At 70.2% G+C, this 114,756-nt stretch carries 91 protein-coding genes and 14 pseudogenes (1 of these 105 only partly in view); 54 read left to right on the top strand and 51 right to left on the bottom strand.

The window, feature by feature from the left end; all coding sequences use genetic code 11:
* The first annotated feature begins 222 nt into the window (after positions 1-222).
* Positions 223-1,866: an AMP-binding protein gene (locus ACIQ6Y_RS19255; RefSeq protein WP_404040145.1), complete on the top strand. Its 1,644-nt coding sequence runs from the start codon at positions 223-225 to the stop codon at positions 1,864-1,866.
* Positions 1,867-1,894: 28 nt separating this feature from the next.
* Positions 1,895-2,164 carry an acyl carrier protein gene (locus ACIQ6Y_RS19260; protein ID WP_404040147.1) on the top strand — a complete coding sequence of 90 codons (270 nt, stop codon included), beginning with the start codon at positions 1,895-1,897 and terminating at the stop codon, positions 2,162-2,164.
* An 83-nt stretch (positions 2,165-2,247) separates the two neighbouring features.
* Here the strand turns inward: ACIQ6Y_RS19260 and ACIQ6Y_RS19265 are convergent, their stop codons facing one another.
* On the bottom strand, positions 2,248-9,936 hold the full coding sequence (locus tag ACIQ6Y_RS19265) for an SDR family NAD(P)-dependent oxidoreductase (protein WP_404040150.1): 7,689 nt from the start codon (positions 9,934-9,936) through the stop codon (positions 2,248-2,250).
* Between the two features lie 437 nt (positions 9,937-10,373).
* Between ACIQ6Y_RS19265 and ACIQ6Y_RS19270 the strand changes: the two genes are divergently transcribed.
* Positions 10,374-11,198 carry an alpha/beta fold hydrolase gene (locus ACIQ6Y_RS19270; RefSeq protein WP_404041513.1) on the top strand — a complete coding sequence of 275 codons (825 nt, stop codon included), beginning with the start codon at positions 10,374-10,376 and terminating at the stop codon, positions 11,196-11,198.
* Positions 11,199-11,276: 78 nt separating this feature from the next.
* On the opposite strand, the pseudogene ACIQ6Y_RS19275 reads toward ACIQ6Y_RS19270, so the two are convergent.
* The 3 genes and pseudogenes from ACIQ6Y_RS19275 to ACIQ6Y_RS19285 form a co-directional block, all read right to left on the bottom strand.
* Positions 11,277-11,459: pseudogene (locus ACIQ6Y_RS19275) on the bottom strand (IS5/IS1182 family transposase); the annotation flags it as partial.
* A 456-nt stretch (positions 11,460-11,915) separates the two neighbouring features.
* Positions 11,916-12,155 (bottom strand): annotated as a pseudogene (locus ACIQ6Y_RS19280) (peptidoglycan-binding protein); the annotation flags it as partial.
* A gap of 115 nt (positions 12,156-12,270) precedes the next feature.
* Positions 12,271-13,140 carry a peptidoglycan-binding protein gene (locus ACIQ6Y_RS19285; RefSeq protein ID WP_404040152.1) on the bottom strand — a complete coding sequence of 290 codons (870 nt, stop codon included), beginning with the start codon at positions 13,138-13,140 and terminating at the stop codon, positions 12,271-12,273.
* 600 nt (positions 13,141-13,740) lie between these two features.
* On the opposite strand from ACIQ6Y_RS19285, the gene ACIQ6Y_RS19290 reads away from it, so the two are divergent.
* From ACIQ6Y_RS19290 to ACIQ6Y_RS19305, 4 genes are all read left to right on the top strand, one after another.
* A complete protein-coding gene (locus tag ACIQ6Y_RS19290; protein ID WP_404040155.1) occupies positions 13,741-13,962 on the top strand; it encodes a hypothetical protein in 222 nt (73 codons plus the stop codon).
* A 595-nt stretch (positions 13,963-14,557) separates the two neighbouring features.
* On the top strand, positions 14,558-15,049 hold the full coding sequence (locus ACIQ6Y_RS19295; RefSeq protein WP_404040158.1) for a hypothetical protein: 492 nt from the start codon (positions 14,558-14,560) through the stop codon (positions 15,047-15,049).
* A 661-nt stretch (positions 15,050-15,710) separates the two neighbouring features.
* Positions 15,711-16,010, top strand: a complete 300-nt coding sequence (locus ACIQ6Y_RS19300) for a hypothetical protein (protein ID WP_404040161.1) — start codon at positions 15,711-15,713, stop codon at positions 16,008-16,010.
* A gap of 289 nt (positions 16,011-16,299) precedes the next feature.
* The gene (locus tag ACIQ6Y_RS19305; RefSeq protein WP_404040164.1) at positions 16,300-16,908 is read left to right on the top strand and encodes a hypothetical protein; all 609 of its coding nucleotides are present in this window, start codon (positions 16,300-16,302) and stop codon (positions 16,906-16,908) included.
* A 633-nt stretch (positions 16,909-17,541) separates the two neighbouring features.
* On the opposite strand, the gene ACIQ6Y_RS19310 is transcribed toward ACIQ6Y_RS19305, so the two are convergent.
* On the bottom strand, positions 17,542-18,018 hold the full coding sequence (locus tag ACIQ6Y_RS19310) for an STAS domain-containing protein (RefSeq protein ID WP_404040166.1): 477 nt from the start codon (positions 18,016-18,018) through the stop codon (positions 17,542-17,544).
* A 181-nt stretch (positions 18,019-18,199) separates the two neighbouring features.
* On the opposite strand from ACIQ6Y_RS19310, the gene ACIQ6Y_RS19315 reads away from it, so the two are divergent.
* Positions 18,200-18,391 carry a hypothetical protein gene (locus ACIQ6Y_RS19315; protein ID WP_404040169.1) on the top strand — a complete coding sequence of 64 codons (192 nt, stop codon included), beginning with the start codon at positions 18,200-18,202 and terminating at the stop codon, positions 18,389-18,391.
* A gap of 125 nt (positions 18,392-18,516) precedes the next feature.
* A pseudogene (locus ACIQ6Y_RS19320) lies at positions 18,517-18,636 on the top strand (IS5/IS1182 family transposase); the annotation flags it as partial.
* A 43-nt stretch (positions 18,637-18,679) separates the two neighbouring features.
* Here ACIQ6Y_RS19320 and ACIQ6Y_RS19325 read toward each other — a convergent pair.
* Complete coding sequence (locus ACIQ6Y_RS19325) at positions 18,680-19,918, bottom strand: PP2C family protein-serine/threonine phosphatase (protein ID WP_404040171.1); 1,239 nt, start codon at positions 19,916-19,918, stop codon at positions 18,680-18,682.
* Positions 19,919-20,128: 210 nt separating this feature from the next.
* On the opposite strand from ACIQ6Y_RS19325, the gene ACIQ6Y_RS19330 reads away from it, so the two are divergent.
* Positions 20,129-20,527 carry a hypothetical protein gene (locus tag ACIQ6Y_RS19330; RefSeq protein ID WP_404040173.1) on the top strand — a complete coding sequence of 133 codons (399 nt, stop codon included), beginning with the start codon at positions 20,129-20,131 and terminating at the stop codon, positions 20,525-20,527.
* A 147-nt stretch (positions 20,528-20,674) separates the two neighbouring features.
* Positions 20,675-21,200 (top strand): annotated as a pseudogene (locus ACIQ6Y_RS19335) (peptidylprolyl isomerase).
* A gap of 233 nt (positions 21,201-21,433) precedes the next feature.
* On the opposite strand, the gene ACIQ6Y_RS19340 reads toward ACIQ6Y_RS19335, so the two are convergent.
* Positions 21,434-21,619, bottom strand: a complete 186-nt coding sequence (locus ACIQ6Y_RS19340) for a hypothetical protein (RefSeq protein ID WP_404040175.1) — start codon at positions 21,617-21,619, stop codon at positions 21,434-21,436.
* A gap of 651 nt (positions 21,620-22,270) precedes the next feature.
* Between ACIQ6Y_RS19340 and ACIQ6Y_RS19345 the strand changes: the two genes are divergently transcribed.
* Positions 22,271-22,972: a twin-arginine translocation signal domain-containing protein gene (locus ACIQ6Y_RS19345; RefSeq protein ID WP_404040178.1), complete on the top strand. Its 702-nt coding sequence runs from the start codon at positions 22,271-22,273 to the stop codon at positions 22,970-22,972.
* 430 nt (positions 22,973-23,402) lie between these two features.
* Here the strand turns inward: ACIQ6Y_RS19345 and ACIQ6Y_RS19350 are convergent, their stop codons facing one another.
* Positions 23,403-23,621, bottom strand: coding sequence for a DUF6300 family protein (locus ACIQ6Y_RS19350; protein ID WP_404040181.1), 219 nt, complete (start codon positions 23,619-23,621; stop codon positions 23,403-23,405).
* A 364-nt stretch (positions 23,622-23,985) separates the two neighbouring features.
* Here ACIQ6Y_RS19350 and ACIQ6Y_RS19355 point away from each other — a divergent pair, with 364 nt between their 5' ends.
* Together ACIQ6Y_RS19355 and ACIQ6Y_RS19360 are read left to right on the top strand one after the other, a co-directional pair.
* Positions 23,986-24,324: a DUF6422 family protein gene (locus ACIQ6Y_RS19355; protein WP_404040184.1), complete on the top strand. Its 339-nt coding sequence runs from the start codon at positions 23,986-23,988 to the stop codon at positions 24,322-24,324.
* Between the two features lie 23 nt (positions 24,325-24,347).
* Positions 24,348-24,677: a DUF6422 family protein gene (locus tag ACIQ6Y_RS19360; protein ID WP_404040187.1), complete on the top strand. Its 330-nt coding sequence runs from the start codon at positions 24,348-24,350 to the stop codon at positions 24,675-24,677.
* Positions 24,678-24,701: 24 nt separating this feature from the next.
* Here ACIQ6Y_RS19360 and ACIQ6Y_RS19365 read toward each other — a convergent pair.
* Both ACIQ6Y_RS19365 and ACIQ6Y_RS19370 read right to left on the bottom strand, forming a co-directional pair.
* Positions 24,702-25,047, bottom strand: a pseudogene (locus ACIQ6Y_RS19365) (spermine synthase); the annotation flags it as partial.
* A gap of 277 nt (positions 25,048-25,324) precedes the next feature.
* Positions 25,325-25,621, bottom strand: coding sequence for a hypothetical protein (locus ACIQ6Y_RS19370; RefSeq protein ID WP_404040190.1), 297 nt, complete (start codon positions 25,619-25,621; stop codon positions 25,325-25,327).
* A gap of 25 nt (positions 25,622-25,646) precedes the next feature.
* Here ACIQ6Y_RS19370 and ACIQ6Y_RS19375 point away from each other — a divergent pair, with 25 nt between their 5' ends.
* Complete coding sequence (locus ACIQ6Y_RS19375; protein ID WP_404040193.1) at positions 25,647-26,480, top strand: alpha/beta fold hydrolase; 834 nt, start codon at positions 25,647-25,649, stop codon at positions 26,478-26,480.
* Positions 26,481-26,981: 501 nt separating this feature from the next.
* Positions 26,982-27,212: pseudogene (locus tag ACIQ6Y_RS19380) on the top strand (DUF6777 domain-containing protein); the annotation flags it as partial.
* Between the two features lie 294 nt (positions 27,213-27,506).
* Here the strand turns inward: ACIQ6Y_RS19380 and ACIQ6Y_RS19385 are convergent.
* Positions 27,507-28,262, bottom strand: a complete 756-nt coding sequence (locus ACIQ6Y_RS19385) for an ASCH domain-containing protein (protein WP_404040195.1) — start codon at positions 28,260-28,262, stop codon at positions 27,507-27,509.
* Between the two features lie 541 nt (positions 28,263-28,803).
* Between ACIQ6Y_RS19385 and ACIQ6Y_RS19390 the strand changes: the two genes are divergently transcribed.
* Positions 28,804-29,061, top strand: coding sequence for a hypothetical protein (locus ACIQ6Y_RS19390; protein WP_404040198.1), 258 nt, complete (start codon positions 28,804-28,806; stop codon positions 29,059-29,061).
* A 169-nt stretch (positions 29,062-29,230) separates the two neighbouring features.
* On the opposite strand, the pseudogene ACIQ6Y_RS19395 reads toward ACIQ6Y_RS19390, so the two are convergent.
* A pseudogene (locus tag ACIQ6Y_RS19395) lies at positions 29,231-29,450 on the bottom strand (transposase); the annotation flags it as partial.
* 435 nt (positions 29,451-29,885) lie between these two features.
* On the opposite strand from ACIQ6Y_RS19395, the gene ACIQ6Y_RS19400 reads away from it, so the two are divergent.
* Together ACIQ6Y_RS19400 and ACIQ6Y_RS19405 are read left to right on the top strand one after the other, a co-directional pair.
* Positions 29,886-30,425 carry an ArsR/SmtB family transcription factor gene (locus ACIQ6Y_RS19400; RefSeq protein WP_404040201.1) on the top strand — a complete coding sequence of 180 codons (540 nt, stop codon included), beginning with the start codon at positions 29,886-29,888 and terminating at the stop codon, positions 30,423-30,425.
* Positions 30,422-31,717, top strand: coding sequence for an MFS transporter (locus tag ACIQ6Y_RS19405; RefSeq protein ID WP_404040204.1), 1,296 nt, complete (start codon positions 30,422-30,424; stop codon positions 31,715-31,717). Before ACIQ6Y_RS19400 ends, ACIQ6Y_RS19405 begins: the two co-directional genes overlap by 4 nt.
* Before the next feature lie 174 nt (positions 31,718-31,891).
* On the opposite strand, the gene ACIQ6Y_RS19410 is transcribed toward ACIQ6Y_RS19405, so the two are convergent.
* The 3 genes from ACIQ6Y_RS19410 to ACIQ6Y_RS19420 all read right to left on the bottom strand — a co-directional run bounded on the left by ACIQ6Y_RS19410 (position 31,892) and on the right by ACIQ6Y_RS19420 (position 33,530).
* Positions 31,892-32,113 carry a hypothetical protein gene (locus ACIQ6Y_RS19410; protein ID WP_404040207.1) on the bottom strand — a complete coding sequence of 74 codons (222 nt, stop codon included), beginning with the start codon at positions 32,111-32,113 and terminating at the stop codon, positions 31,892-31,894.
* Between the two features lie 315 nt (positions 32,114-32,428).
* The gene (locus ACIQ6Y_RS19415; RefSeq protein WP_404041515.1) at positions 32,429-32,704 is read right to left on the bottom strand and encodes an NUDIX domain-containing protein; all 276 of its coding nucleotides are present in this window, start codon (positions 32,702-32,704) and stop codon (positions 32,429-32,431) included.
* Positions 32,705-32,933: 229 nt separating this feature from the next.
* Positions 32,934-33,530 carry a TetR/AcrR family transcriptional regulator gene (locus ACIQ6Y_RS19420; protein WP_404040210.1) on the bottom strand — a complete coding sequence of 199 codons (597 nt, stop codon included), beginning with the start codon at positions 33,528-33,530 and terminating at the stop codon, positions 32,934-32,936.
* A 168-nt stretch (positions 33,531-33,698) separates the two neighbouring features.
* On the opposite strand from ACIQ6Y_RS19420, the gene ACIQ6Y_RS19425 reads away from it, so the two are divergent.
* The 3 genes and pseudogenes from ACIQ6Y_RS19425 to ACIQ6Y_RS19435 all read left to right on the top strand — a co-directional run.
* The gene (locus tag ACIQ6Y_RS19425) at positions 33,699-34,664 is read left to right on the top strand and encodes an alpha/beta hydrolase family protein (protein ID WP_404040213.1); all 966 of its coding nucleotides are present in this window, start codon (positions 33,699-33,701) and stop codon (positions 34,662-34,664) included.
* Positions 34,665-34,902: 238 nt separating this feature from the next.
* The gene (locus ACIQ6Y_RS19430) at positions 34,903-35,184 is read left to right on the top strand and encodes a hypothetical protein (RefSeq protein WP_404040215.1); all 282 of its coding nucleotides are present in this window, start codon (positions 34,903-34,905) and stop codon (positions 35,182-35,184) included.
* Positions 35,132-35,531, top strand: a pseudogene (locus tag ACIQ6Y_RS19435) (DUF2236 domain-containing protein); the annotation flags it as partial. The gene ACIQ6Y_RS19430 and the pseudogene ACIQ6Y_RS19435, both read left to right, overlap by 53 nt.
* 178 nt (positions 35,532-35,709) lie before the next feature.
* Here the strand turns inward: ACIQ6Y_RS19435 and ACIQ6Y_RS19440 are convergent.
* Complete coding sequence (locus ACIQ6Y_RS19440; protein WP_404040217.1) at positions 35,710-36,306, bottom strand: helix-turn-helix domain-containing protein; 597 nt, start codon at positions 36,304-36,306, stop codon at positions 35,710-35,712.
* 140 nt (positions 36,307-36,446) lie between these two features.
* Between ACIQ6Y_RS19440 and ACIQ6Y_RS19445 the strand changes: the two genes are divergently transcribed.
* Both ACIQ6Y_RS19445 and ACIQ6Y_RS19450 read left to right on the top strand, forming a co-directional pair.
* Positions 36,447-37,490 (top strand): alpha/beta fold hydrolase, encoded by a 1,044-nt coding sequence (locus ACIQ6Y_RS19445; RefSeq protein WP_404040220.1) that lies wholly within the window; start codon positions 36,447-36,449, stop codon positions 37,488-37,490.
* 295 nt (positions 37,491-37,785) lie between these two features.
* Positions 37,786-38,607 (top strand): DUF1963 domain-containing protein, encoded by an 822-nt coding sequence (locus tag ACIQ6Y_RS19450; protein ID WP_404040222.1) that lies wholly within the window; start codon positions 37,786-37,788, stop codon positions 38,605-38,607.
* 308 nt (positions 38,608-38,915) lie between these two features.
* Here ACIQ6Y_RS19450 and ACIQ6Y_RS19455 read toward each other — a convergent pair whose 3' ends face one another.
* Positions 38,916-39,794, bottom strand: a complete 879-nt coding sequence (locus ACIQ6Y_RS19455) for an alpha/beta fold hydrolase (protein ID WP_404040225.1) — start codon at positions 39,792-39,794, stop codon at positions 38,916-38,918.
* Positions 39,795-39,931: 137 nt separating this feature from the next.
* Here ACIQ6Y_RS19455 and ACIQ6Y_RS19460 point away from each other — a divergent pair, with 137 nt between their 5' ends.
* The 4 genes from ACIQ6Y_RS19460 (at position 39,932) to ACIQ6Y_RS19475 (ending at position 45,166) form a co-directional block, all read left to right on the top strand.
* The gene (locus ACIQ6Y_RS19460) at positions 39,932-41,869 is read left to right on the top strand and encodes a BTAD domain-containing putative transcriptional regulator (protein ID WP_404040228.1); all 1,938 of its coding nucleotides are present in this window, start codon (positions 39,932-39,934) and stop codon (positions 41,867-41,869) included.
* A gap of 309 nt (positions 41,870-42,178) precedes the next feature.
* Positions 42,179-42,625: a hypothetical protein gene (locus ACIQ6Y_RS19465; protein WP_404040231.1), complete on the top strand. Its 447-nt coding sequence runs from the start codon at positions 42,179-42,181 to the stop codon at positions 42,623-42,625.
* A gap of 272 nt (positions 42,626-42,897) precedes the next feature.
* Entirely contained in the window at positions 42,898-43,476 is a 579-nt protein-coding gene (locus tag ACIQ6Y_RS19470; protein WP_404040234.1) for a hypothetical protein, read from the top strand.
* A 1,429-nt stretch (positions 43,477-44,905) separates the two neighbouring features.
* The gene (locus ACIQ6Y_RS19475; RefSeq protein WP_404040237.1) at positions 44,906-45,166 is read left to right on the top strand and encodes a hypothetical protein; all 261 of its coding nucleotides are present in this window, start codon (positions 44,906-44,908) and stop codon (positions 45,164-45,166) included.
* A 162-nt stretch (positions 45,167-45,328) separates the two neighbouring features.
* Here the strand turns inward: ACIQ6Y_RS19475 and ACIQ6Y_RS19480 are convergent, their stop codons facing one another.
* The gene (locus ACIQ6Y_RS19480) at positions 45,329-46,159 is read right to left on the bottom strand and encodes a glycoside hydrolase domain-containing protein (protein ID WP_404040240.1); all 831 of its coding nucleotides are present in this window, start codon (positions 46,157-46,159) and stop codon (positions 45,329-45,331) included.
* A 567-nt stretch (positions 46,160-46,726) separates the two neighbouring features.
* Between ACIQ6Y_RS19480 and ACIQ6Y_RS19485 the strand changes: the two genes are divergently transcribed.
* Positions 46,727-47,059 (top strand): hypothetical protein, encoded by a 333-nt coding sequence (locus tag ACIQ6Y_RS19485; protein WP_404040243.1) that lies wholly within the window; start codon positions 46,727-46,729, stop codon positions 47,057-47,059.
* A gap of 2 nt (positions 47,060-47,061) precedes the next feature.
* Here ACIQ6Y_RS19485 and ACIQ6Y_RS19490 read toward each other — a convergent pair.
* Positions 47,062-47,817, bottom strand: a pseudogene (locus tag ACIQ6Y_RS19490) (IS701 family transposase); the annotation flags it as partial.
* A gap of 166 nt (positions 47,818-47,983) precedes the next feature.
* On the opposite strand from ACIQ6Y_RS19490, the gene ACIQ6Y_RS19495 reads away from it, so the two are divergent.
* The gene (locus ACIQ6Y_RS19495) at positions 47,984-48,388 is read left to right on the top strand and encodes a type II toxin-antitoxin system PemK/MazF family toxin (RefSeq protein ID WP_404041517.1); all 405 of its coding nucleotides are present in this window, start codon (positions 47,984-47,986) and stop codon (positions 48,386-48,388) included.
* A gap of 824 nt (positions 48,389-49,212) precedes the next feature.
* On the opposite strand, the gene ACIQ6Y_RS19500 is transcribed toward ACIQ6Y_RS19495, so the two are convergent.
* Together ACIQ6Y_RS19500 and ACIQ6Y_RS19505 are read right to left on the bottom strand one after the other, a co-directional pair.
* A complete protein-coding gene (locus tag ACIQ6Y_RS19500; RefSeq protein ID WP_404040246.1) occupies positions 49,213-49,587 on the bottom strand; it encodes a VOC family protein in 375 nt (124 codons plus the stop codon).
* Between the two features lie 497 nt (positions 49,588-50,084).
* Positions 50,085-50,588: a GNAT family N-acetyltransferase gene (locus ACIQ6Y_RS19505; protein ID WP_404040248.1), complete on the bottom strand. Its 504-nt coding sequence runs from the start codon at positions 50,586-50,588 to the stop codon at positions 50,085-50,087.
* 956 nt (positions 50,589-51,544) lie between these two features.
* On the opposite strand from ACIQ6Y_RS19505, the gene ACIQ6Y_RS19510 reads away from it, so the two are divergent.
* Complete coding sequence (locus ACIQ6Y_RS19510; RefSeq protein WP_404040250.1) at positions 51,545-57,787, top strand: DNRLRE domain-containing protein; 6,243 nt, start codon at positions 51,545-51,547, stop codon at positions 57,785-57,787.
* Between the two features lie 170 nt (positions 57,788-57,957).
* Positions 57,958-58,398, top strand: a complete 441-nt coding sequence (locus ACIQ6Y_RS19515) for a hypothetical protein (RefSeq protein ID WP_404040252.1) — start codon at positions 57,958-57,960, stop codon at positions 58,396-58,398.
* Between the two features lie 134 nt (positions 58,399-58,532).
* Here ACIQ6Y_RS19515 and ACIQ6Y_RS19520 read toward each other — a convergent pair whose 3' ends face one another.
* The 3 genes from ACIQ6Y_RS19520 to ACIQ6Y_RS19530 all read right to left on the bottom strand — a co-directional run bounded on the left by ACIQ6Y_RS19520 (position 58,533) and on the right by ACIQ6Y_RS19530 (position 61,102).
* Positions 58,533-58,928 carry a hypothetical protein gene (locus tag ACIQ6Y_RS19520; protein ID WP_404040254.1) on the bottom strand — a complete coding sequence of 132 codons (396 nt, stop codon included), beginning with the start codon at positions 58,926-58,928 and terminating at the stop codon, positions 58,533-58,535.
* Positions 58,929-59,063: 135 nt separating this feature from the next.
* Positions 59,064-59,402, bottom strand: a complete 339-nt coding sequence (locus tag ACIQ6Y_RS19525) for a thioredoxin family protein (protein WP_404040257.1) — start codon at positions 59,400-59,402, stop codon at positions 59,064-59,066.
* Positions 59,403-59,962: 560 nt separating this feature from the next.
* Positions 59,963-61,102, bottom strand: a complete 1,140-nt coding sequence (locus ACIQ6Y_RS19530) for a helix-turn-helix domain-containing protein (RefSeq protein WP_404040260.1) — start codon at positions 61,100-61,102, stop codon at positions 59,963-59,965.
* A gap of 86 nt (positions 61,103-61,188) precedes the next feature.
* Here ACIQ6Y_RS19530 and ACIQ6Y_RS19535 point away from each other — a divergent pair, with 86 nt between their 5' ends.
* Both ACIQ6Y_RS19535 and ACIQ6Y_RS19540 read left to right on the top strand, forming a co-directional pair.
* A complete protein-coding gene (locus ACIQ6Y_RS19535; protein ID WP_404040263.1) occupies positions 61,189-62,244 on the top strand; it encodes a ferredoxin reductase in 1,056 nt (351 codons plus the stop codon).
* 7 nt (positions 62,245-62,251) lie between these two features.
* On the top strand, positions 62,252-63,367 hold the full coding sequence (locus tag ACIQ6Y_RS19540) for a fatty acid desaturase family protein (RefSeq protein ID WP_404040266.1): 1,116 nt from the start codon (positions 62,252-62,254) through the stop codon (positions 63,365-63,367).
* Between the two features lie 465 nt (positions 63,368-63,832).
* On the opposite strand, the gene ACIQ6Y_RS19545 is transcribed toward ACIQ6Y_RS19540, so the two are convergent.
* Positions 63,833-64,717, bottom strand: coding sequence for an NAD(P)-dependent oxidoreductase (locus ACIQ6Y_RS19545; protein ID WP_404040268.1), 885 nt, complete (start codon positions 64,715-64,717; stop codon positions 63,833-63,835).
* Positions 64,718-64,766: 49 nt separating this feature from the next.
* Between ACIQ6Y_RS19545 and ACIQ6Y_RS19550 the strand changes: the two genes are divergently transcribed.
* Positions 64,767-65,174, top strand: a complete 408-nt coding sequence (locus ACIQ6Y_RS19550; RefSeq protein ID WP_404040271.1) for a MerR family transcriptional regulator — start codon at positions 64,767-64,769, stop codon at positions 65,172-65,174.
* A gap of 343 nt (positions 65,175-65,517) precedes the next feature.
* Here ACIQ6Y_RS19550 and ACIQ6Y_RS19555 read toward each other — a convergent pair whose 3' ends face one another.
* On the bottom strand, positions 65,518-65,709 hold the full coding sequence (locus ACIQ6Y_RS19555) for a hypothetical protein (protein ID WP_404040274.1): 192 nt from the start codon (positions 65,707-65,709) through the stop codon (positions 65,518-65,520).
* 276 nt (positions 65,710-65,985) lie between these two features.
* On the opposite strand from ACIQ6Y_RS19555, the gene ACIQ6Y_RS19560 reads away from it, so the two are divergent.
* From ACIQ6Y_RS19560 to ACIQ6Y_RS19570, 3 genes and pseudogenes are all read left to right on the top strand, one after another.
* Positions 65,986-70,170 carry a CHAT domain-containing protein gene (locus ACIQ6Y_RS19560; protein ID WP_404040277.1) on the top strand — a complete coding sequence of 1,395 codons (4,185 nt, stop codon included), beginning with the start codon at positions 65,986-65,988 and terminating at the stop codon, positions 70,168-70,170.
* Between the two features lie 61 nt (positions 70,171-70,231).
* Positions 70,232-70,402 (top strand): annotated as a pseudogene (locus ACIQ6Y_RS19565) (hypothetical protein); the annotation flags it as partial.
* Positions 70,403-70,817: 415 nt separating this feature from the next.
* Entirely contained in the window at positions 70,818-71,924 is a 1,107-nt protein-coding gene (locus tag ACIQ6Y_RS19570; protein WP_404040279.1) for a ricin-type beta-trefoil lectin domain protein, read from the top strand.
* 197 nt (positions 71,925-72,121) lie between these two features.
* On the opposite strand, the gene ACIQ6Y_RS19575 is transcribed toward ACIQ6Y_RS19570, so the two are convergent.
* Both ACIQ6Y_RS19575 and ACIQ6Y_RS19580 read right to left on the bottom strand, forming a co-directional pair.
* Complete coding sequence (locus ACIQ6Y_RS19575) at positions 72,122-73,531, bottom strand: non-reducing end alpha-L-arabinofuranosidase family hydrolase (protein ID WP_404040282.1); 1,410 nt, start codon at positions 73,529-73,531, stop codon at positions 72,122-72,124.
* Positions 73,532-73,650: 119 nt separating this feature from the next.
* Entirely contained in the window at positions 73,651-75,081 is a 1,431-nt protein-coding gene (locus tag ACIQ6Y_RS19580; protein ID WP_404040285.1) for a glycoside hydrolase family 43 protein, read from the bottom strand.
* A 465-nt stretch (positions 75,082-75,546) separates the two neighbouring features.
* Between ACIQ6Y_RS19580 and ACIQ6Y_RS19585 the strand changes: the two genes are divergently transcribed.
* Together ACIQ6Y_RS19585 and ACIQ6Y_RS19590 are read left to right on the top strand one after the other, a co-directional pair.
* A complete protein-coding gene (locus ACIQ6Y_RS19585; protein ID WP_404041519.1) occupies positions 75,547-76,971 on the top strand; it encodes a family 43 glycosylhydrolase in 1,425 nt (474 codons plus the stop codon).
* A 64-nt stretch (positions 76,972-77,035) separates the two neighbouring features.
* A complete protein-coding gene (locus tag ACIQ6Y_RS19590; RefSeq protein WP_404040288.1) occupies positions 77,036-79,348 on the top strand; it encodes a beta-L-arabinofuranosidase domain-containing protein in 2,313 nt (770 codons plus the stop codon).
* Between the two features lie 218 nt (positions 79,349-79,566).
* Here the strand turns inward: ACIQ6Y_RS19590 and ACIQ6Y_RS19595 are convergent, their stop codons facing one another.
* From ACIQ6Y_RS19595 to ACIQ6Y_RS19605, 3 genes and pseudogenes are all read right to left on the bottom strand, one after another.
* Entirely contained in the window at positions 79,567-80,295 is a 729-nt protein-coding gene (locus ACIQ6Y_RS19595) for a FadR/GntR family transcriptional regulator (protein ID WP_404040292.1), read from the bottom strand.
* Positions 80,286-80,491: pseudogene (locus ACIQ6Y_RS19600) on the bottom strand (aldo/keto reductase); the annotation flags it as partial. The pseudogene ACIQ6Y_RS19600 and the gene ACIQ6Y_RS19595, both read right to left, overlap by 10 nt.
* 63 nt (positions 80,492-80,554) lie before the next feature.
* A pseudogene (locus ACIQ6Y_RS19605) lies at positions 80,555-80,863 on the bottom strand (hypothetical protein); the annotation flags it as partial.
* 111 nt (positions 80,864-80,974) lie between these two features.
* On the opposite strand from ACIQ6Y_RS19605, the gene ACIQ6Y_RS19610 reads away from it, so the two are divergent.
* The 5 genes and pseudogenes from ACIQ6Y_RS19610 to ACIQ6Y_RS19630 all read left to right on the top strand — a co-directional run bounded on the left by ACIQ6Y_RS19610 (position 80,975) and on the right by ACIQ6Y_RS19630 (position 88,411).
* A complete protein-coding gene (locus ACIQ6Y_RS19610; RefSeq protein WP_404040295.1) occupies positions 80,975-81,883 on the top strand; it encodes an expansin EXLX1 family cellulose-binding protein in 909 nt (302 codons plus the stop codon).
* 258 nt (positions 81,884-82,141) lie between these two features.
* Complete coding sequence (locus ACIQ6Y_RS19615; protein WP_404040298.1) at positions 82,142-84,277, top strand: alpha-galactosidase; 2,136 nt, start codon at positions 82,142-82,144, stop codon at positions 84,275-84,277.
* A 41-nt stretch (positions 84,278-84,318) separates the two neighbouring features.
* Positions 84,319-85,830 (top strand): glycoside hydrolase family 43 protein, encoded by a 1,512-nt coding sequence (locus ACIQ6Y_RS19620; RefSeq protein ID WP_404040301.1) that lies wholly within the window; start codon positions 84,319-84,321, stop codon positions 85,828-85,830.
* A 20-nt stretch (positions 85,831-85,850) separates the two neighbouring features.
* A pseudogene (locus ACIQ6Y_RS19625) lies at positions 85,851-86,052 on the top strand (cellulase); the annotation flags it as partial.
* 178 nt (positions 86,053-86,230) lie between these two features.
* Positions 86,231-88,411: a WD40/YVTN/BNR-like repeat-containing protein gene (locus ACIQ6Y_RS19630; RefSeq protein ID WP_404040304.1), complete on the top strand. Its 2,181-nt coding sequence runs from the start codon at positions 86,231-86,233 to the stop codon at positions 88,409-88,411.
* A gap of 28 nt (positions 88,412-88,439) precedes the next feature.
* Here ACIQ6Y_RS19630 and ACIQ6Y_RS19635 read toward each other — a convergent pair whose 3' ends face one another.
* Positions 88,440-89,657, bottom strand: a complete 1,218-nt coding sequence (locus ACIQ6Y_RS19635; RefSeq protein ID WP_404040307.1) for an SGNH/GDSL hydrolase family protein — start codon at positions 89,655-89,657, stop codon at positions 88,440-88,442.
* A gap of 273 nt (positions 89,658-89,930) precedes the next feature.
* Positions 89,931-90,944 carry a LacI family DNA-binding transcriptional regulator gene (locus tag ACIQ6Y_RS19640; RefSeq protein ID WP_404040310.1) on the bottom strand — a complete coding sequence of 338 codons (1,014 nt, stop codon included), beginning with the start codon at positions 90,942-90,944 and terminating at the stop codon, positions 89,931-89,933.
* A gap of 225 nt (positions 90,945-91,169) precedes the next feature.
* Here ACIQ6Y_RS19640 and ACIQ6Y_RS19645 point away from each other — a divergent pair, with 225 nt between their 5' ends.
* Complete coding sequence (locus ACIQ6Y_RS19645) at positions 91,170-92,135, top strand: glycoside hydrolase family 6 protein (RefSeq protein WP_404040313.1); 966 nt, start codon at positions 91,170-91,172, stop codon at positions 92,133-92,135.
* Between the two features lie 112 nt (positions 92,136-92,247).
* Positions 92,248-93,546: a glycoside hydrolase family 6 protein gene (locus ACIQ6Y_RS19650; RefSeq protein ID WP_404040316.1), complete on the top strand. Its 1,299-nt coding sequence runs from the start codon at positions 92,248-92,250 to the stop codon at positions 93,544-93,546.
* A gap of 7 nt (positions 93,547-93,553) precedes the next feature.
* Here ACIQ6Y_RS19650 and ACIQ6Y_RS19655 read toward each other — a convergent pair whose 3' ends face one another.
* Together ACIQ6Y_RS19655 and ACIQ6Y_RS19660 are read right to left on the bottom strand one after the other, a co-directional pair.
* Positions 93,554-93,829: a hypothetical protein gene (locus ACIQ6Y_RS19655; RefSeq protein WP_404040319.1), complete on the bottom strand. Its 276-nt coding sequence runs from the start codon at positions 93,827-93,829 to the stop codon at positions 93,554-93,556.
* Positions 93,826-94,644 (bottom strand): phytanoyl-CoA dioxygenase family protein, encoded by an 819-nt coding sequence (locus tag ACIQ6Y_RS19660; RefSeq protein ID WP_404040322.1) that lies wholly within the window; start codon positions 94,642-94,644, stop codon positions 93,826-93,828. The genes ACIQ6Y_RS19655 and ACIQ6Y_RS19660 overlap by 4 nt, the downstream gene beginning before the upstream one ends.
* Positions 94,645-94,718: 74 nt before the next feature.
* On the opposite strand from ACIQ6Y_RS19660, the gene ACIQ6Y_RS19665 reads away from it, so the two are divergent.
* The gene (locus ACIQ6Y_RS19665) at positions 94,719-95,510 is read left to right on the top strand and encodes a helix-turn-helix domain-containing protein (protein WP_404040324.1); all 792 of its coding nucleotides are present in this window, start codon (positions 94,719-94,721) and stop codon (positions 95,508-95,510) included.
* 30 nt (positions 95,511-95,540) lie between these two features.
* Here the strand turns inward: ACIQ6Y_RS19665 and ACIQ6Y_RS19670 are convergent, their stop codons facing one another.
* The 8 genes from ACIQ6Y_RS19670 to ACIQ6Y_RS19705 form a co-directional block, all read right to left on the bottom strand.
* Positions 95,541-96,020, bottom strand: a complete 480-nt coding sequence (locus ACIQ6Y_RS19670) for a universal stress protein (protein ID WP_404040327.1) — start codon at positions 96,018-96,020, stop codon at positions 95,541-95,543.
* A gap of 4 nt (positions 96,021-96,024) precedes the next feature.
* Positions 96,025-97,284: an SLC13 family permease gene (locus ACIQ6Y_RS19675; RefSeq protein WP_404041521.1), complete on the bottom strand. Its 1,260-nt coding sequence runs from the start codon at positions 97,282-97,284 to the stop codon at positions 96,025-96,027.
* A gap of 155 nt (positions 97,285-97,439) precedes the next feature.
* Positions 97,440-98,519, bottom strand: coding sequence for an endo-1,4-beta-xylanase (locus ACIQ6Y_RS19680; RefSeq protein ID WP_404040330.1), 1,080 nt, complete (start codon positions 98,517-98,519; stop codon positions 97,440-97,442).
* A gap of 53 nt (positions 98,520-98,572) precedes the next feature.
* Positions 98,573-100,795 (bottom strand): glycoside hydrolase family 3 N-terminal domain-containing protein, encoded by a 2,223-nt coding sequence (locus tag ACIQ6Y_RS19685; protein WP_404040333.1) that lies wholly within the window; start codon positions 100,793-100,795, stop codon positions 98,573-98,575.
* A 49-nt stretch (positions 100,796-100,844) separates the two neighbouring features.
* Positions 100,845-101,681, bottom strand: coding sequence for a carbohydrate ABC transporter permease (locus ACIQ6Y_RS19690; RefSeq protein ID WP_404040335.1), 837 nt, complete (start codon positions 101,679-101,681; stop codon positions 100,845-100,847).
* Positions 101,678-102,667: a carbohydrate ABC transporter permease gene (locus ACIQ6Y_RS19695; RefSeq protein ID WP_404040338.1), complete on the bottom strand. Its 990-nt coding sequence runs from the start codon at positions 102,665-102,667 to the stop codon at positions 101,678-101,680. Before ACIQ6Y_RS19695 ends, ACIQ6Y_RS19690 begins: the two co-directional genes overlap by 4 nt.
* Positions 102,668-102,672: 5 nt before the next feature.
* Positions 102,673-104,010, bottom strand: a complete 1,338-nt coding sequence (locus ACIQ6Y_RS19700) for an extracellular solute-binding protein (protein ID WP_404040340.1) — start codon at positions 104,008-104,010, stop codon at positions 102,673-102,675.
* 125 nt (positions 104,011-104,135) lie between these two features.
* Positions 104,136-105,197: a LacI family DNA-binding transcriptional regulator gene (locus ACIQ6Y_RS19705; protein ID WP_404040343.1), complete on the bottom strand. Its 1,062-nt coding sequence runs from the start codon at positions 105,195-105,197 to the stop codon at positions 104,136-104,138.
* Positions 105,198-105,481: 284 nt separating this feature from the next.
* On the opposite strand from ACIQ6Y_RS19705, the pseudogene ACIQ6Y_RS19710 reads away from it, so the two are divergent.
* Positions 105,482-105,598, top strand: a pseudogene (locus ACIQ6Y_RS19710) (GNAT family N-acetyltransferase); the annotation flags it as partial.
* Positions 105,599-105,640: 42 nt separating this feature from the next.
* Here ACIQ6Y_RS19710 and ACIQ6Y_RS19715 read toward each other — a convergent pair.
* The 3 genes from ACIQ6Y_RS19715 to ACIQ6Y_RS19725 form a co-directional block, all read right to left on the bottom strand.
* Positions 105,641-106,180 carry a GNAT family N-acetyltransferase gene (locus ACIQ6Y_RS19715; protein WP_404040346.1) on the bottom strand — a complete coding sequence of 180 codons (540 nt, stop codon included), beginning with the start codon at positions 106,178-106,180 and terminating at the stop codon, positions 105,641-105,643.
* A 61-nt stretch (positions 106,181-106,241) separates the two neighbouring features.
* On the bottom strand, positions 106,242-106,790 hold the full coding sequence (locus ACIQ6Y_RS19720; protein ID WP_404040349.1) for an SMI1/KNR4 family protein: 549 nt from the start codon (positions 106,788-106,790) through the stop codon (positions 106,242-106,244).
* Between the two features lie 56 nt (positions 106,791-106,846).
* Positions 106,847-107,029 (bottom strand): hypothetical protein, encoded by a 183-nt coding sequence (locus tag ACIQ6Y_RS19725; RefSeq protein WP_404040352.1) that lies wholly within the window; start codon positions 107,027-107,029, stop codon positions 106,847-106,849.
* Positions 107,030-107,152: 123 nt separating this feature from the next.
* On the opposite strand from ACIQ6Y_RS19725, the gene ACIQ6Y_RS19730 reads away from it, so the two are divergent.
* From ACIQ6Y_RS19730 to paaI, 5 genes are all read left to right on the top strand, one after another.
* Entirely contained in the window at positions 107,153-107,302 is a 150-nt protein-coding gene (locus ACIQ6Y_RS19730) for a hypothetical protein (RefSeq protein ID WP_404040355.1), read from the top strand.
* Positions 107,262-107,576, top strand: coding sequence for a hypothetical protein (locus ACIQ6Y_RS19735; RefSeq protein WP_404040357.1), 315 nt, complete (start codon positions 107,262-107,264; stop codon positions 107,574-107,576). The genes ACIQ6Y_RS19730 and ACIQ6Y_RS19735 overlap by 41 nt, the downstream gene beginning before the upstream one ends.
* Positions 107,573-107,788, top strand: coding sequence for a cholesterol oxidase substrate-binding domain-containing protein (locus tag ACIQ6Y_RS19740; protein WP_404040360.1), 216 nt, complete (start codon positions 107,573-107,575; stop codon positions 107,786-107,788). Before ACIQ6Y_RS19735 ends, ACIQ6Y_RS19740 begins: the two co-directional genes overlap by 4 nt.
* A gap of 22 nt (positions 107,789-107,810) precedes the next feature.
* Positions 107,811-108,416: a dihydrofolate reductase family protein gene (locus ACIQ6Y_RS19745; RefSeq protein ID WP_404040363.1), complete on the top strand. Its 606-nt coding sequence runs from the start codon at positions 107,811-107,813 to the stop codon at positions 108,414-108,416.
* A gap of 565 nt (positions 108,417-108,981) precedes the next feature.
* The gene (gene paaI / locus ACIQ6Y_RS19750; RefSeq protein WP_404040366.1) at positions 108,982-109,425 is read left to right on the top strand and encodes a hydroxyphenylacetyl-CoA thioesterase PaaI; all 444 of its coding nucleotides are present in this window, start codon (positions 108,982-108,984) and stop codon (positions 109,423-109,425) included.
* A 91-nt stretch (positions 109,426-109,516) separates the two neighbouring features.
* Here the strand turns inward: paaI and ACIQ6Y_RS19755 are convergent, their stop codons facing one another.
* The 5 genes in view from ACIQ6Y_RS19755 to ACIQ6Y_RS19775 are tightly spaced (at most 5 nt apart) and all read right to left on the bottom strand, a layout consistent with a single transcriptional unit that may run on beyond the window.
* Positions 109,517-110,773 carry a phenylacetate--CoA ligase family protein gene (locus ACIQ6Y_RS19755; RefSeq protein WP_404040369.1) on the bottom strand — a complete coding sequence of 419 codons (1,257 nt, stop codon included), beginning with the start codon at positions 110,771-110,773 and terminating at the stop codon, positions 109,517-109,519.
* A gap of 4 nt (positions 110,774-110,777) precedes the next feature.
* Positions 110,778-111,680: an SDR family NAD(P)-dependent oxidoreductase gene (locus ACIQ6Y_RS19760; protein ID WP_404040372.1), complete on the bottom strand. Its 903-nt coding sequence runs from the start codon at positions 111,678-111,680 to the stop codon at positions 110,778-110,780.
* Positions 111,677-112,987, bottom strand: coding sequence for an MFS transporter (locus ACIQ6Y_RS19765; RefSeq protein ID WP_404040374.1), 1,311 nt, complete (start codon positions 112,985-112,987; stop codon positions 111,677-111,679). Before ACIQ6Y_RS19765 ends, ACIQ6Y_RS19760 begins: the two co-directional genes overlap by 4 nt.
* Positions 112,984-114,201, bottom strand: coding sequence for a phenylacetate--CoA ligase family protein (locus ACIQ6Y_RS19770; RefSeq protein WP_404040377.1), 1,218 nt, complete (start codon positions 114,199-114,201; stop codon positions 112,984-112,986). Before ACIQ6Y_RS19770 ends, ACIQ6Y_RS19765 begins: the two co-directional genes overlap by 4 nt.
* A gap of 5 nt (positions 114,202-114,206) precedes the next feature.
* On the bottom strand, positions 114,207-114,756 hold the 3' portion of the coding sequence (locus ACIQ6Y_RS19775) for a RimK family alpha-L-glutamate ligase (RefSeq protein WP_404040380.1). It continues 494 nt past the right edge of the window; only the last 550 of its 1,044 coding nucleotides appear in the window; its start codon lies off the right edge, out of view — the gene reads right to left on this strand; it ends in the stop codon at positions 114,207-114,209.

Genomic DNA, 114,756 nt, shown 5'->3' on the forward strand with positions numbered 1-114,756 from the left:
TGCCGCGTTGTCGTCACTCGCCGACGCTCCGCGTCGACTCCCTCCTCCGCCTTGCAGCTGCACGCACCAGACCCCGCTCGACCCCGCCAGGAGGCAGAAGCGCCTCGCAGCCGGCCTGATCCAAACGACAGGCCCTAGACCCACCGCATACACAGCCGGCGCCCCGGCGCAGTCGCCGGGGTGCCGGCCAGAACGAAAGCGTCTGACATGCATGATCGTTGGATGATGTCCCGGCTGCAGCGCTACGAGGGCGACCGGCGACTGGCCCACCGCTATCTGAACCATGACGGCCACACGAACTCGCTGTCCCGCGACGGGCTCCTGCGCAGGGTGCGCTCCGTCAGCGCGGCACTGCGCGCCTGGGGCCTGCGTGCGGGTGACCGTCTCGCGCTCGTCGCGGACGAACCGGAGCCGTTCGCCGCCACCTTTCTGGCGGCTGTATGGGCCGGGATGGTCCCCGTGCCGGTGGCGCCACCCCCGGCGCTCGGGCGCCGGGACGACTGGCACGCGCAGCTGACCGGCGCGCTGGCCGCCTTGGACGTGCGCGCGGTCGGGGCACCCGAGAGGACGGCGGTCGCGCTGCCCCAGCCCGGTCTCGCCATCATCACCTACGAGGCGCTCACCGCCGCGACAGGAGCCGACGGCAGCCAACCAGCACCGTTCCGGCCCGAGCGCCTGCTCTATCTGCAGTTCAGCAGTGGCACCACGGGACGACCTCGTGCGGTGGCGGCGACCTGTCAGGCGGTGACCGCCAACAGTCTGGCCATCATGCGCCACGGCCTGGACGCCGACAGCGAGCACGACCACGGGGTGAGCTGGCTGCCGCTCCATCACGACATGGGTCTGGTGGGATTCCTTCTGGCGCCGTTGGCCGTCGGAGTATCGGTCACCCTGCTGCCGCCGCGGCTGTTCCTCCGTGATCCCGGTGTGTGGATGCGGACGATGTCGCACACACGCGGCACCATCACCAGCGCCCCGAACTTCGCATACGGCCTGGCCGCCCGACGAGTACGCCCGGAGGACGCCGCCGCCCTCGACCTGTCTGCGGCGCATTCGCTGCTGTGCGGCGGGGAGAACGTCAGCCTGGCCACGCTGCAGCGTTTTGCCGAGGCCTATGGGCCGGCCGGTCTTGCTCCGTCGTCGCTGCGCCCGTGCTACGGGCTGGCCGAGTCGACCCTCGCGGTCGCCCTCACCCCGCGGGGCCAAGGTCCGCGCAGCGAACGGATCTCGGTTGCCGACCTGCACGAGCGCGGGCGGGCAGTCAGCACGGCGTCCGACGCCCCCCAGGTGGAAGTCACGGACTGCGGCACCCCCTTCCCGGGGCATCGCGTCGTGGTGCGGCGCCCGGACGGTTCACCGTGCGCGGACCGGGAGATCGGCGAGATCTGCGTGCGCGGACCGTCCGTCGCCTCCGGCTATCTCGACGACCCGGCCGCCACGGCCAAGGTGTTCGGCACGGACGGCTGGCTGCGCACGGGAGACCGCGGTTACCTGGCCGCCGGCCGGGTGCATGTGACCGGACGGATCAAGGATCTTCTCGTGGTCAACGGACGCAACGTCGACCCCGAGCACGTGGAGCGCCTCGTGGAGGTTCTTCCCGGGGCACGGCCCGGTGGCGTGGTCGCCTTCACCCGTCCCGCGGCGGAGTCCGAGGAAGTGGTCGTGGTCGCCGAGTGCGGTGCTGCCGCGAGCGCGCCGCTGCAGCAAGCCGTGCGAGCTGCTGTCGCACGGCACTTGGACGTCGCCGTGGCCGAGGTGGTGACGGTCCGGCCGGGCAGCATCGCGCGCACCACGTCCGGTAAGCCGAGGCGAAGTGCTGTGCGCGCCGGTTACCTTGCCGCCGCCTACATGACCGCCGCTGTCTGACAGTTCGAGACGAGGGATGACAACGCTCATGAACAGGGCCGAAGTTGTGTACGCAGTGTCAAACGCCTACCGCACCGTGTGCCGGGGCGAGCCGGTACGGGGGGTGCAGGAGCATATGGAGGTCTGGTCGCTGGGGCTGGACTCGTTGCAGATCCTGGAGATGGTCACGTGCCTTGAGCAGGCCCTCGGCGTGCGGATCGCGACGGACCAGCTGGGTGACGTCGTCACCATCGGCGACTTGTGCACCGTACTCGAAGGCGCCGGGCGAAAGGGGACAGGCGCGGAGGTCTGCGTCTGAGAGAGCGGCGAAGAGCCGCGCGCAGTACGAGGGTGGGGCCCGGTCACCGACCGGGCCCCACCCTGTTCGGATCGCTCAGTCCGTTACCGGCCGTCCGTCGCGCCGGTACGGTCGAAGCAGGCCAGGACGAGCCGGGCGACGGCCGTGAGGTCCTCCGCCTGGAGGACGTCGGCCAACTGCAGATCGCAGCCGAGATGGGAGCGGACCCGCACCGCGAACTCCGCGGCCATCAAGGAGTCCACCCCCATCTGGTCCGGGCGGCGCCGCCGGTCGATGCGCTCGGGTGCGATGTGCAGCACCTCGGCCAGCAACGCGCACAGCGTCCCCTCGACCAGTTCCAGGGCCTCGGTCTCCGAGGCCGCCACGACGGCATCGCGCAGGGCCAGGGCATGTTCGGTGGTCTCGCCCTGGGGGATCATGGCCGCGGTCCGCGGGGCGGTGAGGCTGGGCAGCCAGTGCTTGACCCGGGACCAGTCCGTGTCGCAGACGGCCGCTGCCGTGACGTCCTCCGCGAGGAACCGGTCGAGGGCGGCCAGCGCGGCAGCGGAGGACAGCCTGCCGCCGAGGCCACCGACCGCCACTTCCTCGACCCGTCCGCTGCGCTGAACGGCCCCGGTGTCCGTGATCACCCCCCAGGCGACGGCCAGCGCATGCTGCCCACGGCGGCGGCGGGCGCGCACCAGCCCTTCCATGGCGAGGTTCGCCGCCGCGTACACGGCCTGCCTGATGTTGCCGATGGTGACCGCCATGGAGCTGTACACGATGAAGAAGTCCAGGTCACGGCCCTGGGTCAGCTGGTCGAGATGCCGACTGGCGGTGAGCTTGGGGGCGAGCATGGCGCGCATCTGCTCGTCGCTCGCCTCGGCCAGCAGGGTGTCCTCGTTGACCATCGCGGCGTTGACCACACCGGCCAGCCGACGCCCTGCCGCGTCGATCTGCTCCAGAACCCCGCGGACGGCCTGTTCCTCGGAGCAGTCGGCGGCGCACACGAGGGTGGTGACGCCCAGGGAGCGCAGGTCCTCCATGAGAGCCGGGGCTTCCGGTGCCGCGCCGCCCCGACGGCTGACCAGGGTGAGATGACGCGCTCCGCTCTCGGCGAGATGGCGAGCGGTCGCGGCCCCGAGACCGCTCAGCCCGCCGATGACGAGGTAGGTGGCTTCCGGCTCCACCCGCAGACCACGGCCCCCCGCGGCGGGCACGAACGGTGTCGCGGTGGTGAAGTCGATGACGACCTTGCCGAAGTGCCGGGAGTGCTGAAGGTCCGCGAAGGCCTCCTCCAGGCGGCCCGCCGGATAGACGCGGTGGGGCAGGGGCCGGTAGGCGCCGCTGTGCACGGCTTCTCCGATGTCCACGTTGAGCCGGCCGGCCAGGGCCTGGTGGTGACCGAGGAGCAGGGAGACGTCCACGGCGTGGAAGGCGATGTTGTTCTGCAGGGCGCCCAGCGGCAGAGAGTTGTCGGCCAGGAAGTCCTGCTTGCCCAGCTCGATGAAGCGTCCCCCTGGTTTGAGCAGGCCCACGCTGCGCACCAGGGCCTCGCCCGCGAGCTGGTTCAGGACGACGTCGACTCCTTCGCCGTCGGTGAGGTCCTTCACCTGATCGGCGAAGTACAGGCTGCGGGAGTCCAGGACGTGTTCGATGCCGAGCAACCGCAGCAGGGCGCGTTTGGCCGGTGTTCCCGCGGTGGCGACGACGTGCGCGCCGGCCTGCCGCGCGATCTGCAGGGCCGCCATGCCCACCCCGCCGGCGGCCCCGTGCACCAGAACGGTCTCGCCCGGTGCCAGGCGCGCGAGGTGGTGCAGCCCGTAGTGCGCGGTGAGGTAGGTGATCGGCAGGGTCGCCGCTTCGGTCAGCGGCATGTCGGCGGGTACGGTGAGCAGATGGTCGGCCTCGGCCCGCACGTGCGAGCCCAGACAGCCGGCGGCCGGCCCCATGACCCGGTCGCCGGGGGCGAAGCGGGTGACTCCGGGGCCGACGGCCATGACGGTTCCGGCGCACTCGAAGCCGAGCCGGATGCCGTGGCCCTCGGGGTCCGGCAGCGGGGGCATCTTGCCGGTGGCGATGAGCACATCGCGGTAGTTCAGGCCCGCGGCCGCGACCTGGAGCACCACCTGGCCGGGCCCCGGTACGAGAGGCTCGGCGCTCCTCCAGCCGAGCCGGTAGCGCAGACCGGTCTCCTCCAGCGCGAGGGTGAAGTTCTCCGCGCGGGCGGCACGAGCGCGCCCCGCCAGCGGCCGGACGACCGCGGCGAACCGGCCCTGTTCGGTCAGCAGCACCTCGTCCTCGGGGGCGTTCGCCCGCAGCTCGTCCACGAGCCGGGCCACCAGCCGGCCCGTTGCCGCGGGCTGTTGCGGGGGTGTCAGGGCGATGCGGCGGACGGCGAGGTCGGGACGCTCGTTGGCCAGGCAGCGGGCCGCGGCCCACAGGGCGGCGGCGGCGTCTCGTGCCGGCAGGGCACTGAGCCCGTCCCGTACCGGCCGGGCACCTGACCCGTCCTGGGCCGCCTCGGCCACGAGCCATACGGTCACCGGGTCGGCGTTGTCGCGGTCGTCCTGCCGGGGACACGCGTTGTCCAAGGCTCGCAGCAGGGTCAGATAGCCCAGGGCGGCGTCGGTCTCCGCGACGGCCGACACGGCCGGGCAGGGCCCGGTGGCGAGCACCGCGATGTCGGTCGGCAGCGGCCGGCCGGCCAGCCGCCGGGCCAGGGGCTCGGGAGTCAGGCCGCTGTCGTGGCACTCGACGACGTCGGAGGATCCCGCCCGCAGGGCGGCCGCCAGGTGCTCGACGCCGGGTGTGCCGTCAAGCTCGCCGAGGAGCAGCCAGTGCCGGGGGCGCGCCGCGGAGTCGGGCGGCGGGGTGGAGTCGGACGGTGGGGTGGAGTCGGCCGGCGTGCTGGAGACGGAGATGGACGCGGTGGTGGAGGCGGACGGGCTGGTGGAGGCCGAGATGGACGCAGTGGTGGAGGCGGACGGCGTGGTCGGGCCGCAGGCGCGGGTCGTCAGCAGGACGGACTGGTCCCCGCGGGCGGGTTCCTCGTCGTCACCGCACTGCACCGTGCCGGTGAAGCCGCACTCCGCGAGCAGTTGCCGCCAGCTGTCCCGGTCCAGCAGGGGGCCGTCGGGACGCAGTTCGGTGTCGGTGGCGGTCCAGAACGAGTCGAGCAGTCCGAAGACGGGCGCCATGGCCTCGATGCTGTGACTCTCGACGGCGAGGAGCTGACCGCCGTCGGCGAGCAGGCCGCCGGCATGGCGGATGCCGGCGGCCAGGTCCCGTGCGGTGTGCAGCACGTTGCCTGCGACCACGACGTCGAAGGAGCCGGCCGTGAAGCCCTGCCGCACGGGGTCGGTGTCGAGGTCCAGGACCCGGTAGTCGAGGAAGTCGTATCCCTCGAACCGTGCCTTCGCCCGGGGAAAGTGAGCGGAGGAGACGTCGGTGAACACGTACTGGGTGTGGTGGGCCCGCAGATGCGGCAGCAGGGCCACGGTGAGACTTCCGGTCCCGCCGCCCAGCTCAAGGATGCGCAGGGGCCGTTGCGCAGGCCAGTCAGCCACCGCGGCGGCCAGCAGGTCGGCGGCCAGCGCGTTGTGGTAGCCGCCCAGCTCCGCGTCATAGATGCGGGCCGCGAGCGCGTCCGGCTCCGCGAAGAGCAGCTCCAGAGCGTCGATCTCGCCGCGCAGCACCCCTTCCAGGTGCCGCCCGCACACGCCGTAGGTGGTCAGCGTCGTCGCCGCTGCGGGATGGCGTTCCAGCGCCCGGCGGAAGTGCTCCTCGGGGCGGGGCCGACGGGCGAGCAGCCAACGGTCCTCGCCGGCCGCGGCTGTCATCCCGTAGCGCGTGGTGATGGCCAGCAGCACGCCGAGCAACCGCTTGTACCGGGGTTCGGCCCCGGCGGCCACGAGATCGGCGAGGGTGAACTCGCCGCGTCCGGGCAGCAGTGCGGCGAGCGCTGCCGCCGTGTGGTGGGCGACCACGGCCCCCAGATCGTGCCGGTAGCGGGCGTAGTCGTGCTGCTCGCGCCACCGCCGGGTGAGCGCGGCGCGTGCCGCGGCGCTGGCGTCGAGCGCAGCGGCGGGGGCCGTGAGCGGCGGCGTGGTCGGCGCGGTGGTGCCCGGAAGTGGTGCGGCCCGTACCGTCTCCTCCAGGTGCTGCATCCGCGGGTGGGCCGAGTCGAGGCGCTGGGCGTGGAGGCCTCGTACTTCCATGACGACGTCGCCGCCGGTGTCCGCGACGGTGACGTCGAGGGTGATCCTGTCGAAGGAGGCTGCGCGGGCGCGCAGGTGCACGAGTCCGGCGGCGGGCAGGGCCGTCCACCAGTGCACCGCGTCGACGCGGACGGGGACGTACGGCGCGGGTGTGTCGGTGAAGGAGGGGCCGAGGGCCAGGGCCGCCTGGAAGCAGGCGTCCAGGGCCGCTGGATGGGCGCAGTGTCCGTCCGCACCGTCCAGGGGAAGACTGACGCTGTCGAGCGGCAGGGTGAAGGAGGCCACGGCCTCCCCGTCCGCGGTGCGCAGGGCTGTCACACCGCGGAAGGCGGGCCCGTAGTCGAGCCGTGCCCGCGCGCAGGCCGCGTAGAAGTCGGCGATGTCGACGTGTTTGCCGACGCGATGGGTGAGTGCTTCCGTGTCGAGCTGCTCGGGCGGCCGACGCAGCAGGCGGCGTACCCGTGCGGTGGCGTGCTGTGTCCACGCCCCGCTGCCGCCGCGGCTGCTGACGGTGAAGCCGCCGTCGGCCGTGAGACGTGTGGACAGGGCGATGTCCATGGCGGGGTCGTCGACGGGCAGCCGCAGTGCCGCGGACAGGGCCAGGCCAGTCACTTCGACGGGGCCGTCGAAGGCGGCCCGTCCGGCGCCCAGTGCCATGTCGATGTAGCCGGCTCCCGGCCACAGCACGGCGCCGTCGACCTTGTGGTCACGCACCCAAGACGGGTTGCCCTGTTCGATACGGCGGTGCCAGACGGCTTCCGGGCCCGCCTGTCGCCGGCCGAGCAGCGGGTGCCGTTCCGGTTCGGCTTCGTCCGCGCCTGCCCCTTCCAGCCACCAGTCGGGGCTGCCGCTCCAGTGCCTCTCCCGCTGCCAGGGGTAGGCCGGCAGGTCGGCGACGTCACCGGGGTGGGGGAAGAAGGTCGTCCACTCCACCTCGACTCCCAGCGCCAGCAGCCGGCTGTGCGTGGCGTCCAGCGCGGCCGGGCCGGCCTGCTCGCGGGAGAGGGTGGTCAGACAGGTGACGGGCCGGATCTCCGCATCGGCGGTGGTGCGTCGTAGATACGTCCGCAGCGCCGGGTGGGGGCCGATCTCCACCAGCACGTCGCAGTCGAGGTCGGGGCCGGTCAGTTCGCGCACCGCCTGGCTGAACAGCACCGGGCGGCGCGTGTTGTGCCACCAGTACTCCGCGTCCAGTTCGGTGCCCTCCACCACCGCCCCGGTGACAGTGGACACCAGGGGAAGCGTGGTCGCGGAAGGGGCCAGTGAGGAGAGGGCTTCCTTGAGGCGGGGCTGCACCTCGTCCATCGCCGGGCTGTGGAAGGCGTGGTCCAGACCGAGGTCGCGGAAGAAGACGCCGTCCTCGGCCAGGACCCGCCCGAGTTCTTCCAGCGCCTGCGCGTTCCCCGACACCGTCACGTCGTCGTCGGAGTTGACGGCCGCCACCACCAGCCGGTCGTCGAGTCCCAGGGCCACGAGCTTGTCGGCCGCCATCGTCGGGCCGAGGTGCACCGCGGCCATGCGTCCAGTCCCGGCGGTCCTCCCCTGGGCGCGGCTGCGCTCGGCGACCACGAGGCACGCCTGGTCCCGTGACAGCGCTCCGGCGGCATAGGCGGCGGCGACCTCGCCGGCGCTGTGTCCGCACACGGCCGCCGGGACGAATCCCCGGCTGCGCAGCGCCGCCACCAGGCCCGCCTGCACGGCGAAGAGCATCGGCTGCGCCACCTCGGTGCGCCGCCAGTCCTGGCGCGCCGGGCCGGCGGCCATCTCCTCCCGTACGGACCAGCCCAGCAGGGGCAGCAGCGCCTCGTCGACAGCGGCGACCTCCTGGGCGAAGGCCCGGTCACCGCGCAGCAGTTCGGCGCCCATGCCCGGCCACTGCGAGCCGTTCCCGTCGAACACGAACGCGATACGGCCACCGGTGGCCGCGGGGAGCGGCTCCAGGCCCTCGGCCGCTGTCAGCGCGCGCAGTTCCGCTGCCGCGCCCTCGGCGTCGGGGGCGAGGACCGCCGCACGGTAGGTGTGCCAGGCGCGGCGCCGGCACGCGGTGTAGGCGGCGTCGTAGAAGGCCTTCTCCGGCTGCGGCTGCTGCGCGAGGGCGGCGAAGTGCGACGCCCACGCGTCGGCTGCCTGCCGTACGGCCTGCGGGGTGCGGGCGGAGATGACGATCGGCAGTCTGGCCTGCGGGCGTGAGGTGGGTGTGGTGCGCAGGGCTACAGAGGGCCGTTCCGGGGTCCGCCGCTGCGACGGGACGGGCGGCGGGGCGAGGACGACGTGCGCGTTGGCGCCGCCGAAGCCAAAGGAGTTGACCCCCACGACCCGCTGTCCGCCGACGGGCAGCGGCCGTTCGTCGACGGCGGGGTCCAGGCCGAGGTGGGTGAAGTTGATGGCCGGGTTGAGGGGGGTCGCGTACAGGGAGCGGGGGATCCGCTCGTTACGCAGCACCAGCAGGCCCTTGAAGAGACCGGCCATTCCGGAGGCGGCTTCGGAGTGCCCGAGATTGGACTTGACCGAGCCGACGGGCAGCGGCCCGCTCGCGCGGCCGCGGCCCAGTGCCTGGCCCACGGCCCGGCACTCCACCGGGTCGCCGATGCCGGTGCCCGTCCCGTGCAGTTCGACGTAGGCGACGTCCTCGGCGGACAGCCCGGCCGCGGCGTACGTCCGCGAGATCAGCTCGGCCTGGGCGCGGGCGCTGGGAAACGTCAGGCCCAGGGTGCGGCCGTCCGCGTTGACGGCGCTGGCGGGGATGACGGCGTGCACGCGGTCGCCGTCCGCCAGGGCCGCCGCAAGGGGCTTGAGGACCACGACTCCGGCGCCCTCCGCGCGGACGAACCCGTCGGCGTTCGCCGACAGCGGCCGGCAGCGGCCGGTCGGCGAGAGCATCGACGCCTGGCTGAACCCGATGAAACCGCTGGGAGCGACCATGACGTGCACTCCGCCGGCCAGCGCCACCGCACTGCGGCCCGAACGCAGCGTCTCACACGCCTGGTGCACCGCTGTCAGCGCGGACGAGCACGCCGTGTCCACGGCCTGGGAGGGGCCGCGTAGACCGAAGGCGTACGACAGGCGGTTGGCCGCGTTGCAGGCGGCGAGGCCGGTCATGGTGTGTGCGTCCACCGCGCGGGGCCGCTGTTCCTGCAGGGCCGCGTAGTCGTGGGCGGACAGGCCCGTCATCACCGCGGTGTCGCTGCCCGCCAGAGCCATCGGATCGATCCCGGCGTCGTCCAGCGCCTCCACCGCGCACTCCATCAACAGCCGGTGCTGCGGGTCAAGTTGGGCGGCCTCACGGGGTGAGATCCCGAAGAAGTCCGCGTCGAAGGACGCCACGTCGTCCAGGAAGGCCCCGGCGGCGGTGTACGACTTGCCGGGTCTGGCCGGGGCATCGCAGACGAACTGCTCTACGGGAAATCGGTCCGGCGGCACCCGTCCGATCACATCGCGTCCTTCCGCGAGCAGCGCCCACAGCCCTGTCAGGTCGGTGATGCCTCCGGGCAACCGCACGCCCACACCCACCACCGCCACGGCACAGCCGGGTCCGCTGTCTGCGACCCGGCACGCGTCCGACACGTCGATCACTCAACTCTCCCCAAGGGTGAACGGCCTCTCCCCGCCCGGTAATCAGGCGTTGCTCAGGCCCGAACGACTGCCGCTTTCCCATCCCGCGAAATGCACGCGCCTCGGTCACCTACGACTCGTTCGTTCACAGGCGGCGGCAACGGGAATTCAATCCATGCCGACCCCGGGGGGCAACGACCCGTCCACTCACCGAGCGTGTCGGTTTCGGCTTCTCCGGAAACCGGATGAGAAGACTTCGAGGACAACCCGCGGTGCGGCCCACCAGGGCTGTGTCACGGTGGCCCGGGTCCTCCACGAGAGATAACGTCACACCGTCTCAAGATCCCGTTCTGTCGGCATGTCACGGAACGGGCGCCGGCCCGCGCTTTCAGGAGGTAAGGAACACCATGGCGGCGGACATCCGGGTCCACACCTTGCGGGGGTACCGAATTCGAAGCATGCAGTGGCATTGCCCCGCACCCAGCGTCGCTCCCATTCTCCTGGTACCTGGCGGGGCTCAGACAATGTCCGCCCTCAAGGCGCAGGCGGAGGCACTCTCCCAGCATGCGATCACAGTGAGCGTCGACCTGCCGATGGATCCCGGACGCAACTCCCTGCCTGCCGATGCCAGCCTTGAGCACGCTGCGAACGAGCTGCACGATGTGATCGAGGAACTCGACCTCGGCCCGGTCAACCTGCTCGGACTTTCGGCCGGCGCTCACATCGCCTACGCCATCGCGCTGCACCATCCCGCCACCGTCGCGCAGGTCGCCCTGGGGGGCCTGTGTGCCGAACTGCCTGACGACATCGATGATTTGTTCGCCCTCGGCGAGGCCATGGTGGGCGAGGGGCGGGTCGACATGCTGGCGGATCTCGTCTCCCGGCGCGTGATGTGCGAGGACGGCAGCCTTTCGGTACGCAAGCGGGAAGTTCTGCACGCCGGAATCAAGCGGCGCATCATGGGCCGTAGCACCGAGCAGCTCAAGCGGGACGCCGCTCTTCTCCGGGCCTATACCGAGAGAGTGGATTTCCTCCCCAAGGACGGCTTGACGCAGCCCACGCTGTTCTTCACCGGCGAGTACGACGCCCTCACTCCATTGGAAGCCGTCCGTCCGCTCGCGGACCGCTGTACCGATGCCCGTCTGTTCTCCATCAGGGACAGCGATCATCTGGCCATCCTGGAGCGGACGAACGAGGTCGCCGACATGGTGGCGCGCTTCTTCTCCGGCCGGCCTCTCGAAAGCCTGCCGTACGGTCAACTGCTTTCCGCCCAGCCTGCCTGACGCCTCGTAGTCACTCACGGAGCGAACCCCGTACGGGAGGAAGGCGCTTTTCCATCGCTTCGGCATCCGACACCGACGGCCGACGTCGGCGAAGAGCATGTCGGGCCGCCTGCGTGGCCGGCCCACGACTCCGTCCACTGCCGGGAACTTGTCCAGCAGCGGCAGCAACTGGGTGATGTCGTTGCGGCAGCCACCGGTCAGCGACACCGCGAGCGGAAGACCCTGGCCGTCGGTGAGGACGGGGTGCTTGCTGCCCAGCCGTGCAGGCACGACGGCATCCATCAGCTGGAAGGCGAGGGTGCGCAGGTCGTCGTGCGCGGACAGCACCGACAGGCGCTGGGTCTTCTCCCATGACGTGCCGCCCGGCAACGTCAGCGCGAGGGTCAGTGGGTGGGCCACCTGGCAGCGGCGGCACAGCCGCTCCGAGCCGGGCGACCAGGCTGCGCAGGGCGGCGCGGACGGCGGCGCCGCCCAGCGCGTACCGGCCGAAGGAGCAGCGCACGGTGGGGGCAGGGCTTCACTTTCACAGCGACCCGCCTTCAGCGTGGCGCGCACCACTCACCCGCGAAGGTCCGCGGGGCGCGGGCGAGCGTGCGATGCCCGAGGACCGGGGCGCCGGGGCGCCAAGGCCGGGAAGCATGCGGTGCTGACGCCGTGATGCGGCACGGGAGTCGCGACTCGGCCACCACCGGAAACGGACGAAGGAGCCGGGACGCGGACGCGGAGCCGGTCCCAGGAGGTCTTGCCCGGCGTGCCGTTGGCGTCGGCCCCCGTGAATCCGATCTTGCGCTGCCAGGCGGCGTACGACTCTCGATCCGCTTCCGTCCACTCGGGTCCGCGACCCGACCGGTACTTTCCGCAGCCCTCCGCCACCAGGCGTTTGCCCATCGCGGCGATCAGCCGGCTGCGCTGTCCCGAGTGGAAGAAGGCCGATCCTGGAAATGGTGCCAGGGCAGGCATGTCCTTTTCCCTTCCGTAAGGGGCCGGACCACTCACAGTGGTGCCGGCGAACGAGTCCGCCAGCGGTCGGGGCAGCAGAACCCCGCAACTCCGGCCACGTCATTCGGAATCCTCAGACGCCGGGAACCTCAAGCCTGTCCCAGCTGAACCGGCCCGGGACACCGTCGGCGGCGTCTCCCGCAAGACCCAGCTTCCGCTGCCAGGCGGCGTACGACCTCACATCGCCCGCTCCCCACACGTCGACGACGGTGCCGGACGTGTAGCGGTCGCAGTCCTCGGCGACGAGCCGGCCGTGCATCGCCGCGATGACCGGCGACTTACGTCCCATCTGGAAGAACGACGCACCGGGGAACGGCTCGAACCGGGGCTCGGCAGGGGACGGCCCGGCCGGCCGGGACCCGAACTCCGGCCAGGAACCGGGGTCGACGTGGTCGTTCTCCGGGACATGCGCATGGGCGTACCACCCTCCTTGCGTCCTCCACTTCTCGGCCGGACATGTATGACGGGACAGGGAGGTCGGGCGGCCCATGGGCCACACGTCGGGTACGCCCCACGAGCTGATCCATGCATGAAGCTCGTCCCAGCCCCTGCAGGGAGTGTCGACCAGCCTCGCGAACACCTTGCCGTTCACCCGGCAGTGCGGGAAGAACAAGGCCTCGACCTGGATGACCACCTTGCCGGCCCGATTGGTTCGCGTACCACCGGTCTTGTCGAACACGGCTTTGCTGCGGGATGTGGCGGGGAAGAACTGGGCGAACTCTCCGGTGAAAGGATCCCAGAGGACGTGCGGAGCCTTGCCGCTGCCACTGCCGGTGAAGAAGCCCTGGAGACTGGCGAACGGAAGCAGATCCAGAGGAGCCTCGGCGGTGGCCTCCAGGTCCCCCGTGATGTGCGCTATCGCCTTTGCCGGGAACGCTGAGTCGCACGAGCCGTGGTCACCGATGTCCACCTTGAGCGCTTGGGGCATCCAGAGATCAGGCATGATCAAACCCTTCCTGCCTGCCGATCGGCGACGATCCGGCACATCGGCTCGAAGGCGGGGCCACCGGCACAGCCGTGACCTGCTCGGCGGGAGCATGAGCACGCTGGAGTGTGCACACCGCCCTGGCGTGCCCTCTTGAGTCAGGTGCCCACCGGTCCGCGACCGGCTTCCGGTCAAGCCGCGTTCGTGATCAGCTCGCTGACCACGAGTTGCGCTGTTCTCATGACCCGGTCCGGCACCGGGAGCCTGTGTTCGGCCGGGCCTGGGCGATGTCGGCCGGCCTGTCCTCGTACGTCGCTGAGGCCGGTCCGGCAGCTGCATCCCATGCCGCTGCCGGCCCCGGGCTGCGGGAGCCTCGCCCATGTCCACCGCCCTCTGGCTGAGCGCCTTGCTCAACGCGGGTACTCCCGCCCGGGACAGACGCGGCAGGCGGGGCAATCCGGCGCACGCTGCGCGTCAGGCGGCCGACTCCTCTCCGGGGGACTCCTCCACCAGCTCGTTCACCCACCGCTGGGCCTCTGTGAGGTTGGCGGCGGTGCCCGCGGGTTCGTACGCAAATCCGTTCCACCCTTGGTTCGTCGGGCCAGAGGTGACGGCGCCGTGCTCAAACCCGCCCAGCTCCAGCTCGCCGCCCAGCTCGGCCTCACCGTCCCGCCCACGCTGGTCACCAACGACGTCGAGGCCGCCCGCACGTTCGCCGCCGACCACGGCCCCGTGATCTACAAGACGTTCCGCGGCCTGCCCCGGGATGAGGACGGCACATCGCCGCGATCCGGGCCCAGCGCGTCGGCCCCGACACCTTCGACGACTCCCTCGCGGTGACCGCCCACGAGCGTCGCGAGGTCGAAGTACCCGCCGCTGTGCGGGGAGATGACCACGTCGTAGGGCCAGTGGTGGAGGCAGACGGCGTGTACGACGGCGTGGTCGTCACCGAGCAGGATGCGGGTGGCTCGGCGTACTTCTCGGCCCAGCCGCAGCCCGGGGCCGGGCAGGGGACGCGGACGTGCGGGGTGCCTTGGGCCGGGTCGAGCCACCAGCGGGCGGCGTCGATCCGGCGGTGTGCCCGTAACCAGGTGCGGCAGAAGTGCTCGGCGGCTTGCTTCTGCGAGTACATCTCGATGACGTAGGGGATTTCCAGGCGTTCGGAGAAGGCTTCGAACAACGGCCGGTAGAGGGTGTCGACCTGGTGGGCGAGAGCTTGCTCGCCGAGCGCCTGCGCGTAGGCGCGCTGGCAGCGGCCCGCCGTCTCCTGGCAACTGCACATCGACCTTCAGGGCTTGCGCCGTCCACGCCGGAACCCACCTCACCCTCGGCTTGTCCTTCGCCTTGAGCGGGCCGGAGGAAGGCCCCGAGGAGAGCCACCGTGTGGAAGCATCTGCCCTGAGCGGCAACCAGAGTTGACGAGAGAGGGCACACCGTGACCAACCCACCCCGCAACCCCTACGACCGCCGCCCCATCCCGACACCGGCCTCCGCGCGGCGACCGGGCGTCGCGACAGCCGCGGGGGTCTTCGCGATGCTGCTCGGTGGGCCCCTGGCCGGCTACGCGGCGTACACCGGGATCAAGACCTTCGAGTCCGGCTTTGGCCCGATCATTGGACTGGTGCTGATGCTCTTCGGCCTGTCCATAGCCCGGAACGCATTTCTGCTCCTGAAAGCCGACGACGCCGCGGCTGAACGACTGACCACGCAACTCGGCATCATCGCAGTTCTGTCCTTGGTCGCGATAGGCGCCATGGTCGCTCAAGCCGACTTCGAAACCGATGCAGCGAAGACCCAGCTCATCGGGTTCGTCACCGCGTTGGTCCTCTCGGTAGCCGCGATCGTGCTGAACTCGCGGCCGGCCACCATGGCCTACACCAACACGCGCCCTCCCTCCACGCCTCGCCAGCCCCCCAGAATCGGCTGACCGTCAGAGCCGGACCATGATGTCCGTGGCGTGCCGCAGCGCCGTACCGCCCCGTCACCTGAGAACCATCGCCTGGGTGCCGGCTGCCGCCCCCGCAGCGGCCACGAGCATCATCGCGGGCCTGCCGGGGAGCCCAGTGCCGCTCCGCCTGCTAGGAGGCGCTGTTGTCGCAACCTTCCACGCTGCGCCGATCGAGCGGAAGTGGCCGGCCCAGCCGCCCTGGTTGGCGACGCTGCCTGCCTGCGGCTTCGACGGCGAGGCGTCGCAGCCGCTGTGCAGGCCAGTAGTGCTCATGAGCCAGGACGGCGGGCCGTCCCACGATTTGCCTCTGCACCACGTGCCCGCGGCCTGCAGCTGGCCTGCCGAAATCCGGCCAACCGGGTGGTGCCGGATGTTCGGTGGACCGTCAAGGCGGGGGGTGTTCGAGCGTCGAATCGTGTACGACAGGCCGAGATACGTCCTTTAGGCCCATGCGCGAGGTTCCTGGGATCACCCACACAGGTGAACCGTTCCTTGACGCGTTCTCCGCGGCGCCCTTCACAGGGGTTCCTAAGATCTTTTCGGCAGCGGTAAAGCGCTTTCTGTCCGCGATCGCCGCTGTTGCCGGACCGGCCGACGTTGCCCGGTCACCTGACCGCATGACGAAGGGGTCCCCCTACACATGACAACGCGACGCACCGCCTCCTGGCTCGCCCTGGCTCTCTGCGCAGCCGGACTGGCTGTGGTTCCGCCTGCCCAGGCCGCGGAGGCGGCCGGCGAGCAGGTTCTCGTCTTCGGCACTCCGGGCAGCACCGACGCCGTCGTCACGGTCGAGCCCACCGTCAAGCAGATCGTCATCGAGGCATGGGGCGGCGCCGCCGCCGGTGAGCCCGGGCCCGTGGCGCCGGAGGCGCGGGCGGTGGAGGCGGGGCCGGTGGAGGCGGGGCCGGCTACAACTCCGACAGCATCGGCGGCGGAGTGAAGGGAGGCCGCGGAGGCCTCGGCGGCTACGGCGGCTCGGGAGGCGCGGGTGCCGGCGGTGGCGCCGACGGGTACACGCGCTGCGTGGTGCCCTGGGAAACTCGACAGCTCGATCAAGATCCGCGTGCATGTGGGTGGCGGCGGGCGGTCCGCGAGTCCCGGACGAGGCGGTTCCGGCGGATCCGGCGGCGCCCGGGGCGTCAACGGCTTCGTCGGTATCGGTCTGATCGACGGATACGCCGGAACGGACGGCACCAGTGGCGGCGCCCCGTCGCTCAGCCAGGCTCGTCGTGGCATCTCACAGGTCTACCTCCGCACGGGAATCGGCACCGACAAACCCGAGCGGCGCACTGCCGCGGACCATCTCGCTCGCGCTGGCCCAGGGCGGCCCGGAGGGCACTCCTGCGGTCCCCGGCGCACACGGTACGGCCGGCCAGGGCGGCAAGGTCGGCTCCAGCTGGAACGGCACCGACGGTGCGGACGGCGCGTGGGGCGCAGACGGGGCAGACGGATCCGGCGGCAGGGCCAAGCCGTCGTACACGTACGCCCTGAAGACGGCCTGCCCCGACTCCGGCGAGGGCGACGCGGTCAACTCTCCCGGGCAGCAGGGCTTCGCGGGCGGCGACGGCCACATGAGCAACGACGGGGGGATCCCCCGCCCCGTGGGCGGCCAGCCGGTGCAGACCGCCGCCCAGCACACGGTCACACCGCCCGTCGCGGGCGTCGGCCAGGGCGGTATCGGCGGCGCCGGCGATGACGGCGGCCACCACGGCGGCGGTGCCGGTTCCGCTGCGGAGAGGAGCACGTCCCAGCCCGGCGTGGACGGCTCGGGCGGCACCACGGGCACGTCCGGCACCAGCGGCGGAAACGGCTACGTCCGCCTGACCCTGGTGAGCTGATGCCGCGCCACCCCACCCACGCGTACCGGCCCCCGAACATGCCGTTCGGGGGCCAGTACGTACGACCTTCCACATGAGGCTCGCGTCGTCGTGCGGTTCCAACGGGGAAAGCATGCTGAACTCAGCCGTCCGCGTCCCCGCGATGGCACTGGTGTCGTTGACCGTCACGCATGCACCCCCGCTTCACCGCCGGCGCTGGGCATTTCATATATCGTGTCTGGCCGCCCCTCACCGCCGCACGCCCGGAAGCGGCCGGCCGTTTCCCCGACACGCGAAGGGTGCCGGGCAAACTGTGCCCGGCACCCCGTGACCAGCGGCTGTCGCGCGGAGGGAATCAGCTCACCGCAGGCCGGTCGGCAGACCGCCCGAAGCCACCGGGCGCGGGCGCATGCCAGGCCGCCGGGGCCCGCGAGGCGGGCCGGTGAATCACCCGCAGGGGGCCTCCCGCCGGCAGCAGCGATCCGCTGCCCGCCCGGCCCGGGACTGGAGTTCGGCGATCGTGCAGCGCTCTGCCCGGGGACCCCTGCCCCGTCCGGTGCCGGTGCCGGCGGCGCCCGGCTGTTCGTGTGCCGGGCTCCCAGCGAAGAAGCAGGGCGGCGATGAGTATCGGTGTGACGGTCAGGATCGTGAACGTCATGACCGGACCGCCGGCCTCGGCCGATCGTGCGCGATGAGCGGCGGCTCGGGCTCGGGCGCGAGCGCCACCGGGGGCCGCGGCTCGGCCTGCTGTTGCGGGCGCCGACTGCGGGGCGGGTGTTGCCCGGCAGCTGCTGCGACGTCGAGCAGGCGCTGCACGGGTCGGGAGGTGTTCGTCATCCGCAGGCGGCGCCGAGGGCCGGTCCAGCTGTCCACCAGGGCCAGGAGGCCGGAGTCGGCGAAGGTGACGCGGGAGGTGTCCAGGAGCAGACCGGTGTATCCGTGGGCGGCGGCGAGTATCTCGCGTACGGGGGCGGCGCTGTAGTGGTCGACCTCTCCCGCCAGGTGGACGACCAGCGTGTCCCCGACCGAGGTGCAGGAATGGAGGACTATGGCGTAGGGCGCGGTGTCCGCGCCCGTGTCATGCCGGCTGGTGGGGTGGGTCAGTATCGGGCTGGTGGTCGATGTACTCACGCCCCAGTAACTGGAGCTCACCCACGGCGGGCAACGAGTGATCTCGGTGATTCACCCGCATCTGTCGGGATGATCCCCACTCCGGGGGAAACTGGCCACCCATACGAGCCAATCCCACGTCACAGCCCGCGGAGTCCCACCACGGGGTGCGGATCAACGGCACCTCGTGCCATGTCCGGCGGTGAGCACGGACATTCCGGGTCAGTCAGCCCTCCCGCCCGGCAACAACCTCCAAGCCGACGGCGAGGAACTGCTCCGAGCCCCGTACGCCGACCGACCCGCCCGGCTTGAGCGGCTGTCCACGGAACATGACCTCGCAGCCCCGTGGACGCTGTGCCCGCAGACGACCGGCATAGCCACGGCCCAGAAGTGACTGCCCCCCTGGACCGACGTGCCCGGCGTCGACGGGCTCGTCATCCGCGGCAGCGCCCAGCGGTACCTGATCGGGGCCAGGGCGCTGTGTACAAGGTCAGGTGCCCAGGACACCACCGACGCAGTCATCGGCGCGATCACCGGAAGCCTGGCGCAGCCCCGGACGCTCGTGGGCGGAAAAAGGAACACAACGCATCGCACCGTACGGTCCGCGCCCGCGTCGAGCACGTCTTCGCCCGCATGAAGGAACACACCAGCCATCTCGGACCGTCCAGGAGACGCGCCCTGGTCACGGCTGCTGCTTCGTGCGACCGGCGGAAGCCTGCCCCGTGTCCGCGCCGGAGCTGACGTGCCGCAGGGTTTCCTGGGGGCCGTGCCAGTCCAGGCACATCACGGTGGCATCATCTGCGAGCCGACCCCCCGCGGCGTCACGGACTGCGGACGTCAGCGTCAGCGCCGCCTCCCGCGGGTGCAGATCCCGGGTGTGCTTCAGCATGGCGAGCAGGTCGACCGCCTCCCCGTGACGTTCGAGCATGCCGTCGGTCACCATGAGCAGACGGTCACCGGGGCGCAGATCGAGGTCCTGAACACGGTAGGGGTGGGGCACGGACACGAGGAGCCCGAAGGGATGGTCCACTTCGCAGGTGATCACTTCTGCAGTCCCTTCGCGCATGCGCAGTGGCCAGGGGTGACCGGCGTTGACGAGCTGGGCGCGACCGGTGTGGAGGTTGATGCGCAGCAGTTGCCCGGTGGCGTGACCGTGTCCGTGATCGACCAGGGCCTGGTCGGCCCGGTGGGCCTGCTCGGCCAGGCCGGCCCCTGCACGACGGGCGCCGCGCAGGGCGCCTACCAGCACCGTGGCGGCGAGGGCGGAATGGATGTCGTGGCCCATGGGGTCGGTCACCGACACGTGCAGGGTGTCGCGGTCCAGCGCGTAGTCGAATGTGTCACCGCTGAGGTCTTCGGAGGGTTCCAGGCTCCCGCACAAAGTGAACTGCGCGGCTTCGCACGACAGTGACGGGGGAAGCAACTGGTACTGGATTTCAGCTGCCAGCGTGGGGGGCCTGGAGCGTTTGCCCCAGGTGTAGAGGTCGGTGAAGCGTCCGTTGGCGATCACGACGTAGGCCAGGACGTGGGCGGTTTCACCGACCTCGTCAAGGACGTTGTCGCCTGGGTCGGCGGGCAGGAACAGCTCCAGCAGTCCGATGGCGTCCCCCCGGTTGGTCACGGGCACGATCACCCGCTGTCCCTGGCCGGTCCCCTCCTGATACAGCCGCTGGGTACGGATCACCTGCTCGTAGACGGTGCCGACCAGGGGGATCCGCTCCGCTTCCAGGCCGCCCTGCACACCGACGGCAGTGACCAGCCGCGCCACCGCCTTCCCCGTCAGGTCCACGATGAGGAATGACACCTTCGTGGCCCCGAAACGCCGCCACAGGTCCTCAGCGACCACCGCGACGGCCTCCACCGGCGCCGCCCTCTCCGCTGCTGTCAACAGCCGGGGAAGTCCGCTCTGCCCACCGCTCACGCCCACGGCCCCTTCCGCCGACCCCTTCTCCAGCTTGGGAACCGTCCCAGCAGGCGTCAATCTCTGCGCGATCACGGCGATGGGCCGGCTGCACGTACATGTAGCTGAGTCGGCCCCGCATCCGCCCTGGAACCGCCGCCGTCCGGTCGCACGAGGCCTTGACGTGCCCACCCCCATCGCCAGGCTCGGCCCCAGTCCGCCTCCCGGCCTATGTCTCATGAGACACGGCAAAGTCTGGAGAACGACGGCTACCGCGCGCTCGTCTTCACCCCCTGGCCGGCACCCGGCCCCGTCCTGCTCCAGCCCCGCCGCGGCAGCCTCATGCAGGCCCGCTTCCCCGACCTGATGCAGGCCGCCGAGCAGCAGCTGCCCGACGGCCTGTTCCTCGACGGCGAGCTAATCGTGTGGGCCGGCGACGACCACGACGGGCGCAGCGCGGTGACGAAGTACAGGGCGCACCTGCTCGACGTCGTCGGTGTACTGGCGCAGCTGGGGGCCGGCAGTGTCACCGGGGATCGGTTCGCCGACGCCGGGGTCGCCGGAGACGACGACCAAGGCGCGGTCCGGGGCGTGGATGTCCGCCTTGCTGGGGAAGGTTGCCGGCCGTGAGGCCTGTCTCAGCGAAGGCCGACCGCGAGCGACGCGTTGCGCCCCACCCCTATCCATGAGGGTGAGATGCCGTGTCAATGCACCGGGGTGCGTTCACCTGGCCATAAGGCTGACCAGGGCAGTAGCCCACACACCGGACGGGTCGACATGGCGGAGGAGCTGTGCGCGACGTTGAAGACCAACAAGGGCGGAATCGTGTCCGGCTGCTGCCGGACCTCGCCCCCGAGACCGTCAAGAACTTCACGGAACTCGCCACGGCCGAACGGCAGTGGACCGACCCGAACACCGGCCAGCCGAGCAACGCACCGCTGTACGACGGCACGATCTTCCACCGGTCATCGGGGGCTTCATGATCCAGGGCGGGGACCCGCTGGGCATCGGCACGGGAGGGCCCGGCTACAAGTTCGCCGACGAGATCCACCCGGACCTGGCCTTCACCGGGCCTTATCTGGTGGCCATGGCCAACGCCGGGCCCGGCACCAACGGCTCCCAGTTCTTCATCACCCTCGGAGTGACGACCTGGCTCACCGGCAAGCACACCAACTTCGGCGAGGTCACGGACGCCGCCAGCCAGAAGGTCGTCGACGCCATCGGCACCACCCAGACCGACCGCCGCACCGACCGGCCCCTGCAGGACGTCGTGATCGAGAAGGTCGTCATCGAAACCCGCTGACACCCAGCCAGCGACACACCCCCGCTCCTTGAGGCCGGCGGTCATCCGTGGCGCCGCTACACCCAGGCAGGGGTGGCGGCCTGCATGGCTCCTGCCGAGCTGCCACCGACCACGCCCGGAACCCCAGCACCAAGCAGGGCGGGGGCCAGTAGCACCAGGCCCGCCCCCGCCCTGCACCCGGTCGGGGCACCTACTTCCCGAAGTCAGCCCCTCCTCGGGTTCGCGGCTCCGGCTCAGCTGCCGTAGTTGATGTGCTTCTCGTTGATGAAACTGCCGTTGGCCAGCTCGGAGAAGTACCGGTAGCTGGAGGCGATCGGGATGCCCGTGTGGAAGCAGCTCTCGCCGAAGTCATTGTTCGAGCAGCTGAACCAGCCCTCGATGACCTTGCCCGTCAGCTGAAGGCACTGCCCACGCCTCACACTGTTGCCGTAGTTGTACAGCCGGTAGCCGGTCGGGTGGCTCCCGTAGGCGTAGAGAGCCGAATCCCGGCTGGCGCTGTTCTCGCAGGCCGCGGCCGTCTCCTGCGCGGGGGGCAGCAGCCGCGCTGCCCGCCGTCAGCGGCGCGCCGGCACCCAGCACCGCGGCGGCGATCGTGGCCACACCGAGGGACCTCAGACGGTTGGTGAACACGCGTACTCCTTCGAGTCGGTCGGTTCCGTGGTGCCCGGGCAACAGGGGGACCAGCCCGGTCGCACCCGCCCCTGTGTTCCCCGGCCACCGACGGCCGCTATCGCACTCCCACTCGAATGCAGAACCCGTGATCACTCGGGCAGAGGGGCACACAACAGCGGTCACGGCGCACTCCCCTTCCACACATCCGCTCATGCACCCCCGCGACCGCGCGCGGCCCCGACAACACGTGAGCCGGACTCGCACCGTCCCAGGGCTCTCTGAGTCGCGAAGCCGCCCAGCGAAGTGCCGACGTGCTCGGACCGGGGCTTCACCGGCGGCTGCGAGTGAACACTCTCCGATGAAGGGCGTAACACTCCGTGACTCTATGATCACTCCGTACTCGGCGTCAGCCGCCTGCGGGCGGCCGACGCCCGTAGATCGGAGAACGGAGAACCGACATGACTGCACGAGGCTTCACCGGCGAGGGGCGGGATCGCCGCGGCTTCCTGAAGGGTGCGGCAGCCACGCTCCTCGCGGCCGGCAGCGCTGTACTGCTCTCCGGTACGGCGCGGGCAGCGCAGCCCCGGACAGGCAGGACCGCGCCGCCCTCCCTTCCCCTGCCGCCGCTCGGCACGGACATCGCGTGCAGCATGTACGCCGCCAACGTGCCCCTGAAGCTGAACGTCCTGGGAGCCCTCACCCTCGACTTCAAGGGCGGCATCAACATGACGGTCAGAAGCTCGGGGCCGGACGGCGTCGTTTTCGAGGTCGAGGGGTTCAGGGTGGAAGCGGACACAAGCCCGTCAACCCCGGACAGCGGCACGCTCATCGCCATGACAATGGCGAACGCCACCCAGACGCCGCTCAGCGTCCTGCAGCCGAGCCCAGGCGGCGAGGAACTGGAAATGCTCATCCACCTGCCCCTCACCCTTGAGGTGATCGACAAGGCCAACGCGGAGACACTCAGCATGCTGTCCACGGACCCCACGAAGCACGCGACCCTGCGGGCCACCGACGTCAAGCAATTCCCCCCGGTCAACCAGCTGTACACACTGCAGGAGCCCGTCACGTTCTACGAACAGGGCGGGAGTGAAGCGCAGGAGTCCCCAGTGCTCGGCACACTGTATGCCTTCGACGTCATCACCAACGGGGCAGCCTGACTGCCCGAAACACAGGACAAAGCACCCGGCAGCCCGCACCCGGCCCCCGTAAGGGGACAACCGGCCCATCCCAGTGTGGCGACAACGCTGCTCCTTGGGCGTTTGGCGCATGCTGGTGCCCAACGCGTTCACCACGGAGGTCCTCCCCAAGACCCACCGCGACTCGAAGCAGGGGGCCGACCAGATCGCACCGCACCTGGCGAACCATCTCCCGTCGGTCACTTCGCCGAACGTCGGATACAGCTTCGCAGGCCCCGCCACCGTCCATCTCCACCCCGCGCCGACCGGAACGACCACCTGCGCTGGACCTCCAGCGGCGGACGGCGCCGCTTCTCGTATGCCGCGAGCCGCCGTCGACAACCAGGCGCGCGATCGCAGCCGGGCGATAGGACATGCGGCGCCGGTTCAGGCCGTGCGGACAGGCCCGGCGTCAGCCGGGTCTGCGTGTCACGAGGCGCAGGTGGACCGGTGGGCTGGGCAGGGCTTCGGGCTGCAAGGCGCGCACCCAGCCGTGGGCGTGCACGGTCTCGGTCTCCCACTCCTCGAAGGGCTGGGGCAACGCCGTCGGGTCACGGTCGGGGTCGCGATACCACTGGATGAACGCGCGGGCGGCGGGACGGCGGGCGTCGCACGCAGGGCAGAGTTGCACCCCAGACTCCGCTCTTCAGCGGGCCGTGCCAGTGCAGCAGCAGTGCCGCAGCGGGAACACGGCCGGGCCGGCTGTTCGTCTTCGTCCCGCACGGGACGGAGCCGGGCGAGTTGTCCATCGGGAACGCTGTCGAGGCTGCCATCGAGGTTGCCGTTTCGGAGTGCTGGATGAGCCGTTCGTAGTCGCGCGCGTGTCGGCGGGCGTGCATGACTCCCCGCGCGTGCAGGGATGGACCCGCGGTGCCGATCGCGCTGGTGAGGGCCCCCACCCCTGGCCCCCATGCGGCGGACGCCCGTGCGCGCCTCGGAGGGCCGACCCGCGGGCCTTGGTACGACGGCGGTCTCGACTACGCGAAGGAGTCGCCGTGTCCCAGTCGTACCGGAACGGCAGGACGGAAGCCCAGCAGCGGACACTGGCCGAGGCGAGCGCGCTGCTCGTCGAAGCCCGCCGCAGGTCGGCGGAGCTGGTACGCGCCTCGGGCGCGGAGCTGTCCCCCGAGGAACGCGACTGGGCCGGCCGCCCCTGCATGGCCGAACTGGACCCGCCGCCGACCCCGCACTCCTGCGGCTGCGGCGACTACGGCGGCTCGGGCGGCGAGGAACCCTGCCTGAACACCTGGACCGACTTCACCGGCCCCGACTTCGGCACCGGCTCGCCCATCAGGACCTGCGAGCACACCGAATCGGAACACGCCGTGATCTGAGCCGAGCACACAGGAGGATGACTATGTCCGATTCCACGCGGAACGACAGGACCAACGAGCAGTCCCGGATGCTGGCCGAGGCCGCCGCGCTGCTCGTCGAGGCACAGGACAAGGCCGTGGCGATGATCCACGAGGCGGGGGTGGAGCTGAGCCCCCAGGAGCGGCACTCGCTCGAATTCCGCTGCTTCGGGGAGCTCCCTCCCCCGCCGACCCCGCACTGGTGCCGCTGCCGCCGCTACAGGGGCTCGGGCGGCGACGATCCCTGCCGGACGGAGTTCCCCGACCACGGCGGTGTGGGCGGAGACCAGTTCGCGCGATGCGGGCATCTCAAGGAGGCGCACGGCGTCTTCTGAGCCGCCTGACTGCCCTGGCCCACCGGAAGGCGGACGCCCGGGCTTCGGGGAGGGCTTGACGCTCGCGTCGGTGACCGGGGGGCGCGCCGCCGGTGAAGTCGGTGAGGGAGCGCCCCTGTTCGACGCGACCGGGGTGCGGCTCGCCGGCGACCCGACTGGTCAGTTCGGCGAACGGGAGCGGGAGGTCGGAGGCGAGCAGGACCGCGTTGCCGAAGCGGCGGCCGCGCAGGACGGTCGGGTCGGCGGTCAGCGCCAGTTCGGGGAAGACCGCGGGGGCGGTGGCGATCTGGCCACGCAGTTGGGCGAGCGGCGGGCCGTCGGCGAGGTTTGCCGCGCAGAAGCCGCCGGGCTTCAGCACCCGGCGGGCCTCAAGGACACGAGGGATTGCTCAACCTGAGGTGATGCGAGGGCGGCACGTGCACGGCCAGCAGACGGCGCAGTCCGCGCAGCTCGTGCAGAACCGGCGCAGGACAGCCGGGCAGTCGCAGATCGGGTTGTAGTGGGGGACGTCGTCCCCGGGGTAGTACGTCTCGCCGAACGGCGGCTCGGTCCACGCGTAGACGGTGCCGTCGGCGAGCAGCTCCTCGAAGTGCCGGCCGACGGCGCTGTATGCCAGCCGGCGACGGCCTCCGGCTCCTGGTCGTAGTTCACGCTGGGCCCTTTGCGGGGTCGGCCGGCCCCGCGGCGCGGGTGAGGAGCGTGGCGAGGTCGGCGGTGGTCTCAGGTTCGGTGGCGGCGAGCCGGGCCGCGAACGTCAGCTCGCCGGGCGCGGCGGCCGGGGCCAGGCGGGCGAGCGCGGACAGCAGCGCGGCGTGCGCGAGGACGGGCTGCGGCACGAGGCCCGCGGCGGCCTCGCGCCTGGCCGGGTCCCGGCGTACCAGGGAGCGGCACGGCGAGCCGTGCCGCACGAAACCTACCGACGATTGCAGAATCGTTGCAGGCATGACGGCACGAGCGCAGGAGCCGGCAATGAGCGACCAACGCACGCACTCCGCGATCACCGGCGATGGCGTCACCATCGTCGGGACCGTGCACGGTCAGGGCCGGCCTCTGGCGTTCCTGCACGGGATGATCGGTGACGGCGACCTCGATTGGAACCCGCTGCTGCAACACCTGAGCGGCCGGTTCACCTGCCACCTACTGAGCCTGCGGGGTCGCGGTCTCAGCGGCGATCACGATGACCTCACTCCCGGTCGGCTCGTCGAGGACGTCCTTACCTATGCCGACAGCATCGGAGAACCGATCGGGCTGGCGGGGTGGTCCTACGGAGCCCACCTGGCGCTTGCCGTGGCGGCGCAGTCTGACGCGGTGGATGCGGTGGCCTGCCTTGAGCCTGGGGTATTGAGCCTGATGGACGAGCGGGAGCAGGCGGTGCTCGGCGCTGCCGTCGCCCGGACGGGCGAGCTGGCCGCTGAGGGACGGCTGGCCGACGCTGCTCGCGCCTTCGCCGGTTGGCCCTTCACCGGTGAAGAGATCACCCTGGCCGAGCGGGCCGGCTACTTCGAAGCCGCAGGGCGTTACGTCCCGAACCTGCTCAACCTCCTCCAGCAGTCGACGCAGTACGAGGATCCCACCGCTGATGATCCGGCCGTGCTCGGCGCGATCTCCGCCCCGGTGGTGGTGCTGCACGGCTCGCACACCAGCCCTTTCCTCATCGCCAGTGCGCAGTACGTGGCGGACCACGTTCCCAACGCGCGTGTGCACCAGATCCCCGGCGCGGGACATGCCGCCCTCCTGACTCACCCCGAGGCGCTCGCCGCGCCACTCATCCAGTTCTTCGCGCAACCCCAGCAGTCGGCCTGACCCTGTTCGCTGCAACCGCCGGTGCCTCCGGCCCGCAGCCCTCACATGTGAGGCGACGAGCGCCTCTGGTCGAATTCAGGGCTCTGTCCGCAGTTCCGTAAAGGCCATCAGTTTGGCCATAGCCGGACTGGCCGTGCGGATCCAGCGGTGGGGCGGCCCCGCGGCCAGGGTGCCGGTGCCAGCCGGAGAGGCTGCGCGTGGGCGTGGCGTCCGGTGCGCAGGGGATGCGGTTGCCCTGGCCCCGGCAGTCATGCCGACGCTGGCCGTACGGGCGTTGTCAGTGCAGTGCGCCACGATCGCCTCAAACCTCGGCGCGGGTAACGGCGAGGGCGTCGTCCCAGTGTCCCGGGTCGCTGGTTCCCAGGAGGACTTTCGAGACACCGGGGCAGGACGCCACGGCCGCGATGCAGGCGGCGGCGATCTGCGCGGCGGGGCGGATGAGTTCGCCGATCTCGGGAGTGGCCAGGTGCGGCAGCTCACCACCGTGCAGGGGTCGGAAGCGTGGACGTCCCAGCCGAGTTCGTTCGCGGCGGCGATCGGGCCGGTGGAGTTCAGGGCCCTCCCGTACTCCTGCGCAACGACACCCTGGTCAAGAACTACGACTACGACACCCGGAAGAAGAAACCCACGGCCTTCTACGCCCTGCTCGAAGCCGGGGTGGCCGTCCTCATCGACGCATACGGCCTGCCGGTGGTCCAGTGTCGCTGCGGCAACCCGCTGCGGGGCTTCGACAAGTCGCGGGACGACGTGGAGGTTGATTTCGGCACTGCCAGGGAGAGGGACAGGGACGGCAAGGGCCGTCAGCGGCGTGATCATGCCGCTGTACCTGGTCGCCCACGTCATCGGCAATCTGAGGAGCTTGTCGCTTCAGGCGGGCTTCCTGGGGTGACGGGGCGAACGGATGCCGGTGCCGATGCCGGCAATATTCGTGGTCCAGCCGAGGGAAGCCGAAGGGCAGCGGGATGGCTTTGGTCTTTCAGTGCTCGTCGTCACTTGCGGCCCTGTCGTCGCTGGCGCATCCGCGGGTTAAGCGACGCCCTTCTTGTCGTTGATCCGGAAGGTGATGACGTCGACTTCGTCGGTTCCCGCCAGGTCTGGGTAGTGGCCCTTGAGGGCTTCCCGGAGTTCGGCTGCGGTCGCCAGTCCCTCAGCTTGGGCGTCCTGGTCGGTGAGTTCGCTGACCAGGCACTGCCTGATACCGGTCACCTCTGCCGACAGAACGACCTCGGGGTCGCTCTCAAACACCAGCCGCGCCGGGCCGAGCTGCGCCGGGTCCCGGAAGCGGGTGGTCTTGGACTTGGCGCCGGAACGGACGACTTCGAGGTAGCGGGGGTTGAACCGGATGATCGGGGGACCGGCCGTCTCGGGGTCTTGGTAGAGCGATGGGTCGAGAACGTTCATGCCCGACTCCGGGGTCCATTGCTGAGCCAGCAGCATCAGGTCGGCAGCGAGCACGGACCTGAGCCCCGCGGGGGTGGGCACGATGACGCGCATGGTGGGGTAGTAGTCCAGGAAGACCTGCCGATCGCGCCCGCATGGGCCGATGACCCCGCGCCCGTGGTTTCCCACGGCGACGATGCAGCGCATCTGGCGGGCGCCCTGGGCTCGCGCGGCGCCCAGAGCCACGAGTTCGGCGCAGGGTCCGCCGGTGAAGTGGTAGAGGTTCACGCCGGCGAACATCCGGTAATCGGCTGCCATGACCGCGGCGCCCATCGTGTGGATCCCATCTTCGTCGGGCCCGGCGTCTGTATGCGCGTCTATGGTCCGGCGTGCCAGTTCCACGAGCTCACGCTCATCATCGTCGAGAGCTCGTGCAGATGACGGGACGTACACCTTTGCGACCTTCCCTTCCTTCAGTAGCCGCCCAAGAGCATTCCACGCCACGCAGGCGGGCTCCACAGGGTTTCGGCTTACTACGCCCCTTCGCCGCAGCCGCCTGACGATCCCATCGAAGCCGTTCGGTTCGGCGTCCAGCGGCGCTCAGCTAGTCGAGGGCAACCTTTTTGCCTCATGCGGTCACTGGACCATGAACCATTGACTCGATCTTCCGGACGGACGGCTATGACGACAGCGAGGCAGGCCGCGAGGCAGCGCAGGCATAGACGCAGGCTCATGCTGCGCGGCACGTTGGCAGTGACCGCCGCGGGCGTGCTCGCCTACCTTGTCGTGGGGTTGCTCCCCGACCGGAAGGAGGAGACAGGACCTGCCACCGCGGCGCGCGTCGAGACCACCAGGTGACGGGCGCTGCCACCCCGCAGCCGGAGGCGGACACCCCGACCCGGCGAGGGGCGCCCGGCGCCACCGCTGTACGGATCACCAACGAATGTCCCTGCCCTGCGCACCCGGGCAACTCGACCTCAGCCAGGAGGCGTTCGTCAAGCTCACCGATCTCGAGGTCGGCAGGATACCGATCACCTGGCGGCTGTTGAGCCCCGCCACCTCCGAGACGATCTCCATCAGATACAAGACCGGGTCCAGCGCCTACTGGTGCGGCAACCAGGTGATCGGCCACCGGAACCCGATCACTCACCTGGAGGTCAAGACCGGCGTGGCCTGGCGGCAGTTGCCCCGCGCCGAGTAAAACTACTTCCTTTCCGCGGACGGCGGCGGGTGCGGCAACTCGCTCCGGATCACGGACATCTACGGAGAACGACTGACCATCACCCGGATCAAGTTGCGACCGGACGTCGTTCAATCGGCCAGGGTTCAGTTCGCCCGCCACTGACCCCGCCAGGCGACGGTCTCGGCGGCAGCAGCTCATGCAGCTGGTCCCAGACGCCGGCCTCGTTCCAGGCCGCCAGGCGCCGCCAGGCGCCTCCAGCCGGTCATGCCCGAGCCGAAGCCCAGCTGCTGGGGCACCTACTCCCCCTGGGTGCCGACGTGCAGGACGAACGGGATGCCGCCCAGGGCCTGCCGGTCGGGCACTCGCGGTCGCCCTTCCACCTGCTTCGGCGGTGGCTCGGGCAGCAAGCCGGCAAGGGCAGATCTGCCTTGTTCACGAGAACCGGCTCTGACACAACTTCCGTGAAGTCATATCGGCTCTCGGTGTCCCAAGGCCGGCAGTCCTGGTCGACCGGCAGGTCAGCGGATCGTCCAGAGGACGGCGCGAGCCCGGGCGGCGTGTTTTCACGGAAGGTGTGCAAGGACCCGAGAACCGACAGTAGATGTTCACCACCTCGGGAGGCGCGACGGGCAGCGGTCGTTCGATTTTCTGCCGAGATGTCCAGGTACGGAGTGCCGCTGAGATTGATCTTGGTCTGATCTACCACAGCTGCCTGGATCGGCAGCGTGTGTGGGGGCGGGGGCGGGGGTTCGACAGAAGAACTCGCGCGCCGGGCAGCAGATTCTGGAGGTCCGCGCGAAATCCCCTTGCTGAATGGTCAAGAATCGTTGACCATTGCTCGCATGCCTACCGATGATCTTCCCGAGACGTTTCACGTCACCACGGACGAGCAGCTCCGCGCAGTCTCCAATCTCACGCGCCACCGGATCATGGCCGTGCTCCGCTTCGAGCCGGCGACGATCACGCAGATCGCCGAGCGGGTGGGCCTTGCGAAGGGAAGTTCCAGCTATCACGTGCGGCTGCTGGAGCGGGCCGGCCTGGTGAAGGTGGTACGGACGCGGAAGGTGCGGGGTGTCACCGAGCGGTACTACGCGATGGCCGCACGGTCGATCGTGCTGCCGGATCCGGGCGAGGGAGGGCCGGATGTGCTGATGCGGCATGCGGTGGCGGACCTGGAGGCGTCGCCGGTGGACGGCGAGCGGCACGTACGGATGGCTCATCTGCGGCTCACCGAGGAGCAGTTCGCGGAGCTGGGGGCGCGGCTGGAGGCACTCGCGGACGAGTACCGGGAGCTGTCCGATCCGTCGCTGCCGGACGCGTCACTCGTCTTCGCACTGTTTCACCCGGCACCGCGCGAGCAGGCAGAAGGGGATGCCAAGTGACCTCAGACGTCCGGAAGTTGCCGACCGGGTTCGGACGGCTGTGGACCGCGCAGACGGTGTCCTCGCTCGGTGACGGGGTGTCGCATGCCGCGCTGCCGCTGATCGCGTTGACGTTGACGAGGGATCCGATGGGCCTCGCCGTCGTCACGGCCGCCGGGACGCTGCCGTGGCTGCTCTTCGGGGTGCTCGGCGGTGCGCTCGTGGACCGCTGGGACCGCCGGCGCACGATGTGGCTCATGGACGCGGCGCGTGCCGTGCTGCTCGCGATACCGGCGGCGGCGGCCGCGCTCGACGGCCTGAGCATTCCGCTGCTCGCGGCCGTCGCCTTCCTGCTCGGCCTCGGCGGACTCTTCTTCGACACGGCCGCCACGGCCTATCTGCCGGATCTGCTCGGCCGCGACCCCGCACTCCTGGAGCGAGCCAACTCCCGCTTGCGCGGAGCCCAGACCGCCATGTCCGGCTTCGCGGGGCCGCCTGCGGGCAGCGCGCTGCTCGCGCTCGGGCGGGCGGTTCCGCTGCTCGCCGACGCGGTGTCGTATCTGCTCTCCGCGCTGCTCGTACGGTCGCTTCCCGCCATGCCCCTGCCCGTACCAGAGATCCGCGAGTCGCTGCTTCGGCAGGCGCGGGCCGGGGCCTCGTACGTCTTCCGGGACCGGTTGCTGCTCGGGCTCGCGCTCCGCCCGGCGGTCGGGAACGTCGCCTTCCTCGCCGTGGAGACCGTCCTCGCCCTCTTCGCGCACGACCGCCTCGGCATCGACACCTACGGCTTCGGCCTGCTCCTCACGGCGGAGGCCACCGGCGGCCTGCTCGGTGCAGGCATCGCCTCCTACCTTGGCCGACGACTCGGCACCGGCACCGCACTGACCTGCACAGCCGCCGTCGAAGGGCTCGCCATCCTGGGCCTTGCCGCTGCCCCGAACCCGTACGTGGCCGGGCTGGCGCTCGCCGTCTGCGGGGCCGGCATGGGCGCCACGATGGTGCTCGGGCCCTCCCTCCGGCAGGCGATCGTCCCAGCCCACCTCATGGGCCGCGTCGCCTCCACCTCCCGCATGCTGGCCATGTGCGCCGCCCCCATCGGGGCCTTCCTCGGCGGCTGGCTGGCCACCACCTACGACATCCGCACCCCGCTCTACGCCGCCGCCGTCCTCCTCCTGGCGATGACGGCCGTCACGGCATCCATGACCAACAACCGCCGGGTCGAAGCGGCGCTGCGTGCCGCCACCCCGGCCGGCGGTCCGGACCACCCGGCATCCAAGGATCCCGCCCAGAAGAGTGCATCTGACGCGTTGTGACGCTCTCAGTGATCAGGTCCAACTGCTCGCTCCACAGCCGCAACACCCCATCGAGCATCCGCGAGGCCTTCGCCAAGCAAGGCCGGGCAGGTCGCGAGACAGTCCCGGTCCGTCGCCCGCCGCGGCACTGACTAGCTTCACCTGCATCAACACCGGCCGGCGTCGCCGGACGGTTCAACGGCACCTTGTCCGGCTTCGGCCCAGACGGAACGCCGAGATATCGTCCGCCCGCTCCACCGCTCCCATCGTCCACGTCGGCAGCCGGCGCAGCCGCTCCAACTCCGAGAACCGCCGCCCCTGCGGCACCCCGAGCAACGCCACCAGATCCGCTGACAGCGACACGTCCGCCCGCCGCACGGCACCCGCCACCGACGCGGACAGCCGGTTCTGCGCCACCTGGCACACCGATACGACCTGCTTTTGCCAGCGCGCTCACGCCCGGCAGCAGCACCCGGTGTCGACGCAGCCAAGTTGGCGACCGCTTACCTCAGGGCGGTTCCCGTCACAGTCGACGTCGATGGGGGCGTGGATCTTACGTTCAACCTGAAAACATCTGACGGGCATCGTCCCTCCCAAGCCGCTTCAGCCGGAAGGTTCTCCCGAAACGTCCCGGGTACCGACTTCACCTCGAAGTCGGCGAACTCGAGCGGTGCCGCAGCGCACGAATCCGTACGTCAGCTACCGCACCGCTCCCAGCGTCGCGCGCGCCGGTTACTTCCAGTTGTGCGCCGTGAACGGGCCGGCGTTCTCGAGGTAGCCGAGCAGGCCTGCGTTCGGGTACTCGATGATGTCGTCGGGGAGTTCGTGCACGGTGAACCAGGTGAGTGCCAGGCACTTGTCCGGTTCCCTGTTGATGGGGTGCCCTTGCCAGTGGAGGGCTTCGAAGAAGAAGCCGATCCGCTCCACGTTGTCGTCTTGGCGGTGGTGGACGATGTGAACGAGCCGCAGATCGTTCGGGTCGACGGTGATCCCGGTTTCCTCGAACAGCTCGCGGGCTGGGCGGGACCTGACGCTAGTGGTACAGCGGGGACGGCGGCCGCAACCTCACAGCGGCGGTAGCCCGGGGCGTCATCACAGAAGGTGAGCCAGAATCTGAGAAACGACAGCACCAGCTCAGGGGTGCTGCTGCCGGCCGGCGTCTCCGGCGGTTGAGAGGTAGCCGCTCAGTTCGCGTGGAAGTCGCGGAGGGGACAGGTCGCGATGTCGCTCGCCGGCATCAGGACGCATGAGGTCGCTGGAGTCCCTGGAGGAGGAGAGCGATCAGGCGTCGGGGGTCGTAGCGGGGGTCGTTGTCGCGACCGATACAGAGGTTGCCGATGCCGCGCATCAGCTCGTACGGCTGTGTGCCGGGCCTGATGTCGCCGGCCTCGACCGCAGCATCAAGCAGTTGGGCACAGACGGGCAGCAGGCGGTCGAGGAAGTAGGCGTGCAGCGCGGCGAAGCGGTCGTTGTCGGACTGCAGGGCGTCGGCGAGCCCGTGCTTGGTGACCAGGAAGTCGACGAAGAGGTCGATCCACTGGCGCAGTGCTTCGAGTGGAGAGTCGGCACAGGCCAGCAGGTTCGGGCCAGCCTCGGCGCATGCCTCGATCTGGTGGTGGTAGACGGCTGTGACGAGATCCGCCCGGGTCGGGAAGTGGCGGTAGATCGTGGCCATCCCGACGCCCGCCCGTGCCGCGATCTGGCGGATCGGCGCGTCGACGCCGGAGGTGACGAACACCTCGGCGGCGGCAGTGAGCACGGTCTGCCGGTTGCGCTGGGCGTCGGCCCGCTTACCTCGGGACGGCGAATCCCCTGCCGGGCTCTCGGTGGCCATCACGCATTCCTTCCACACCGATTGACAAAACGGAGCATCGCTCCGGATAGTAAATGGAGCGGCGTTCCGCTTCAGGCTAGCCGAAACGGAACGCACCTGACCGCCATGTCGCCCGCCGGTCGCAGGAGACCGGCGGGCGACATGCGCCACCGAAAGGGAACCCACATCGTGAGTACATCCACCGCCACCGGCACCGACGCCTTGGGCGCGCCCGTCCCGGTCCTGTCCTTCAGCCCCGTAGTCCTCTCCGTGGCCGGACGTCCCGTGGACCTCCAGGTGCGCGTCTCTGCACCCCTGACCGGAACCGGCCTCCCCGTCATCCTCCTCTCCCACGGTCACGGCCCCTCGAACAACCTCTCCTCGCTCAACGGCTACGCGCCGCTCGCCAACTTCTGGGCCGCTCACGGATTCGCCGTCGTTCAGCCCACCCACCTCACCTCCCGGACACTGAGCCACCTGGTCGCCGACGCACCCGGCGCACCCGACTTCTGGCGCTCCCGCGCCGAGGACATGACCCACATCCTCGATCGGCTCGACGTCATAGAGCGCACCGTGCCGCAGCTCGCGGGGCGGATCGACCCCACCAAGGTCGCCGTCGTCGGACACTCGCTCGGCGGCTTCACCGCCGCCCTCCTGCTGGGAGCCGGGCTCAACGACCCCGACACCGGCAGCGTGGTGCACCTCGTCGATCCCCGGATCAAGACAGGCGTACTGCTCGCCGCGCCCGGCAGAGGTGGCGAAGTCCTCAACGGGCCCATGGCCGAGCAGTGGCCGATCATCGGGGCCGTCGACTTCTCCACCATGACCGCGCCCGCACTGGTCGTCGCCGGCGACAAGGACGATTCCCGCCACTTCACAGACATGGGGCCGGACTGGCACGCCGACCCCTACACCCTCGCCCCTGGCCCCAAGACCCTGCTCACCCTGTTCGACGCGGAGCACGGACTTGGCGGGATCGCCGGATACGACGCCGCCGAGACCACGGACGAGAACCCCGGGCGAGTCGCCGCCCTGGCCCGGCTCACCGCGGCCTACCTCAGCACCCAGCTCCACCCCGGCACCCCTACGTGGCCGAACGAATGCGAGGCACTGACGACCGGCCCCGCCCCAATGGGACGAGTCGAATCCAAGTAAGCCTCCCACCCCGTAGTCAGCCTGCCGGGCGAGGCGGAAAGGCGCACGGGGACAGTCAGCGGTCTCGTACTCGACGACGGTGTCTGGACAGCCGTCCGCCACGGTCTGACGTGCCTCGGCACCCAGGACCCTCCGCCGCAATCGGCTGCCTCCGCGCTGCCCAAAGTCCTGCACCGTTCGAATCGCAGCAGACCGCGCACACTGCTCAAACTGGTGAACAACTGCTGCCGGTACTCTCGTGAACAGAGCCACCTGGCCGCCGCGTGCTCGCCGGGCCTGTCTGCGGAAGTTGTTGCTGCTGTGGCTGATGGACACCGTCAACATCCTCACCACGTACTTGTCCGCCCCGGCCGCGCCGCCGCTGCCCGAGCAGGGCCTGGCGCTCGTCGACCGGGCGGTCGACGTGTTCCGCATGGCCGAGCGGACAAGCGCGGAACTCGCCGCGGGCACGGACACGCGCACCGTGTGGCCCCTCCGACGAGGGCGCACACCTGACCCGCCAACTGATCGACCTCTCTGAAGAGGTGGTCCCCGGCACGTTCTTCGACCCGATCGTCTCCGCACTCCTCCGCTACCTGATCGGCCACACCTGCGCCGACTGGCTCGAGGTCCCCCGCACCGCCTGGGACAGCGTGGTCAAGGCCGCCCCGCCCTGCTCGGCGTACTGGAGACCATCGAGGACCGTTCCCCGCTCGGCTCCTGGGCCCTGGACCGGCTCGGGCACCTCACCGCCATCTTCGAGCTGTCCTCCCTCACCCGCGGCCGCGTGATGCCCTACGCCATTCCGGAGGAGCTGAAAAAGGACTACGGCGTCACCGGGACTGTGCCCGCACCCACAGGTGGACACCGCCGGCCCAGACGCTCACATCCTCACCTCGACGGCACGCGAGCCGGTCGGCGAGGCCGCGGGCGCTGAAGATCGGCGAGACCGCGGGCGCTGAAGAAGCGCTGTCCGGTCGATCCGGTCAGGGCCCCGGTCGGAGCAATGTGGTTCCACCACCGAGGCACGCGGCCCGTCGAAGCCGCTCACTCAACAGCCCTTCTGTCACAGCGGCTTCGGCGTGCGCTGCCGTTGGCGCTCGCCCTGGGGTCCGAACATGATCAGGTACTCGACCGGTCCGCTGGGGCTGGAGTTCGCCACTCCGTGCGGGGTGCGGGTGTCGAACTCGGCGACGTCCCCGGGGAGGAGGATGAGGTCCTGGTCTCCGAGCGCCAGCCACAGGCGGCCGTGCAGGACGCACAGCCACTCGTAGCCGTCGTGGGAGACCTGGCGGGGCCGCGCGGGCGAGTTCTCGAGGGCGGGCAGGACGTGCTTGTGGGCGTGCAGGCCGCCGACGTACGGGGTCAGCGGGAGCACCGCCTTGCCGTCGCGCAAGCGCAGCGGGGCCGTGGCGCGGGACTCGACGGCGGGGGCAGGTGCTGTGCCGGCCAGTTCGTCCAGGGAGACGCCGTACTCCTTCGACAGCTGCAGCAGCACCTCCAGGGTGGGCCTGCGCCGGCCGGTCTCCATCCGGGACAGCGTGCTGGTCGAGATGCCGGTCGCACGGCTGACACCGGCGAGCGTCGCGCCGTGGCGCTCGCGCGCGGCCCGCAACCTGGGCCCCATCGCGGCCAGGGTGCCGTCCACGTCGTCGACTGCCACCTTGCACGCTCCCTTCTTGCCATGCCGCTCCACCGCTTCGTCCTGCAAGGTTGCCAGGCCGGCAACACGGATCGCGTCCAGCGGGTGCGTCGCCGCATGATCGACGGGTATCCGCGTCGCCGCGCACCGAGGAGAAGCCCATGCAGCCCGAGCCGACCGCCGAGCTCCGCCACCGCACCGTCGAGGCCCCGGCCGGACGCCTGCACCTAGTCGAGCAGGGCAGTGGCCCGTTGGTCCTGCTCGTGCACGGCTTCCCCGAGTCCTGGTACTCCTGGCGCCGTCAGCTCCCGGCCCTCGCCGCGGCCGGCTACCGGGCGGTCGCGATCGACGTGCGTGGTTACGGGCGCTCCTCCAAGCCGGAGGCGACCGACGCTTACCGGATGCTCGACCTGGTGGAGGACAACGTCGCCGCCGTACGCGCCCTCGGCGAGGACAGCGCGGTGGTCGTCGGCCACGACTGGGGATCCAACATCGCCGCCGCCTCCGCTCTGCTCCACCCCGAGGTCTTCCGCGCCGTCGGCCTGCTGAGCGTCCCCTACGCGCCCCCCGGCGGCCCGCGCCCCACCGACGTCTTCCGCCGGATCGGCGGCCCGGAGCAGGAGTTCTACGTGTCCTACTTCCAGGAGCCCGGCCGCGCCGAGGCGGAGATCGAGCCTGACGTGCGGGGCTGGCTCGCGGGGTTCTACGCGGCCCTGTCCGCCGACACCATGCCCGCCCATGGCGAGCCCGACCCGCACTTCGTCTCCCGCGGCGGAGGCCGGCTGCGCGACCGCTTCCCCACGGGGGTGCTCCCGGCCTGGCTGAGCGAGGACGACCTCGACGTCTACGCCGGGGAGTTCGAGCGCACAGGGATCACCGGCGCACTCAACCGCTACCGCAACATGGACCGCGACTGGGAAGACCTCGCCCCGCACCGCGGAGCCCCGATCAAGCAGCCGTCCCTGTTCGTCGGCGGCGCCCTGGACGCCTCCACCACCTGGATGTCCGACGCCATCGACGCCTACCCCACCACCCTCCCAGGCCTGTCGGCCTGCCACCTCCTGGACGGCTGCGGCCACTGGATCCAGCAGGAGCGCCCCGACGAGGTCAACCGCCTGCTGACCGACTGGCTCGCCACCCTCCAGGTCGGCACCGGGCAGTCCAGGCGCAGCAGTCCGCGCACTGGCGCGGTGCCCGAGGCGTGAGCGGCGCTGGTGTTGTGATGGGCGGAGCGCGGGTCGGCTGGTCGGAGATGGAGCACCGTATGGACTCCTCAACCTCCTCCGGGAGTTCGGCTCGCGGCAGGACCAGGCGGGACGGTCGGCGGACGGGAGGTCGGCAGGCGGGCGGTCAGGGGGCGGGCGGTCAGCGGGCGGGCGGCAGGCACGGGCAGCGAATCGCCCGACGGTCTCCAGCCGAGTCCGCTCGCGCCAATTCCCTTGTGTTGCGCAGGGTTTCGTCCTGCCACGACCTGCTCACGAGCGACGTTAAGGTGACCCGGTGACCGACGCGAGCATGGACAGAGTGCACCGTTTCCGGGCCGAGGCGGCATCCCGGGGTCTGCCGTCGGAGGAGGTGGAGCAGTGGATACGTGTCGCCCGTCCGGCGGTGTACCTGGCGGAGGGCGGTGACGGTCCCGTCGTGGCGCGGGTCGGCGGCGATCCTGTGCTGCCGCTCGGCGCGCCGACGCCGTCCGATCCCTTCGTGGCCTCCGTCGACCTGGCGGCTCTCCCGCCGGGCGTCACCGGCCTCCCGCTCCCCGCCGACGGCCATCTGCTCCTCTTCTCCGGCACCGATGTGCACGGCATCGGAGGACAGATGTCCGACGCGGTGCTGTACGTCCCCGCCGGGACCCCCGCGAGCCCGCGCCCCCTCGCACACAGCCGGCGCGAGCCGTACCGGCCGCGTGAGCTCCGCACGGTCTGGCACCAGCCGAGCGCGCAGATGCCGGAGAGCTTCGCCCTCGACAGATGGGGCGACTTCCCCGAGGACGAGCAGTTCGAACTCGCCGACGAACTCGCCGACGCCTGGGCGCACGGGGGCGGCTACCGCCCTCCCTGGACCTTGCAGATCGGCGGCCACCCGGTCTCGCCCCAGAACGACCCCGTCCACTACGCCCGTGCTCCCCAGGAGGCCGGCGCCTCCGAGCAGGGCGGTGCGGCCCACGCGGAGGGCGCCGACGACTGGGTTCTCCTGGCCACCTGGAGGTGCGGCGACGACGTCACGGAGCTGGACTCCGGTGTGGCTCACTGGGTGGTCCGCCGCGAGGACGTGGCCGCCCGGCGCTTCGACCGGGTCCACCGCTACGTCGAGATGGCGTGACCGCGCGGGGCGGGGGCGGCGGGCTCCACGGCGCTCACCGAACCGCCGTCCCGCCACGCCCACCCGGTCCTTGGTGTCACCGTGACGATCGGTCCGCCCGGAACCCATCGTCTCCCCCAGCCTCCGGCCCATCCTGGCGGTGGAGCGCCGAGGGATACGGTCGTACACCCGCGGGCGCTGCTGCGCGTCCCTGGGGGGCCTGGGCCTCGGCCGCGGCTGTAGGCAGGCGGGCAGGCGGACAGGTCCACGGTCGCCGGAATCGCGACGCCCATCCGGCGCCGGAACCGCGAAGCTCGCCCCCAGCGGGCTCAGCGGAGCAGCAGGTCGCGAATCGCCTCCGTGATCTCGTCGGGCGCCTCCTCGGCCATGAAGTGCCCCGCGCCGGTCAGCCGGTGGTCCAGGTCCGGCGCCCACGCGCGCCAGACCGCGGCGGCGTCGTAGCCCAGTCGCGCGCCCCAGTCCTGCTGGACGACCGTCACGGGCATGGCCAGCTGGGAACCGGCGTCCTGGTCCGCCTGGTCATGTGTGATGTCGATGCCCGCTGAGGCCCGGTAGTCCGCGACGATCGACGGCACGGCTGCGGCGCTCGCCCGCAGGTACGCGGACCGGACCGGTTCCGGTATGGCGGCCGGGTCCCTGGCCCAGGTGTCCAGGAAGGAGCCGAAGAAGGCGTCGGCGCTGTTGGCGATCATCGTCTCGGGCAGCCCCGGCGGCTGTGCCATGAGAAACAGGTGGTAGCCGACCGCCGCCGGGACACCGTGCAGGACGTTCCACATGTCCAAGGTCGGTACGACGTCGAGGACGCCCAGGTGCGTCAGCGTCTCGGGATGGTCCAGTCCGGCCCGGAAGGCGACCAGGGCGCCTCGGTCGTGGCCGACCAGGGCGAAGCGCTCATGGCCGAGGGCCGCCGCCAGGGCGACGACGTCAGCGGCCATGGTGCGCTTGGAGTACACCTCAGGGCCGGTGGCCGCCGGCTTGTCGCTGGCACCGTAGCCGCGCAGGTCGGGACAGATCACCGTGTGCTCGCCGGCGAGCCGCTCGGCGACGTGCCGCCACATCAGGTGGGTCTGGGGGAAGCCGTGCAGCAGCACGACCGGGCTGCCGCTGCCGCCGACGGCGGCAGCCAGCTCCACTCCGTCGGCGCCGGGCAGACGGACGTGGCCGAAGCCGGGGATGGTGGGAGTCATGAAAGGCCCCTTCCTGGGGTCGGGAGACCGGCGAAAGCCTTGCTCCGAGGACTGACAGGTTCAGCGTGGGCGACGGCGATCAGCAGCCGATCAGTACGCTCCGACGCCGCGGACCCGCGGCACGGAAGATGGAGGGCATGCGAATCGACGTACTCGGTGCCGTGCGGGCCTTCGACGACGACGGCACTCCGGTCGACCTGGGCGGGCCCCGCCACCGTGAGGTGCTCGCCCGGCTTGTCGCCGCCGGGGGACGGTTGGTCGCCACCGACACCCTCGTGGACGACCTGTGGGCCGAGCCGCCGGTGCGCGCCGTGGGGGCGTTGCGTACGTTCGTAGCCGCGCTGCGCCGCGCCATCGAACCCGGCCGGACGCCGCGCACCCCGCCGCGCGTCCTCGTCACTGAGGGCCCCGGCTACGCGCTGCGCCTGCCGCGCGACAGCGTGGACGTCCACCGGTTCGAGGACGCCCTGGCCCGCGCCCGGCGTACGCCCGATGCGCTGACCGACCTGGACGCCGCCCTCGCAGCCTGGCGCGGCCCCGCCTATGCCGACGTGACCGGCTCCGCGTGGGCCGAGCGCGAACGGACCCGGCTGGAGGAGCTGAGGCTGGAAGGGCTGGAACTGCGAGCCCGCCTCCTCCTCGACGCCGGTTCGGGAGCCGAGCTGGTCGCCGAACTGGGCGCCCACGTCACCGAACATCCCTGGCGTGAACCGGCCTGGGGGCTGCTGGCCCGCGCACTGCACCGGGCAGGCCGTCAGGCGGACGCCCTGGCCACCCTCCGCCGCGCCCGCACGATGCTCGCGGACCAGCTCGGGCTCGACCCCGGTGCCGACCTCCGACGCCTGGAGACGGACATCCTCCGCGGAGCCACGACGCTCCATCCCCCTCGTACCGTCTGGACGGCGAGCGTACGACTCGGACCGCGCACCACCACGGAACTGGCCCGCACGCTGGCGCTCGCGGGTGGTGACGCCCTCATCCACTCACGACGCGACCGCCTCGCCGCCGTCGAGGCGGCGGAGCGCACCGGAGACATCACCCTGACCGCCCGTGTCATCGGCGCCTACGACGTGCCCGCCCTCTGGACCCGAGCCGACGATCCCGCTCAGTCCCGCGCCGTCGTGGCGGCGGCCGAGCGTACCCTCACCGCCCTCGGTACCGACGGCCCCGCCGAACTGCGCGCCCGCCTGCTGGCCACCGTCGCGATCGAGAGCCGCAGCGCCGATCTGTCCGTCGACGAACGAAGGCGCGCCGAGCAGGCGGCGCGCGAGGGCGAGGAGCTGGCCCGGGAGCTGGGCGATGCCGCCCTGCTGGTGTTCGCCCTCAACGGCGTGTTCCTCCACTCCTTCGCCCGGCCCGGGCTCGCCACGACCCGGGACGCGATCGGCTCCGAGATCCTCGACCTGGCCGCCCGGAACAAGCTGCCGGACTTCGCCGTGCTCGGCCGACTCATCCGCATGCAGTCCGCATCCGCCCTCGGCGACCTCGACGCCGCTACCGCACACGCCGAAGCCGCCGAGCAACTCGCCGTCAGCACCGAGGCCCTGCTCGTCCCCGTCCTCACCGGCTGGTTCCGGGCCCGGGCCACCGCCGCCCGCAGTACCGAACCGGGCGGGCCGACCGCCGCCACGGCCGCCGCGCGCTACCGCGCCGCCGAAGACGCCCTCGCCGAGACAGCGGCCATGCCGGGGCTGCACCGGGGGCTGTTCGCCCTCGCCCTCCTGGGCCTCCGTCTCCTGCACGACCGTCCCGCGCCCACCGATCCCGCCCTCGACTGGGGCCCGTATCGCCCTTGGACGCAGCCCTTGGTGCTGCTGGCCCGCAAACGGGACGAAGAGGCCCGTACGGCCCTGACCATGACACCCGAACCGCCCCTTGATCACATGCAGGAGGCCCTCTGGTGCCTGACCGCCCACGCCGCCGCCGGCCTCGGCGAGCGCCGGATCGCCGCCCGCGCGGCAATGGCCCTGCACGCCGCCCGCACCGAACACGCGGGCGGGGCGAGCGGGATGCTGACGCTGGGGCCGGTGGCGCGGTACCTGGCGGAGGCGGAGGCGTGCGCCGACACGCACTGACGGCCATCGTCCGCGGAGCCGCTCCCCGGCTGCCCGCTCCGCCTTGACTGGAAAACGTCGCCCCCGGATGAGCCCGGCCATCGACGCCGCCTTCGCCCTGGCCCCCTCCCACGCGGAGATACCGCTGCACTACAGATGCTTGTGCCAATCGGGTGCCATCGTCGCCCAGTCGGTGCCGCGACCGTGACAGCCGAACCATCGGCGGCTGCAATGGCGAGGGGTCCGGGGCCGCACACCATCTGACGGCCCGGGCATCGAGCGGAGGGCGGTTACATGTCTGCGAGCAGTACCGAGGACATTCCGCGTCGCGTGGGTGACGCGTTCAGGTTCGATCAGCAGATCGTCTTCGAGGACATGCAGCTGAGTAGGCTGCACTACCACCTCCTCCGGCTGACCACCGTCGGCCTCGGCGGGGAGGACGTAGCGGAGCTTCGTGAGCTCGGCCGGCTGGCTTTTGAGGGCGCCGACGTCGGCGCGCAGTGCGACAGGATCCGGGGCCGCGACGGTGCCGGCGTCGTCGCGGTCGCGATCGCGAGCATCGTTCAGCAGGCCGACGGCCGGACGCCGCTGGGCCACGTGATGCTCGGGGCCGTACTCGGCGCATACGCCTCGATGCTTGACAACCTGGATGCGGACCCGAGGACGATGGCCGTTCTGGGTGCCCTCGGTGGTGCCCTCACGGCCTCGGCGATGCCTCTCGTCCTGGAGCGGATCGACAACGTGGGACTCTCCGACTACCTCAGCAAGGCCGAGTGACGGTACAGCGCAAGTGCGAAGGCCGTCGGCGTGCACATGACCGCAACGGCACTCAGCCATGTACGAGTGAACGCGCCCAGACCGTGAGGTACTGCGTCGGCCCCGTTCACCTCGCGGGGGCAGCGTTTGGTCAGTGAGTTCGAACTCGTGACCAAGCCGCCTTGCCCACCAGTTGGAGATCCGGGCGTTCACCTTCTCCAGGGCAAGCCGTCGGTTCGGGGTTCGTCACATGGAGCCGGGACGTTGTCGGTGGCGGCCGGTACGTTGCAATCATGGGTGTCTATCTGGTGAGTGTCGCCGCGCAGGACTGGTCACGGCCGGGCGAGGACGGGTACGGGGACGTCGCCGCCGCGCTGAACACCGAGCTGGAACGGCGCGGGCTGCCCCCTTACGAGCTGCGGCAGGCTGCACGGGAGGCGCCGGGCTGGTTCGAGGAGAAGGTCAGCCCGTCCATGGACGGTTTCGTGGCGCTGTGCAGGAGGCGGTTGACCGGCGCGGAGCTGTCGGCCCTCCTCGACTGGAGCGTGCTGGTGCCGTTCGCGCTGGAGGAGGAGATCGTGCTCCCCGTCGGCACCGCGTACTCCGGCGAGGAGACAGCGGTCGCCGGGGCCCCGCAGGTGCTCGCCCTGGCCGAGCGGCTGGCCGGTGCCATCGGACTGCCCGTGGACGCGATACCGGCGGGCGAGAATCTCGCACTGAGCCTGTGGTTCCTGGAGGGCGGGGCGGAGCGGACCGCCCAGGTGCGGCCGGGACCGTGGGCCGAGGACCGTGACGCAGCCTTCTACGTGGCGCTCTACCTGCGCGCCGCACAGTACTCCCTGCGGTACGGCTGCCCGATGACCTACTCCTGAGCCACGCCACAGCGGCGGCCGACCGGCCGAAGAGGCCGTACACGGGTCCGAGCCGGGGGCCGTGTCCGCCACGCGCCCGAAGCCGTGTACTACCAGAACACCGCCGCGTCGAGTCGCTCCCGGGAACCCAGCGGCAGCGCTGCGCGCACCTGACCGACGAGGGCCCCCGCTCCGGCCCCGAGCTCCCCACCCTGTGCCGGATGCTCGGCGCGGCAGGTAGTTGCGGACGGGCCCATTGCTGTAGGCCTTGTCCGCCGCGAGGCTGTCAGGCTTCTTGCGAGGCCTGCCCGTCCCGCCTCTGGGGATCTTCTCCAGCACGGGCTTGAACCGGGTGCAGTCAGCCTGCTTGTCCCGGCGTGACGATCAGGGACAGCGGGCGGCAGCGGTCCGCCGGACACAGCGCAGCAGCCCCGTCTCGCCGGATCCGCCAGCGGCGGCCATCAAGGGCAGGGCTTCCATGGCGTGGGCGCGCTCATCGGTGGCGAGGTCGTCGACAGTGACCCGCAAGTCCACAGGAGCGGGTTCGTCGGTGAGGCAGAGCCATCCGATCGCGGCGGCCATCCGACCTCAGGTGCCTGTGTCCGGTCCCGTAACCGACCGCGCATCCGCGCGGCGGTCCGCGCGTGGGGTCAGGCACGGTTGGCCTCGGCGAAGGCGAGGACCAAGGCGGCGCGGACGATCGGGTCCTGCTCGACGGCGAACTGGGCACGAAGAGCTGAGCGGACGATCCTATGGGAGTCGGCGGCGGTAGCCAGTGCGTAGGCGGCGTGGACGCGGGGCCCTGGTCGGGCCGGAGTCGTCGAGAAGGGGTTGCAGGAGGGCCGTGTCGGCGGTGATCGCGTAGCGGGCGGCAGCGACCGACCAACCCGCCGGGTAGCCGGTCAGCCTCGACACCGTAGTCGTCATAGAGGTCCCTGCTGGCGTCAGAGCGGTGGAGCAGCAGTTCATCGCGGGAGGCGACGCCGAAATGCCGTGCGCGGGCCGGGGAGGAGAGCCCGGCGAGCGCGTCGACCCAGTGGGGGTGGCGGGTGTCGGCAGCGATGCGCGCCAGGAACGGCACGGCGAGCGCGGCGGCGGCCTTCATTGTCGTTGGCGCACGTGCCGACCACAACGCCCGTCCCGACGCGAACGGGCGCGGAGGTATGCAGCAGGCGGACGGCCTCCCTGACACGATCCCCCTTCGGGAAGTGCTCCCAGGAAACCTCGTCGAGCAGGAATCCGTCCTTGGCCTCGGGCTGGATGGCGGCCACCACTGAGCGCGCCCACGGCGCAAAGGCCGACGCCCAACACCGATCACTCGGCCCTGGCCCTACAGCTCGACGTGACCCCCACGACGCAGCCTCCGGTATCCGATTCCACCACCCCGGCCACGGCCGGAGCCCTCTTGTGACCCCCGCCCCCGTACGACACCCCCTTCTTGGAGAACCTGATGGACAAACACACCTCGGAGCTCATCGAGGCGCTTCGCGACTGGCTGGACGCCGAGAGCCCCGTCACGGGCGACACCGCCAAGGCCATGCGCGTGCTCAAGATCGGCGAGGAGTTCGGCGAGGTCGCCGAGGCACCGCACGGAAGCGTTGGGCGCGAACCCGCGCAAGGGGGCAAGCCACACCTGGGACGACGTCCACAAAAGGGAGCTCTGCGACGTCACCATCACATCCCTGATCGCGCTGGCATCGCTCACCCCTGATGCAAGGAAACCGCTCCAGGAGCAGCTCCAGCACATCGCCGACCGTTCACTCACCTGACGTTTCCCCCAGGCGCCTGCCCGAGAGCAGCACACCGCCGGCCGGCCGCCTGACCCTCGGTCGCCGCCACCGGAAGCCGCGGGTCGGACCGTCGTGCCGAGCGGTCAGCCGATGATGGCGACCGGGGCGTCCCAGGCGTTGCGGTCGACGGTGATGGTGTGACCGCCCCGGGTCTCCTTGCTGTTGGCCTTGTACTGGTGGCCGCGGCTGTGGTCGGTGTACAGCTTCGGGTCCCAGGGCCAGTCCCGGGTGGTGGTCTCCTGACCGTTCCACTGGGCGTACCAGAGGTTGCCCGGCAGGTTCGTGCGGTCCTTGGCGGTGGCGATCGCCGCGGCGCTGGAGCTGCTGAAGCCGTAGAGTCCGGCGCGGTAGGTCTTGGCGCGCAGGGTCTTCGAGAAGGACCGGACGTAGGTGAGGGTGGCCTCGTTGCACGCCTTGTCGGCGATGTTGTAGGACTCCATGTTGAGGTAGATGGGGCTGCCGGCCTTCATGCCGAGGGCCGCGGCCTTGGCGATCGCGTCGTTGGCGTTGCTCACCCCGACCGAGGCCGCGGTGGCCGCGGTGAACCTCTCTTTGTTCCCGCTCCTCTGGCAGGGTGGCTGGGCGCCGACGTACAGGGGGATGACCCGCCAGCCGAGCGTGTCCACGGACTTCACCCAGGACCTGGTCAGATTGGGCTGGGCGCAACCGCGGTTCTTGCCACCGACGTAGACCGCGACGCCGCCGTAGTAGGCGTCCCTCTTCCATGCCTTCATCGCGGTGAGCGAAGGCGCCGTGCAGGCGTCGAACGCCCGGCCCGTGTACGTCTTCTGCGCCGGCCACGCCGGGGCGGCCATCGAGGTCTGCGCCGCGATCCCGGCACCGGCCACGACGACGGCACCCGTCGCCGCCAAGGCGACGTAGCGGCTTCTCCTGGACAACCTGTGCTTCGGCATTCCCCACCCCATGCGACATGTCAAGACGGGCTCCGGTACGCCGGAGCCGGACCGCGATCACTTCCGGCCCAGTCTCGCAGGTCGCAGCAGCGGTCGTTCCCTCGGCCGGCGTCCGGTGCTGTCGCGACCACGCGACAGGAACACGGGCCCGGCGGTGGAGCACGGCTCGAGCCCGGCCGGGTCGGGGTGGTCCGGGCGGTCTCGGTCCGGCGTGACTGGCGGACCTGGCCCGCGAGGCGGCCGGTGGCCCTGAGTACCACCTGACCGTGATCCAGCTGCCGGTCAGCCTGGTGGGCATGGCACCGATCGAGCTTTGCCCCTGGACGGGCGCGGGCCGCTGCGGGCCGCCGCCGGTGCAGGGCTTCGGGTGATGGCGTCAGCTCAGCTGCACGGCGGGGAGCTGGTGGAGACGGTCGGCAAGGAACTGGCCGACCTCATCCGCCCGGGCCCCTGCGCAAGCTTGCCTGCTGGCAACGGCATCATGCCCATGGGTGACAGACGTCCTCGTCTCCGCCTCCAGTGCGGCCGAGCCCCCTTTGGACATCGCCCGACTCCGGGAGATCACTGGTGTACGCACCCCCACATGACCCGGCCACCGAGCAGCGCATGCGCGCCCACCACCTGCGTGCGGCCAAGGCCCTGGCCGCGACGGTCGAACCGGGGGACGAGTTCTGGGGATGGGCCGGGCACACACGGAGCACCCCGGCCCCCACCACCGCCGGTGCGGCCGCATGGCTGCGGCTGGCAGTCGCGCCCGAGGACAAGGCGTCCGGGAAGCTCGGGAAGGGCGCCTGGCAGGCCCAGTCCGCGCTCGGCAGCCTCGACGGACGCCGTCCGGCGCTGATCGGCAGCACGTCGACAATCGGCGATGAACAAGTCGTTGGATCTCGTCACAAGTGAGGCATTGCCAGGGTGACCCAGCGGGACCAGGACGGGTAGCGGCGGACCTGGTGCTCGTCCAGGGCTGCCAGGCCCTTGCCGGACTGGAAAAGAGCTCCTCGACCCGCCACCTTGATCCAGCGACGCGCACCAGGGTGGGCAGCGGCACCGCGGCAGGCGAGTAGCAGCGGTAGTAGGCACGTTCGCCGGTGCTGCGGTTCCGGCGGATCAGCAGCTGCCGGCTCCCGGGCCGGGGCTCGGTGAGGTCGATGACGGCCCAGTCGTAGAAGCGGTGGCCCTTGGCTCCGGCCCCTGCGGACAGCTTCTGCCAGGCCCTCTTGGGTACCTTCCTGGCCAACATGTCGGCGCAAAACCTCCCGGCACCTGTGGTGACTTCGTGCGAGCAGGCCACCGCGAGGACGTAGCCGGCGCCACGTTCCTTCAGCGCGGTGCGCAGCCTCGGGTTGCCGCCGTAGACCTCGTCTCCCGCGACCCAGGCGGCCCGATGGCCGGCGTCGAGGAATCGGGTGACCATGCGAGCGGCCGTCTCCGGCCTGGTCGCGAACTCCGTATTGTCACCGAGGCCGGCGGCCCGGCAGCGGTCGGGATCGGAGGTCCAGGAACGCGGAACAGAGAGTTCCATCCGGGGTCCTGTCCCCGGCCCACTCGGCGATGGTCCAGCAGTTCTTGCGCGGCAGGTCCGACAACGGGCCGAGTACCAACTTCCGGGCCCGGCGTCGGGATTCGACCCGTGTGAAGCGTCCCGCTATCCGGCTCATCAGGCCCTCGAACGCCTCCTGCCGGCAGGCAGGGTCTACGCTGGGAGCTGCGGCCACCGCATGATCGTTTGTCTTCACACACCGATGATCAACGGTGGCCGCACCCGTCTCCACACCGCGTCAGGTCGCGCAGCGTCTGCCTGCCGTCCTGTGTATCGGAGGGCTTGTGCAACGTGGCGAAGTCTGGTGGGTCCAGTTCGACGAGCGGAGGTTGGTCGTACTGCTGTCAGGAGACGAGGCGTCCGGGTTCCAGGTGATGCAGGTTGTCGCTCCGGCGGGCCTCGACATCAGCGGTCTGGGCATCGAAGTGACGGTCGGCGCCGGTGAAGGGCTGCCGCTCGAAGGCGTGCTGCGGCTCGCGTTCCCGCGCCCAGGCTTCACCCCCTGCACGTGGCTGACCATCGTGTCCCGGGACGACCTGATAGAGCGGGCGGCCGTCCTGTCCTCCAGGAAGCTCAGCGAGATCGACGATGCTCTCCGACTCGCTGAACAAGCACAGGAGCGGACCCCGGCAACGACCGCGAAGCTCAGCGAGATAAGGGACGCCCTCCGTCGGGATGAACTCGGGTAGACGCAGAAGGAGCCGACGCCCGCGACGGCATGGGCGATCTCGGGCGAGATGATCCACGCTGGACACCTGCCGCCTCGACGCCCCCCACCATCGAGATCACGATCTACGGCTGGAGTACTAGGGCCTGTCTTCCGGATCAGGCCGGCTGCGAGGCGCTTCCGCCTCCTGGCCGGGTCGAGCGGGGGCTGGTGCGTGCAGCTGCAAGGCGGAGGAGGGCGTCGACGCGATGGGGGTCCCCCCGCTCGAGCGAAGCCGAGAGTGGGGGAGTCGGCAACCGACGACAACGCCGCAGATGCGCGTGCCAGCCCCCGCGACGCCGGCATGATCCGGAAGACAGGCCCTAGGCCTTCACCTCATGCACCACCTCCACCAGGCGGGCGACGAGACTTTGCTACGGCGTCTCGCCCTGGTGTTCTGGCAGTTCGGACCTCCTTTTGAGGCGGTCACCGGCGGCGGGCCGGTGAGGGCTCCGGTCGCATGTTGATGCGCACGCACGATGAGGGAGTCGATCGAGATGTCCCGGTCGATCTCCCCAGCCGCGTCGGCCTCGGCCTGGACCTGCTGAAGCAGGCGTTCCCAGGTTCTGTCGGCTGACCACAGCCGGCGCCGCATGGAACCGCCTTCCACGGGCCACAGGCCACAGGCCGAACCGTTCGCGCAGATCACGCCGCAACGCCGGTCCGCCCCCGGTGCAGATTGGTTCGCCGGCGCCCAACCGGCCGCCGCGCGCCGGGTCTGCTTGCCTGCTCGCACCCGGCGCAGGCATCCGGAGGGCGCCTGCTCCGCGGGTACGACCCGCCACAGGCTTTCCCCGTCGGCACCGTTCAGGCGCCTGGAAGGAACAGGCAGAAAAGGTGACCGTGAGGATCGCGGAGGACTCTCACGTCCTTCTGGGGCTGGTGGTCCTCCAGCGTCGCGCCCAGGGCGCAGGCCCGTGCGGTCTCCGCCTCCAGGTCGTCGACCTGCAGGTCCAGGTGCGCCTGCATCTGCTGGGTTCCCGGGCTCTGCGGCCACACCGGCGGAGTGTGGTCCGCCTCCAGCTGGAAGCTGAGGCCGGGGCGTTCTCTCTCCGGATCCCTCAGGCGGACCCAGTGCGGTTCGCGGTCGACTTCCTGCCAGCCCAGCAGGGCCCGATAGAAGTCGGCCAGGGCGGGAGGATCGGGAGTGCCGAGCACGAAGGCACCGAGTGTTGTCGTCATACCCCCGCTGTCCCCCCGAGGCCCGATCTCATTCATCCGCACGCCGGTGCGTGTGCATCGCCGGTCCCTCGACGGGAAGATGGCCGGCATTGCAGGCCACTTGACGCCGTTGCCACGAGGTACCGGATCGCGTCCAACAGCGCGCGGTGGCAGTATCCCTCCGGCCGGCACCCCCGCCCGCGCATCCAGCCCGGCACCGGCAGCAGCGGCCGGACCTCCGCCCACTCCGTGTCCGTCATGTCCGTCGGGTACCGGCGCTGCCGCTTGGGTCGGTCAGCCGCGTTGCCGCACACGTACGCGAGGCATCACATGACGGAGCGGCCGAGTGGGACCACCCGGCGATCGGCACAGAAGAGTGCAGCGCAGGGGCCTCCCGTTGTCTTATGGATTCGACATCCACGAGCTGTTCAGGAGGCCCCGCCTTCATGCTCCGGCCCCGACAGGACACCCGACCGGGAATCCACGCTCGAGCACCACCGCTCAAGAGCGAAAAGCTTTTACGTGTCGGGATGTTCCGGCAGCGCGAGCCAGTCCGACCAGGAGATCTCGCGGCCGAGGAAGCGCGGCTGCTCGAACGGCCAGTCGGCGGCGATCCACTGCGGCACCAGCGCGTCGAGGGCTTGTTCGACCTTGCTATCCACCAGCTCGTCCACCACCCACCAGGAGATCTCGCCGTCCGCGCCGGCTCTCTCCGGTGGGTCGATGTAGACGCAGCCGAGCAGAACTGTCTCCTCCGCGTCGAACAGCGCGTAGTTGAAGGACTGGTGTGCGGCGATCTCCTTCTCGTGCCGCAACAGGTCGGCCTGGTCGGCCTCGTAGGTCATGGTGGGCGCGGGCCAGCCCCAGGCCGGGCCGAAGATGGTCCACAGCCGCTCGCGCGAACCCATCACAGCCGGATAGTCGAGCGGGGCGTCCGCCTCCCGAATCGGCCGCAGGTGATGACCACCGCCCGGCAGCGGTACCAGGACGGGGTGGACGAAGTCATCGGGAAGCCAGCTCATGGCGCCCGACCGTAGCAGCGCGCGGCCGTCCGCTCCCCTGGATTTTCCCCGCATACCGCCAGGCCCTGGCTAGTGCCGGGCAGGGCCCGCGACCAACGGATCGAAACTCCCGTTCGATCGACAGACTCCGTGATCGGTAGGGCAACGGCTTCCTAGAGAAACTCAGAGCGCTCAGGGCCGGGCGCTCCTATATCGCAGGCAGGACGGGGCTCGTAGCAGCGGTTGTCGCGCCTTCACCGCATAGGGGAGGACGCCGGTTCGAATCGTAACCGTCGCGGCCAGCCCCCAAGAACCTTTGCCGATCGTCTTCCTGCTGGACCCCGCGCCGAGGCCCGCACCACTCAGCCACCCTTCAACGCGGGTGCACCACGCATCGGATACATCACTCAGCGAATCGGAGAAGCCTTGCTCACAGCACAGACATTCCGGAGCATCGAAGGCGCCTACGTGTCTGCGTTACGGCTCGCACCGAGCAGTTCGAGCACCACATCGACGCTCGCGGCAACGTCGCTCTTGAGGTCACCGGAGTCAGGCAAGAGGAGGACCGCCCCTGTTCCCTCACGGAACCGAGATCGGCATGGCCTTCCGCGCGGGCGCGAGTGGCGTGAGCCGTCGTCCGCATCAGGACAAGAGCACCGACTCCACATCACGTTTCCATACCGACGCACCCGGCAGCTCGCGGTCAAGTACGACATCGATGAATGTCGGCCCTTGGCCGGAAATCGCCCCACATGCGCACGCGGGCAGCGCGACCATCGCGCGCACTCCGCCGCCGTCCCGGAACTTATGGGACCCATACCTGTGCAGGTCAAGCGACTGACAGGCAAGATGACGTAACGATTTAGAGGGCTCCGCCCGGAGTGACCGCATCGCTGGTGATCTTCACCGCTTCCCTCCATTTAGGATCACGCAGCCCATGGCGTATCAGGCGTCATGGTGCGATCACAGGAGTCGTGTTGAGATTCAGACAACGAGGAAGGGCGCGAGTCGCGGGCATATCGCCAAGACGCACCGCTCTCGCCGTCGCCGCCGTACTGGTCGCCGAGGCGGCGTTGGTGTCGCTGGGGAGCGGGCAGGCCTTCGCCGCCGCGGACTCCGCCACCACGCGGGCGACGGCCGCGGGCAAGTCCGCCAAGTCGACGGCGTCTTCGGCCGATTCGACGGCCGCCGCGTTGCTGATGGCCCGGTTGCAGGGCCGCAGGATCGAGGTGTTGGCGAAACGTTCCGCCAGCTCGACGACGTACGCCCTGCCCAATGGGCAGCTGCAGACATCCACGTACGCGGCGCCGATCCGGCAGAAGGTCGACGGCGTCTGGCGCAACATCGACACCGCTCTGGCCGACGAGGGCAGTGCGCTGGAGCCGGAGGTGGCCGCCGCCGACATCGCGGTCTCCGACGGCGGGGACACCGCGCTCGCCTCGGTCACCAAGGGCGCGAAGTCGTTCGGGATGGGCTGGGAGTCGAAGCTTCCGACACCTTCGGTGAAGGACGACACCGCCTCCTACGATCTCGGTGACGGCGAGACCCTGACGGTCACCGCGCTGTCGCAGGGGTTCAGCCAGAACGTTGTCCTGGACAAGGCGCCCAAAGGTCCGCTGGAGTACCGGATACCCATGCGGCTCAAGGGACTTGAGCTGTCGGTGGCCGAATCCGGTCACCTGCTGCTGAAGGACGCCGCGGGGAAGCTGGTCGCAGAGGCGCCCGCGCCGATGATGTGGGACTCCTCCAAGGACCGTAGGTCCGGCGAGTCGAAGCACCAGGCCCGCGTCGCCACGAAGGTGGAGACGGCCGAGGACGGGTCGCAGACCCTGGTCCTCACCCCGGACGCGAGCTACTTCACCGACAACAGGCTGACCTACCCGGTCACCGTCGACCCCACCAGCACGCTCGCCGCCTCGGCGGACACCTGGGTCGCCACCAACTACCCCGACTCCCAGGTCTCCTCGGAGGAGCTGAAGTCGGGCACGTACGACGCGGGGACCACCAAGGCCCGCGCCTACCTGAAGTTCGACGTGTCGGCGTTCACGGGCAAGCACATCACCGACACCAACCTCGCCCTGTACTCGTACTACTCCTCGACCTGTGCCACCACCGGTGCGGGCACGCAGGTGCGGCGGATCACCGGGGCCTGGACCAATCCGGACATCACCTGGGGCGACCAGCCCGCCACCACCACGACCGGCGCGGTGACCAGCACGGCGGCCAAGGGCTACAACGACTCCTGCCCGGCCGGCACCGTCGACTTCGACATCGACGCCATCGTGCAGGCCTGGGCCGACGGCTCCACCAACTACGGTGTCCGTGTCGCGGGTGCCTCGGAGACCGACTCCACCACGTGGCGCCGCTACCGCTCCGCCAACTACGTCTCCGGCGACGGCTCCACCGAGCCGCACCTGACGGTGACGTACAACTCCTACCCGGCGGTGCCCAGTTCGACGGCGATCGCGCCCTCGCAGGTCAACGCCTACAACGGCAAGCGCTACGTCACCTCGCTCACCCCGACCCTGTCGTCGAAGGTGACCGACCCGGACGGGGCCAACGTCCAGGCGCAGTACGAGATCACCGCCGACCCGGTGTACGCGGACACCACGTACTCCCTCACGGCGTACGGCAAGACCGTGGCCTCCGGCTCCACCTCGACCCTGGCCATCCCCTCCGCCTCCGCCTTCCCCTCAGGCAGCCATCTTCGCTACCGGGCGCGGGCGTACGACGGTGCGGACTTCGGGTCGTGGTCGGGCTACACGACGTTCGTGCTGAACACGGCCAAGCCGGTCGCACCGACCGTCACCTGTGACACGTACACCCAGAACGGCTGGACCGCCAAGGCCTCCGCCGCCGTGAACTGCACCCTCGACACCTCCTCCACGGACGGTGCCGGCTACCAGTGGGGCCTGGACGACGCGTCCGTGGCGAACACGAAGCTGGACACCACCAACGGCACCGGCGGCGACCCGCAGACCGTCAGCATCAACCCGGCGGACGGCTGGCACACGCTGTACGCGCGCTCCATCGACTCCGGCGGCAACCTCTCCACCGCCAGCACCGCCTACAGCTTCGGCGTCGGCGCCGACGGCGCGGCGATCCTCTCCCCGCAGGACGGCGACACCACCGCCCGCCGGGTCACCCTGGCGGCCAAGGGCCTCACCACCTACACCGGCGTGACCTGGCAGTACCGGCGCGGCGAGACCGACATCTGGCACACCGTGCCCGTCGGTGACGTGACCGCCTCCGGCTCCGCCGTCTCCGCCTGGCCCGTCGCCGTCAGCGGCGGCACGGCGACCAAGCTGGTGTGGAACACCGTCTCCACCCTCGCCGAGGACGGCGTGGTCCAGCTGCGGGCCGCGTTCACCAACGGCACCACCACCGGCTACTCGCAGACCGCCGAGGTCACCCTCGACCGGGACGCGGGCGCCGCCCTCACCAATCAGATCGGCCCGGGCCAGGTCAACGAACTCACCGGTGACTTCACCCTGTCGGCCACCGACGCCTCCGCGTTCGCCGCGAGCGTGGACCGTACGTTCTCCTCGCGTACCAACAGCACCGACACCGAGGGCCAGGCGCAGATCTTCGGCCCCGGCTGGACGTCGGCCGTCTCCGCCGAGTCGAGCGACTACACGCAGATCCGCGAGACCTCCGGCTCCTCTGTCGAGGTACTGGCCGGTGACGGCAGCGCGATCGCGTTCACCGAGACGAGCAGCGGCGGCTGGCAGCCGGAGATCGGTGCCGAGTCCCTGACGCTGATCTACTCGACCACCACGAACATGTTCACGCTGACCGACACCGACGCCAACACGGTCGTGTTCGCGAAGGCGGACCCGGCCTCGACGACGTGGACGGTGTTCTCGTCGGCCTCGGCGGTCGACGACTCGACGGTCACGGTCTTCTCGACGACGGTGGACGTCGGCGGCAAGAAGCTGGCCCGTCCGAGGTACGTGGTCTCGCCGACGAGCGCGGCGACTGCGACGACCTGCCAGACGACGCCGTCCACGAAGGGCTGCCGGGTACTGGAGTACGTCTACGCGCCGGCCACCACGGCCACTTCCAGCACACTGGGCGACTATCTGAACCAGGTCTCGGCCGTCAAGCTGTGGGCCACCACCCCCGGTGCCTCCGCCTCGACCTCCGAGACGCTCGCCTCGTACGCCTACAACGCCTCCGGCCAGCTGCGCCAGGTGTGGGACCCGCGCATCAGCCCCTCGCTGAAGACGGAGTACACCTACGGCACCGACGGCCGCGTAGCCACGTACACCAAGCCGGGCGAGCTGCCCTGGACCTTCACCTACGGCACGGCCGGCTCGGCCCTGACCTCGGGGTCCGGCATGCTCCTCAAGGTTTCGCGTGCCGCGCTCGCCGCGGGCTCCGCGAGCACCACGTCCGGCACGGCGACCACCACCGTCGTCTACGACGTCCCGGTCTCCGGCACCGCCGCCCCGTACCAGATGGACACCGCGACGGTCGCCACCTGGGGACAGGACGAGGCGCCCACCGACGCCACCGCCTTCTTCCCCGCCGACAGCGTTCCGGCCTCCAGCACCGGCGCCGACCTGACAGCCGGCGCCTATTCCCGGGCCACGATCAGCTACATCAACGCGAACGGAGCGGAGACCAACACCCTGAGCCCGGGTGGTGCCATCACCACCACCGAGTACGACCTGCTCGGCAACGAGTCCTCCGACCTGACCGCCGGCAACAGGGAACTCGCCCTGGGCACCTCCGCGGGCGCGGCGACGGAACTGGCCGCCCTGGGCCTGACCGATCTGTCCACCGCCGAGCGCGCCCAGCAGCTGTCCACGGTGCTGGAGTACTCCGCCGACGGCACCCGTGTGACGGACGAGTACGGTCCGCTGCACCAGATCACCCTGGCCGCGGAGCTCACCGGCACCACCCCCGAGTCCACCCTGGCCGCCGGCACGGTGATCCCGGCCCGTGCCCACACCTCCTACGCCTACGACGAGGGAGCCCCGGCAGACGCGGCTGTCTCCGACCTGGTCACCTCCTCCACCACGGGCGCGGCCATCGCCGGCTACGCCACCGACGCGGAGACCAAGACCACGACCACCACCTATGACTGGTCCACGGGCTCCGCACTGGCCACCACCGGCGGCGGCGAGTCCGCGGGCCAGGTGACCAGCTACGACAGCACGGGCCGCGTGGCCACCACCCGCACCCCGAAGTCGTCCGGCTCGGACGCGGGCACGCTGGTGTACACCTACTACGACGCGCACGCCACCGGCGCCTGCGCCTCGACCGAGTGGGACGGCCTGCTCTGCAGGACCGCCCCGGCCGCCGCCATCTCGGGTGGCGGGACCAACCCCGCCCAGGCCGTCACCACTGTCTACACCTACGGCCGGTGGGGCCAGGTCGTCACCAAGGCCGAGACCGCCAACGGCGTGACCCGTACGACCACCACCGCGCCCGACGCGGCGGGCCGTCCGACCGGCACGACCGTCACCGGCGGCACCGGAACAGGCACTCCGGCCACCACCATCACCTACGACGGGGCCACCGGCCAGGTCGCCGGCACCACCGCCAACGGCAAGACGTCCACCTCGACGTACGACGCCCTGGGCCGGACACTCACCTACAGCGACGGGTCGGGCAGCACCAGCTCCTTCACCTACGACATCCTCGACCGCCCGGTGAGGGCGTCCGACTCGGTGCCGTCCACCACCACCTACACCTACGACGCCACCACCGGCCAGGCCCGGTCCATCACCGACTCGGTCGCCGGGACGTTCACGGCCGGTGCCCGCGACGCCGACGGCGCTCTCACAGTTGAGACCCTCCCCGGTGGCTACACCCTGGCCACGACCTACGACCCGACGGGCAACCAGACGTCGGTGACCTACGCGGACTCCTCAGGCACCACCGTGCTCTCCGACTCCGCGACCTACACCATCCACGGCAAGCAGACCGGTCACACCCAGACCGACGGCGGAACCCTGTCCACCGCCTACGGCTACGACGCCTCCGGGCGCCTGGCCCTGGCCACCGACGACGACGGCACGACGACGACCTCGCGCGCCTACGCCTTCGACACGGACGACAACCGCACCTCGCTGACCACCACGGTCACGGCCGCGGGCGCCTCCCCCACCACCTCCAGCACGGCGTACGCGTACGACACCGCGGGTCGCCTCATCGCCGGGGGCTACACCTACGACGCCTTCGGGCGCACCACCCAGGTGGCGGGCAAGACCCTGGCCTACTACACCAACGACCTGGTGGCCAGTGAGACCGTGGGCTCCACCCGTACCACCTGGGGCCTGGACGGTGCCGGCCGCCTGGCCTCCTCGGCCACCGCGACCACCAGCGACAGCGGCGCGACCTGGTCGACCACGAGCACCACGGTGAACCACTACAACTGTGGCTGCGACACTCCGTCCTGGACGGTCACCACCGCGGGTTCCGCCTCCGCTGTCAGCCGGAATGTCCCCGACCTCTCCGGCGGCCTGGCCGTCACCACCGGTGCCACCGGCGGCACGGTCCTCCAACTGGCCAACCTGCACGGTGACATCTCCGTCCGGCTGGACCTGGCGACGTCCGCCGCCGCGGTCCAGCGCTACGACGAGTACGGCAACCCGCTGGACGCCACGGCCGCCGCGGCGAAGTACGGATCCCTGGGCGCCTACCAGAAAGCCACCGACGGCCTGGCCGGATACACCCTCATGGGCGTCCGCGTCTACGACCCGACCACCGGCCGCTTCCTCCAGAGCGACCCGGTGTACGGCGGCAACACCAGCGCCTACATCTACCCCGCCGACCCGATCGGTCAGTCGGACACCAGCGGTGAGCTGAACTACCGTACTCAGACGAAGAAGACGAAGAACTACACCATCGGCATCAGCAGGAACTGCACCGGAAAGTCCAAGTGCAGCCTGACCTGGTACGTGAAGCTGAAGAGCATCTGGAAGAAGTACGGCGCTCTGAAGTTCGTGTACACCATCGTCCTTCCGATGTACTACGCCAAGAGGAATCAGAGCTACGGCCACCTGGAGCCGGGCACCTACGTCTTCCACGGTTCCTGGGGTGTCCCGAACGGGAGAGGAAGACCGGAGTCGGACCGCGGGAAGTACAGAGCCATGGGCATGACCTTCTGGTTCGACTGGACGGACAACGTCGAATTCAGCGGTAAGTTCACCGTCATGAACATCTGCGTCAGGAACCCGACCCTGAACGTCTACGCCCTCTTCACCTGAGACACCTCGGGTTGATCACCGCCGGGGGAGAAGTGGGCAGCCACTTCTCCCCCGGTTCTCATTGCCATCGGAAGGCAGCAAGGATGTCGAATTTCTCGGACTGGCAGGACCGGATGCTGCGAGCGGTCTGGCGGCACGGGGAGCAGCTCCCCGAGGAGGTACTGACGTGGATGGCCGAGCTGTACGACGAGCGCGGAGAAATCGCGGAATCGGAGTTCTGTGACTCCTGGACCGCGCGAACCTTCTCCATGGCGAGATCGGCCTTCGAGACGGTCACCAGGTCGGCGGAGCAAGACACCGGGAAAGCGGCCACCGGCGACGACTTCTGCTACATCGACTACGTGCGCGACCCGGACCTGGGACCGGTCGGCGTGGTCCACATCAAGTCGGCGGAGGTCTCCACACCCGATTCGGCAGAGGTTCTGGGCGCTGTGGCGGAAGGAGTGCAGGAATTCGTCATGAGCCACCATCGCGTGACCTGGCCCGTCTGCGGCGAGCACGACCGCGGTCTGCATGTGGGTTACACCCATGAGACCGCGGTCTGGAAATGCACGGGCGGAACCACGGGTGGTCACGTGGTGAGAGCGATTGATCCCGCCGTTCAGCCGTAGATCACTGCGGGCCCTTTCGCTGGGTCAGCCACCATTTCACCGTGATTTCGCGCTGTTCTCCGCGTGATCCGGTGCGGTTGTGGTTCTGCAGGTAGAGGCGACTGCGGTCGGGTAGAGGGCGGATGCGGATCAGCTCAGGGCTCGAACGAGCCCTGCGTGCTGGGCCTCCGAGGGCGTTTGACGCCGCTGCACGCCAGGAGCTCAGTCCCGGTGGCGTCGAAGTACAGGTTGAAGAACCAGAGCCGGTCTGCTGCGAGGATGGTCCCGGTACGCAGTTGCTCGCCGCGGTGCCGTGCGAGGATCTCAACGGTCTCGTCGAGGCCGATGGTCTCTTGCAGGCCGCGCTTCAACGACCGTCTCAACCTCGTTGCGGCGATACCGGCGACCATCCACTGGGGCACCTCGCTGTCCCAGACCTTTACCTCGGCGCCGGCGGCTATGGCCTCGCGTGCTGGCTTGCACGCGCTCGTCTGGTCGGTGAGCATCGCGGTGATGTCGGGGTGCCATGGGGGCTCGTCTTCGGTGGCCATGCGGTGACTGTAGAGACTGCCCTTCCTCACCGAGACAACGGCTGGCCCCAAAAGTTGAGGCATTGCCTTCGAGCGATCTTGGAGGGTGGATCACGGCGCTGTGATACGTCGTCATGAACCTTCCGATGCCGCCACTCAGAGGTGGCCGTCCAGGAAGCTCCCCACCTCGGCGGTGCTCATGGGCCCCGTGCCGTGCGCCACCACCTCTCCCTCCTTCAGCAGAACGCAGGACGGGGCGCCGGTGATCCCGTAGCGCTCGGTTGCGGCTGGACAACGCGTGATGTCGGCGCGGAGCACCGTCAGGCGGCCCGTGTACTCGTCGGCGATGCCGCCCACGACGAGGTCCATCATCCGGCAGGGCTCGATCGCCTTGGGCCATGTCCCGATGAAGTAGGCGAGGACCGGAACTCCGCTCATCCCGAGGATGAAATCGAACTCCGCGTCCTCACGGGGCCGGTGAACCGGCTTCGCCATGGAAGCTCCTGACATCACGTTCCGCCATTGCGCCCCCATCATCCCCTGCGCAGTGTGCCAGGCCGGCCCGGTCGGTCGTCCGGCTGACATGTCGGAAGGAAGGCACGGCGCCGTCATGGAACCACGGGGGTCCCCGGCGCGAGCGGCCCGGTCCTCCGCCCCTGGTGACCTGCCTGGCCGCCCCGCCAGTCTCCCAGCCGCAGCCCGCAGCCCGCCCGTGGATCAGCTCGTGCCAGGGCAGCGGCCTCCGCGATGACATGAAAGCCGTTTTCCAGGCCATAGCAGCTCAGATCACCGACCAGATGCGCGCCGAGCGCGTCCACGAGCGGGCCGGTGCACATCGTCCACCGGATCCGCTCGAGCCGTACCCGCCACCGCGCCTCTCAGAGACAGTGCCCCGACGGGCTTCCCGAGGCCATGCCTGTTCTTCGCATCACCCCCGGCCTCAGCTGGCCAGTTGCCGCCCTTCTCCGGGGCCGCATGAACCAGCGATGGCACGGAGAACGAGGCACGATTCCTGGACCGCTCGCGGACGCGGTCGTGGACGGTCGACATACGCGTCAGCTGCCCCGGAGACCCACCGCCAGCGTCAGTTCAAGGACCCGGTCCGGCGATGCGAGATCCGGAAACAGCTCCCGCAGCTGCGACATCCGGTACCGGACCGTCTGGGGGTGGACGAACAACTCGGCCGCCACCTCGTCCCGCCTGCCCTGGTGCAGCAGCCACGCCCGCAACGTCTCCTCCAGCCGCCGTGCGGTCGCGGGAGGCAAGGTCCGCAAGGGTGCGAGGGCTCGGGCACGCAGGTCTGCGAGCGCGTCCACGTCGGCGCTCAGCACCAGCTGGGGCAGGTGGTCCTCGGTGTCGCGAATGTCGGAGGACAGGGAGCGCGCGCGTGCGGCGCGTGCGTACGAGGCGGACGCGCGCGTCCATGGCCGGGCCGGGCCGACCACGGCGGTGCGGTCGGTCAGCTGCCGCAAGAGATGTGGTCGGTCGGCGTCGGGAACGAGCAGCACACCTGTGGCGTCCGGCAGATCATCGAGGACAAGGGTGCTCGGGTCGAGTGTGCGGTAGGCGGGCCGGGCCTGGGCAGCCGGCAGCAGGACCGCGGTGAGCGAACCGGGAGGCTGCCATCCGGCCCGTTGAGCGGAGACCAGCAGCACGTCCGGGCTCGCGCCGGCGAGGAGGTCGCGGGCCAGGTGCTCGAGGTGGCGCTCGTGTTCTCTGCCGCGGGCGGCCAGTTCGTCGGCGTGGCCCGCGGCGCTCGCGGCGGAGAGCTCGTCGATGTAGGCGAAGGTCAGCTCGGCGAACTTGGCGACCTCGGCGGCGGGCAAGCCTGCGGGTACGGCCCCCGCTGCCAGGCCTCGCCAGGCCACGCGGGCACCGACGCGGTAGGCGCTGAGCAGGGCGTCCATCGATCGGCCGTCGCGGACCTCGCCGCGGCCCAGCTCGTAGGCGGCGTCACCGCCGTCGCCGCCCGTGGCGTTCCCGCTCGCGAGGTCCAGGTAGTGCCCCAGGGCGGTGCGGACGGCTCGGCGGATGGTGGCGCCCATGTGGCCCGAGAGAGCGTTGGCGTAGGGCGGGACCTCGTCGATGATCGCCTGGACGACCTCGTCGGCGGTGGTCTTGAGTGCGGCCCGAAGTGCCGTGACCGTCGTCTCATCCAGGGCCAGTTCACTGGCCCTCCGGATCACATGGCTCACGTTTTGTTCCCTGCGAACAATTCAGCCGACCAGATTTACGTCCCGCGGTCAGGACTTTACACCCTGAGGCGCAGCAAGCTGGAGCCATGACGAGTACAGCCCTCCGCAGCAGGGCGTGGAAACTACTGGAGACGGTCACGACGCCGCTGCTGCCGTCTGACTACCTCGACCTGTTCAGCCCGCTGCGAGCGGGCGCTGACCTGCGGGGGCGCATCGAGGCCGTGCACCCCGAGACGGGTGACGCCGCGACCATCGTGATCAGACCAGGACGGGGCTGGCGCGGCCACACAGCCGGTCAGTACGTGCGGATCGGAGTCGACGTCGACGGGGTGCGCCTGTGGCGTGCCTACTCGATCACCTCACCGGCCAACCGCCAGGACGGCCGCTTCACGATCACCGTGAAGGCGATCCCGGACGGCAAAGTCAGCAACCATCTGGTCCGCGGGGCGACACCGGGCACGCTGATCCAGCTCGACCAGGCGACCGGTGACTTCGTACTGCCGCAGGCCAAGCCCCCCAAGGTGCTCTACCTGACGGCCGGCAGCGGCATCACGCCCGTCATGGGCATGCTGCGTGACACCGAATTCGACGACGTCGTCATGGTCCACTGCGCGCCACAGCCGCACGACGTGATCTTCCGCAAGGAGCTGCACGAGCTGGTCGCGGACAACAAGCTGCGGCTCACCGAGGTGCACACCGACACAGACGGCATGCTCGACATCGCCCGGCTCGACGAGCTCGTGCCCGACTGGGCCGAGCGCGAGACCTGGGCCTGCGGACCCACGGGCCTGCTCGACGCAGCCGAAGAGCACTGGACCGAGCACGGCGTCCAGGAACGCCTGCACACCGAACGCTTCCGCCCCAGCATCGTCGTCGCCGGCGACGGCGGCGAGGTCACGTTCAGCGCCACCGGCAAGACCGTCGACGCGGACGGCGCCACGCCGTTGCTGGACGTCGGCGAAGAGGCCGGCGTGCTCATGCCGTCCGGGTGCCGCATGGGCATCTGCTTCGGCTGCACCACGCCGCTCAAGGCGGGTGCCGTCCGCGACCTGCGCACCGGCGAGATCACCGAGGCCGAACCGGGCGTCCTCATCCAGACCTGCGTGTCCGCCGCCGCGGGCCCCTGCGACATCGAACGGTAGGAGCAGCTTGACCGCCATCGACCCCACCGCCCACCTGACCGCGGAGCAGATCGAGGAGCTCGGCCGCGAGCTGGACGCGATCCGCGACGAGGTGATCGCCAGCCGTGGCGAGAAAGACGCCGCCTACATCCGCAAGGTCATCTCGGCGCAGCGCAAGCTCGAGCTGGCCAGCAGGGGCGTGCTGCTGTTCTCGTTCTTCCCGCCCGCCTGGCTGATCGGCACAGCCGGGCTGTCCGTGGCCAAGATCATGGACAACATGGAGATCGGTCACAACATCCTGCACGGCCAGTGGGACTGGATGCGGGACCCGAAGATCCACTCCACCACCTGGGAATGGGATCACGTCTCGCCGTCCGACCAGTGGAAGCACTCGCACAACGAGCTGCACCACAAGTACACCAACGTGATCGGCAAGGACAACGACCTCGGCTACGGCATCATGCGCGTCGACGAGGACCAGAGGTGGCACCCGTTCCACCTCGGCCAGCCACTGTGGAACTTCATCAACGCGTGCTTCTTCGAGTACGGCATCGCAGCGTACGACCTGGAACTCGGCAAAAACCTGAGCAAGCGCCGCCGCAAGAACCCGGAGTTCCGAGCCCGGGCCAAGGCCGTGGGCCGCAAGATCCGCAAGCAGGTGCTCAAGGACTACGTGATCCACCCGCTGCTGTCGGGCCCCTCGTTCCTCCCCACGCTCGCCGCCACGTTCACCGCGAACCTCGTCCGCAACATCTGGTCCCACTCGGTGATCATGTGCGGCCACTTCCCCGAGGGCGTGCAGGTCTTCGAGCGCCGGTCGATCAAGGGCGAGACACGCGGCCAGTGGTACCTCCGCCAGATGATGGGCTCGGCGAACATCAGCGGAAGCAAGGCCATGCACTTCATGACCGGCAATCTCTCGCACCAGATCGAGCACCACCTGTTCCCGGACCTGCCGAGCAACCGGTACGCCGAGGTCGCGGTGAAGGTGCGCGCGCTGTTCGAGAAGTACGAGCTTGAGTACGTCACCGGGCCGCTGCCCATGCAGGTGTTCTCCGCATGGCGCAAGGTCTGCCGACTCTCACTGCCGAACAAGAAGCCCAAGGTCAAGGCGGAAGACCGCGAGCAGGAACTCGCGGCCTGATTCCCGATATCGGTTCAGATCTCTCGCCCGTACCGGCGGCACCGCCGGGTTCCGTTGCTGACGGTGGGCGGCCGCGAGAACTGACCGTACGACAGGGGAACGGGCAGCCCGGTGTCCGGTGCGCCAGGCGTGCCACATCGCTCGGATCTGGTACAAGTGCTCCTCCTGGTGGGCAAGGCCCACCTGTTCCAGGCGGGGCGCTTTGGTCCGGGCGCCCGATCAGATGCTGGTGGTCCCACCACCGCGCTGTTCGGCCCCGCATCACAGAGATGCGGGGCCCAACAGCGCAGCCGAGTACGCCGGTCCACACGCGATCACTCGTCGCCCACTGCCCCAACTCACCTTGCGCGCGGTCGGAGGAGTTGGCACGAGTAGTTCGGCGAGGCGGCGGTGGTCGGGAGGGTGTGGCGGTCCGGGGCAGACTCCCGCTTCTCTGAGCCGGCTAGATCCCGGCGTCGGGGACGGTCATTCGTTGCGGGGCTTGCCGAACTCCTCGATCAGCACGGGATACTGCTCTTTGCCGTGTCCGGCGGCGATCGCCCGGTCGGCCATAGTCTTGAGCAACTTCGGCAGTTCGGCGTTCACCCCCACTGCCTCGCTCTCCTGGATCAGGTGCTCCATCGCCCGTGCGTCGGTCTCCAGGGCGGATACCTCGGCGGGGAAGGAGCCGCTGTCGATCTGCTCGGCGTATCCAGGCAGCCATTCGGCCACACCGGCGGCGATCTGCCGCGCGAACGGTGCATACGTCGCGGCGTCGACGCCGGCCGTCCTGAGCATGGCCGTGCCCTGGAGCCAGGCGTTCAGGACGCTCCACATCATGGCCAGGCCGGCCACGTCGTACAGCGACGCAAGCCCATGGTCCGCCCCCAGGTAGGTGACGGTGCCGAGCGCGCCGAGTGCCGACTCGTGCGCCTCGAAGTCCGTCTGCGGCCCGCTGTGCAGAATCACCGCATCGGCGGTGCCGATGGCCGACGGGATGGCCATGACGGCGCCGTCCAGGTAGCGGGCACCACGCTGCTCGGCCCATCGAGCGGCTTCCCTGGCCTGGGCCGAGCTCCCCGAGGTCAGGTTGATCAACATCGTGCCGTCCAGCTCGACATCGTCCCCGCCGAGCAGCTCGTACAGGGCCGGGTAGTCGGTGACGCAGATGATCGTCAGCGAACCTGCCTTGAGCGCGTCGCCAATGGTCGGTGCCAGCCGTGCACCCCCGGCCACCAGTTGGTCAGCCTTGGAGGAAGTGCGATTCCACACGATGGTGGGATGCCCGGCTTTCAGGAACGCGTCGGCGAGTGCCTGGCCCATCAGGCCGAGTCCGATGATGGTCACGGGTGTTTCGGTGCTGTCGTTCATGACAGCATCGTCAACGTTGATACCGGTGTGAAGGTCAAGAGAGGTAGCGATGCGGATCGGGGAACTGAGTCGTCGGACGGGAGTCCACACTCATCAGCTGCGTTACTACGGCGCCCAGGGGCTGTTGGAGGCGGACCGTGGCGCGAACGGTTATCGTGAGTACGACGAGGATGCAGTACTGCGAGTGAAGCAGATCCGGCATCTGCTTGGTGCCGGTCTGTCTTCCGAGGACATCGCGTACGTGCTGCCATGTGCGCGCGGCGAGGCGCCGGAGCTGCCCGGATGTCCCGAGTTGCTGGCCGCGATGCGGTCACGGCTGCAGCGACTGAACGATCAGATGGCCACCCTCACCCAATCTCGCGATGCTCTTGCCATCTACATCGATGCGGCCGAGCGAACGGCCGGCGAGAACTACCCGCCCTTTGACGGTACCGACCTGGACCCCGTCCCCGTCTAAGGGGCCGTGGTGTTGTGCTTGGCCCGAACGTCGCCTTGACTGTGCCCACCGAAGATGCCGTGACCGGGCCGGTGATCTGTCGCATCAGGCAGCTGCACCGAAGCCGGAGGGAGCTGGTTCCTGCTCGCGGAGCCGCGTGAAGTCGACGTCCAGCTACGGATCGTACGCGTCGCGCTGTAGCGCTGTAGTTGCACCGCCGGGATCACACGGCCGACCTCACGGAACGCGGTCTAGGTGGAGTGCTGCGGACTGGCTCGAAGGCGCCCAGCTCGCCACCGCCCAGCTCACCCCTCCGGTCGCCGTCGCGGTCGCAGCCCCACGACGGGCAAGCCCGCCGAGCAGGTCAGCGTGGAGCGTAGTCGGGGAGACGGACCACTTCCGTGCGGGTGTTCTCCGGGGCGTTGGCTGCGAGCATGTCCAGCACCTCCTGACTGGGAGCGGGCATGAAGAACCGCTCCGCGCCTTCGCGCCCCACGGCCTGGTGCTCGGTGACGAAGGGCCGCATCACCTTCTCGTAGGCGATGAACGCCGCCATGTGGTCGCTGTCGGCCCGCGCCAGTTCGCCGGCCAGGACGTAGGCGCCGATCAGCGCCTGGGACGTGCCGCGTCCCGAGGTCGGGGCCCCGCAGGCCGATCCCGCTGCCGGGAACGCCGAAGCATGCGTCCTCCTGGGTGACGGATGCGGGCTTCAGCGGTGCGGGTCCACAGCACCAGGAAGACGTTCGTCGGAGTTCTCTCCGCCGCGTCGGCCGATCACATAAAGTGATCCCTCGTTCGCTACGCGTACGTGCGGAGGCAAGGGGGCGGCCGGGTGCTGGAGTTGCAGCTCCGCGTGGAAGACTTCGACGGGCCGAGGTCCTGGAGGTGGGTCCTCAGCCGGGAAGGTGAGTTCCTGGCCGATCACCAGGTGGTCATACCCGAACCCTGCTGGGAGTCCGATGCCTTGCAGGACTTGCACGGCCATTTGCAGTGGTCGGGCGTGCCGGACATCTCTGCCGACGGTGAGCGCGAGATCCTGACCCAGATCGGGCGTTGGGCGTACACGTACGGCCTCGGGGCCGTGGGGCAGGCGCTCATCGCCCAGTCGGTCCCGCTCACCGTACGGCTCATCACCTCGGCGCAGACACGTCACCTTGCCCTCTGGCCATGGGAGTTGGCCGTCGCCGACAACCGCACCCTCGCCTCACGAGACATCCGCTTCGTCGTCGATCTCGACCTCCAGACACCGGCGCGGACGCGGGCGGAAGCCGGACAGGCACTGCGGGTACTCGGCCTGTTCAGCCTTCCCGACGACACGAGCCCGCTCAACCTCCGCCGGGAGAGGGTCGCGCTGGTGAACCTCTTCCAGGAGGTGAGCGCCGTGCACAGGAAGGCGATCGACCTGCGGATCCTTCAGTACGGCGTGACACGAAAGCGGTTGAAGGACCACGTCAACGACGGACAAGGCTGGGACATCCTCCATGTCTCAGCCCATGGATCGACGACCGGCCTCCTGCTGGAACGGGAGGACGGTTCACCGGACCTGGTCACCAACGAGGAGCTGCGGATTCTCCTCGGCCCCCTGGCCACGCGGGTGAAGTTCGCCATGGTCTCCTCGTGCTCGTCGGGCGCCTCGGAATCCGACGCCTTCGCCGCGAGCGTGGACGAACTTCGCCCCGTCCACAGGAACACCGGCTCCCGGTCGGACCGGACATCACCGTCGCCCTCGCTGGCGGCGGCACTGGCCGCACAACTGGACTGCTGGGTGCTCGGCATGCGCTACCCCGTCGACGATCGGTTCGCGATCGAACTGTCCCACCGCGTCTACAACCGCCTGATCGGCGATGCCGCTCAATCACCGCCGCAGGCATTGGCCTTCGCCCTGTCGGAATGGCATGAGCAGTCGGGAAGGCTGACACTGGCGGAGATGACGCCGATCCTCTTCGGGCGTCAAGGCGCGGACCGGAAGCTGACTGTCCCGGCCCTCAACGGTCCGCCACTCGGCGCGGACCACTCCAGACAGCAGGCCTTCCTGCCCTCTCCGCCGGCGGAGTTCGTGGGTCGTGCCGGACTGCTGACCGCCGCGAGCACGGCACTCGCGCCCCGCAGCGGTGCGTCAGGAGTGATGCTCCACGGCATGCCGCGGGTCGGCAAGAGCGCTTGCGCACTCGAACTCGCGCACACCCACGCCGACAGGTTCGCGGCGGTCGTATGGCACGAGGTGCGTGACGACGAGCACGTAGGCACCGCCCTCCAACGCTTCGCCCGCGAGTTCCGGGAGCAGCTCGAGGATGCCGGCCTCACACCGATCGCCAACTTCGACGACCCGCGCACCCTGGACGACCCGGAACTGCTCGCCAGGTCCTTGCGCCTGCTGTCGATCTTCCTGACCAACAACCGCGTCCTCGTCGTACTGGACAATGCGACCCCTCTGCTCACCGAACAGGGGCGGTGGCGGGACCACCGATGGGGCGGACTCGTCGACGCGGTGACCGGCCACTCCGGTCTGTCCAGGCTGGTCATGACGACTTCGGGTGCCGTCCCCGGGCTGGACGACCGGGTGACGCGTCTGCCTGTCGTGCCGCTTTCGACCCGCGAAGCCGTGCTCCTGGCCAGGGCGCTGCCGGACATGTCGGCGCTCTTCCGCGCGGGATCGAGGTCCCGAGAGACCATTCGCAGCCTCCTTCGAGCGTGTGGGGGCCACCCAGGACTGCTGCTGGACGCTTCCCGCGACGTCCTCCTCGGCGCCGGCCCGCCAGGCGGCTTCCGTCACACCGAACTGAATGACGACCACCTCGCCATTACCCACTGGACCCGGACAGTGATCAGGCAGCTGCCGGAACCCGAGCAGTTGCTGGGGGCTCTGCTGTGCGACCTGGAGGAGAACGACCGCATCCCGTGGGTTCTCCGCGATGCCTGGCCGAAGTTGTGGCAGCACCTCGACCGGCCGGGCACCGCACCACCCTGGCAAAGCCTCGTGCGCAGTCTCGAGGCGCGGGCGCTGCTGACCGTCGAACGCGCAACGGAACAGAACACTTTCGAGGTCGAGGTTCCGCCCGTTCCGGGCTCCGCCGACAGCCCCGGAACCGCCTTCACCTTGACGGGTCAGGCCGCCGTAGAGATCTACCCCGGTCTCGTCATCGGTGTCCACGAGGAAGACGAGGGCGTTCTCTGCATCCGCATTCATCCCACCGTGGCAGAGGCCGTGCGCGCCATGGCCGAACCGGAGTTTCCACGGACCGTCTCCAAATGCCTCGCCGAACTCTGGATACGCATGATGAGTGCGCAAGCCCTCAACTACCCGGACCGCGAACTGACGATCATGGAGGCTGCGGCTGCTCGCCACGCCGTCCCGTACGCAGCGCGACAAGGCACCTGGAGTGAGGTCCACCAGCTCCTCGAAGTGCTCTTCTCCCGAGACGCGTCGCCGGAGACGGTACGCAGTGTGCTGCCTTGGCTGCGCCAGGCGGCCGAGGAAGCGAACGCCGCTCCTGTCCGTTCCTTCTGCCGGCAGTGGATCGCCCAGGTGTCAGGGGCTTCGCCCGCCCCGGCAGAAGACGACCACAACCCGTCCGGCACCCCGGAAGAGCCGACCCCGAGCACTCTACAGCCGCAGACGGCGTCCGAGACCTGGCTGGATGAGCTGCAGGAAGCCTACGAGCAGGGCGACTTCCACCGGGTGCTGGGCGATCTGACGCGCCTGCGCGGACAGTCGGTCCTGACGCCCACGGCCGGCAGCTCCCCCCGTGAGCGGCAGGTGCGGCGCTTGATCGAGTCCGCCCTCGAGATCGGCTTCCGTGCCGCGTTGGGCCTGCGCGAATGGCAGCGGGCGCTCGACCTCAACAACGACCTCCTCGACCTGCTGCGCCAGAGGATGGCGGTCAGAGCCGAATCCGTCCGCGTCGAATTCCACAGCCACGCCCCGCTGATGGCGCTGGGCCGCTTCGACGACGCCCGAGAGCTGCTTCTTCGGGTGCGCCGGGCAGCCGAACAAGGGGACGATCCGAAGCTGCTGGGGATGGTCATGGGTTCGCAGGCTGGTCTCGAGCACCTGCAAGGTCACGTCGAGGTGGCTGTCCGCCTGCAGCGAGAAGCCCTCCGCCACTCCACCGAAGCGGGTGATCTCCACGATCTCGCCATCGGTCACCTCAACCTGGGCAACTTCCACATCGCCGCCGAAGAGCCCTTGCAAGCGTTGTGCAATCACCTGATCGGAGCCGTCACCGAGTGCGTGCACGGCGGTGTCTCCACCTCCGATTCCGTGGCGGACCAGCTGGCCGAGAATCTGTACAGGGGACACGTCCTGGCCTGCCCGCTCGACTGGCCGGACGTGCACCGGGCCGCGTACGAGCACATCGGCATCCCCTTCGAACAGAGCCTTCCCGGCCTCGTCACCACAGAGGACCCCCGCTTGCCGCAGCGAACACTGGACGACCTCCTGCGGCGTGCCTGGCGTCGGCTCAATCTCCGCTTCGCCCCTCATCTCGCCGCCTGGGACCCAGTGTTGTCAGCGGTCGATGCCGCGATCGCCGGCGACGACACCGCCCGCCGACAGGCCCACCTCGCGCTGGACGACCTCCGAGAATTTCCGGAGTGGAGCCCGCTGGTCCGCATCATGCGTGGCGCGCTCGAGAACAGGGCCGACGTGCCCGACGACAACCTCGAACTCCTCCACCATGTGATCGTCTATCGGTTGCTCGACATGCCGATGACCGACGTCGGCATCCCGCCCGGGTTGTGGGTCCTCCAGTCGATACGGCACCTCCTCTCCAAGGTGGTGGCCGCCGCGAACGGCGACACGGAGGCGGCGGCCGAACTTCCCCAGGCCCTGGATGCGTTGGCGGCCCGCGGTGGCGGTGAGCTAGGCACACTCGCCGGGGCCCTGCGTCGGCTCGCCTTCGGAGATACGGTCGCGCAGGTGACGCCCGGGCTCGACTCCTTCATGGAGAGCGTCATCCGCTGGATCGACACCCACATCCACCCGACGGGCCCGCTCCCCAGGACAACGCCGAACTGACTTCAACCCCGAAGTCGTACGGCAGGCGGTCGACGGAGCCTGGGACGCGACGACACCGCAGCAGGTGCTCGACGCGCGGTACGCCGCGACGTGCGAAGCCCTGCGACGGGCGGGAATCCACGCGTTGCCCGGCCTGGACGAGGCGCTGGCCCTGACCCGCCGGGCCGCCGAGGCAGCTCGCGAACACGCGCAGGGCCGCCCCCTGTTCGCCGCTCACGCCGCACCGCCCTGACCGCAGGAGCCGATGCCGACCAGTTGGCCCTTTCCGCCTATGCCGCCCTGGGGAACGCCGACTGTGAGCGTCTCGCCGAACTCGCCCGCCCCTTCGGCCGCGCCGCCGTCGACGCCGGCCTTCTCAGTCTGGGCTGACCGGGCCCCCTTGCGAGGCCGCCAGACATAGGATGTTCACGTCCCGGGCACCAGGAAGGGAGCCAGCAGGAAACGAGCTGTACAAGCAGCGTCTTGGGCCCACTTGGCGCAGAACGCCCCGCGTGCCGCCGATCTTTGATGTCTGAATCTCTGCCATTCATGGGATGTTCCAGCCCGGACCGTGGTATCCATACGGGTGCGCTCGGGGGAGCCGACTTGCTGCCCCGCTGATTCAGCCATCACCTGATCCGGCAATCACTCGCAGAAGAGGACGCTGCATGAGAAGGCCTTGGATTCTGACCCTGATCACACTGGTCGCCGTCGCGTTAGGGGTGACGACGGCAGGCGTGGCCCCTGCCTCCGCCGCCTCCACCACCCCCTTGCGGGTCATGCCGCTGGGCGACTCGATCACCTGGGGTGTGGGCAGCAGTACGGGCAACGGCTATCGGGGCCCGTTGTGGGACAAGCTCGCAGCGGACGGCCATCCGCTGGACTTCGTCGGCACGTTGCGGGGCGGTTCGATGTCCGACCCCGACAACCAGGGCCACTCCGGATACCGCATCGACCAGATCGCCGCACTCGCCGACGCCTCGCTGACCCGCTACAGGCCCAACGTCGTGACGCTGCACATCGGCACCAACGACCTCCAAGGGGCCTCCGAGGTCAACACCGCCGTCGCCCGGCTGAGGTCCCTGGTCAACCAGATCACCGCCGCCGTCCCCGACGCAACCGTTCTCGTCGCCTCCCTGGTCGTGTCCACCAGTGCCTCGGAGGAGCGCTTCCGGGGCGCGTACAACCAGGCCACCCGCCAAATCGTCGGCGACGCACAGGCCTCGGGCAAACACGTGGCATACGTCGACATGAGCGGCCTGACCACGGCCGACCTGGCCGACCCCCTGCATCCCAACGACGCGGGCTACCAGAAGATGGCCGACGCCTTCCACCGCGGCGTTCGGTCCGCGGACAGCGCCGGTTGGCTGCGGAACCCCGCCCCCACGCCCGCACCCGTGCAGTCCGGCATCGTCGGCAAGTGCATGGACGTGAGCGGCGCCGGCACCGCCGACGGGACCGCCGTCCAGACCTGGGGCTGCAGCGGCAGTGCCAACCAGCTCTGGTCCGCCTACACCGACGGCACCTTGCGCTCCATGGGCAAGTGCCTCGACGCCGCCGGCTGGGGCACCACCAACGGCACCAAGGTGCAGCTCTGGGCCTGCCACGGCGGCGCCAACCAGGTCTGGCAGCCCTACAACGGCGGCTACCGCAACCCCGCCTCCGGCCGCTGCCTGGACGTTCCGGGCTCCTCCACGGCCGACGGCACACAGCTCCAGCTGTGGGACTGCCACGGCGGCTCCAACCAGAGGTGGACTGCTCTGACCGCCGGATGACCGGGGCGGCCGGTGCCGTCGAGCGCCTCGGCCCACGGCCGGCTGAGGTTCCTGCACACCGACTCGCGCCGTGAACTCCTCGCCGACAAGACCCCGTACACCCACCATGCCGGTCCCCGCGTCCATGCGGTAGGCGGGAGCAACCCCAGCCGACGTGCGGCTGGGGTTCCTCGAGCCGGGGATCGGGCAGGTCAGCGCTACAGGGTGAGCAGGCCGGGCCGGTACGGCAGCTGTATGTAGGGGGTGTTCGGCGGGATGTTGGGCGACAGGCCCTGGTAGAGGAACTGCAGGTTGCAGGGGTCGATGGTCATGGTCTGGTCGGGGTTGACACGCACCAGGTCACCGTGGCTGATGTCGTTGGTCCAGGTGGCACCGCTGTTCGCCTTGCCCGCGAAGGGGTTGGACTCGGTGGCGGCCTGCGGAGTCCACGGACCGTTCAGGCTGGAGGCGGTGAACGAGCGGAAGAAGCGCTGCTCGGTCGCACCCCGGGCCTCGACGATCATGAGGTACTGGTTCTGGCCCTGGACCTTGTAGACCTCCGGCGCCTCGAACAGGTTCTTCACCGTGTCACTCATGACCGTCGTGTACGACGAGCCGAAGCTGGCCGGGAAGTTCCCGATCGGCATGGCCGACTTGTAGATGTTGCCGTTGTCACCGGCGAAGAACAGGTACATGTTCTGATCGTCGGCGATCAGGGTCGGGTCGATCGGGCCGCCGGTCGGCAGGCTGCCGGTGAACAGCGGCTGCGGCGCGGACCAGCCGTTGGGGTTGGTGGGATCGCTCGACGTGCGGTAGACGAAGGGCCAGTTGGTGCCCCACCCGTTCGAGGCCAGCACCCAGATGTTCTTGGGCGCGAAGTAGAACAGTTTGGGCGCCACCGCGGACTGGCTCATGCCGGTCTGGGTGGCCGTCGCCATGTCCGACCAGTTCGTGAACGAGCTGAACCCCATCGATTTCCATGACGATCCGTCAGAGGCGGTCGCATAGACCAGGTGTTTGCCGTTGTACGTCACGGTGGTGAAGTCCTTCAGCGAGGCCCACCCGTTCGCCGGCTGCGCCAGGGGGCCCGTCGAGGTCCACCGGTACGTCGACGGAAGAGCGCACGTGCCGCCCGGCGGCGCGGACAGGCCGGTCCACTTCTGGTTGCTGCCGCCGTTGCAGTTCCAGAGCTGCACCGCCGTGCCGTTGGCCGTGGCGCCGCCGCTGACGTCCAGGCACAGCCCGGACTCCACGCCGACGACCGTGCCGTCGGCGTTCACCCGCCACTGCTGGTTCGCACCGCCAGAGCACGTCCAGATCTGCACCCGGGTCCCGGCGGTCGTGGCGTGTCCCGGAACATCCAGGCACTTGTTGCCGTACACGGTCAGCTGGTTGCTGTCCGTCAACGTCCACTGCTGGTTGGTCCCGCCGTGGCAGTCCCAGATCTGCAGGTTCGCACCGTCGGTCTGGCTGGCGCCCGGCACATCGAGACACCGGCCGGAACCGACCCCACGCAAAGCGCCACTGGTGGCCGCCTGAGCCGGGTTGGCGACGAGTGTCGCCGCTGAGGCGACCAGGGCCGCGAGCGCCATGGACAGATGTCTGCGGCTGAAGATACGTCGGTGCATGGAATCCCCATTCCTTGAGCAAGCGTTTCCGGTCGGCGGTGGGTGGGTTCCGCCACGGGACGACAGTCGGACGGACAGGCCGGGCACGACGGTGAAGGTCGCGCTCTGTCGGCGTCGGGTCAGCTCGTCACGCGGAAAGTGGCGTCGCCGCGCCCCGTCGCGGTGGTGATCGGGTCGAGGCGGAGTTGGTAGGCGTAGTGGCGGATGTAGCGGTCGGGGTGGTTGTACGACTGGAAGGACGACCAGTTCGAGTCGGCGAGGCCGGCGACCTGGCGGAAGGTGGCGTCGGCGGCGAACTGGGTGGTGCCGTCGTTGTGGGCGAGCTGGAGGTCGTAGCCGGAGTGGCGCAGGAAGTGGCCGGGGTAGTTGACCGACTCGAAGGACACGGTGCCGGAGCCCGCCAGGCCGGGCCGCAGCCGGAACTGGGCGTCGGGGCCGGTGATGTTCTGGTCGATGCGCACGTCGAAGTCGGCGTGCCGCACGTACCGGTCCTGGAAGTTGTACGACTGGAGCCGCCTGGCCGGGGTGTCGGCCCAGCGGGCGAGCACGCGGCTCTCCTCGGCGGCCGTGAGGTTCAGGATCGAGCCGTGGCGCTTCTTGGTGCCGCCCATGTTGTAGCTTCCCGACGCCGGGAGCCGGTAGGTGCCGGCGGCGGACGGGTCGGTCGTGGTGACCGGCAGGTAGCCGCGGTTCGAGGCGTACTGGTCGAGGTAGAGGGTCCACTGGTCGCGGTCCCGGAACTTCATCCACATCGGGCCCTCGACCTGGGAACCGGTCAGGCCGATGCCGGAGAGGTTGCCGAGGTGGGTCCAGGTGCCGAGGATCGAGTTGCTGCCTTCGAGGGTGATCTGGCCGTCGCCGGAGGCCCGTACGTAGCGGTGGCTGCCGACGCCGGCCGGCAGCTCGACGATCTGCGTGTCGATGATCTCCTGGGTGCCGGGACGTTCGATGTAGAGCTGCGGGGTGGTGATGGTGCGGAAGTCGCTGGTGCGCGCGTAGTAGATGCGGTGCTTCTTCACGCCGTTGACGGGCTTGTTCGTCGCCCAGTACAGGACGTAGTCGTTGGTCTGCGGGTTCCAGATCGCCTCCGGCGCCCACGCGTTGCGCCCGTCGGGGATCGCGCCGGCGACGTCGAGCAGCCACGGCTGCGACCAGGTGACCAGGTCCGTGGACTCCCACACCACGAGGTTGCGGCTGCCGTCGTTGATGGCCTGGTCCCAGTTCTGTCCGCAGCCGATGCACAGGTCGGTCGCGATGATCCAGTACCGGCTCCCGTCGGGAGAGCGCACCAGTGCGGGGTCGCGCACCCCGCGCGTGCCCACCGTGGAACGCAGGGTCATCCCGCCGCCGTTGAGGTCTCTCCAGTTCAGGCCGTCCGTGCTGTGCGAGAAGTAGATCTGCTGACCGGTCGCCCCCTCACCGATGAAGTGCGCCATCAGGTAGCCCGGGTCGGCAGCGGCCGCCTGGTCCGGTGTGGTCAGGGCTTGACCGGTGAAGAGGAGGCACGCGGCGAGCAATATCGCCGACAGCCGGGCGCGAAGCGCGGACATGCACATCTCCTGTCGTTCTGCCGTGTGGGGACGGCGGGGCCGGGCGATGCGGTTGGGTGATCTGAGCGCGGGTGGGCGCGGCGCAGCAGACGGTCGGTGGTTTCTCGGAGACAGCTGTTGCGCCCGGCCGCGTTCGCTCCCGGTGGTCGGCCGGGGCAGCCTGCGCAGCCAACTCGCCGTCCCACCAGTCGAGTTGGGCGATATATCGAACAGCGTTCGTAAGATCGGGCAGACAATAGGTGGGCGAAACAGGGTGCGTCAATACATCCGACCTGACCGGGCTCGGGCGCCGAAACCTCCACCTCCGCCGCCTTCGAGACCCCGGACCGCTTTTTGTGACAGAAGCGTTGACCCGGGTAGGCGCAGGATCTATGTTCTGGCCGAGTTTACGAACGGCGTTCGAAATATCGGCAGCAGAGGGAGCACTCCGTGAGACCAGCGCTCACCCGTCGAACGGTCCTCGGCATGATCACCGGCTCGGCCGCCGCCACCTTCACGGGCGTCTCGACCGGCACCGCCCACGCCGCCGTGCCCGCCTCCCCCGGTGTCACGTACACGAACACCATCGCCGAGCAGCGGGCCGACCCGCACATCTACAAACACACCGACGGCTTCTACTACTTCACCGCCACGGTCCCGGCGTACGACCGGATCGTGCTGCGCCGGGCCACCACGATCCAGGGGCTCACGTCGGCCCCGGAGACGACCATCTGGACGAGGCACGCCGGCGGTGCGATGGGCGCCCACATCTGGGCTCCGGAAATCCACTTCATCGACGGCACGTGGTACATCTACTTCGCCGCCGGCGACGCGAACGACATCTGGCGGATCCGGCCGTACGTCCTGCAGTGCACGGCCGCGAACCCGATCACGGGTGCCTGGACGGAGAAGGGCCGTATCGCACTGCCGCTGGACACCTTCTCCCTGGACGCGACGACCTTCGCCGTCAACGGCACCCGCTACCTCTCCTGGGCGCAGCACGACCCGGCCGTCGGCCGCGGCACCAACCTCTACATAGCGCGGATGTCCAGCCCGTGGTCCATCACCGGCACACCGGTCATGATCAGCCGCCCGACCGCCTCGTGGGAGACCGCCGGAGGCGAGACGGTCAACGAGGGCCCGGCCGTGATCCAGCGGGGCGGCAAGGTTTTCATGACCTTCTCGGCCGGCGCCACCGACGCCAACTACTGCATGGGCCTGCTGACCGCGTCCGCCTCGGCCGACCTGCTGAGCGCGTCGTCATGGGCGAAGACCGCGAGCCCGGTCTTCGCCAGCAACGTCGCCACCAGCCAGTACGGCCCCGGGCACAACCAGTTCACGGTCTCCGAGGACGGCACGTCGGACATCCTCGTCTACCACGACCGCGGTTACAGGGACATCAGCGGTGCCCCGCTCAACGACCCCAACCGCCGCACCCGCGTCCAGAAGATCTACTGGACGGCCGACGGCACACCCGACTTCGGCATCCCGGTCGCCGACGGCCTCACCCCGATCCGGCTCTCCTCGTACAACTTCCCCGACCGGTTCGTCCGGCACTGGGCGTACCGCGCCAGGATCGAGCCGAACGTCTCCCCGCTGGCCGACTCGCAGTTCCGCGTCGTATCCGGTCTCACCGGCAGCGGCACCGTCTCCCTGGAGTCGGCGAACCTCCCCGGCTACTTCCTGCGCCACAAGAACCACGAGGTGTGGGTGGAGAAGAACGACGGAACGTCGCTGTTCGCCGGTGACGCCTCCTTCACCGCCAGGGCCGGCCTCGCGGACTCCGCCGGCGTCTCGTACGAGTCGTACAACCTCCCGGGCCGCTACATCCGCCACTACGACTACCTGCTGCGGGTCCAGGCTCTCAGCACGGCGACCGACCGGGCCGACGCCACCTTCTCCACCCAGTGAGCCACCACTGCCGCCCCTTACCCCTCGGGCGGCTTCGACGGACTCTCGTCACGAAAGGTGCAAGATGTCTTCCCCCATCAGCAGACGGCACCTCCTGCAAGCAGCCGGGGCCACCGCCGCCGTCTCTGCCACCGCTTCCCTCATCGGCGGTTCTCCCGCCCACGCGGCCGTCCCGCCCGCGAGGGCCGACATCGGGGTCTTGGCGCACCCCTTCGACCTCGGCCAGGTCCGGCTCACCACGAGCCGGTGGCTGGACAACCAGGACCGTACGCGGAACTACCTGCGGTTCGTCGATGTCGACCGGCTGCTGTACAACTTCCGCGCCAACCACCGGCTGTCCACCAACGGCGCGGCCGCCAACGGCGGTTGGGACGCGCCGGACTTCCCCTTCCGCACCCACGTCCAAGGGCACTTCCTCACGGCATGGGCACAGCTGTACGCGGTGACCGGGGACACCACCTGCCGGGACAAGGCGACCTACATGGTCGCGGAGCTGGCCACATGCCAGGCCAACAACAACGCCGCCGGTTTCAACGCCGGGTACCTCTCCGGCTACCCCGAGTCCGACTTCACCGCTCTCGAACAGCGGACCCTGAGCAATGGCAACGTGCCGTACTACACCATCCACAAGACCCTCGCCGGCCTGCTGGACGTATGGCGCCACATCGGCAGCACACAAGCCCGGGACGTGCTGCTCGCTCTGGCGGGATGGGTCGACTGGCGCACCGGCCGGCTGAGCGCCCAGCAGATGCAGGCCATGCTGGGAACCGAGTTCGGCGGTATGAACGCCGTGCTGACCGATCTCTACCAGCAGACCGGCGACGCGCGGTGGCTCGCCGTCGCCCGGCGGTTCGACCACGCCGCGGTGTTCGACCCGCTGGCCTCCAACCAGGACCAGCTCAGCGGACTGCACGCCAACACCCAGGTGCCCAAGTGGATCGGGGCCGCCCGGGAGTACAAGGCCACCGGCACCACCCGCTACCGGGACATCGCCGCCAACGCATGGAACTTCTGCGTCAACAACCACACCTATGCCATCGGCGGCAACAGCCAGGCAGAGCATTTTCGCGCTCCGAACGCCATCGCCGGCTACCTGAACCAGGACACCTGCGAAAGCTGCAACACCTTCAACATGCTCAGCCTCACCAGGGAGTTGTTCGCGCTCGACCCGAACCGGGCCGAGCTGTTCGACTACTACGAGCGGGCGTGGCTGAACCAGATGATCGGCCAGCAGAATCCGGCCGACAGCCACGGACACGTCACCTACTTCACCCCGCTCAACCCGGGAGGCCGACGCGGTGTGGGCCCGGCGTGGGGCGGCGGCACCTGGAGCACCGACTACGGCACCTTCTGGTGCTGCCAGGGCACGGGCCTGGAGATGCACACCAGGCTGATGGACTCCATCTACTTCCGCAGCGACAACACGCTGATCGTGAACCTGTTCGTGCCCTCGGTGCTCAACTGGTCACAGCGCGGAATCACAGTCACCCAGACCACGACGTACCCCGTCAGCGACACCACCACCTTGCAGGTCACCGGCAACGTCAGCGGAACCTGGGCCATGCGCATCCGCATCCCGAGCTGGACCACCGGGGCAACCATCAGCGTCAACGGCGTCAGGCAGAACATCGCCACCGACCCCGGCAGCTACGCCACCCTGAGCCGCTCGTGGGCCTCCGGCGACACGGTCACCGTCCGCCTGCCCATGCGGGTCATCATGCGAGCGGCCAACGACAACGCGAACGTCTCCGCGATCACCTACGGCCCGGTGGTCCTGTCCGGCAACTACGGCGACTCCTCGCTCAGCTCCCTCCCGTCGCTGAACACGTCCTCGATCACACGGACCAGCAGCAGTTCGCTCGCCTTCACCGCCACCGCCAACGGCTCCACCGTCAACCTGGGCCCGTTCCACGACGCGCACGGCCACCACTACACCGTCTACTGGAACACCGGCAGCACCGGCACCGTCCGCCTCGCCAACGCGGGCAGCGGTCTCGTGCTGGGCATCCAGGACATGTCCACGGCCGACGGTGGCCGCGCTCTGCAGTGGACCGACTCGGGCACCGCCGACCACAACTGGCAGATGATCACCGACGGAAACGCGTTCCGCTTCCGCAACGCCCACAGCGGCAAGGTGCTCGGCGTCCAGGACATGGCCACCACCGACGGCGCGACGGTCCTGCAGTGGGCGGACAACGGCACCGCCGACCACCGATGGACGCTGCTCGACCAGGGAGACGGGACCTACAAGATCCGCAACGTGCACAGCGGCAAGCTGCTCGCCATCGCGAACAACTCCACCGCTGTCGGGGCGTTCGCGGTCCAGGACTCGGACAACGGCACTGCCGACAACCGCTGGCGCATCCTGAGGAACTAGGGCCTGTCGTTTGGATCAGGTCGGCTGAAAGGGACTGCACTTCTTGGCCGGGTCGAGCGGGGTCTGGTGCGTGCAGCTGCAAGGCGGAGGAGGGCGTCGACGCGATGGGGGTCCCCCCGCTCGAGCGAAGCCGAGAGTGGGGGAGTCGGCAACCGACGACAACGCCGCAGATGTGCGTGCCAGGCCCCGCGACGCCGGCATGATCCAAACGACAGGCCCTAGGGGGTGTGTGCCGCTGTCGTCCCGGAGGAGAGGGGGTGGCCCGAGCGCAGGTGTGCCCTCAGCCACCGCTCCGTGTTGCTCACGTGGAGCAGCGCGGCGGCCTGGCTGAGGGCGGCGTCACGGACGGAGAGGGCGTCGAAGATCGCCTCGTGCTCGGCCAGGGTGCGGCCCGCGGCTTTGTCGTCGACCAGACCGCGCCAGATACGAGCGCGCAGGGTGCGGCCGGAGATCCCTTCCAGGAGGGTGAGGAGAGTTTCATTGCCCGTGGCCGAGACGACGGCGCGGTGGAAGGCGGCGTCGTGGGCGTTGAGCCGTTCGACGTCGTCGCGGGCCTCGCGCATGGCGTCCAGGTGCCGCTTCACCTCGGCGAGCTGCTCATCGGAAATCCGCGTGGCGGCCAGTGCCGTGGCCAGCGGTTCGAGGAGCCGCCGTACCTCCATGAGGTCCTGCAAGGCGGCCGAGTCGCCCTGCAGCAGCTCCACCGCGCCGCCGAGACCCTCCAGGAGCAGGCTCGGCTGCAGGCTGGTCACATAGGTGCCGTCGCCTCGCCGGACCTCGAGGACCCGCGCGACGGCCAGTGCCTTGACCGCTTCCCGGGCGAGGTTGCGGGACAGTCCCAGCTGGGCGGCCAGGTCCGGTTCCGGCGGCAGCTTCGACCCCGGAGGCAGCGCACCGGTCCGGATCAGCTCACGGATCTGTTCGATGGCCTTGTCCGTCAAAGACACCGCGCATCCCTCCCCCACCGTCCCCCGCGGGCACGTCCGACCTGATCAGCCCCTGCCCGCGCAGATCGTCCCAGAGACTGTCAGGGACGCGCTGATCATGAAGCTCCACGTTTCGTCCGACCTGTTCCGGAGTCCGCATGCCGAGGGTGACGTTGATGATACTGGGATGCGTGTACGGGAAGGCGATCGCGGCGGCGGTCACGACGGCCGGCGCCAAGTCGGGCGAGCGGGCGGCCTCGTAGAACTCGAAGCGCCCGAGGGTGTCGACCGGGGCGGGCGCCGGCATCGTGCGGGACTCGACGATGGCGGGCGGCTCCGGTTCACCCTCGGGCGGCACCATGATGTGGGCCGCCTCGACGGGCACGGCGCTCAGCAGGACATGCAGCACGGTGGTGACGTCCAGCAGGCCAGGGGCCAGGTTGAGGTGGACGGTTCTGGCGCGCTCGCCGGGGGCGCTGCTCGCCCGGCCGTCTGATCCTCGGGAGACGCGGTCCGTCTGATCCTCGGGACACACGGTCCGTCTGATCCTCGGGACACGCGAGCGGGGAATCGCCGGCAACCTTTTCACCCCGCGCGGTCACTGAACAGTGCACCATCGGCTCGAGGTTCCGGACGGACGGGTATGAAGACAGCGAGGCAGGCCGCGAGGCAGCGCAGACGCAGAAACAGACGCAGGCTCATGCTGGGCACCACGGTCGCGGTGACCGCCGCCGGCGTTCTCGCCTACCTGGTCATGGGGTCGCACCCCGAGCGGAAGGAAGAGGCAGGACCTGCCACGGTGAAGCCCGCCGCCACCACCCGGGTGAGGGCGACCAACCCGGGCCCGGAGGCGAGCACCCCGGCCGCGCCGGGGACGCCGAGTGTGACCGGAACCCCAGGTCCGACGGCCAGTGGGACAACCACCGCCCCGGCACGGCCGTCGGCCACGCCCACCCCACGATCCCCGCGAACGGCGTCCACCACGGCATCGTCGGCAGGGCGGATTCGGCCCGGCACCACCTACACCGGGGTCGCCACCGCCTACGAGGCCGAGGACGGAGACGGCGCCTGCCTGTTCGGCCCGAGCCCCGACCTCATGATCGCGGCCATGAACACCACGGACTACGAGACCTCCAAGGCGTGCGGCGCATACGTGCTCGTCCGCGCAGGCAACGGCAAGTCGATCACGGTACGGATCACCAACGAATGCCCCCTGCCCTGCGCACCCGGGCAACTCGACCTCAGCCAGGAGGCGTTCGCCAAGCTCGCCGACCTCGAGGTCGGCCGTATCCCGATCACCTGGCAGCTGTTGAGCCCCGCCACCTCCGACACGATCTCCATCAGATACAAGACCGGGTCCAGCCCCTACTGGTGCGGCATCCAGGCGATCAGCCACCGGAACCCGGTCGCCGGCCTGGAGGTCGAGACCGGCGACGGCTGGCGGCGGTTGCCCCGCACCGAATACAACTACTTCCTTTCCGCCGACGGCAGCGGGTGCGGCAACTCGATCCGGATCACGGACATCTACGGAGAACGACTGACCATCACGGGGATCGCGTTGCGGCCGGACGTCGTGCAGGCCACCAGAGTTCAGTTCGCCCAGCACTGACGCTGAGGTCCAGCCGGCCAAGCAGACCGCGCGGACGGCACCCCTGGCTGACGGCTGAGGGGGAGTTATCGAAGCGCATCGACGCGGACGTGGGTGCCAGCAGGCAATCGAGGGACGAGGATACAGAGACCTTCTTCAAGTCGGAGCCCTTGTTTCGCACAAAACATGTCCGTTAACTTCGCCTGGAGGTGAAGCGCTTCGACACTCACCGGAAAGCGCCGGAGTCGCTGCGCGACCACTGACCTGGAAGAGGCCACCATGGAAAAGGCACAGCGGACCTTCCGGTGGGGTCACGAGACCCTGCAACTCGACTTCGTCCTCGCCGATGACGGCGGCGCCCGGCTGGCGCGTCTGGGACTGCCCGGCGAAGGGGGCAGCGCCCCGGGTGCCTCTCTGCCTCTGGTGGAGGTGACGGCCGCGGGTCACGGCCGCGGCTGGTCGGGCAGCCGCCTGATCGGGACCGCTCTCGGCGGGCGACTGCGCCACCGGGCCCATCGCGCGATCCGCGACGGCCACTGGCACACGCTGGTCCTGGAACTCCACGACCCGGAGACCGGGCTGGTCGCCGAGGTGACCTACCGGTCGCCGGACGGCATCCCCGTGCTCCGCAGCGAGGTGACCCTGCGCAACGAAGGGCAGACCACGCTGCACCTGGAGTCGGTCAGCTCGCTCACGGTGGGCTGCCTCACCCCGCCGGACCCGGCAGCCCTCGACGCCGCCGATCTGCTGTGGGCGGACAACGACTGGCTCGCCGAATGCCGCTGGCAGCGACAGCCGATGCGCCGGACCACACCCGACCCCAGCGGACGCGTCCAGTACGGGCATGGCAAGGCCGGCTTCGAACTGACCGGACGGGGCACCTGGTCCAGCTGCGGACACCTCCCCATGGGCGGCCTGACGGACCGGCACACGGGTCGCACCTGGATGTGGCAGATCGAGCACAGCGGCGGCGGCTGGCGCTGGGAGTGCCAAGAGCACGACCACGCCGCCTACGCGACGCTGTTCGGTCCCACCGACACGCACCACGGCTGGCGGCACCCCCTGGAACCCGGCGCCGCCTTCCGCACCGTACCCGTCGCCCTGTCCTTCAGCGCCGACGGCGGCCCCGACGCCGCGTTCGCCGCGCTGACCCGCTACCGCCGCGCCCATCGCCGCCCGCACACCGACCACCAGCGCCTGCCCGTCATCTTCAACGACTACATGAACTGCCTGATGGGAGACCCCAGCACCGACAAGCTGCTGCCGCTGATCGACGCGGCGGCCGACGCGGGCGCAGAATACTTCGTGATCGACGCCGGCTGGTACGACGACAGTGACGGCTGGTGGACCAGCGTCGGCGCCTGGGAACCGTCCGTCTCACGCTTCCCCGGCGAGAGGGGAATCCATCATGTGCTGGACCGTATCCGCGAACATGGCATGGTGCCCGGCCTGTGGCTGGAGCCGGAAGTCATCGGCGTCCACAGCCCCATGGCCAAGTCCCTGCCCGACGGGGCGTTCTTCCGCCGCGACGGCGTCCGGCTGACCGAGTCCGGCCGGCACCACCTGGACCTGCGCCACCCGGCCGCCCGTGCTCACCTGGACCAGGTCGTGGACCGCCTGGTCGGCGAGTGGGGCGTGGGTTACCTCAAGCTCGACCACAACATCGACCCCGGCTCGGGCACCAGCGCCCACCCCGGCGAGCCCCCGGGCGCCGGGCTGCTCGGCCACAACCGTGCCCACCTGGACTGGCTCGACGGCATCCTGGACCGCCATCCGCACCTGGTGGTGGAGAACTGCGCATCCGGCGGCATGCGCTGGGACCACGCCCTGCTGTCGCGGCTGCAACTGCAGTCCACCAGCGACCAGCAGAACCTCCACCTCTACGCGCCCATCGCGGCCTCCGCGCCCACCGCCGTCACCCCCGAGCAGGGCGCCGTCTGGGCCTACCCACAGCCGGAGGACTCCCTCGACGAGGTCGCCTTCACCATGGCCAGCGCCCTCCTCGGCCGCATCCACCTCTCCGGCCGCCTGCCGGAACTGGGGCCCGAGGCCCGCGCCCTGGTCCATGAAGCGGTCACCGTGTACAAGACCGTCCGCGCCGACCTGCCGCAGGCCGAGCCGTCCTGGCCCCTCGGGCTGCCCGGCTGGGACGACCCCTGGATCGCCCTGGCCCTGCACATCCCCGCCACCACCTACCTCACCGTCTGGCGCCGCCCGGGCAGTGCGGCCACCACCACCCTCCGGCTGCCCGAACGGGCGGGCGGAGGCGCAGCCCGTGCCGAGGTGCTGTACCCCGCCGCACGTGGGGCCGTTGCCGTCTGGAACCCGGACACCGCGGACCTCACCGTGACGCTGCCCACCGCACCCTCCGCGGCGCTGCTGCGTATCACCCGCACGGAGCCGGACGCTCCCTGAGTGCCGTCCCTGCTGCCCACCCGACGAAAGGACGACCAAGGGTGCCCGCTCAGAACCAGCCCGCCCGCGCCGCGAACCCCGTGCTCCCCGGGTTCCATCCCGACCCGAGCATCTGCCGGGTCGGCGACGACTACTACCTCGCCTGCTCCAGCTTCGAGTACTTCCCCGGCGTACCTCTCTTCCACAGCCGTGACCTGGTGCACTGGCGGCAGATCGGCAACGTACTGGACCGGCCGGAGCAGTTGCGTCTGCCGGCCTCCATGCCGTCCTCGGGCGGCATCTATGCCCCCACCCTGCGCCATCACGACGGCCGTTTCTGGCTGATCGTCACCAACTGCAGCGAGGGCGGCGGCAACCTGGTCGTCACGGCCACCGACCCGGCCGGACCCTGGTCGGATCCGATCCCGGCACCAGGCGTGCCCGGTATCGATCCCGACCTGGCCTGGGACGAGGACGGCACCTGCTGGTGCACGGTCGCCGGGGTCGCGCAGGTTCGCCTGGACCCGTCCACCGGCAAGACGTACGGAGCCCCGCGCAAGCTCTGGTCCGGCGGCCCCGGCGCCAAAGCCCCGGAGGCGCCGCACCTGTACCGGATCGGCGGCTACTGGTATCTGCTCATCGCCGAGGGCGGCACCGAGCGTGGCCACGGCGTGTCCATCGCCCGCGGCCGTACGCCGTCCGGCCCGTTCGAGCCGTGCCCGGCCAACCCGGTCCTCACCCACCGCGGCACCGACCACCCCGTGCAGAACACGGGCCACGCGGACCTGGTCCAGGGCCCCGACGGGTCCTGGTGGATGGTCTTCCTCGGCGTACGACCGCGCGGCGGCACGCCCGGCTGGCATGTGCTCGGCCGGGAGACCTTCCTCGCCCCCGTGACCTGGCAGGACGGCTGGCCCATCGTCGGCGAGGTCACCCTGGACCTGTCCGCGCTCCCCTGGCCCCTCTCCCCCGGCCCCGTCGAAGAGCAACGCGACGACTTCGAGCTCGGCGAACTCGGGCCGGCCTGGATCTCCGTGCGGGACCGCCGCGCCGAGCTCTGCTCCACCAAGGAGCGCCCCGGATGGCTGACGCTTCGCGCACGGGGCGGCTCCCTGGACGAGCCCGACGTGGTGTTCACCGGCCGCCGCCAGCAGCACCTGTCGTGCCGGGCGCGCACCCTGGTCGATTCCTCGGCAGGCCGCGGCGGGCTCGCGGTCCGGCTGGACGAGCGGCACCACTACCCGATCGAGGCGTCCGGGACGAACGTACGGGTGATCGCCCGCGTCGGCTCCCTGCGCACGGTCGTGGCCGAACGCGCCGTACCCGCCGGGCCACTGGTCCTGGCCGTCACCCTCACGGACCCCCCGCCTCCGCACGGGCCGTGCACGGGGCCCGACATCGTCTCCCTCGGCATCGAACGACCCGACGGCACGTTCACCGAGCTCGCGGGCCTCGACGGCCGCTACCTGTCGACCGAGGCCGCCGGCGGTTTCACCGGCCGTGTCATCGGCATGTACGCGGCCCAAGGCACCGTCCACTTCGACTGGTTCGACTACGAGCCCCTCGAAGGCTGAACCGGCCGAAGGGCACGACGAAGGTCGTCGACCGGGCGCTCGACGAGGGCCTGTACGTCGTGCTCAACGTCCACCACGACTCGTGGGCGTGGATCAAGAAGTTGCCCGCCGACCACGACGGAGCAGAAGGCCAAGCTCCTGAACGAGCTGAACACCTCCTTCCACAAGATCGTCCGCTCCTCGGGTTCCGGGAACACCGACCGCCTGCTCGTGCTGCCCACCTCGGTGCGTACGGCCTGCTCGGCCGGCCCGACCACAACCGTCCCTCCCTTCGAAAGGAATTGCCGGCTTGAGGCAACCTTTGCTGAGCCTGTGACGACGAGGAAGCGGATCCGGCCGGTTTCGGCTGGCCGATCCGTCTTTCCTCCGCTGAACAGGACGCAAGGAGAACAGCCCTCCCATGAACAACCTCACGAACCGCGGGCGTCACCGCCGTCGCTGGACCGCCACCGGCCTCCTGTTCGGTGTGCCCGCCCTCGTCGTGCCGTACTTCCTGTTCGTGCAGGAGGACTCACAGGCCGGCACGGCGCAGACCCGGGCCGCGGCCGGACCGTACGTGTGGAAGAACGCCCAGGTGGTGGGCGGCGGTTACGTCACCGGGCTGGTGTTCAACCCGCGCGAGAAGGGTCTGCTGTACGCGCGCACCGACATGGGCGGCGCCTACCGCTGGGACACCGGGGCCGAGCGGTGGATCCCGCTGACCGACTGGATCGGCGAGAAGGACTGGAACCTGCTCGGCATCGATTCGGTGGCGACCGACCCCGTCGACCCCAGGCGGCTCTACCTCGCGGCGGGCACCTACACCAACGACTGGGCCGGCAACGGAGCGATCCTGCGCTCCACCGACCGGGGCCGCACCTTCAAGCGCACCAACCTGCCGTTCAAGCTGGGCGGCAACGAGGACGGCCGCGGGGCGGGCGAACGGCTGGTGATCGACCCCGCGCACAACGGCACCCTGCTGCTCGGCACCCGCAGGAACGGCCTGTGGCGCAGCACCGACCACGGCGTGACATGGCGGCAGGTCTCGTCGTTCCCGGTCAAGGACGGGGCGAGCAGCGGTGCGGGCATCTCCTTCGTGACGTACGGGCCGACCGGCAGCAAGACGGTCTACGTCGGCGTCGCCGACAGTTCCACCTCCCTCTACCGCTCCACCGACGGCGGCAGCACCTGGCAGGCCGTCCCTGGGCAGCCCACCGGCCTGCTGCCGCAGCACGGCGTGCTCTCCGGCGACGGCTCGCTGTATCTGACGTACACGAACGCCCTCGGACCCAACGGCGTGACGGGCGGTTCGGTGTGGAAGTACACGCCGGCCGGCGGGGGGTGGAAGAACGTCTCCCCGTCCAGCGGCGCTTACGGCTTCTCCGGCCTGGCCGTCGACCCGCGCAAGCCCTCCACGGTGATGGTCACCACCCTCGGCCGCTGGTGGCCCGAGGACGAGATCTACCGCAGCATCGACGGCGGCACGACGTGGAAGGCACTGGCCGACAAGTCGGTGCGGAGCGCCTCCGCCGCTCCCTACGTCGGCACCCACACCGGGCACTGGATGACCGCCCTGGCCATCGACCCGTTCAACTCCGGGCACGTGCTGTACGGCACCGGCAACGGCATCTGGCGCAGCAAGGACGCCACCGCCGGCGACAGCGGCGGCAACAGCCACTGGACGTCGGGGGCGCGAGGACTGGAGGAGACCGCGCTGATGGACGCGATCGCCCCTCCGGGCGGCGCCACCGTCATCACCGCCATGGGCGACCAGGGCGGTTTCCGCCACGGCTCCCTGACCAAGGTGCCCGCCGGGCGGCTGAAGAACCCGATGATGACCAACAGCACCGACATCGACTTCGCCCAGTCCCGCCCGTCGATGATGGTCCGCGTCGGCCGTGGCGGCGCGCAGGACGGCGCCTACTCCACCGACGGCGGCCGCAGCTGGAGCGGTTTCAAGGCGGAGCCGGTGGCCGGCGCCCAGGACGGCCATGTCGCGCTCGCGGCGGACGGCTCCGCCATCGTCTGGACGCAGGCCGGCCAGGTCCCGTACCGCTCGACCGACCAGGGGGCGAGCTGGTCGAAGGTCAGCGGGCTGGACACCGACGCCGTGGTCGTCGCCGACCGCTCCTCGGCCAGGACGTTCTACTCGCTGTCCGGCGGCAGGCTCTACGCCAGTACCGACGGCGGCGCGACCTTCACCGCCCGCGCCGGCAACCTGCCCGACGGCCGGCTCACGGCCGTGCCCGGCGTCGCCGGGGACCTGTGGATCGCCGGCGGTGCCAAGGGGCTGCTGCACTCCACCGACGGCGGCCGCACCTTCACCACGCTCACCACGGTGAAGGCCGCCTCCGCCCTCGGCTTCGGCAAGGCCGCCCCGGGCGCCTCCTACCAGGCCCTGTACCTGATCGGCACCGTCAAGGACGTCACGGGCGTCTTCCGCTCCACCGACAAGGGCGCCACCTGGCTCCGCGTCAACGACCAGGCGCACCAATGGGGCAGCATCGGCTCCGTCGGCGTCATCACCGGCGACCCCGACACCTACGGCCGCGTCTACGTCGGCACCAACGGACGCGGCCTCCAGTACGGCGACCCGTCCTGACCCCACCGCCTGTCACCCGTACTCCCTCTCACCAGCTCATCGGCAGGCCCGCGATGAATGACGTGAGCCGGTCGGCGATGAGTCGGTCGTCGTGCGCCGAGTAGTGCCAGTGGCAGCCCAGGAAGTCCAGCCCGGTGTCGTCGAGGAACCAGTAGCGGACCCGGTTGTCACCGGCGTCGTGGCGGGCCTTGACCACCTGCTGGACATGGGCGGCGAACCGGCCTGCGCCGACTGCCACGATGGTGGTCGTGTCGCCGTACCGCGTCCGCAGCTTCTGCAGGAAGTCGCCGTACGCGGTGCGGTAGGCGGCCGCGAGGCTGTCGGGCGTCCATGGCTCACCGGGGTTGACGGCGGTCGAGAAGTCGTTGGTGCCGAGGTTGACCACCACGAGCTGAGGACGCCAGGTGCCCGGGTTCTGCCAGACGTCGCCAGGCACGTTCAGCAGGGCGCGGTCGTAGAACGTCCGGTACGTCACGTCGGGAGAGCCGCCGTTGTAGTTGCGCACCATGCCGAGGCCCGAGTAGCCGTTGATCTGGTAGTCGGCGTTCAACCGCCGGGCGGTGAGGGCGCCGTAGCTCACGTCGGCGTCGGTGGTCCGCCTGACCTGCTCCCCGGTGCAGTCTCGGGAGGTCGAGAGGTTGCCGTAGCCCACCGTGAGGGAGTCCCCGATGAACTCGATCTGGCGGTTGCGGGCCGCCGGCTTGCTCAGTACGGCGCCGCCCGGCGCGGCGACGAAGCCTCCGAACGTGCTGGTGTCGCCCGGGCTGTCGTTGCGTTTGACGAGCCGTACGGTGTGCTCGCGGTCCTGCAGTCCGCTGATCCAGTGTGTGGTGTCGCCGGGGGTGACGAGTGTGGTGACGGTGGCTCCGTCGACCTGGACGTCGTAGTCGGCGGCCGAGTCGTTGAGCACGATGCCCACGCCGGTGCCCCTGACGCGGCCCTCGAAGTACACGCCGGGCCAGCTGTACTGCACCGCGTTGCCGGCGTCCTTCACTCGCCCCGCGGTGTGCACCTGCGCCAGCACTCCCGTGGCGCGGACCGGTCGCCACTGCTGGCCGGCCCCGTCGTGGCGGGACCACTGCTGGAGACGGGCGCCGTCGGCGGTGCTCGCGCCGGACACGTCGAATGCCGTGCCGCCGGCCCGGTTGACCAGCCCGTACCCCGCGTTCGGATCCGCGGTGGCCGCCTGTGCCGTCCCGGCGCCACCGAGCGCGGACAGGGGCGTCGCAAGCAAGGCGGTCACCACGCTCAGTACCGCCGCCAGGGGCCTCCCGCGACTCCGCCACGGCGCCCTGAGTGTCATATTCGTTCCCTTCACGGGGGGTTCGAAATTTCGGTCGGCATTCGGAAACCTGGACTGCCTCACGGATACTAGAGAGGCACCCGACCATGTCAACACCCCTTGCGCCGCAGCCCTTCACGGGATCGAGCACACTTTCGTGAGGTCGATCCGCGGGCGCCTCGACACCGTCGAGGGCGTCGGCTGCCTCGAGATGTCAGACGAATTCCGCGACGGTCATCAGGCGCTGGAGCGGACGACCAGGCGGGCGGGAAGGATCAGCGGGGTGGGGTCCTGCCCGTTGACTGCCGCGACGAGCATGCGCGCCATCTCCCGTCCGAGAGCCTCTATGGGCTGATGGACGGTGGTGAGCGGCGGGTCGGCGATCCGGGCGACCGTCAGGTCGTCGAAGCCGACCACGGCGACGTCGGCGGGGACTCGCCGGCCGGCCTCCCGCAGCGTGCGCAGCGCTCCCGCCGCCATGTTGTCGTTGGCGGCGAACACCCCGTCCACGTCAGGGTGGTCCGCCAGCAGTGCGACCATGGCTGCCGCTCCGCTGGGCTCGGTGAAGTCCCCCTCCAGCGGGGGAAACGGATCGAGACCGGCGCCCAGCACGGCGTCACGGTAGCCGCGATACCGGGCGCGCCCGGCCTCGGTGTCCATACGCCCGCAGATCGCCGCCACGCGCCTGCGGCCGCCCGAGACCAGATGCTCGGTCGCCTCGCGCGCTCCGCCGACGTTGTCGATGTCGACGTACCACCGGGGAGTCGAGCCGACCGGGCGTCCGCCGAACACGACGGGCATCTGCGCCTCCTCGGCCATCTGCGTCAGCGGGTCGTCCTCGCGCAGCGCCATCAGCATGACGCCGTCGGCGCCCCTGGACCGAAGGAGTTCCGCCACCCGCTTGCGGCCCCGGTCGGTAGCGGCCAGGCACAGCATCAGATGCAGGTCGGCCTCCTCCAGCGCGGCCGAAGCCCCCACGATCACCTGGGCGAAGAACGGGTCGGCGAAGATCGACGGATCCTCTCCCGAGACGACCAGGGCAGCCGCTCCCGTCTGACGGGTGGCCAGCGCGCGGGCGGTCGGATTGGGTACGTAACCGAGCTGGCGCACAGCCCGTTCGACCGCCTCACGCTTGGCACGGCTGACGTGCGGAGCGTTGTTGAGGGCGCGGGAGGCAACTGAGCGGGAGACACCGGCGCGTTCGGCCACCTCGTCGAGCGTCGGATGCCGACGCGGCGCATCTTCTGGCATGAATCGGGAGTCTGTCACAGGTGGGGAGCCCTCAAGCCACTGGAAGCGCTTCCAGATCGCTGGCTCACCGGAGCGCACGTCCGCCGTGGAGATCGGATGTGTTCTCGCCTTGCGCGAACCATTGACAGCTCAACCATCCAGTCACACGATTGGGACCGCTTCCAGTGGGAGCGCTCCCAAGCACCCCTGTATCCCCCATCCCCGTCAGGAAACCGAGGTACTGTCATGCGCCTCAGGCTCCGCGCCACGGTGGCAGCGCTCTGTGCTCTGCCGCTGGCGTTCGCCGTCGCACCGTCCGCCCACGCGGCCGACCCGACCACCATGACCAGTGGGTTCTACGTGGACCCCGACTCCAGCGCGAAGCGGTGGGTGGCCGCCAACCCCGGCGACGGGCGGGCCGCCGCGATCAACGCCTCGATCGCCAACACCCCGATGGCCCGCTGGTTCGGCTCCTGGAGCGGCACCATCGGCACGGCCACGGGTGCCTACGTCGGAGCGGCGGACCAGCGGGACAAGCTGCCCATCCTCGTCGCCTACAACGTCTACAACCGCGACTACTGCGGCGGGCACTCAGCGGGCGGTGCCGCCTCGCCGTCCGCCTACGCCAGTTGGATCGCCCAGTTCGCCGGCGGGATCGCGAGCCGTCCGGCCGTCGTCATCCTCGAACCCGACTCCCTCGGGGACTACGGCTGCATGACGCAGGCCCAGATCGACGAACGCGAGGCCATGCTCTCCGGCGCACTCGCCGAGTTCAGCCGCCAGGCCCCCAACACCTGGGTCTACATGGACGCCGGCAACCCGGGCTGGGTCAGTGCGGCGACCATGGCCCGGCGCCTGCACGAAGCGGGCCTCCGTCAGGCCCACGGCTTCTCGCTCAACGTCTCCAACTACTTCACCACCGCCGAGAACACCGCTTTCGGCAATGCCGTCAACAGCGAACTCAGTGCCCGCTACGGCTACACCAAGCCGTTCGTCGTGGACACCAGCCGCAACGGCAACGGCTCCAACGGACAGTGGTGCAACCCCTCCGGCCGCCGCATCGGCACGCCCACCCGGACGGGCGGAGGCGCCGAGATGCTCCTGTGGATCAAGACCCCGGGTGAGTCGGACGGCAACTGCGGCGTGGGAACCGGCTCCACGGCCGGGCAGTTCCTCCCCGAGGTCGCCTACAAGATGATCTACGGCTACTGATCCAGGACTCCCGCCGCCGGCGCTTCGCGCCGCCTGATCCCGTACAGGCGACCGGCAGTCCACCGGGGCGGCGGGCGTCTTCCGCCACCACCTCACCGACCAGGAAGCAACCATGGAACCACGCAGCCCACGGCGTCGCACGGCCGCCGTCGTCGCGGCCCTCACCGCCTTCACCGCGTTCACCGCCTTCACCGCTCTCACCGCGACACAGGCGCAGGCGCAGGTGCGGGCGCAGGCCACACCCGCGCAGGACGTGATCACCCCGGCCACGAAGTTCTACGTGGATCCGCACAGCAAGGCCGCGAAGCAGGCGCTCGTGGACTTCCAGAACGGCGACGTCGAGAACGCCGTGAACATGGCCAAGCTGGCGAGCCGGCCGCAGGCCGAGTGGTTCACCGAGGGCACGCCCGACGAGGTGCGCTCCAAGGTGAGCAGTCTCGTCCGTCGGGCACGGGCCGTGGGCCGCACGCCCGTCCTGGTCGCCTACAACGTCCCGGGCCGGGACTGCACGCAGTACTCCAGCGGCGGAGCCGCGTCGTCCGCCGCCTACCGGCAGTGGATCGACGCCTTCGCCGCCGGGATCGGCGACAGCAAGGCGGTGGTCGTCGTGGAACCCGACGGCACGGCCCTCCTTCCGAAGGACTGCGGACCCACCGTGGACCCGACCGGCGAACGCACGGCCGCCCGGATCGCCGACCTCGCCTACGCCGTCAGGACCCTGAAGGCCAAGGCCCGCACCGCGGTGTACCTGGACGCGGGGAACGTCCAGTGGCGCCCCGTCGGCGAGATGGCGCAGCGGCTGCTGGACGCCGGGGTCCGGTACAGCGACGGCTTCGCCCTGAACGTGTCCAACACCCATCCCACCGACGACAACGCCAGGTACGGGACCTGGATCGCGAAGTGCATGTGGTTCGCCACCGAGGCACGCGGTGACGCCGGCTCGTGCGCCGGCCAGTACTACTCGTCCGCCGCCCCCAACGACGGCGTCCCCGGCAACGCCGTCTCCTCCACCGACCCCACCACCTGGCGGTGGACCGACGCCTGGTTCGACCAGCACGTGGGTACCCCGCCGGCCGACGAGCTGCGCCACTTCGTCATCGACACCAGCCGCAACGGTCTGGGCGCCTGGACCCCGGAGCCGGGCAAGTACACCGGGGACCCGGAGATCTGGTGCAACGCGCCCGGCCGTGGCCTCGGCCCGCGCCCCACCGCCGACACCGGTGTCCCCCTCGTCGACGCCTACCTGTGGATCAAGATCCCCGGTGAGTCCGACGGCAGCTGCACGCGCAACACCGGCGGCGCGATCGACCCCGAGTACGGCATCGTCGACCCGCCCGCCGGCACCTGGTGGCCCGACCAGGCCCACACTCTGGCCCGTAACGCGGCACCGCGTCTGACGTTCGGCCGCTGAGCTCTGCTCAAGTCCTGGTGCTGTCCTCCAGCTTCTCGAAGAGGAACTCGTGCTTGAGGAAGGAGACGTCGTACTCGTGACCCGGTTGAGGCGGCAGAAGCTGGGAGGCCTGGAAGAGGCGCCACCCGTCTCGCAGCGCGGCCAGTCCTGTGGGGTAGGGCGGTTCGTCGCTGTCTCCGGTCGTCGGCCGGGTCCGGCCGGTCCCGTCGTAGCGGGACCAGCCCACGACGTGGGAGTCGAGCGCCGACGTCGAGAGGTAGAGGACCAGGATCTGCTGCCTCATGCGTGACTCCTCAGGGCGGGGCGGTTGCTGACGCGCGTGACCCAGTGGTCGACGTCGAACGAGTCGTCGCCGGTCAGGGCCCGCCACAGCAGGACCCGGTGGTAGATCTCCAGTCGGCCGGTGGCCTGCTCGTACCAGGGGAACCAGGTGCCGAGTTCCGCGGTCACGGCCGGGTCGTGCAGGTCGGAGGTGTCCCACAGGCGCACCTGCGGCACGGTCGGGTTGAGGCGCAGTTTGTACATGTGGCGCGGGCGCCCGGTGTCGTTGCGCCGGCCGCCGTGCCAGATGCCGTGGTGCACCAGGACGACCGTGCCGGCCGGGCAGGTCAGCCGTGTCTGGCCCCGGAGGTTCTGCACGCGGCCGATGTCCGTCTCGTTGACTCTGCGCAGATGGCTTCCGGGCACGCTGAGCGTGCCGCCCATCCCGGCGGTCACCTCGTGCGGGTAGTACATGAGCTGGAGGTCGAACGCGTCCGGCCGTACGTCGATGATGGCGTCCGCGTGCAGCGGCTGGGCCTGTCCCTCGTGCGGCTCGCGCACATGCACGGCATGGTGGTCGACGGTCGGGTCGGGCCCGACCAGGCTCTCCACCGCGCCGGCGACGACCGGGAGGGCGAGCAGGTCGTGGATGAAGGTGTCGCTGGGGAACGCCTTCCCCAGGGGAGTGCCGTAGGCCACGGCCGGCAGGCCCTCGGTCAGGGTCGCGACGGCCCGTTCGTTGATCTCCTGCGGCACCACCGCCTCCAGGCGCAGGAATCCCTGCGCGACGAAGCGCGCCACCTGAACCGATGTCAGGAGGTGTCTGCTGGTTGGCATGCGACGAACGTACGGGTCCCGCCGGGCTCGGGTCGTGGGCTGAAATCATCCACTGCTGGTAATTTTCCGGCCTCGTGAAGCTCGCAACGCTACGGCTCGACGAGCCGCCCACGGTGGTCGCCGCCGGCATCGGGATCCACGGTGTCTCCACCGCACACGACGTCTTCCGGCTGCCCGACCTGTGGCAGTTGCACCTCTACCACTACGAGGGTGTTCTGTCCCTCGGGCAGTCGGTCCACCCGATACGCCCCGGCCATGTGAGCCTCGTGCCGCCGGACACAGAGGTGCAGTTTCACTACCGGGGCAGGTCGGAGCACTTCTACGTCCACCTACGGCTGCACGACAGCGGGACCGCGCGGGTGGTCCCGGTGATGCAGGACGCCGCGGCCGAGAGCACCCGTCTCGCCGAGCTGCTCCGGCACGCGGTGGCGGCCATGGCGACCTCTCCTCCGCGAGCCACCGCCGAGGTCTGGGCCGCGCTGTGGCGTGTCGCCGAGCTGCCGGGGGACGACGGAGCCCGCGGCCACCACCCCTTCGTGGCCGCCGCGCAGGCCTATGTCGAGGAACACCTGGCCGGCCCGCTGTCCGTACCGGACGTCGCTCGCGCCGTCGGCGTCTCCCACAGCCATCTGACGCGCCTGTTCCGCGCGGAGACCGGTCGCACGGTCGTGTCGTACATCCGGCACCGGCGCCTGCAACGCGCCCGCCACCTGCTGTTGTCCTCGACCCTCTCCATCACCGCCGTCGCCGCGGCCGTGGGCATCGCCGACCTCCAGGCGTTCAACAAGGCCTGCCGCCGCGAACTCGGCGCGAGCCCGCGCGACGTACGCGCTGCCGGTTCCGCCGGGCACGTTTCGACCCGTTGACGCCGGCGGCGACCACCTCCGCCTCACCTGTCAGGGATGGGGCGGCAGGGTGGGCAGGCCCGGCGGTGGTTCCGGCCAGACCAGCAGCACAGGACAGGGCGCGTGGTCGACGACGAAGCGGCCGGCCGGGCCCAGACTGTGCGGGCCGAGGTGCGTACGGTCACCGTCACGCGCCAGGATCAGCAGGTCAGCGCCCTCGGCCGCGGTTACGACCTCGCGCTCCACGCGACCGGTGCGCTCGATACGCCTACAGGCGCGCCCCAGCCGGTCGGCAGCGGCCTGGAGCAGTTCCTGCGCGGAGGCGGCGGCGAGTTGTTCCAGCCGCGTACCGGGATCGCGCTCCGGGTGCCCGCGGCCGAGCAGCCCGGCGAAGGCGCCGTGGGCCGCGCCGGGGACATCGGCCGGGGTGACGTGCAGCAGCACGACATCGGTGTCCGCCGGGGTGCGGGCCCGGGCGGCGTCCACGCAGGCGGGCCAGGTGCCCTCGACGATCCAGACGACCACAGCCATGGGGTCAGCCTCCTCCGATCACGGTGAGCGAGACCCACAGTGCCGGCACCGCGGCTCCCAGGCTCGCGGGTACCGCGTACACGCCGAGCCGGGTGAACTCCCGCAACTCGACCTCGCCCTCGTGGGCATGGACGATACGCCGCCACAGCAAGGTGGCCAGCGAGCCCGCGTAGGTGAGGTTGGGGCCGATGTTCACCCCGAGCAGGACCGCGAGGACCGCGCCGGGCCCCGACGGGACGGTCAGCGGCAGCAGCACCAGGACCGCGGGCAGATTGTTGATCACGTTCGCGAGTACGGCGGCCAGCGCGGCGACGGCGAGCAGCTCGGGCAGACCGGTGCCGTCGGGGATCAGGTGCCCCAGAGCCTCGTCGAGCCCGTTGTCCACGACCGCCCGGACGACGACTCCCAGCGCCAGTACGAAGGCGAGGAAGGGCACGGAGGCAGCGCTCACCAGCGCCCGAGGAGTGGTACGGCGCCGCAGCAGAGCCCTGATGGCGAGGGCCAGTGCTCCCGCCAGGGCCGCCCAGGCCGGGTCGATCCCGATGGCCGAGGTCAGGACGAACCCGGCCAGTGTGCATCCCACGGTCACCAGGGCGAACATCGGCAACGGCGGGGGCGCGCCGGTGATGGCCGTCTGGGCCCCGGCGTCCAGGTCGGTGGCGAAGAAGCGGCGGAAGACCAGGTACTCGACGGCGATCGCGGCCACCCAGGGCAGTGCCATGAGCGCGGCGAAGCGGGTGAAGCTCAGCCCGCTGGCGGTGAACGCCAAAAGGTTGGTCAGGTTCGAGACGGGAAGCAGCAGTGAGGCCGTGTTCGACAGGTGGGTGCAGGCGTAGACATGCGGTTTGGGGCGTGCGCCGAGCCGGGCGGCGGTGGCGAACACCACCGGTGTCAGCAGCACCACCGTGGCGTCCAGGCTGAGCACCGCCGTGATGGCCGACGCGGCGACGAACACCTGGGCCAGCAGCCGGCGCGGCCGGCCGGCAGCGGTGCGCGCCATCCACGCCCCGCATGCGCGGAACAGCCCGTCGTCGTCACAGAGCTGAGCCAGTACGAGGACGGCCGCGAGGAAACCGACCACTGGGGCGAGCCGTTCGACCTCGTCCAGGGCGGCGTCCGGTGAGATCGCCCCTGTGACGATCACCAGGGCCGCCGCCGGGACGGCCACCACCGCCTCCGGCCAGCCGAAGGGGCGGACGATGGCGCAGGCCAGCACCAGGACGAGCAGGGCCGCGGACAGTGTCTCCGCGAGCTGGGTGTTCAGGGTCTGTTCCTTCCGCGCGGCGGCGGACGGGCCGCCTGTACTTCACAGCGAAAGGTACCTCGCTCCCCCCCTCAGGTCCGCGCAGGGACAAGGGTCAGCCCCACGGCCGGCCCAGGCACCTGACAGGGCTCAAGGCCGGCCGGGGGCGATCGGGGTTAGGACCGGGCCGCCTTCAGCGCGTTGCGGATCGCGTCGTAGGCGGGCTTGCGATTCAGGTTCTCGTCCCAGGGCAGGGCCGCTCCCTCTCCGGGGAAGACCGCGGGGATCCACGAGTGGCGGTCGGTGTAGCCCCACAGGGTGATGCCCACGCAGCGCCGTACGGCCAGGCAGGCGTCGGTCACCTGTCCGTACCAGTCGGCCTGTTCGGCCAGCTTGGTCTCGTCGGTGGGCAGGATCATGCGGATGTCGAGTTCGGTGACGGCGACGTCGACGCCGAGGTCGGCGAAGCGCTGGAGGTTCTCCTTCAGGCCGCCGGGGAAGCCGTACTGGAGGGCGAGGTGGCCCTGCAGTCCGAACCCGTCGATCGGGACCCGGTCCTTCTTGAGCTGCTTGATGAGGGTGTAGTACGCGTCCGACTTCGGGCCGAGGGCCTCGACGTTGTAGTCGTTGAGGTAGAGCTTGACCTTGGGGTCGGCGGCGCGGGCCCAGCGCAGGGCGTCGGCGATGTAGCCGGGTCCGAGGGTCTTGTAGAAGATGTTCTCGCGGTAGGTGCCGTCCTCGTTCATGATCTCGTTGGCGACGTCCCACGCGAAGACCTTGCCCCTGTAGTGCTTCACCACGTGCGTGATGTGGTTCTTCAGGATGGAGCGCAGTTCGTCGGCGGTCCAGGTGCCGGAGGTGAGCCAGTCCGGGAGCTGGGAGTGCCACAGCAGGGTGTGCCCGCGGACCTTCAGGCCGTTGGCGCGGGCGTAGTTCACGATCTCGTCGCCCGCGGTGAAGTCGAAGACGCCGCGCTGGGGTTCGGTGGCGTACCACTTCATGCCGTTGCCGGGGGTGGTCTGGCCGAACTCGGTGCCGAGCAGGTCGGCGAACTCGGTGTCGGCGAGCTCCGGGTTGTCGACGGCGGCGCCGAAGTAGCGGCCTGACTGACGGGCCAGTTCGTGCAGTGTCTTCGGGTTCTTGGCGCCGTCGGTGCCGGCCTGGGCGGCGGGCGCCACGGCGAGGCCGAGCAGCAGGGCCGCGGACGCGGCGAGCGCGGCCGATCCGACGCGGGCACGGCGTGCGGGTGTGCGCATGGTGCATCTCCTCAACTGGGGAACATTGCTGTGCAGGGGGCTGGTCGGTGGGATCACTTCACCCGTAGCTCGCAGCGCATCCGCCGCTCGTGCCCGACCTCGCGTACGGGGCCGGTCAGGGTGAGCGGCACGGCGTGGTGGACGTGTTCGCTGGATGCGGCGACGCGCAGTTCGAGGGCGCCCGGTTCGACGAGGCGGCGGCCGTCTGCGCCGGTGTACGCGGCGAGGTCGGCCGGGAACGTGGCGTGGACCTCGGCGGACGCGCCGGCGTCGAGCGTGACGCGGACGTAGCCGACGAGCCGGACCTCGGGGCGGGCGACGGTGCCGACGGGGTCGTGGAGGTAGAGCTGGACGACCTCGGTGCCGGGCCGCTCGCCGGTGTTGCGGACGGCAAGACGCAGCGTGGTCTCGCCGTCGGTGGGCAGTTCGGGAGCGTCGCACTGGGGGGTGTCCCAGGCGAACGTCGTGTAGGACAGGCCGTGCCCGAAGGGGTAGAGAGGCGTCGGGTCCACGGTGCTGGGGAAGCCGTGCCGGCCGAGCGGCGGGGCGAGGTAGGGCGCGGGCTGGCCGCCGGGGGTGCGCGGCACGCCGACCGGCAGCCGCCCGGACGGCTCCACGCGCCCGGACAGGACGCCCGCGACGGCGCCGCCGCCTTCCTGCCCGGGGAAGAACGCCTGGACCACGGCGGCGGCCCGGTCGGCCCAGCGGCCGAGCGCGTAGGGTCTTCCGCTGAGTACGACGATGACGACCGGCACGCCGGATGCCAGCGCCTCGTCGAGCAACTCTGCCTGCCCGTAGGGCAGTTCAAGATCCTCTGCGTCGCATCCCTCGCCCGACGAGCCGCGCCCGAACAGACCCGACCGGTCCCCCACCACGGCCAGGCAGACCTCGGCCGCCGCCGGCTCCTCGACGAACACGGTGTCCGGCAGCTCGGCGCGCAGCGCCTCGGCCAGGGTCGGCACCTCGATCCCGGTCGGCAGTTCGGGATGGTGCACACCCACATGCCGGGGGAACGTGTAGCAGCCCAGCATCGCGGCCTGCTCGTCGGCGAGCGGGCCGAGCAGCGCGATGCGCAGGCCGTCGCTCAGCGGCAGCACGCCGGAGTCGTTGGCGAGCAGGACGACCGACTCCTCGGCGACCTTGCGTGCCAGGTCCCGCATGTGCGGGGGGTTGAGGTCGACGGGCTCCTCGCCCGTGACGGGCTCCCAGTCGGGGTCGAGCAGGCCCAGTTCGCACTTCTGGGTGAGGACGCGCAGCGCGGCCCGGTCGAGCAGGTCCTCGGGGAGCGGGTCCGCGGGGCTGAAGCAGCGGGCCGCCGGCAGTTCCACGTCGACGCCGGCCGTGAGGGCGAGCCGTGCGCACTGCTGCTCCCCGTCGGCGACCCGGTGCGCTTCCTCCAGGAGCGAGACGCCGTAGTAGTCCGAGACCACCGTGCCGGTGAACCCCCACTGTTCGCGCAGGAGTTGGGTCAGCAGCTGGGTGTGGGCGTGGGCGGGAAGGCCGTCGACGTCGTTGTAGGCGGGCATCACGGACCGGGCGCCGCCGTCGCGCAGCGCCATCTCGAACGGCGGCAGGATCACATCGGCGAGTTCGCGCGGGCCGAGCGAGGCGGGCGCGTGGTTGCGGGCGGCCCGCGAGGCCGAGTACCCGGCGAAGTGCTTGAGCGTGGCGACGATCCCCGCGGCCTCGAGGCCGCGCACGTAGGCGGTGCCAATGGTGCCGACGAGGTACGGGTCCTCGCCGATGCTCTCCTCGGTGCGGCCCCACCGCGGATCCCGTACGACGTCCAGGACCGGGGCGAGGCCCTGGTGAACGCCGACCGCGCGCATCGACGTACCGATCGCCCGGGCCATCTCGGTGATCAGCTCGGGGTCGAAGGTGGCCCCCCAGGCGAGCGGGGTGGGGAAGACAGTGGCCTGCCAAGCGGTGAACCCGGTCAGGCACTCGTCGTGGGCGATCGCGGGCAGCCCGAACCGGTTGCCGTCCTGGATCACGCGTTGCAGTCCGGCAAGGCGGGCCGCGCCCTCGGCGGGGTCGACGGGAACGGTGCCGAAGGGGCGGGTGAGCTGGCCCAGGCCGTGGGGAAGGAGCGCGTCGAGGGCGGCGCTGCGGGCCGCGTAGGTGTGCTGGCCGGGTGCGACGTCGGCCCCCTCGGTGTCTGCGCCGATCCAGACGCTGGACAGCTGGGCGGTCTTCTCCTCGGTGGTCATCCGGGCGAGCAGGTCCGCCGCCCGGACGTGGGCGGGCAGGGTGGTGTCCTGCCATGGCTCGACCATGGAACTCCTCAAGTACGTCACTGGTGAAGGGGTTTGGCCGGGGCGGGTCTCAGCCCTTGGTGGCGCCCACCGTGATGCCGCCGATCAACTGCCGTTCGGCGACGGCGTAGAAGGCGAGGGCCGGCACCATGGCGAGGACGAGATAGGCGAAGACGCGGGCGATGTCGGTGGCGTACTGACCCTGGAACTGCTGCACGCCGATGGGGATGGTCCACCAGGTCTGTTCGCTGAACACCAGCAGCGGAAGAAGGAAGTTGTTCCAGCTTCCGACGATGGCGAGGATCGACACGGTGCCGAGGGCGGGCCGCGCCATGGGCAGCAGGATCCGCCAGAAGAAGCCGAACGCCGAGCAGCCGTCGAGGGTGGCCGCCTCCTCCAGCTCGCCGGGGATCTCCCGGAAGAAGCCGCGCAGGATGACGATGGTCATGGGCAGACCGAAGGCCGCCTGCGGCAGGATCACGCCCCAGGGGTTGTCGAGCAGCCCGAAGGTGCGCAGCAGGACGAACAGCGGCAGGATCGCCACGGCGAACGGGAACATCAGCCCCGCGGTGAACAGGGTGAAGAGCAACTCGCGCCCGCGGAAGGCGAATCGGGCAAGAGCGAAGGCGGCGAGGGCCGCGGTGCCCACGGTCAGTACGGCCGTTGCGACCGCGATCAGTGTGGACGAACCCAGCATGCGCCAGAACGAGCCGGAGGCGAGCACATCGGTGTAGTTGGACGTCACCCAGGGCGAGGGCAGTCCGAAGGTGTTGCTGGAGAGCTGATCGGTGGACTTGAACCCGGACACGAACGCGTACAGCAGCGGCGTGACCATGACGACGCCGACCAGCCACACGATCACGTACAGCGGTGCGGAGCGCAGCCTTCTGCGCGTGCCCGCGCTCATCGGGAGGCTCGCATGGTGGTGAGGGCTCCTTCGGTGTCGCGACGCAGCACGGAGCGCTGGTAGATGAGGGCGAAGACGAGGCTGATGAGGAACATGCCGATGCTGATCGCGCTGGCGTAGCCGATCTCGAAGCGCTTGAAGCCGAACTGGAACATGGTCACGGCCATGGTCTCGGAGTGGTGGTCGGGGCCGCCCTGGGTGACCACCCACACCAGGTCGAAGAGCTGGATGGCGCCGATGACGGAGAGGAACACGCTGATGCGGACCGTCGGTCCGAGCAGCGGCAGGGTGATGTGGCGGAAGCGCTGCCAGGGGCCCGCGCCGTCGATGCGGGCCGCTTCGTGCAGTTCGGCGGGGATGCCCTGCAGTCCGGCCAGGTACAGCATCATGTGGAAGCCGAAGTACTTCCACGTCATGACGAGGAACAGGGTCGGCAGTACGTGGTCCTGGTCGGCGAACCACAGTCCGCCGAGGCCGTCGAGGCCGATCGAGCCGAGCACGTTGTCGGCGAGCCCGTCGTCCGGGGCGAAGATCATGGAGAACAGGACGCCGGTGATGACCTCGGACAGGACGTACGGGGCGAAGAACAGGGTCCGGTACAGGGCCCGGCCGCGCAGCTTCTGGTTGAGGAGCACGGCCATGCTGAGCGCGAACGGCAGCTGCACGCACACCGAGAACAGCACGAGCAGCAGGCCGCGCCACAGGTCGCCCAGGAAGACCGGGTCACGCAGGAGCCGGCTGTAGTTGTCGAGGCCCACATAGTCCGAAGGGGAGCCGAAGCCGCCCCAGTTGAACAGGCTGACGTACAGGGCGTACAGGATGGGGGCGAGCACGAGCACGCCGAACAGCACGAGGGCGGGCAGGGTGAAGCTGAAGGCGCTGAGCCAGTCGATGGTCCGGCGGGCCCGCGACCGGCCCGCCCCGGTGTCCGGCTGCTTCGGCGCGGCGGGGGCGGTCGCGGGGTCCTTCACGTACGTGGAAGCCATGGCGGTCACTGGCTCTTCGCGACCTGGGTGACCGAACGGGCCACCTGTTCGGGCGACTTGGATCCGGCGATCAGGGCGGCCACCGAGTCGTTGACCTCCTGTCCGACGGCGGGCGGGTACGCCTGGTCGAGGTAGAGCTGGAAGCCGGTCGCCTTGCCGAGCGCTTCGGAGACGAACTTGAGGTTGGGGTCGGTCAGGGCGCTCGTGGCGTCCTCAACGACGGGCATCATCGAGGCCTTCGAGACAAGGAGGCGGTCGGACTCGGCCGACATGAAGAAGTTCAGGAAGTCCACGGCAGCCTTGGGCGCGCCCTTGCGCACCGCGTAGCCGCCGCCTCCGCCGAACACGTCGGTCTGTGCGCCCTTGCCGTCGGCGACGGCGGGGAACGGGAAGAATCCGAGGTCCGTGCCGATGCCCTTGCCCGCGTCGGCCTGGACGACGGGCGCCCACTGGCCCATCAGCTCCATCGCCGCCTTGCCGTTGCCCATCGCCGCCGCCTCGCCGGTGGGCGTGGAGTAGGCGGCGCCGAGGAAGCCCTTCTGGAACGGCTCGAGCGCGACGAGTTCCTTGAGGTGCTCGCCCGCCTTGACGAAGTCGTCGCCGGTGAAGTCCTTGGCGTCGGCGGCCGCCTGCATGCCGTCGATGCCGGCGATCCGCATGGCCAGGTACGCCCAGTAGTACATGCCGGGCCACTTCTCCTTGCCCGCGAGGGCGATGGGGGTGATCCCGGCGCTCTTCAGCTTCTCGATCGCGTCGAGGTAGTCGGCCCAGGTGGCGGGCGGCGCCTGGATACCGGCCCGGGCGAACAGTGCCTTGTTGTACCAGAACCCGACGGCGCCGATGTCGAAGGGCACGGCGTACGTCTTGCCGTCGAACTGGTACGCCTTGACCGACGCGGGCACGAGGGTGTCGGTCAGGGAGCTGATGGAGGGCGTGAGGTCTTCGACCAGGCCCGCGTCGATCTGCTGCTTGAGAACGCCGCCGCCCCAGGTGTGGTAGATGTCCGGCAGTTTTCCGGAACTGGTCAGCGCGGTCATCTTCGACTTGTAGGCGTCGTTCTCCATGGTGACGAGCTTGATGCGCACGTCGGGGTGCTTGGCCTCGAACGCCTTGGCCCGCTCGGGCCAGACGCTCTTGGAGGGTTCCGTGGTCTGGATGTTCCACCATTCCACGACGGTCCGGCCCTGGCTGTCGGTGGTGGTGGACCCCGAGTCCGAGCAGGCGGACAGGCCGGCCGCCCCCAGACCCACCGCTGACGCGGTCCCCAGGAACCGGCGGCGGGAGAAGAGGGAGGACGAGGCGCCGGATACGGGCGTGACGGCTCGGCGAGCGGAGGCTGACATGGCCTACCTTCCGGAAAATTTCCGATAACTGTGCGGAGATGGCCATGGAAGTTACGGGCACGCAAGGGGGGTGTCAACGGCCTTGACAAAAAAGGCCGTTGACACCCCCGGAGTGTTACGTTCCGTTATGCGCGTCGTGGCGGCGCGGTACTCGCACGGACCACCAGCTCGGTCGCCAGTTCCACGCGCGGCGACGCCGGCTCGACGCCCCGCGCGAGGTCGAGGAGCATCCTGGCGGCCAACTTGCCCATGTCGGACAGGGGTTGCCGGACCGTCGTCAGCGGAGGCGCGCACCAGCGCACTTCGGGCAGGTCGTCGAAGCCGACGATGCTCATGTCCTCGGGCACCCGAAGCCCGCGCCGCCGCAGCGCCTCGATCGCTCCGAGCGCCATCTGGTCGCTCGCCGCGAAGATCGCGGTCGGCGGTTCGTCGAGGTCCAACAGCCGTCCCGCGCCGGTGAATCCGGACTCGTGGTAGAAGTCGCCGGGCACGGTCAGGGCGTTGTCGACCGCCACTCCGGCGACGTCGAGCGCCGCGCGGTAGCCGTCGAGCCGGGCGCGTGAGCACAGCAGCCTGGGCGGTCCCTCGATGAACCCGATCCTGCGGTGCCCGAGCTGGAGCAGATGCTCGGTCGCGGCCATCCCGCCCGTCCAGTTGGTCGCGCCCACCGTCGGGGCCTCGCCGACCGGCGAGCCGGCCGGGTCGATCACCACCAACGGCACGCCCAGGCGGCGCAGTTCCTCGTGGAGCCCCGGTTCGAGCACCGACGTCACGAGGATCACGCCGTCGGACGGGCGGGCCCGCAGATTGGTCATCCACTGCCGCGCGGACCCCGCCCGGTCGTGGATGGCGGAGACGACTGTGCCCACACCGGCCTCGTGCGCGACCTCCTCGACGCCCCGGATGATCTCGACGGCCCAGGGGCTGTCCAGATCGTTGAAGACCAGGTCGAGCAGGACCGCCCTGGTGCCGGACGCGGCCGGGCGGCGACGGTAGCCGTGCCGGTGCAGCAGGTCCTCGACCCGGGCACGGGTGGCGGGCGAAACGTCCGAGCGCCCGTTGACGACCCGTGACACCGTCGGCACGGACACCCCGGCCTCCCGCGCGATCTCAGTGATCGTCACCTTCGGCGCCTCCTCCGGGCCCCGCGTGCCTGTCTTGCGCTGAGCGCCTTCCCCGGCCACCATCCCCACCTCCCTGGCTGTCCGCCCGGAAAAATCTCCGGGCACTTCCGGAAACCGTAGGTCATGCCGCCGACCACCCGCCGCTCACCCCGCGCCTTTGTCCGACCGATCGAACACACCCCTGCACTCCGTCGCGTCGGCCCTCCTCCGTCGGGGGCGGACAGGGTGTGGCTGCCTGTCCGGACTCGACCGGGGCGAGCACTGCGCGAACCGTTGACGCCGACTCAGGTCACCCGTAAGGTCAGGCGACACATTCGTAATGACGACCGAATCTTTCGAGGAACTTTGTCGCCCGGGCCGAGGGCGGAATCCGCGGGCACGTCTTCGGGTTCGTCACCTCGGACGGCACTGGGTACGTGCATCTGATCGCCACGCGGGATGATGCCCGTGGCACCGGTCTCGGGTATTCCACCGAGACCTGCCGCTCAACGTCTCGCGGCCCTGACTCACCGACAGGTGACGTACTCGTCCGACGACAACTCGAACACCCGTACTCGCCGACCGCAGGTGGGATTGACGGTCTCACGGACCAGATGCATCCCCAGTTTGACCATGATCCGTTCGGAGGCGTCGTTGCCCACTTGAGCGATGCTGACGACCCGCTCCAGCCCTCGCTCTTCGAACCCGAACCGGACAGCGGCCGCAGCTGCCTCGGTGGCCAACCCCTGCCCCCAGTGGGAACGTCCCAGCCGCCACCCGACCTCAACCGCCGGCAGTACCTCCGGCAGGAAAGAGGGCACCGAAAGGCCGGTGAACCCGGCCAGCTCGCCAGTCGATCGCACCTCCACGGCGAACAGGCCGAAGCCCCGTGACTCCCACTCGCTCTCCCATGCCTGGATCCCGTCGCGGGTCTGCTGTTCGTCACGCACGCTGCCGTCACGGATCCACCGCATGACCTCGGGGTCGGCATGGACGGCAGCCATGGGCGCAACGTCTTCCTCGCGCCAGCGACGCAGGATCAAACGGGGAGTCTTGAGGATGACCATCCCATCATTCTGGATGGTCGGCGGGGTGCCCCGCTCGTTTGTTCTCTGGCCTGACGCGCGTTCATGGGCTCGCCATCCAATCGGTGTACCAGGATCGGAAGTCGGGGCTCACCGGTACGAAGCCGCCCCAGTCCGGATCGATCTGCCAGATCTCTCCTGTGTGGGGGCCGTTCAGGATGAGCCGGGTGTAGACGCCGCAGCCCTGTTCGGACAACATGAGCGTGCCCCGGGTCAGACCGGCGGGTGCCCCGATCGGGCCCGGCAGGGGTTCGGTGAGTGGGAACGGCCCGGCGAGGCGACCGGGCAGCCGGTCCTCCTCCCACTCGTCGTCCGCGGCCCATTCCTCGTCGGCCTCGGGGCGAGGGACTGTCAATGGCATCATGCCGTGCCCGGGCCCGGCCGGGCCGTTGCCCACCTCCGCGAAGAAGGACCGGTACTCCACCGGTAGAGCGATGGCGTGGGATTCCTCGAACGCCCGGATCTCCGTCTCCGGCAGCCGCGGCGCCAGCGCGTACCGATGCGTGCGCGCCCCGAAACGCTCCCGCTCCGGATCCCGTGCGGCCATCTCCCGTATCCGCGCGCGGACGCCGTTTTCGTCCCAGTTCGCCATCCAGCGACCGTAACAGCGAGGAAGCCGCCACTCGACGACTCCTCACCCTTGAACGGTCAGTGATCGGCCCCAACGAGCCGATAACCGACCTCGATGGAGTGGAGCGTGAGAAGGTCGGCGTAGCGCGTGTGCCGGCGGCCGGCCGCCAGATCGTCCGCGAGCCGGGCCGGCCCCGGCGCCAGCGCGTCGTCCCCGGTCTGGGCGAGCATCGAGATCCCCGCACGGACCTGAGGCGGCATCGGCGGCGTTGTCACCCAGCGGCAGGTGCTCGGCGACGGCCTGCACCACGGGAGCCGCTCCCGCCGGGCGCTGTCTGATGGGCGCCGCTGACCGTCTCCGACGGCACGCCGCACACGGCGCCCGTGCTGCTCGTCGACACGACCCGGCACCTGAACGCCATCGCCCTGGAGTCGCCGACCACGGTCCGGGTGCACACCGGCGCCACTATGGGACGGCTGCTGGCCTTCCTCGGTGACCATCGCCTGGGCGACCGCCTGCCCGGTGCACGGTGATCTCACCGTCGGAGGGGTGCTCGCCGTCGGCGGCCACGGCACGGCCGTTCCAGCGGCGGGCGAGCAGCGCCCCGACGGCCACGGTTACGGCACCCTGCGCAACCAGGTCACCGAGCTCACCGCAGTGGTGTGGGTCGAGCCGGTCGGCCGCTACACCCTCCGCACGTTCGACCGCTCACAGGCCGACACCGCCGCCTTGTGGTGCATCTGCGCCGAGCCTTCCTCACCGAGGTCGTCCTCCGGGTCGGCGCCGACCAGCGTCTGCGCTGCGTGAGCCTGCTGGACATTCCCGCCGACGAACTGTTCGCACGGCCGGGCACCGTGCACGGCCGCCGCTCCTTCGCCGAATTCCTGGACCGGCACGGCCGGGCCGAGGCCATCTGGTTCGCGTTCACGGACAAGCCGGTGGTTGGCCCGGGTCCATTTCCTCGTTACTCCACAGCGTGGCCGATGAGTTTGTTGCTCCCGGCCGGTCCAAGGTGGTGACACCCCAGGAAAGGACACCGCCATGTCGGAGCTTCTCGTCGACTTCATCACCTCCCTCGACGGCTACGCATCGGGACAGGGATGGCCCGGGTTCTGGGGCCTGGAGGGTCCGGAGTACCTCGCATGGCTCGGCGAGCAGCCCGAGGCCACCTACCTGATGGGAGCGAACACGTACCGCCTGATGTCCGGCTTCGCCGCAGGCGAGATTCCCGATGGCCAAGACGAGTTCAGGCCCGAAGAAGAGGCGTCCGTCGACGAGCTCACCCAAGCGCCCAAGGTGGTGTTCTCCTCCTCGCTCAAGGAACCACTGACCTGGGCCAACACCACGCTCGTCCGCGATGACGCCGTCGAGACCGTCCGCGCCATGAAGTCGAGTGGCTCGGGGCTCCTCAGCACGATCGGCAGCCTCAGCCTGTGCCGGTCCCTGCTACGAGCCGGACTCGTCGACCGCTTCCGAGTCGGAATGTTCCCGGTCATCACCGGGGCCACAGGCGAAGAACGCATCTACGACGGCTATCCGGACGTCGCCCTCGAAATGCTCGACCACCGCACCTTCGACGGCCGCATCCAACTGGTCGAGTACAAGCCCCGCGTGCTCGAGCACCCACCGCTCGGCGCCCCTGCCTGACGTCGCCCCGTCTGCCGCTCTGGACAGCTGCCAGGCGCCGGCTGGCCCAGGTGCGCGATGGTGGCTCCCGTGAGGGCGGCTGGGTCGTCCTCAGGTCGGCGTCTTGCGGGGCTGTCGGGACCGGCATGATCGAGTCGCTGGTGTCCCCGTCTGCTGGACAGTTCGACCACACGGACCGTCACACGGAGCCGGCGCTGCTGGAAGGCGGCCCAGTCCGGCTCCAGCGAGGAGACCTCCTCCTCCAGCCGGGTCCCGGCTCTCGGGCGGCATCTGGTGCCCGTAGTCGTCGAGCAGCGACTGAGCCGGACGTATTCGCGTACCGTCGGCGGCTCCGCCAGGTCCTCGCGGACCCGGTCCACGGCGCCCTCGAGGTCCGCCCGCAGTCTCACCCGGTGCCCGCGACGAGCGTCGTCATCAGTCCTTCGAACTCCTCGGTCGGTCAGGGCTCCAGGGTGGTGCGGGCGGACCGTCGTCCGTTGACAGGCATCTGCGCCGGTGGATCTAATGCGCACGCGGAGCACCTGGGCCCCTTCGGTCCGGTCACCAGGGAGGAAGGGGCGAGGCCGTGGGCCAGCACAGCGCCGTACCGGACGACGCACCGGCCGGGATCACGGAGTTGTACGAGCGGGACCGCGCGTGCCGGAGCCTGGGCATCGCCCTGGAGGAGGTCACCCCGGGCCGGGCGCTGATGCGCATGCGGGTGCGCGAGGACATGGTGAACGGCCACGGCATGGCCCACGGCGGGTTCCTCTTCCTCTTCGCCGACGCGGCGTTCGCCTACGCCTGCAACGGCTACGGGCCGGTCACTGTCGCACAGTCCGCGCAGGTCAGTTTCCTGCGGCCGGCCGCGGTCGACGACGAGCTGCTCGCCGAGGCCGTGGAACGGACGCGTTCGGGACGCAACGGGATCTACGACGTGACGGTCCGTCGTACGGACGGCATCGTGGTCGCGGAGTTCCGCGGACAGAGCGTGATGCTCGCCGGAAGGGTGCAGGCCCCGGGCGAGTGAGCGGTACGAGCCGTCCGTCCGACCCACGCGTCCGAGGTCCGTTCCGCCCGCCACCCGAGCGGCTGGCGGACGGCGGGCGTCACCCGTCCGGTCAGTTCGCGGGGCGCTCGTCCACCACCTGCTGGAGCTTGCCCGTGCGCGGGTTCGTGAGCAGCTCGGACCGCGGCACCCACTCGATGCCCAGCTCGTGGATGGCGCCGTCAGCGACCTCCGCCGGGAAGAGGGGCCGGGCCGCATAGACCGCCTCGACGAGCCGGGCCGCGAGGTCCGCCGGGGGCTCCTCGATGTACCCCAGCCGCAGGATCAGGCCGTCCTTCCCGTCCCAGCGGCGCTGCACCATCTGCATGCCGGCGATGTACCGGTCCGGGTCCGCCTCCACGAGCACCGCGCGGACGTCCTCGATCGGCATCGACACCGTGCCGACGCGGCCGCCCTCCATGGACCGGCCGAGGAGCCGGAACCGTGTGCACTCCGCGTCGACCCACTCGGCGCGGTCGCCCGCCGGGAACCGGATGACCGGCATCAGCGTGCGGAACAGGTTGGTGACGAGGAGCCGGCCCGGCACCCCGGGAGTGGTGATCGGCTCGCTCGTGACGTCGTCCACGATCTCCACGACCGTGCGGTGCGGGAACGCCTCGTGCACCCGTACGTCCTCGCCGGGTACGGGCCGTCCGACGAGACCCGCGTCGATGGAGGCGTAACCGACCGAGGCGATGGCGGCCTTGGGGAAGGCCCGCAGCAGAATCGGCCGCAGATCGGTGAAGAGCAGGTCGCCGCCGAAGAGGAGCAGTTCGACCGAGTCGGCGGTCCGGCCGCGGCGGACGAGGAGTTCCGCGACGGCGGCCAGCTTCATCGGGACCCCGGCGAGGACGTTCACCCCGAAGTCGCCGATGAGGTCCGCGATGAACTCGTTGGGCGCGCCGGCGCCGACGGGCAGGCGGACGTTCTCCACGGGGGCCGCGTGCAGGGCGTGTTCGATGTAGAGCATGCCGCCGTACAGCTCGCCCGCCCAGAAGAGGTTGGCCACCCGGTGGCCCGCCCTGAGCCCGGCCTGCACGATGCCGGCCCCGAACGCGGTGACGGAGTCGGCGTGTTCCGACCGCGACCACACCGACAGCTTGGGCACGCCGGTGGTGCCACCGGTCTTGTAGACGCCGGCGTCGGTCAGCGGCCCGGTCAGCACCCGGTTGTCGGGCCAGGTGTTCGCCGCCCAGAACGCCGTGTGGTCGATCACGGGGAGCTGGGAGAGGTGCGAGATCGTCTCCGGAACGTCCCGGTACACCTCGGCGTAGAAGGGCGAGTGAGTGCGGACGAAGTCGACCAGTTCCTGGAGGGATTTGGCGGGCACGGTCCTACCTTTCCTGCTCTGTGTCGGCGTCGGATTCCGGCCCGCGCCCGATCCACGTGCGGGCGAGTTCCCGTACAGCGGAGCCGTCGCGGTCGGCCAGTTTGTGCTCTAAGTAGGCGGCCGCCCAAGGGTTCGTGGGGACGCGGAAGGCCGGCCGCTCGGCCAGCAGCGTTTGCACCACGACGTCCGCCACCTCGGCCGCGGACTGCCCGGCGCCCTCCCAGCCCTGGGTGGTGACCCAGCGGATGTAGTCGGCGAAGGTCGACGCGTACGGGCCGGAGGCGGCCTCGATGGTCTTGCGGTTGATGTCGGGGAAGATCCCGAACGAGGTGTCCCGGACGAATCCGGGCACCACCACGGACACCTTCACCCCGTGCGCCTCGGCCACCGGGGCCAGGCTCTCCATGAAGCCTTCGACGGCGAACTTCGCCGCGCAGTAGGCCTCGTTGAAGGGCTGTCCGACGATCCCGTGGACGCTGCCGATGGTGAGCAGGCGGCCCCCGGCGGCGCGGAGCAGCGGCATCGCGGCCCGGCTGACCTCGACGACGCCGAAGAAGTTCACTTCCAGGTTGGCCCGCAGCGCCTCTGCGGTGGACATCTCCAGGGTCGGGTCGAAGTTGGAGACGCCGGCGTTGTTGACCACGGCGTCCAGGCGTCCGTACGTCTCGCGTACGCCGTCGACGCAGCGGGTGACGGACCCGGTGTCGGTCACGTCCAGCGGGCGGATGTCCAGCCGTACTCCGGCCCGGTCCGCCTCCTCCCGGAGCGCCCCGGCGCGGGCGGGCTCGCGCAGGGTGGCGACCGTGGCGAAACCGGCCCGGGCGGCGGCGACCGCGGTGGCCAGCCCGATGCCCGAGGATGTGCCGGTGATCAGCACGACCGGGGACTCCCGGTCCGTCGCGGTCATGAGGCACCCTCCGCGCGTGCCGGTTCGGCTCCCCCGCCGTCCGCCTGTGGCGCCTGTTCCGCCTTCTGCCGCTCGGCCGCGTCCAGGAGCGGCTGGACCCGCAGCGCGGGCAGGAAGGAGCAGGCCGCGAGCAGGGTGCCGCCGGCCATGGTGACCCGGGCCGCGTCCAGCACGCCGAGCGGTCCGGTGAGCAGGCTGACGGCCGCGCCTCCGGCCAGGGCGGCCAGCGGGATCACGCCCCAGGTGGCGGTCCGGAAGGCCGCGTGCATCACGCCCTGGTGGGTCGCGGTCATCCGGGACTGCCGGATGGGCGCGCTGGAGACGTTGATGCAGGACATGAAGAAGCCGTAGCAGCCCATCGTCACGGCGATCACCGCACCGGCCGGCAGTGCGGGCGCGGCCAGTACCCCGAGGCCCACCAGACAGTGCAGCAGCAGCGCCCAGGCCAGCATCCGCCCGGTCCCCAGCCTTTCACCGAGCTTCGGCGCCACGGCCGCTCCGACCAGGGCGCCCACCGCCGCCACGGACATGGCGGCGCCGAACACGCCCACGGAGACGCCCAGTCCCTGGTAGGCGAGGATCGGGAGGACGGTGACGAAGACGGGGCCGCCGCAGTTCAGCGTCACGGCTGCCACCACCACCCGGCGCAGCACCGGGTCCGACCAGTTCAGCCGGAAGCCCGCCGTCAGCCGCTCCCACACCGATCCCTCGGCGACGGTCCGCTCGCCCCAGGGCCGCATGGACCGGATGCACAGGGCGGAGACCAGATAGCTGGCGGCGTCCACGAGCAGCGCGGCCACACCCAGCGCGCCGTAGAGGCCGGCCGCCAGGGAGGGGCCGGAGACCTCGGAGACCGAGCGGGTGCCTTCGAGCCGGGAATAGGCGCGCACCAGGTGGTCCTTGGGCACCACGGCGGGCACGGCGACCAGGTACCCGACGGTGAAGAAGATCGTCGCGCCGCTGATCACCGCCACGCAGGCGAACAGCAGCGGCGTGGAGAGCCAGCCCTGCCAGTACGCGACGGGGATGACGGCCACCGCCACCAGCCGGGCGAGGTCGCAGGCGAGCAGGGTACGGCGGTTGTCCCACCGGTCGACCAGTACGCCGGCGAGCGGACCGAGGAGCGGAATGCCCAGGTACTGGGCCATGGCCACGATGCCCACCTGGAAGGCGGAGGCGTCCAGAACGAAGATCATCACGGTCGGCACCACGAAGATCGTGATGCGGTCCCCGACCGTGCTCACCGCCTGGCCGGTCCAGAAGCGGTTGAACTCAGGGCCTAGGGAGACCGGCCACCGTGGCTTCACTCTTCCTCCCGCACCACGAGCCCGGCGGTCTTGCCGGTCCGCTCGTTGCTGATCAGGTCGGTGACGGGACGTACCCGGAAGTTCTCCGGATCGTGCAGGAAGGCGGTGCTCAGCGTGAACGTCTCGGCCAGCAGTTCCTTGCGCAGCCGCTCGGCGTCCACCGCCGCGCCCGGACGGGTCAGCAGCAGCACCTCCACGGCGCCGGCGCGGCCGCCGGTCTCCGAGATCACCACCTGGGCGCGCGAGACACCCGGCTCCCGCTCCACCCGTGCGACGAGCTCGTCGACGTGCAGGCCCAGGCCCCGGACCTGCACCACGCTGTCGCGGCGGCCGAGCACGCGCATGGCCCGGCCGGGCCGCCCGCACGGACAGGCCTCCAGCCGTCCCGCGTCCCCGGTGCGGTAGCGCAGCACCGGGTTGAGCATCTCCGGGTTGAGGGTGGTGAAGTCCAGGAGCTGGTCCTCCCCCACATGCACCAGCTGGTCGGGCAGGGTGTGGAAGCTGTCCGCCGGGCACTCGGGCGTGTTCGTGCCGACCACCCAGGTCTCGGTGCTGCCGAACATGCCCCAGCGCCGGGCCGCCGGCGCGACCACCGCCATGTCCTCCTCCACCTGCGGCTGCCAGGCCTCGCCGAGCCACAGCACCTTGCGAAGGTGCGGCAGCCGAAGACCGGCGGCCCGGGCGTGGGCGAACCAGAGCCGCAGCACGCTGGGCGTGCCGCCGATGGCCGTCACCTCGCGCGCCGCGAAGAACGCCAGCCACTCGGCGTACTCGTCCTTGGCGACCGAGCCCAGCGCGATCACCTGGCATTGCGACAGGTCGGCCAGGGCGGCCACCAGGAAGTGCGCGCCCCACATGCGGCCGGCACCCCAGGCGTTGACGAAGACGTCCTCGCGGTCCAGCGGCTGCCAGTGGGCGTGCACCCCGGCCATGTAGAAACCGGTGGGCGCGTGGCCCAGTTTGGGTGCGCCGGTGCTGCCGCCGCTCTGGAAGAGCCAGGTGGCACCGTGCTCGGCGCGGGGCCGCAAGTGGGCCAGGGCGATGTTGAGGTCGTCCTTGAGCAGCGGCGGCAGCGCGGCGATGTCGGCGAGGGTGCGCACGTCCGCGTGCCCGTCGTAGCGGGGCGCCAGTTCCGGCACCTGACGCAGCCGCTGAAGCGTCCGGCGGGCGACCGGCAGCCGCGGCTCGGCCGCCTCCGGGGTCAGCGAGAACATGGTGGTCAACTCGTCTCTGTCGGCGGGGTGAACAGGGGCGTCCCGCCGGCGGTGTCGGCGAGGTGCTTGGCGTGGGCGTTCCGGTAGGCCGTGAACCGGGCCCGCACCACGTCCCGTTGGACCGTCCGGTCCGGATCCCCGGGGACGCCGGGGATGACGCCGTCGGGCTCCAGCTCGGAGAACCAGAACCGCTGCCCGTCGTGGAGGAAGTCGACGCAGAAGAAGGGGATGGGCAGCCGCTCGGCGAAGTAGGCGGTGGCCTCGGCCAGTTCGTCGGGAACCGCAGCGAACTCCAGGATGCCGCCGTGGCTCGCGTTGGCCACCGCCGAGCCGGGCTGCGGAGTCCGCTTCAGGACCGTGTGGGGCCGGCCGCCGATCACGTACACCCGGTAGTCGACCGTGCCGTCGCCGAGATACGGCTGCACCACGAGCGTGGTGTCCCCGCCCTGCGCGAGGCTGGCCAGGCCCCGGATGTCGCCCTGGCTGCGCGCCAGGTTGATGCCGCCTCCGCCGCACCAGCCGGCCGGCTTGACGATCGCCGGATAGGTCATGTTC

It is taken from the genome of Streptomyces sp. NPDC096205, assembly GCF_044763135.1.
Taxonomy (GTDB): Bacteria; Actinomycetota; Actinomycetes; order Streptomycetales; family Streptomycetaceae; genus Streptomyces.

Excerpts from the sequence above, each read along its gene's own strand:
- ACIQ6Y_RS19390 (WP_404040198.1), top strand. The coding sequence starts at position 28,804 with ATGTCCCTGCCCTGCGCACCCGGGCAACTCGACCTCAGCCAGGAGGCG.
- ACIQ6Y_RS19375 (WP_404040193.1), top strand. The coding sequence starts at position 25,647 with ATGAGCGACCAACGCACGCACTCCGCGATCACCGGCGATGGCGTCACC.
- ACIQ6Y_RS19725 (WP_404040352.1), bottom strand. The coding sequence starts at position 107,029 with ATGCCGCCTCAGGTCCGTGCGGGGATCTCGATGCTCGCCCAGACCGGG.
- ACIQ6Y_RS19680 (WP_404040330.1), bottom strand. The coding sequence starts at position 98,519 with ATGCGCACACCCGCACGCCGTGCCCGCGTCGGATCGGCCGCGCTCGCC.
- ACIQ6Y_RS19360 (WP_404040187.1), top strand. The coding sequence starts at position 24,348 with ATGTCCGATTCCACGCGGAACGACAGGACCAACGAGCAGTCCCGGATG.
- ACIQ6Y_RS19695 (WP_404040338.1), bottom strand. The coding sequence starts at position 102,667 with ATGGCTTCCACGTACGTGAAGGACCCCGCGACCGCCCCCGCCGCGCCG.
- ACIQ6Y_RS19515 (WP_404040252.1), top strand. The coding sequence starts at position 57,958 with ATGGCCGAGCTGTACGACGAGCGCGGAGAAATCGCGGAATCGGAGTTC.
- ACIQ6Y_RS19655 (WP_404040319.1), bottom strand. The coding sequence starts at position 93,829 with ATGAGGCAGCAGATCCTGGTCCTCTACCTCTCGACGTCGGCGCTCGAC.
- ACIQ6Y_RS19420 (WP_404040210.1), bottom strand. The coding sequence starts at position 33,530 with ATGGCCACCGAGAGCCCGGCAGGGGATTCGCCGTCCCGAGGTAAGCGG.
- ACIQ6Y_RS19610 (WP_404040295.1), top strand. The coding sequence starts at position 80,975 with ATGCTGGGCACCACGGTCGCGGTGACCGCCGCCGGCGTTCTCGCCTAC.
- ACIQ6Y_RS19260 (WP_404040147.1), top strand. The coding sequence starts at position 1,895 with ATGAACAGGGCCGAAGTTGTGTACGCAGTGTCAAACGCCTACCGCACC.
- ACIQ6Y_RS19585 (WP_404041519.1), top strand. The coding sequence starts at position 75,547 with ATGATCACCGGCTCGGCCGCCGCCACCTTCACGGGCGTCTCGACCGGC.
- ACIQ6Y_RS19370 (WP_404040190.1), bottom strand. The coding sequence starts at position 25,621 with ATGCCTGCAACGATTCTGCAATCGTCGGTAGGTTTCGTGCGGCACGGC.
- ACIQ6Y_RS19660 (WP_404040322.1), bottom strand. The coding sequence starts at position 94,644 with ATGCCAACCAGCAGACACCTCCTGACATCGGTTCAGGTGGCGCGCTTC.
- ACIQ6Y_RS19580 (WP_404040285.1), bottom strand. The coding sequence starts at position 75,081 with ATGTCCGCGCTTCGCGCCCGGCTGTCGGCGATATTGCTCGCCGCGTGC.
- ACIQ6Y_RS19455 (WP_404040225.1), bottom strand. The coding sequence starts at position 39,794 with ATGACTCCCACCATCCCCGGCTTCGGCCACGTCCGTCTGCCCGGCGCC.
- ACIQ6Y_RS19630 (WP_404040304.1), top strand. The coding sequence starts at position 86,231 with ATGAACAACCTCACGAACCGCGGGCGTCACCGCCGTCGCTGGACCGCC.
- ACIQ6Y_RS19760 (WP_404040372.1), bottom strand. The coding sequence starts at position 111,680 with ATGACCGCGACGGACCGGGAGTCCCCGGTCGTGCTGATCACCGGCACA.
- ACIQ6Y_RS19685 (WP_404040333.1), bottom strand. The coding sequence starts at position 100,795 with ATGGTCGAGCCATGGCAGGACACCACCCTGCCCGCCCACGTCCGGGCG.
- ACIQ6Y_RS19745 (WP_404040363.1), top strand. The coding sequence starts at position 107,811 with ATGTCGGAGCTTCTCGTCGACTTCATCACCTCCCTCGACGGCTACGCA.
- ACIQ6Y_RS19445 (WP_404040220.1), top strand. The coding sequence starts at position 36,447 with ATGCAGCCCGAGCCGACCGCCGAGCTCCGCCACCGCACCGTCGAGGCC.
- ACIQ6Y_RS19705 (WP_404040343.1), bottom strand. The coding sequence starts at position 105,197 with ATGGTGGCCGGGGAAGGCGCTCAGCGCAAGACAGGCACGCGGGGCCCG.
- ACIQ6Y_RS19570 (WP_404040279.1), top strand. The coding sequence starts at position 70,818 with ATGAGAAGGCCTTGGATTCTGACCCTGATCACACTGGTCGCCGTCGCG.
- ACIQ6Y_RS19690 (WP_404040335.1), bottom strand. The coding sequence starts at position 101,681 with ATGAGCGCGGGCACGCGCAGAAGGCTGCGCTCCGCACCGCTGTACGTG.
- ACIQ6Y_RS19700 (WP_404040340.1), bottom strand. The coding sequence starts at position 104,010 with ATGTCAGCCTCCGCTCGCCGAGCCGTCACGCCCGTATCCGGCGCCTCG.
- ACIQ6Y_RS19525 (WP_404040257.1), bottom strand. The coding sequence starts at position 59,402 with ATGGCGAAGCCGGTTCACCGGCCCCGTGAGGACGCGGAGTTCGATTTC.
- ACIQ6Y_RS19460 (WP_404040228.1), top strand. The coding sequence starts at position 39,932 with ATGCGAATCGACGTACTCGGTGCCGTGCGGGCCTTCGACGACGACGGC.
- ACIQ6Y_RS19520 (WP_404040254.1), bottom strand. The coding sequence starts at position 58,928 with ATGGCCACCGAAGACGAGCCCCCATGGCACCCCGACATCACCGCGATG.
- ACIQ6Y_RS19640 (WP_404040310.1), bottom strand. The coding sequence starts at position 90,944 with ATGCCAGAAGATGCGCCGCGTCGGCATCCGACGCTCGACGAGGTGGCC.
- ACIQ6Y_RS19555 (WP_404040274.1), bottom strand. The coding sequence starts at position 65,709 with ATGGCGGCGTTCATCGCCTACGAGAAGGTGATGCGGCCCTTCGTCACC.
- ACIQ6Y_RS19650 (WP_404040316.1), top strand. The coding sequence starts at position 92,248 with ATGGAACCACGCAGCCCACGGCGTCGCACGGCCGCCGTCGTCGCGGCC.
- ACIQ6Y_RS19400 (WP_404040201.1), top strand. The coding sequence starts at position 29,886 with ATGCCTACCGATGATCTTCCCGAGACGTTTCACGTCACCACGGACGAG.
- ACIQ6Y_RS19255 (WP_404040145.1), top strand. The coding sequence starts at position 223 with ATGATGTCCCGGCTGCAGCGCTACGAGGGCGACCGGCGACTGGCCCAC.
- ACIQ6Y_RS19470 (WP_404040234.1), top strand. The coding sequence starts at position 42,898 with ATGGGTGTCTATCTGGTGAGTGTCGCCGCGCAGGACTGGTCACGGCCG.
- ACIQ6Y_RS19500 (WP_404040246.1), bottom strand. The coding sequence starts at position 49,587 with ATGACGACAACACTCGGTGCCTTCGTGCTCGGCACTCCCGATCCTCCC.
- ACIQ6Y_RS19270 (WP_404041513.1), top strand. The coding sequence starts at position 10,374 with ATGCAGTGGCATTGCCCCGCACCCAGCGTCGCTCCCATTCTCCTGGTA.
- ACIQ6Y_RS19715 (WP_404040346.1), bottom strand. The coding sequence starts at position 106,180 with ATGGTCATCCTCAAGACTCCCCGTTTGATCCTGCGTCGCTGGCGCGAG.
- ACIQ6Y_RS19770 (WP_404040377.1), bottom strand. The coding sequence starts at position 114,201 with ATGTTCTCGCTGACCCCGGAGGCGGCCGAGCCGCGGCTGCCGGTCGCC.
- ACIQ6Y_RS19550 (WP_404040271.1), top strand. The coding sequence starts at position 64,767 with ATGCGGATCGGGGAACTGAGTCGTCGGACGGGAGTCCACACTCATCAG.
- ACIQ6Y_RS19505 (WP_404040248.1), bottom strand. The coding sequence starts at position 50,588 with ATGAGCTGGCTTCCCGATGACTTCGTCCACCCCGTCCTGGTACCGCTG.
- ACIQ6Y_RS19345 (WP_404040178.1), top strand. The coding sequence starts at position 22,271 with ATGACTGCACGAGGCTTCACCGGCGAGGGGCGGGATCGCCGCGGCTTC.
- ACIQ6Y_RS19590 (WP_404040288.1), top strand. The coding sequence starts at position 77,036 with ATGTCTTCCCCCATCAGCAGACGGCACCTCCTGCAAGCAGCCGGGGCC.
- ACIQ6Y_RS19545 (WP_404040268.1), bottom strand. The coding sequence starts at position 64,717 with ATGAACGACAGCACCGAAACACCCGTGACCATCATCGGACTCGGCCTG.
- ACIQ6Y_RS19720 (WP_404040349.1), bottom strand. The coding sequence starts at position 106,790 with ATGGCGAACTGGGACGAAAACGGCGTCCGCGCGCGGATACGGGAGATG.
- ACIQ6Y_RS19670 (WP_404040327.1), bottom strand. The coding sequence starts at position 96,020 with ATGGCTGTGGTCGTCTGGATCGTCGAGGGCACCTGGCCCGCCTGCGTG.
- ACIQ6Y_RS19300 (WP_404040161.1), top strand. The coding sequence starts at position 15,711 with ATGACAACGCGACGCACCGCCTCCTGGCTCGCCCTGGCTCTCTGCGCA.
- ACIQ6Y_RS19575 (WP_404040282.1), bottom strand. The coding sequence starts at position 73,531 with ATGCACCGACGTATCTTCAGCCGCAGACATCTGTCCATGGCGCTCGCG.
- ACIQ6Y_RS19330 (WP_404040173.1), top strand. The coding sequence starts at position 20,129 with ATGTCTCATGAGACACGGCAAAGTCTGGAGAACGACGGCTACCGCGCG.
- ACIQ6Y_RS19645 (WP_404040313.1), top strand. The coding sequence starts at position 91,170 with ATGCGCCTCAGGCTCCGCGCCACGGTGGCAGCGCTCTGTGCTCTGCCG.
- ACIQ6Y_RS19475 (WP_404040237.1), top strand. The coding sequence starts at position 44,906 with ATGGACAAACACACCTCGGAGCTCATCGAGGCGCTTCGCGACTGGCTG.
- ACIQ6Y_RS19535 (WP_404040263.1), top strand. The coding sequence starts at position 61,189 with ATGACGAGTACAGCCCTCCGCAGCAGGGCGTGGAAACTACTGGAGACG.
- ACIQ6Y_RS19285 (WP_404040152.1), bottom strand. The coding sequence starts at position 13,140 with ATGCCTGATCTCTGGATGCCCCAAGCGCTCAAGGTGGACATCGGTGAC.
- ACIQ6Y_RS19480 (WP_404040240.1), bottom strand. The coding sequence starts at position 46,159 with ATGCCGAAGCACAGGTTGTCCAGGAGAAGCCGCTACGTCGCCTTGGCG.
- ACIQ6Y_RS19615 (WP_404040298.1), top strand. The coding sequence starts at position 82,142 with ATGGAAAAGGCACAGCGGACCTTCCGGTGGGGTCACGAGACCCTGCAA.